At 69.0% G+C, this 112056-nt stretch carries 113 protein-coding genes, 1 tRNA gene and 2 CRISPR repeat arrays (2 of these 116 cut by a window edge); of the genes, 66 read left to right on the top strand and 48 right to left on the bottom strand.

What is annotated here, in order from left to right:
• The 5 genes from ABZ815_RS01445 to ABZ815_RS01425 all read left to right on the top strand — a co-directional run.
• Window positions 1–141, top strand: partial view of a hypothetical protein gene (locus tag ABZ815_RS01445; protein WP_357692740.1) — the 3' portion only. It extends 132 nt beyond the left edge of the window; only the last 141 of its 273 coding nucleotides appear in the window; the start codon falls outside the window, past its left edge; the stop codon is at window positions 139–141.
• Window positions 142–249: 108 nt separating this feature from the next.
• The gene (locus tag ABZ815_RS01440) at window positions 250–801 is read left to right on the top strand and encodes an RNA polymerase sigma factor (RefSeq protein WP_357692738.1); all 552 of its coding nucleotides are present in this window, start codon (window positions 250–252) and stop codon (window positions 799–801) included.
• Window positions 798–1637 (top strand): hypothetical protein, encoded by an 840-nt coding sequence (locus ABZ815_RS01435; RefSeq protein WP_357692736.1) that lies wholly within the window; start codon window positions 798–800, stop codon window positions 1635–1637. The genes ABZ815_RS01440 and ABZ815_RS01435 overlap by 4 nt, the downstream gene beginning before the upstream one ends.
• Window positions 1628–4771: a S8 family serine peptidase gene (locus ABZ815_RS01430; RefSeq protein WP_357692734.1), complete on the top strand. Its 3144-nt coding sequence runs from the start codon at window positions 1628–1630 to the stop codon at window positions 4769–4771. The genes ABZ815_RS01435 and ABZ815_RS01430 overlap by 10 nt, the downstream gene beginning before the upstream one ends.
• Before the next feature lie 69 nt (window positions 4772–4840).
• Window positions 4841–5626: a hypothetical protein gene (locus ABZ815_RS01425; RefSeq protein ID WP_357692732.1), complete on the top strand. Its 786-nt coding sequence runs from the start codon at window positions 4841–4843 to the stop codon at window positions 5624–5626.
• Here the strand turns inward: ABZ815_RS01425 and ABZ815_RS01420 are convergent.
• A complete protein-coding gene (locus ABZ815_RS01420; protein WP_357692730.1) occupies window positions 5623–5871 on the bottom strand; it encodes a hypothetical protein in 249 nt (82 codons plus the stop codon). The genes ABZ815_RS01425 and ABZ815_RS01420 overlap by 4 nt on opposite strands.
• A gap of 68 nt (window positions 5872–5939) precedes the next feature.
• Entirely contained in the window at window positions 5940–6455 is a 516-nt protein-coding gene (locus ABZ815_RS01415) for a hypothetical protein (protein ID WP_357692728.1), read from the bottom strand.
• A 55-nt stretch (window positions 6456–6510) separates the two neighbouring features.
• Here ABZ815_RS01415 and ABZ815_RS01410 point away from each other — a divergent pair, with 55 nt between their 5' ends.
• Window positions 6511–7890: a hypothetical protein gene (locus ABZ815_RS01410; RefSeq protein ID WP_357692726.1), complete on the top strand. Its 1380-nt coding sequence runs from the start codon at window positions 6511–6513 to the stop codon at window positions 7888–7890.
• A 56-nt stretch (window positions 7891–7946) separates the two neighbouring features.
• Here ABZ815_RS01410 and ABZ815_RS01405 read toward each other — a convergent pair whose 3' ends face one another.
• On the bottom strand, window positions 7947–8558 hold the full coding sequence (locus ABZ815_RS01405) for a hypothetical protein (RefSeq protein WP_357692723.1): 612 nt from the start codon (window positions 8556–8558) through the stop codon (window positions 7947–7949).
• A gap of 45 nt (window positions 8559–8603) precedes the next feature.
• On the opposite strand from ABZ815_RS01405, the gene ABZ815_RS01400 reads away from it, so the two are divergent.
• The 3 genes from ABZ815_RS01400 to ABZ815_RS01390 all read left to right on the top strand — a co-directional run bounded on the left by ABZ815_RS01400 (window position 8604) and on the right by ABZ815_RS01390 (window position 11495).
• Window positions 8604–8882 (top strand): hypothetical protein, encoded by a 279-nt coding sequence (locus tag ABZ815_RS01400; protein WP_357692721.1) that lies wholly within the window; start codon window positions 8604–8606, stop codon window positions 8880–8882.
• 259 nt (window positions 8883–9141) lie between these two features.
• Complete coding sequence (locus ABZ815_RS01395; RefSeq protein ID WP_357692719.1) at window positions 9142–10533, top strand: tyrosine-type recombinase/integrase; 1392 nt, start codon at window positions 9142–9144, stop codon at window positions 10531–10533.
• Window positions 10534–10826: 293 nt separating this feature from the next.
• Entirely contained in the window at window positions 10827–11495 is a 669-nt protein-coding gene (locus tag ABZ815_RS01390) for a DUF2637 domain-containing protein (RefSeq protein ID WP_357692717.1), read from the top strand.
• Between the two features lie 87 nt (window positions 11496–11582).
• Window positions 11583–12287: direct repeats of the CRISPR family, unit length 25 nt; unit sequence CGGAACACCCCCACGGGCGTGGGGA.
• A gap of 330 nt (window positions 12288–12617) precedes the next feature.
• On the opposite strand, the gene ABZ815_RS01385 is transcribed toward ABZ815_RS01390, so the two are convergent.
• The 11 genes from ABZ815_RS01385 to ABZ815_RS01335 form a co-directional block, all read right to left on the bottom strand.
• Window positions 12618–15428: a LysM peptidoglycan-binding domain-containing protein gene (locus ABZ815_RS01385; RefSeq protein WP_357692715.1), complete on the bottom strand. Its 2811-nt coding sequence runs from the start codon at window positions 15426–15428 to the stop codon at window positions 12618–12620.
• Window positions 15425–15841: a pilus assembly protein TadG-related protein gene (locus ABZ815_RS01380; protein WP_357692713.1), complete on the bottom strand. Its 417-nt coding sequence runs from the start codon at window positions 15839–15841 to the stop codon at window positions 15425–15427. Before ABZ815_RS01380 ends, ABZ815_RS01385 begins: the two co-directional genes overlap by 4 nt.
• Entirely contained in the window at window positions 15838–16263 is a 426-nt protein-coding gene (locus tag ABZ815_RS01375; RefSeq protein ID WP_357692711.1) for a TadE/TadG family type IV pilus assembly protein, read from the bottom strand. The genes ABZ815_RS01380 and ABZ815_RS01375 overlap by 4 nt, the downstream gene beginning before the upstream one ends.
• On the bottom strand, window positions 16260–16634 hold the full coding sequence (locus ABZ815_RS01370; RefSeq protein WP_357692709.1) for a TadE/TadG family type IV pilus assembly protein: 375 nt from the start codon (window positions 16632–16634) through the stop codon (window positions 16260–16262). Before ABZ815_RS01370 ends, ABZ815_RS01375 begins: the two co-directional genes overlap by 4 nt.
• Window positions 16631–16819: a hypothetical protein gene (locus ABZ815_RS01365; RefSeq protein ID WP_357692707.1), complete on the bottom strand. Its 189-nt coding sequence runs from the start codon at window positions 16817–16819 to the stop codon at window positions 16631–16633. The genes ABZ815_RS01370 and ABZ815_RS01365 overlap by 4 nt, the downstream gene beginning before the upstream one ends.
• A gap of 36 nt (window positions 16820–16855) precedes the next feature.
• Window positions 16856–17722, bottom strand: coding sequence for a type II secretion system F family protein (locus tag ABZ815_RS01360; protein WP_357692705.1), 867 nt, complete (start codon window positions 17720–17722; stop codon window positions 16856–16858).
• Window positions 17719–18555, bottom strand: coding sequence for a type II secretion system F family protein (locus ABZ815_RS01355; RefSeq protein ID WP_357692703.1), 837 nt, complete (start codon window positions 18553–18555; stop codon window positions 17719–17721). The genes ABZ815_RS01360 and ABZ815_RS01355 overlap by 4 nt, the downstream gene beginning before the upstream one ends.
• Entirely contained in the window at window positions 18552–19847 is a 1296-nt protein-coding gene (locus ABZ815_RS01350; protein ID WP_357692701.1) for a CpaF/VirB11 family protein, read from the bottom strand. Before ABZ815_RS01350 ends, ABZ815_RS01355 begins: the two co-directional genes overlap by 4 nt.
• On the bottom strand, window positions 19844–20557 hold the full coding sequence (locus ABZ815_RS01345; RefSeq protein WP_357692699.1) for a hypothetical protein: 714 nt from the start codon (window positions 20555–20557) through the stop codon (window positions 19844–19846). The genes ABZ815_RS01350 and ABZ815_RS01345 overlap by 4 nt, the downstream gene beginning before the upstream one ends.
• 7 nt (window positions 20558–20564) lie before the next feature.
• Window positions 20565–21134 (bottom strand): SAF domain-containing protein, encoded by a 570-nt coding sequence (locus tag ABZ815_RS01340; RefSeq protein ID WP_357692697.1) that lies wholly within the window; start codon window positions 21132–21134, stop codon window positions 20565–20567.
• A gap of 78 nt (window positions 21135–21212) precedes the next feature.
• Window positions 21213–22034, bottom strand: a complete 822-nt coding sequence (locus ABZ815_RS01335) for a hypothetical protein (protein ID WP_357692695.1) — start codon at window positions 22032–22034, stop codon at window positions 21213–21215.
• Window positions 22035–22123: 89 nt separating this feature from the next.
• On the opposite strand from ABZ815_RS01335, the gene ABZ815_RS01330 reads away from it, so the two are divergent.
• Together ABZ815_RS01330 and ABZ815_RS01325 are read left to right on the top strand one after the other, a co-directional pair.
• On the top strand, window positions 22124–22456 hold the full coding sequence (locus ABZ815_RS01330; RefSeq protein ID WP_357692693.1) for a hypothetical protein: 333 nt from the start codon (window positions 22124–22126) through the stop codon (window positions 22454–22456).
• A gap of 982 nt (window positions 22457–23438) precedes the next feature.
• Window positions 23439–26336, top strand: coding sequence for a hypothetical protein (locus tag ABZ815_RS01325; RefSeq protein ID WP_357692691.1), 2898 nt, complete (start codon window positions 23439–23441; stop codon window positions 26334–26336).
• Between the two features lie 168 nt (window positions 26337–26504).
• Here ABZ815_RS01325 and ABZ815_RS01320 read toward each other — a convergent pair whose 3' ends face one another.
• From ABZ815_RS01320 to ABZ815_RS01310, 3 genes are all read right to left on the bottom strand, one after another.
• Window positions 26505–26999 carry a hypothetical protein gene (locus ABZ815_RS01320; protein WP_357692689.1) on the bottom strand — a complete coding sequence of 165 codons (495 nt, stop codon included), beginning with the start codon at window positions 26997–26999 and terminating at the stop codon, window positions 26505–26507.
• Between the two features lie 118 nt (window positions 27000–27117).
• Window positions 27118–28005 carry an aminoglycoside phosphotransferase family protein gene (locus ABZ815_RS01315; protein ID WP_357692687.1) on the bottom strand — a complete coding sequence of 296 codons (888 nt, stop codon included), beginning with the start codon at window positions 28003–28005 and terminating at the stop codon, window positions 27118–27120.
• 73 nt (window positions 28006–28078) lie between these two features.
• Window positions 28079–29464, bottom strand: coding sequence for a hypothetical protein (locus ABZ815_RS01310; RefSeq protein ID WP_357692685.1), 1386 nt, complete (start codon window positions 29462–29464; stop codon window positions 28079–28081).
• Between the two features lie 210 nt (window positions 29465–29674).
• On the opposite strand from ABZ815_RS01310, the gene ABZ815_RS01305 reads away from it, so the two are divergent.
• From ABZ815_RS01305 to ABZ815_RS01245, 13 genes are all read left to right on the top strand, one after another.
• Window positions 29675–30214, top strand: a complete 540-nt coding sequence (locus tag ABZ815_RS01305) for an ATP-binding protein (protein WP_357692683.1) — start codon at window positions 29675–29677, stop codon at window positions 30212–30214.
• Between the two features lie 139 nt (window positions 30215–30353).
• The gene (locus ABZ815_RS01300; RefSeq protein ID WP_357692681.1) at window positions 30354–30845 is read left to right on the top strand and encodes a hypothetical protein; all 492 of its coding nucleotides are present in this window, start codon (window positions 30354–30356) and stop codon (window positions 30843–30845) included.
• Window positions 30846–30961: 116 nt separating this feature from the next.
• Window positions 30962–31201, top strand: a complete 240-nt coding sequence (locus ABZ815_RS01295) for a hypothetical protein (protein ID WP_357692679.1) — start codon at window positions 30962–30964, stop codon at window positions 31199–31201.
• Window positions 31176–31694, top strand: a complete 519-nt coding sequence (locus ABZ815_RS01290; RefSeq protein WP_357692677.1) for a DUF6879 family protein — start codon at window positions 31176–31178, stop codon at window positions 31692–31694. The genes ABZ815_RS01295 and ABZ815_RS01290 overlap by 26 nt, the downstream gene beginning before the upstream one ends.
• Before the next feature lie 7 nt (window positions 31695–31701).
• On the top strand, window positions 31702–32556 hold the full coding sequence (locus ABZ815_RS01285) for a helix-turn-helix transcriptional regulator (protein ID WP_357692675.1): 855 nt from the start codon (window positions 31702–31704) through the stop codon (window positions 32554–32556).
• A 311-nt stretch (window positions 32557–32867) separates the two neighbouring features.
• Window positions 32868–34412: a radical SAM protein gene (locus ABZ815_RS01280; RefSeq protein WP_357692673.1), complete on the top strand. Its 1545-nt coding sequence runs from the start codon at window positions 32868–32870 to the stop codon at window positions 34410–34412.
• A gap of 28 nt (window positions 34413–34440) precedes the next feature.
• On the top strand, window positions 34441–35109 hold the full coding sequence (locus ABZ815_RS01275) for an aspartate/glutamate racemase family protein (protein WP_357692672.1): 669 nt from the start codon (window positions 34441–34443) through the stop codon (window positions 35107–35109).
• Window positions 35093–35914: a hypothetical protein gene (locus tag ABZ815_RS01270; protein WP_357692670.1), complete on the top strand. Its 822-nt coding sequence runs from the start codon at window positions 35093–35095 to the stop codon at window positions 35912–35914. Before ABZ815_RS01275 ends, ABZ815_RS01270 begins: the two co-directional genes overlap by 17 nt.
• A 19-nt stretch (window positions 35915–35933) precedes the next feature.
• On the top strand, window positions 35934–36728 hold the full coding sequence (locus ABZ815_RS01265; protein WP_357692668.1) for a carbohydrate kinase family protein: 795 nt from the start codon (window positions 35934–35936) through the stop codon (window positions 36726–36728).
• Window positions 36729–36747: 19 nt separating this feature from the next.
• Entirely contained in the window at window positions 36748–37689 is a 942-nt protein-coding gene (locus tag ABZ815_RS01260) for a nucleoside 2-deoxyribosyltransferase (protein ID WP_357692666.1), read from the top strand.
• Window positions 37689–38180: a hypothetical protein gene (locus ABZ815_RS01255; protein WP_357692664.1), complete on the top strand. Its 492-nt coding sequence runs from the start codon at window positions 37689–37691 to the stop codon at window positions 38178–38180. The genes ABZ815_RS01260 and ABZ815_RS01255 overlap by 1 nt, the downstream gene beginning before the upstream one ends.
• A gap of 114 nt (window positions 38181–38294) precedes the next feature.
• The gene (locus ABZ815_RS01250; protein ID WP_357692662.1) at window positions 38295–38612 is read left to right on the top strand and encodes a MazG nucleotide pyrophosphohydrolase domain-containing protein; all 318 of its coding nucleotides are present in this window, start codon (window positions 38295–38297) and stop codon (window positions 38610–38612) included.
• Window positions 38613–38867: 255 nt separating this feature from the next.
• A complete protein-coding gene (locus ABZ815_RS01245; protein ID WP_357692660.1) occupies window positions 38868–39281 on the top strand; it encodes a hypothetical protein in 414 nt (137 codons plus the stop codon).
• Here the strand turns inward: ABZ815_RS01245 and ABZ815_RS01240 are convergent.
• Complete coding sequence (locus ABZ815_RS01240; protein ID WP_357692658.1) at window positions 39244–39483, bottom strand: hypothetical protein; 240 nt, start codon at window positions 39481–39483, stop codon at window positions 39244–39246. The two genes, ABZ815_RS01245 and ABZ815_RS01240, sit on opposite strands and share 38 nt — an antisense overlap.
• 112 nt (window positions 39484–39595) lie before the next feature.
• Window positions 39596–40291: a CRISPR direct-repeat array (repeat unit 29 nt; unit sequence CGGACCACCCCCACGGGCGTGGGGACCGG).
• Between the two features lie 784 nt (window positions 40292–41075).
• Between ABZ815_RS01240 and ABZ815_RS01235 the strand changes: the two genes are divergently transcribed.
• The 6 genes from ABZ815_RS01235 (at window position 41076) to ABZ815_RS01210 (ending at window position 46464) form a co-directional block, all read left to right on the top strand.
• A complete protein-coding gene (locus ABZ815_RS01235; RefSeq protein ID WP_357692656.1) occupies window positions 41076–41885 on the top strand; it encodes a hypothetical protein in 810 nt (269 codons plus the stop codon).
• Between the two features lie 424 nt (window positions 41886–42309).
• Window positions 42310–43368 carry a DUF4192 domain-containing protein gene (locus ABZ815_RS01230; RefSeq protein WP_357692654.1) on the top strand — a complete coding sequence of 353 codons (1059 nt, stop codon included), beginning with the start codon at window positions 42310–42312 and terminating at the stop codon, window positions 43366–43368.
• Between the two features lie 131 nt (window positions 43369–43499).
• Window positions 43500–44030, top strand: a complete 531-nt coding sequence (locus ABZ815_RS01225; RefSeq protein ID WP_357692652.1) for a hypothetical protein — start codon at window positions 43500–43502, stop codon at window positions 44028–44030.
• A gap of 79 nt (window positions 44031–44109) precedes the next feature.
• The gene (locus tag ABZ815_RS01220) at window positions 44110–45132 is read left to right on the top strand and encodes a DUF932 domain-containing protein (protein WP_357692650.1); all 1023 of its coding nucleotides are present in this window, start codon (window positions 44110–44112) and stop codon (window positions 45130–45132) included.
• A 334-nt stretch (window positions 45133–45466) separates the two neighbouring features.
• Window positions 45467–45823, top strand: coding sequence for a hypothetical protein (locus tag ABZ815_RS01215; RefSeq protein ID WP_357692648.1), 357 nt, complete (start codon window positions 45467–45469; stop codon window positions 45821–45823).
• Window positions 45824–45978: 155 nt separating this feature from the next.
• Entirely contained in the window at window positions 45979–46464 is a 486-nt protein-coding gene (locus ABZ815_RS01210) for a hypothetical protein (RefSeq protein ID WP_357692646.1), read from the top strand.
• Between the two features lie 146 nt (window positions 46465–46610).
• Here ABZ815_RS01210 and ABZ815_RS01205 read toward each other — a convergent pair whose 3' ends face one another.
• The 7 genes from ABZ815_RS01205 to ABZ815_RS01175 form a co-directional block, all read right to left on the bottom strand.
• Entirely contained in the window at window positions 46611–47270 is a 660-nt protein-coding gene (locus tag ABZ815_RS01205; RefSeq protein WP_357692644.1) for an NlpC/P60 family protein, read from the bottom strand.
• Window positions 47267–48100: a replication-relaxation family protein gene (locus tag ABZ815_RS01200; RefSeq protein ID WP_357692642.1), complete on the bottom strand. Its 834-nt coding sequence runs from the start codon at window positions 48098–48100 to the stop codon at window positions 47267–47269. Before ABZ815_RS01200 ends, ABZ815_RS01205 begins: the two co-directional genes overlap by 4 nt.
• Window positions 48097–50427 (bottom strand): type IV secretion system DNA-binding domain-containing protein, encoded by a 2331-nt coding sequence (locus tag ABZ815_RS01195; RefSeq protein ID WP_357693537.1) that lies wholly within the window; start codon window positions 50425–50427, stop codon window positions 48097–48099. Before ABZ815_RS01195 ends, ABZ815_RS01200 begins: the two co-directional genes overlap by 4 nt.
• The gene (locus tag ABZ815_RS01190; protein ID WP_357692640.1) at window positions 50427–52154 is read right to left on the bottom strand and encodes a conjugal transfer protein TraC; all 1728 of its coding nucleotides are present in this window, start codon (window positions 52152–52154) and stop codon (window positions 50427–50429) included. The genes ABZ815_RS01195 and ABZ815_RS01190 overlap by 1 nt, the downstream gene beginning before the upstream one ends.
• Window positions 52151–53077, bottom strand: coding sequence for a PrgI family protein (locus ABZ815_RS01185; protein WP_357692638.1), 927 nt, complete (start codon window positions 53075–53077; stop codon window positions 52151–52153). Before ABZ815_RS01185 ends, ABZ815_RS01190 begins: the two co-directional genes overlap by 4 nt.
• Entirely contained in the window at window positions 53074–54423 is a 1350-nt protein-coding gene (locus ABZ815_RS01180) for a conjugal transfer protein TrbL family protein (protein WP_357692636.1), read from the bottom strand. The genes ABZ815_RS01185 and ABZ815_RS01180 overlap by 4 nt, the downstream gene beginning before the upstream one ends.
• 168 nt (window positions 54424–54591) lie before the next feature.
• The gene (locus ABZ815_RS01175; protein WP_357692634.1) at window positions 54592–55671 is read right to left on the bottom strand and encodes a hypothetical protein; all 1080 of its coding nucleotides are present in this window, start codon (window positions 55669–55671) and stop codon (window positions 54592–54594) included.
• A gap of 408 nt (window positions 55672–56079) precedes the next feature.
• On the opposite strand from ABZ815_RS01175, the gene ABZ815_RS01170 reads away from it, so the two are divergent.
• From ABZ815_RS01170 to ABZ815_RS01145, 6 genes are all read left to right on the top strand, one after another.
• Window positions 56080–56553, top strand: a complete 474-nt coding sequence (locus tag ABZ815_RS01170; protein ID WP_357692632.1) for an XF1762 family protein — start codon at window positions 56080–56082, stop codon at window positions 56551–56553.
• Complete coding sequence (locus tag ABZ815_RS01165; protein ID WP_357692630.1) at window positions 56550–57563, top strand: site-specific DNA-methyltransferase; 1014 nt, start codon at window positions 56550–56552, stop codon at window positions 57561–57563. Before ABZ815_RS01170 ends, ABZ815_RS01165 begins: the two co-directional genes overlap by 4 nt.
• A gap of 5 nt (window positions 57564–57568) precedes the next feature.
• The gene (locus tag ABZ815_RS01160) at window positions 57569–57778 is read left to right on the top strand and encodes a DNA-binding protein (protein WP_357692628.1); all 210 of its coding nucleotides are present in this window, start codon (window positions 57569–57571) and stop codon (window positions 57776–57778) included.
• A 594-nt stretch (window positions 57779–58372) separates the two neighbouring features.
• The gene (locus ABZ815_RS01155) at window positions 58373–58504 is read left to right on the top strand and encodes a hypothetical protein (protein WP_357692626.1); all 132 of its coding nucleotides are present in this window, start codon (window positions 58373–58375) and stop codon (window positions 58502–58504) included.
• Window positions 58505–58532: 28 nt separating this feature from the next.
• A complete protein-coding gene (locus tag ABZ815_RS01150) occupies window positions 58533–58898 on the top strand; it encodes a hypothetical protein (protein WP_357692625.1) in 366 nt (121 codons plus the stop codon).
• Entirely contained in the window at window positions 58891–59253 is a 363-nt protein-coding gene (locus tag ABZ815_RS01145; RefSeq protein WP_357692623.1) for a hypothetical protein, read from the top strand. Before ABZ815_RS01150 ends, ABZ815_RS01145 begins: the two co-directional genes overlap by 8 nt.
• A 797-nt stretch (window positions 59254–60050) precedes the next feature.
• Here the strand turns inward: ABZ815_RS01145 and ABZ815_RS01140 are convergent.
• Window positions 60051–60124 (bottom strand) — tRNA-Pro (locus tag ABZ815_RS01140).
• Window positions 60125–60188: 64 nt separating this feature from the next.
• Window positions 60189–61052 carry a metallophosphoesterase gene (locus ABZ815_RS01135; RefSeq protein ID WP_357693535.1) on the bottom strand — a complete coding sequence of 288 codons (864 nt, stop codon included), beginning with the start codon at window positions 61050–61052 and terminating at the stop codon, window positions 60189–60191.
• A gap of 89 nt (window positions 61053–61141) precedes the next feature.
• On the opposite strand from ABZ815_RS01135, the gene ABZ815_RS01130 reads away from it, so the two are divergent.
• Window positions 61142–61597, top strand: a complete 456-nt coding sequence (locus ABZ815_RS01130; RefSeq protein WP_357692621.1) for a GatB/YqeY domain-containing protein — start codon at window positions 61142–61144, stop codon at window positions 61595–61597.
• A 293-nt stretch (window positions 61598–61890) separates the two neighbouring features.
• Here the strand turns inward: ABZ815_RS01130 and ABZ815_RS01125 are convergent, their stop codons facing one another.
• Window positions 61891–64200, bottom strand: a complete 2310-nt coding sequence (locus ABZ815_RS01125) for a transglycosylase domain-containing protein (RefSeq protein ID WP_357692619.1) — start codon at window positions 64198–64200, stop codon at window positions 61891–61893.
• A gap of 242 nt (window positions 64201–64442) precedes the next feature.
• On the opposite strand from ABZ815_RS01125, the gene ABZ815_RS01120 reads away from it, so the two are divergent.
• Window positions 64443–64739, top strand: coding sequence for a WhiB family transcriptional regulator (locus ABZ815_RS01120; protein WP_090771382.1), 297 nt, complete (start codon window positions 64443–64445; stop codon window positions 64737–64739).
• Window positions 64740–64792: 53 nt separating this feature from the next.
• Here ABZ815_RS01120 and ABZ815_RS01115 read toward each other — a convergent pair whose 3' ends face one another.
• Window positions 64793–65920 (bottom strand): ArsA family ATPase, encoded by a 1128-nt coding sequence (locus ABZ815_RS01115; RefSeq protein WP_357692616.1) that lies wholly within the window; start codon window positions 65918–65920, stop codon window positions 64793–64795.
• Entirely contained in the window at window positions 65917–66921 is a 1005-nt protein-coding gene (locus ABZ815_RS01110; protein ID WP_357692614.1) for an ArsA-related P-loop ATPase, read from the bottom strand. Before ABZ815_RS01110 ends, ABZ815_RS01115 begins: the two co-directional genes overlap by 4 nt.
• A gap of 133 nt (window positions 66922–67054) precedes the next feature.
• Here ABZ815_RS01110 and ABZ815_RS01105 point away from each other — a divergent pair, with 133 nt between their 5' ends.
• The 4 genes from ABZ815_RS01105 (at window position 67055) to ABZ815_RS01090 (ending at window position 69349) form a co-directional block, all read left to right on the top strand.
• Window positions 67055–67210, top strand: coding sequence for a hypothetical protein (locus tag ABZ815_RS01105; protein ID WP_357692612.1), 156 nt, complete (start codon window positions 67055–67057; stop codon window positions 67208–67210).
• Window positions 67207–67665 (top strand): RidA family protein, encoded by a 459-nt coding sequence (locus ABZ815_RS01100; RefSeq protein WP_357692610.1) that lies wholly within the window; start codon window positions 67207–67209, stop codon window positions 67663–67665. The genes ABZ815_RS01105 and ABZ815_RS01100 overlap by 4 nt, the downstream gene beginning before the upstream one ends.
• 80 nt (window positions 67666–67745) lie before the next feature.
• The gene (locus tag ABZ815_RS01095; RefSeq protein ID WP_357692608.1) at window positions 67746–68564 is read left to right on the top strand and encodes an NUDIX hydrolase; all 819 of its coding nucleotides are present in this window, start codon (window positions 67746–67748) and stop codon (window positions 68562–68564) included.
• Window positions 68561–69349 carry an MBL fold metallo-hydrolase gene (locus ABZ815_RS01090; protein ID WP_357692606.1) on the top strand — a complete coding sequence of 263 codons (789 nt, stop codon included), beginning with the start codon at window positions 68561–68563 and terminating at the stop codon, window positions 69347–69349. The genes ABZ815_RS01095 and ABZ815_RS01090 overlap by 4 nt, the downstream gene beginning before the upstream one ends.
• On the opposite strand, the gene ABZ815_RS01085 is transcribed toward ABZ815_RS01090, so the two are convergent.
• Both ABZ815_RS01085 and ABZ815_RS01080 read right to left on the bottom strand, forming a co-directional pair.
• Window positions 69331–70011, bottom strand: a complete 681-nt coding sequence (locus ABZ815_RS01085; protein WP_125644033.1) for a Crp/Fnr family transcriptional regulator — start codon at window positions 70009–70011, stop codon at window positions 69331–69333. The genes ABZ815_RS01090 and ABZ815_RS01085 overlap by 19 nt on opposite strands.
• A gap of 133 nt (window positions 70012–70144) precedes the next feature.
• Window positions 70145–70573, bottom strand: coding sequence for a hypothetical protein (locus tag ABZ815_RS01080; RefSeq protein WP_357692604.1), 429 nt, complete (start codon window positions 70571–70573; stop codon window positions 70145–70147).
• A gap of 76 nt (window positions 70574–70649) precedes the next feature.
• Here ABZ815_RS01080 and nth point away from each other — a divergent pair, with 76 nt between their 5' ends.
• Both nth and ABZ815_RS01070 read left to right on the top strand, forming a co-directional pair.
• On the top strand, window positions 70650–71372 hold the full coding sequence (nth, locus tag ABZ815_RS01075) for an endonuclease III (RefSeq protein WP_357692602.1): 723 nt from the start codon (window positions 70650–70652) through the stop codon (window positions 71370–71372).
• Between the two features lie 49 nt (window positions 71373–71421).
• Window positions 71422–72087, top strand: a complete 666-nt coding sequence (locus ABZ815_RS01070) for a CoA pyrophosphatase (RefSeq protein ID WP_357692600.1) — start codon at window positions 71422–71424, stop codon at window positions 72085–72087.
• A gap of 16 nt (window positions 72088–72103) precedes the next feature.
• Here the strand turns inward: ABZ815_RS01070 and ABZ815_RS01065 are convergent, their stop codons facing one another.
• Window positions 72104–72595 (bottom strand): HEAT repeat domain-containing protein, encoded by a 492-nt coding sequence (locus ABZ815_RS01065; RefSeq protein WP_357692598.1) that lies wholly within the window; start codon window positions 72593–72595, stop codon window positions 72104–72106.
• A gap of 103 nt (window positions 72596–72698) precedes the next feature.
• On the opposite strand from ABZ815_RS01065, the gene ABZ815_RS01060 reads away from it, so the two are divergent.
• Complete coding sequence (locus ABZ815_RS01060) at window positions 72699–73889, top strand: MarP family serine protease (RefSeq protein WP_357692596.1); 1191 nt, start codon at window positions 72699–72701, stop codon at window positions 73887–73889.
• Here ABZ815_RS01060 and ABZ815_RS01055 read toward each other — a convergent pair.
• The 4 genes from ABZ815_RS01055 to acs form a co-directional block, all read right to left on the bottom strand.
• Window positions 73886–74329, bottom strand: coding sequence for a DUF309 domain-containing protein (locus ABZ815_RS01055; protein WP_357692594.1), 444 nt, complete (start codon window positions 74327–74329; stop codon window positions 73886–73888). The genes ABZ815_RS01060 and ABZ815_RS01055 overlap by 4 nt on opposite strands.
• Window positions 74330–74345: 16 nt before the next feature.
• Window positions 74346–75263, bottom strand: coding sequence for an alpha/beta hydrolase (locus ABZ815_RS01050; RefSeq protein WP_357692592.1), 918 nt, complete (start codon window positions 75261–75263; stop codon window positions 74346–74348).
• The gene (locus ABZ815_RS01045) at window positions 75253–75693 is read right to left on the bottom strand and encodes a phage holin family protein (protein WP_357692590.1); all 441 of its coding nucleotides are present in this window, start codon (window positions 75691–75693) and stop codon (window positions 75253–75255) included. Before ABZ815_RS01045 ends, ABZ815_RS01050 begins: the two co-directional genes overlap by 11 nt.
• Window positions 75694–75878: 185 nt before the next feature.
• Entirely contained in the window at window positions 75879–77852 is a 1974-nt protein-coding gene (gene acs / locus ABZ815_RS01040; RefSeq protein WP_357692588.1) for an acetate--CoA ligase, read from the bottom strand.
• A 280-nt stretch (window positions 77853–78132) separates the two neighbouring features.
• On the opposite strand from acs, the gene ABZ815_RS01035 reads away from it, so the two are divergent.
• From ABZ815_RS01035 to ABZ815_RS01000, 8 genes are all read left to right on the top strand, one after another.
• On the top strand, window positions 78133–78912 hold the full coding sequence (locus ABZ815_RS01035) for an oxidoreductase (RefSeq protein WP_357692586.1): 780 nt from the start codon (window positions 78133–78135) through the stop codon (window positions 78910–78912).
• Between the two features lie 736 nt (window positions 78913–79648).
• Window positions 79649–80689, top strand: a complete 1041-nt coding sequence (gene ssd, locus ABZ815_RS01030; RefSeq protein ID WP_357692584.1) for a septum site-determining protein Ssd — start codon at window positions 79649–79651, stop codon at window positions 80687–80689.
• A complete protein-coding gene (locus ABZ815_RS01025) occupies window positions 80686–81849 on the top strand; it encodes a TadA family conjugal transfer-associated ATPase (RefSeq protein WP_357692582.1) in 1164 nt (387 codons plus the stop codon). Before ssd ends, ABZ815_RS01025 begins: the two co-directional genes overlap by 4 nt.
• A 13-nt stretch (window positions 81850–81862) precedes the next feature.
• Window positions 81863–82576, top strand: a complete 714-nt coding sequence (locus ABZ815_RS01020; protein WP_357692580.1) for a type II secretion system F family protein — start codon at window positions 81863–81865, stop codon at window positions 82574–82576.
• A gap of 164 nt (window positions 82577–82740) precedes the next feature.
• Window positions 82741–83535: a type II secretion system F family protein gene (locus ABZ815_RS01015; RefSeq protein WP_357692578.1), complete on the top strand. Its 795-nt coding sequence runs from the start codon at window positions 82741–82743 to the stop codon at window positions 83533–83535.
• 274 nt (window positions 83536–83809) lie between these two features.
• Window positions 83810–84079: a DUF4244 domain-containing protein gene (locus ABZ815_RS01010; protein WP_357692576.1), complete on the top strand. Its 270-nt coding sequence runs from the start codon at window positions 83810–83812 to the stop codon at window positions 84077–84079.
• A complete protein-coding gene (locus ABZ815_RS01005) occupies window positions 84076–84456 on the top strand; it encodes a TadE family type IV pilus minor pilin (protein ID WP_357692574.1) in 381 nt (126 codons plus the stop codon). Before ABZ815_RS01010 ends, ABZ815_RS01005 begins: the two co-directional genes overlap by 4 nt.
• Window positions 84457–84776: 320 nt before the next feature.
• Window positions 84777–85196 (top strand): Rv3654c family TadE-like protein, encoded by a 420-nt coding sequence (locus tag ABZ815_RS01000; RefSeq protein ID WP_357692572.1) that lies wholly within the window; start codon window positions 84777–84779, stop codon window positions 85194–85196.
• An 87-nt stretch (window positions 85197–85283) separates the two neighbouring features.
• Here ABZ815_RS01000 and ABZ815_RS00995 read toward each other — a convergent pair whose 3' ends face one another.
• On the bottom strand, window positions 85284–87701 hold the full coding sequence (locus tag ABZ815_RS00995) for a DEAD/DEAH box helicase (RefSeq protein WP_357692570.1): 2418 nt from the start codon (window positions 87699–87701) through the stop codon (window positions 85284–85286).
• Between the two features lie 334 nt (window positions 87702–88035).
• Between ABZ815_RS00995 and ABZ815_RS00990 the strand changes: the two genes are divergently transcribed.
• From ABZ815_RS00990 to ABZ815_RS00965, 6 genes are all read left to right on the top strand, one after another.
• Complete coding sequence (locus tag ABZ815_RS00990) at window positions 88036–88386, top strand: STAS domain-containing protein (protein ID WP_043629845.1); 351 nt, start codon at window positions 88036–88038, stop codon at window positions 88384–88386.
• A 1-nt stretch (window position 88387) separates the two neighbouring features.
• The gene (locus ABZ815_RS00985) at window positions 88388–88813 is read left to right on the top strand and encodes an ATP-binding protein (RefSeq protein WP_357692567.1); all 426 of its coding nucleotides are present in this window, start codon (window positions 88388–88390) and stop codon (window positions 88811–88813) included.
• A 473-nt stretch (window positions 88814–89286) separates the two neighbouring features.
• A complete protein-coding gene (locus tag ABZ815_RS00980) occupies window positions 89287–90222 on the top strand; it encodes a DUF2332 domain-containing protein (RefSeq protein ID WP_357692564.1) in 936 nt (311 codons plus the stop codon).
• A gap of 933 nt (window positions 90223–91155) precedes the next feature.
• Window positions 91156–93468: a sodium-translocating pyrophosphatase gene (locus ABZ815_RS00975; protein WP_357692562.1), complete on the top strand. Its 2313-nt coding sequence runs from the start codon at window positions 91156–91158 to the stop codon at window positions 93466–93468.
• A 351-nt stretch (window positions 93469–93819) separates the two neighbouring features.
• Complete coding sequence (locus ABZ815_RS00970) at window positions 93820–94287, top strand: histidine phosphatase family protein (RefSeq protein WP_357692559.1); 468 nt, start codon at window positions 93820–93822, stop codon at window positions 94285–94287.
• Window positions 94288–94302: 15 nt separating this feature from the next.
• Window positions 94303–96549, top strand: coding sequence for an FUSC family protein (locus tag ABZ815_RS00965; protein ID WP_357692556.1), 2247 nt, complete (start codon window positions 94303–94305; stop codon window positions 96547–96549).
• Here the strand turns inward: ABZ815_RS00965 and serB are convergent.
• The 4 genes from serB to ABZ815_RS00945 all read right to left on the bottom strand — a co-directional run bounded on the left by serB (window position 96539) and on the right by ABZ815_RS00945 (window position 100174).
• Window positions 96539–97756 carry a phosphoserine phosphatase SerB gene (gene serB / locus ABZ815_RS00960; protein WP_357692554.1) on the bottom strand — a complete coding sequence of 406 codons (1218 nt, stop codon included), beginning with the start codon at window positions 97754–97756 and terminating at the stop codon, window positions 96539–96541. The genes ABZ815_RS00965 and serB overlap by 11 nt on opposite strands.
• Window positions 97757–97836: 80 nt before the next feature.
• Window positions 97837–98415 carry a hypothetical protein gene (locus ABZ815_RS00955; RefSeq protein ID WP_357692551.1) on the bottom strand — a complete coding sequence of 193 codons (579 nt, stop codon included), beginning with the start codon at window positions 98413–98415 and terminating at the stop codon, window positions 97837–97839.
• Between the two features lie 95 nt (window positions 98416–98510).
• Window positions 98511–99521, bottom strand: coding sequence for an S-adenosylmethionine:tRNA ribosyltransferase-isomerase (locus ABZ815_RS00950; protein ID WP_357692548.1), 1011 nt, complete (start codon window positions 99519–99521; stop codon window positions 98511–98513).
• Window positions 99518–100174 carry an SDR family oxidoreductase gene (locus ABZ815_RS00945; protein ID WP_357692545.1) on the bottom strand — a complete coding sequence of 219 codons (657 nt, stop codon included), beginning with the start codon at window positions 100172–100174 and terminating at the stop codon, window positions 99518–99520. The genes ABZ815_RS00950 and ABZ815_RS00945 overlap by 4 nt, the downstream gene beginning before the upstream one ends.
• Before the next feature lie 111 nt (window positions 100175–100285).
• Here ABZ815_RS00945 and ABZ815_RS00940 point away from each other — a divergent pair, with 111 nt between their 5' ends.
• Both ABZ815_RS00940 and ABZ815_RS00935 read left to right on the top strand, forming a co-directional pair.
• Window positions 100286–101404 (top strand): GAF domain-containing sensor histidine kinase, encoded by a 1119-nt coding sequence (locus ABZ815_RS00940; RefSeq protein ID WP_357692543.1) that lies wholly within the window; start codon window positions 100286–100288, stop codon window positions 101402–101404.
• Window positions 101401–102027: a response regulator transcription factor gene (locus tag ABZ815_RS00935; RefSeq protein ID WP_357692540.1), complete on the top strand. Its 627-nt coding sequence runs from the start codon at window positions 101401–101403 to the stop codon at window positions 102025–102027. The genes ABZ815_RS00940 and ABZ815_RS00935 overlap by 4 nt, the downstream gene beginning before the upstream one ends.
• Before the next feature lie 8 nt (window positions 102028–102035).
• On the opposite strand, the gene ABZ815_RS00930 is transcribed toward ABZ815_RS00935, so the two are convergent.
• Window positions 102036–102539, bottom strand: coding sequence for a hypothetical protein (locus tag ABZ815_RS00930; RefSeq protein WP_357692537.1), 504 nt, complete (start codon window positions 102537–102539; stop codon window positions 102036–102038).
• Here ABZ815_RS00930 and ABZ815_RS00925 point away from each other — a divergent pair.
• The gene (locus ABZ815_RS00925) at window positions 102529–102723 is read left to right on the top strand and encodes a hypothetical protein (protein WP_357692536.1); all 195 of its coding nucleotides are present in this window, start codon (window positions 102529–102531) and stop codon (window positions 102721–102723) included. The genes ABZ815_RS00930 and ABZ815_RS00925 overlap by 11 nt on opposite strands.
• 166 nt (window positions 102724–102889) lie before the next feature.
• Entirely contained in the window at window positions 102890–105517 is a 2628-nt protein-coding gene (locus ABZ815_RS00920) for a serine/threonine-protein kinase (protein WP_357692534.1), read from the top strand.
• Window positions 105518–105522: 5 nt separating this feature from the next.
• Here the strand turns inward: ABZ815_RS00920 and ABZ815_RS00915 are convergent, their stop codons facing one another.
• Complete coding sequence (locus ABZ815_RS00915) at window positions 105523–106239, bottom strand: hypothetical protein (protein ID WP_357692531.1); 717 nt, start codon at window positions 106237–106239, stop codon at window positions 105523–105525.
• Between the two features lie 68 nt (window positions 106240–106307).
• Between ABZ815_RS00915 and ABZ815_RS00910 the strand changes: the two genes are divergently transcribed.
• The 3 genes from ABZ815_RS00910 (at window position 106308) to ABZ815_RS00900 (ending at window position 108402) form a co-directional block, all read left to right on the top strand.
• Window positions 106308–107096, top strand: coding sequence for an ABC transporter ATP-binding protein (locus tag ABZ815_RS00910; RefSeq protein ID WP_357692528.1), 789 nt, complete (start codon window positions 106308–106310; stop codon window positions 107094–107096).
• Between the two features lie 95 nt (window positions 107097–107191).
• Complete coding sequence (locus ABZ815_RS00905) at window positions 107192–108118, top strand: SPFH domain-containing protein (RefSeq protein ID WP_357692526.1); 927 nt, start codon at window positions 107192–107194, stop codon at window positions 108116–108118.
• Window positions 108119–108171: 53 nt separating this feature from the next.
• Window positions 108172–108402, top strand: a complete 231-nt coding sequence (locus tag ABZ815_RS00900) for a hypothetical protein (protein WP_352319104.1) — start codon at window positions 108172–108174, stop codon at window positions 108400–108402.
• Here the strand turns inward: ABZ815_RS00900 and ABZ815_RS00895 are convergent.
• The 4 genes from ABZ815_RS00895 to ABZ815_RS00880 form a co-directional block, all read right to left on the bottom strand.
• Complete coding sequence (locus tag ABZ815_RS00895) at window positions 108399–109238, bottom strand: NAD(P)H-binding protein (RefSeq protein WP_357692524.1); 840 nt, start codon at window positions 109236–109238, stop codon at window positions 108399–108401. The genes ABZ815_RS00900 and ABZ815_RS00895 overlap by 4 nt on opposite strands.
• A gap of 29 nt (window positions 109239–109267) precedes the next feature.
• A complete protein-coding gene (locus tag ABZ815_RS00890) occupies window positions 109268–110089 on the bottom strand; it encodes a Rieske 2Fe-2S domain-containing protein (RefSeq protein ID WP_357692522.1) in 822 nt (273 codons plus the stop codon).
• A gap of 120 nt (window positions 110090–110209) precedes the next feature.
• Complete coding sequence (locus tag ABZ815_RS00885) at window positions 110210–110821, bottom strand: HD domain-containing protein (protein WP_357692520.1); 612 nt, start codon at window positions 110819–110821, stop codon at window positions 110210–110212.
• 1 nt (window position 110822) lies between these two features.
• Window positions 110823–112056 carry the 3' portion of a molybdopterin-dependent oxidoreductase gene (locus ABZ815_RS00880; RefSeq protein WP_357692518.1) on the bottom strand. Its footprint extends 965 nt past the window's final position, so only the last 1234 of its 2199 coding nucleotides appear in the window; its start codon lies off the right edge, out of view — the gene reads right to left on this strand; it ends in the stop codon at window positions 110823–110825.

Here is a 112056-nt window from a genome sequence, read left to right as displayed (position 1 = left end):
TCCAGCCACATGGCTCAGGCGGGCAAGGCCGAGAACTCGGCCTACGACGTGTCGGGCGCGACGGTCACCGAGCACGCCGTCCACCACTTCCACGGCCTGATCCTGGACGCCTACCGCCGCCATCTCGAACAACGGCCATAGGGCCCACAGCCCCGACGCGAAAGGCCGCTTCCGCGTCTTCGTCTGTCACGCCTGAAACCATCCGGACACCTGCTTGTTGTGACATACCCCTACGGAAGGGACGACCGCGTGGGCCCACCGGACCCCCGGCGACGCTTCGAGGAGCTCTACACCGAGCACTACGAGGCCGTCTCCGGATATGTGCGGCGGCGCGCCGACGACCCTCACGACATAGCCGACGTCATCGCCGAGACCTTCACGACCGCGTGGCGGCGGCTCGGCGACGTGCCGTCCGGCGACCGCGCCCGGCTCTGGTTGTACGGCGTGGCCAGGCGCACCCTGGCCAACCACCGCCGCGGCGAGTCCCGCAGGGCGGCCCTCACCACGCGCCTGCGCACCGAGCTCGAAGAATGGACCGGCCCCGGGACGGAGGCCGTGCCCGAGACCGCCCGCGCGGCCTTCATGCGGTTGTCCGCCGACGACCGGGAGGTGTTGTCGCTCGTCGCCTGGGAGGGGCTCGGCAACGCCGAGCTGGCGCAGGTGCTCGGCTGCTCGCGCCTCGCCGTGCGGCAGCGCCTGCACCGCGCCCGCAAGCGCCTGGCCACCGAGCTCGCCGCCGACGACCCCGATCTCGCCCGGTACGGTCCGCGGGCCGTCCGTCTTGCCAAGGAGACCTCATGAACCCGCAGCTCGACGACGTCGTCAGGCGGCTCGCCCCGCCCGCCGGGCCGGGGCTGACGCCCGGCGCCCGGGAGACGATGTACAAGATCATGGAGGAGGAGCCCGCCCCGGCCCTGCCCATGCGCAGGAGGCGGCGCGCCCTGCTCGCGCTGGGCGCCCTCGCGGCGTCGTCCGCCGTCGTCCTCACCCTCGGGCCCGCCTCGGCCTCGGCCCTCGACGTCAAGGACGAGGGCGGCTACTTCGTCATCGAGGTCAAGGACGTGTTCGCCAAGCCGGAGGCATACCAAGAACAACTGCGCGACGCCGGGCTCGACATCAAGCTGCGGCTGTTGCCCTCCACGCCCAGCAACGTCGGCTCGGTCGCCCCGAGCACGGCGGAACCGGACGGCATCGAGGTGGTCGACCGGCAGGAAGGCTGCGAGTTCGCGGGCGGCTGCCCGATCAGCATCAAGGTCCGCCGGGACTTCAAGGGGCCGGCCGAGGTCGTCCTCGGCCGGGAGGCGCGTCCCGGTGAGGAGTACGAGATCATCACCGGCTTCGACTCGCTCGGCGAGCCCATGCACTGCGCGCCGTTCCACAACAGGCCCGTCGGCGAGGTGCGCGCCCTGCTCAAGGCCCGCGGCGTGGACGTCCAGGCGTTCGACGTCCTCGGCCCGGCCTTCTGGACGAAGGAGGGCAAGGACACCGAGCCGGTGACCAAGGCGTCGGTACCGGAGACCATGCACGTCGTCGGCGGCTACCTGACGATGGCCGGCAAGGCGACACTCCAGGTCAGCGACTCGGACCTGCCCGCCGACCTGGTACGGACGATGAAGGAGAAGACCGGGTGCCCGTGATCGTGCACAAGGCGCTGGCCGCCGTCCTGGTGGCCGCGACGGTCGGCGTCGTGCCCGCGCCCGACCTTCCGCAGCCTCCGGATGTGGGCCGGGCGGGCGGTGTCACGTTGATCACCGGCGACCGCGTGATGGTCACCGGCGGCGGCGGATACCGCGTGCGACCGGGGCCGGGCAGGCGGGTGGGGTTCAGCGGCCAGATCCAGGACGGTCACCTGTACGTGATCCCGTCCGACGCCCGGCCGCTCGTCGCCGCGGACCTCCTCGACCGGCGGCTGTTCGACGTCACCCAACTGCTGGCCTGGCGGTACGGCGACGCCGACCGGCCCGACATCCCGCTGATCGTCCAGTCGTCCCAGGGGACGGCCCCGACGTTCCGGGGGGCCGAGCGGGCCCGGCGGCTCGGCGGGCTCGGGATGAGCGCGATGAACGTGCCCAAGGCGTCCGCCGGGCGGACCTGGCAGGACCTGGCGGCCGGCGCCCGCTCCCTCACCGCCGGATCCACCAAGCTCTGGCTGGACGGCCGCCGCTCCTACAACCTCGACCGGAGCGCCGAGCAGATCGGCGCCACCGAAGCCTGGAAACAGGGCATGACGGGCAAGGGCGTCACGGTGGCCGTCCTGGACAGCGGGTACGACCCCGACCACCCCGACCTGAAGGGCGTGGTGACCCAGGAGAAGAACTTCACCGACGACCCCGACATCCGCGACAACACCGGCCACGGCACTCACGTCGCCTCGATCATCGCGGGGGCCGACGCGAAGTACCGAGGGATCGCGCCCGGTGCGAAGCTCGCCGTCGCGAAGGCCGGCACCGCCTTCGGACTGACCGAGTCGGCCATCCTGGCGGGCATGGAGTGGGCCGCCGCCGAGGTCAAGGCCAAGATCGTCAATTTGAGCTTCGGCGCTCCCGACACCCTGGGCCTCGACCCGGTCGAGCAGGCGGTGAACACGCTGTCGGAGCGGTACGGCACGCTGTTCGTCGCGGCCTCGGGCAACGACGGCACCACCGTCACCAGTCCCGGCAGCGCCGACGCCGCGCTCACCGTCGGCTCCGTCGACCACCAGGACCGCGTCGCCGCCTCCTCGGGCAGCGGACCCCGCGAGGGCGACCACGCCATCAAACCGGACATCACCGCGCCCGGCGTGGAAATCGTGGCCGCGAAGGCGGGCGGGACCGGCACCGAGGCGCACGTGGCGATGTCGGGCACCTCCATGGCCGCGCCGCACGTGGCGGGCGCCGCGGCGATCCTCGCCCAGCTCCATCCCGACTGGACCGGGCAACGGCTCAAGTCCGCGCTGACGGGCAGCGCCATGCCGCTTCCCGGCCTGACGCCGTACCGGCAGGGGACCGGGCGGGTGGACGTCGTCCGCGCGCTGGCCCAGCAGGTCGTCGCCGTACCGGAGCGGGTGTGGGCGTACTTCCCCTCGGACGGTCCGGGGGAGCGGGTGTCCACCGGGACCGTCACGTACGACAACGCCGGCGACACCCCCGTCGACCTCGACCTGACCGCCGACGGCGAGGTGGCGCGGCTCTCCGCCCGACGTCTCCAGGTGCCCGCCAAGGGGCAGGCGACGGTCACCGTGACGATCGACGCCAAGGACAAGGCGTCCGGCGAACACCCGGCGACGATCAGCGCCAGGTCGGGCGACACGGTGATCCGCACGCTCGCCGGCGCGTTCGTCGAGCCCGAGTCCCACAACGTGACCGTCAAGGCGCTCGACCGCAACGGCCGGCCCGCCGAGGCGGGCTTCATCCAGGTGTACGACGCGCACACGGGCACCGGCCGCGACGTCCCCTTCATCGACGGGACGGCCCGGCTCAGGCTGCCCGAACGCGAGTGGAACCTGTACACCGAGATCGACGACGACACGGGAGGCACCCTGGCCCACACCCGGCTCGACCTCGACCAGGACCGGCAGGTGACCATCGACGCCCGCGACGGCAGGCGAGCCGGCTTCAGCGTGGACGACCCGGACGCCGCGCCGGGCGACCCGCTCGTCGTCGAACTGGCCGACGGCGCCTGGTCCTACGGGTTCGCGAGCTGGGCCGCACCGGGCTGGGACACGTACGTCGTCCCGGCACGCGCGCCGGGCCTGCGATTCCTGATCAGGAGCCTCTGGAAGAGCAGGACCCGCACGCCGAGCCCGTATGTCTACGACCTGGTGAACATCCACACCGACGGGCTGCCGGACAACCCCGTTCACGCCGCCCGGCGCGCGGACCTGGTCAAGGTGACGGCGACGTACCGGGCCGCGGCCACGGCGGCGACCGGACTTCCGTACTCCGGCCCGAGGCTCGTCGAGGACAGGCCCGGGATCGGGGCGAGCCCGGTCCAGGAGGTGGAGCTGCCGAGCACCCTCACCCACTACCGGACGCCGGGGCTGGTGTGGGACAGCGGGTTCGAGGTCGGCACGTCCGTCGTGGCCGGCGCCCCGGTCAGGTTGGAGCGGGGGAGCACCACGGAGGTGTGGAACGCCGCCGTGACCGGCCCGTCCGCGCCCGTCGCGACCCGATCGGGTGACGAGCTGACCGTTCCCGTGGGCGGCCTGTTCGCCGACGGCGTCGCCGGCCACAGGGGCGCCGACGACGCGGCCACCGGCACCGCCACCCTCACCACCGGCGGCCGGACGCTGGCCGAGACCGACCTGGCGGGATGCGCGACGGAACGGCCCGCCGACTGCGTGCTCCACGCCGCCCTGTCACCGGAGGCCGCCACGTACACCCTGAAGGCGTCGGCCCGCCGCCAGGTCCCCTACTCCACCCTCTCGACCGCCGTGGAGTCCGTCTGGACGTTCCGCTCCTCCAGGGCCGACGGCCGCCGTCCGCCGCCCCTGACCGCGGTACGCCTCACCCCCACCACCCTGGACGACCACAACCGCGCCCGCCCGGGCACCCGCACCCCCCTCACCCTGACACTCGAACCCCACCAGGAGAGTACGCGCGTACGCCTTGAGACCTCCTCCGACGACGGCCGCACCTGGCGTCCCGTCCCGGTGACACGATCCGCCCAGGGCCGGCTGGCGGTGGTCCCCAACCCCCGCACAGCGGGATTCGTCTCCCTGCGGGCGACCGTCATCGACACCCCCACCACCCGGCTGACCCAGACGATCATCCGCGCCTACGCGGTGGGCTGAACCGGTGCCCGGCCGTCCATCGGGGGAACGGCCGGGCATAATTCCCTTCAAACGCGTACCTTGGCCGCCATGGCGGACAGCGAGCAGCCAGGAGCTGCTTTCGGCAACCTGTGGGCGGACGCGGTGGGCCCCGGCGGCGGGGGCGACCGTGATCGATGTGACTGCTTCGACCAGTTCAGGCGGCAGCAGCCGAGGAACGTGCGATTCCACGCCGAGCGACAGGACACCTCAGCGGCCGGATGGCACCATCTGCTGGCCCTGATCGAGGAAGCCGCCGCGGACGGCCGCGAGGTGTTCCGGCCGCTGACGGAGCTGAGCCCGGACGAGCGGCGGCAGATCGTGACCCTGCCGCCGACGATCGCCAAGCTGGTCGCGGTCAAGCACCTCGTGCTGTACGGGAGCAACCTGGTCAGGATCCCGCCGGAGATCGGCGCGATGACCGCTCTGGAGGAGTTCAGCCCTTACACCTCTCGCCGGCTGCACTGGTTCCCCTACGAGCTGACCAGGTGCGAGAAGTTGCGGCGCAGCACGGTCAGCACCCGCTCCGTGTACGGCAACTACAAGCAGCGTCCGTCGTTCCCCCGGCTGCGGCCCGGCCCGGACGCCGCCGACCGTCCCGATCTCGGTGACCTCGATCCCGCGGTCTGGGGCGCCACGGCCGTTCGTACGTGCAGCGTCTGCGACCAGCCGATCAGCGAGGGCGGCCCCCATCAGGTGTGGATCTCCCTGCGAGTCGCCACCGACGTCCTGCCGCTCCTGGTCAACGCCTGCTCTCCGGCCTGCGTCGAGGCGTTGCCCAGCGCCGCCGAGGGGTACGTCCCCACATCCCACACGGGCGGCCTCTCCGTACATTAGCCCGCCCCTGGCTGACGCAATGTGTCACCGGAGACCGGCCGCACACCGGCGAAGTACGGCCGGTCGCGCACGCCCCAGAGCGCGATGACCAGGACGACGAGGGCGACGAACCACCCGAGCGTCAGCACGGGCGACAGCTCCGCGTAGCCGGAGCCGGCCGGCAGACCGGCCGTGCCCAGACCGGCCACCGCCCAGCGCAGGACGTCCAGCAGGGCGGCACGAGAACTGTCGCCGAGTGAGCACATCCGGCTGACGAAGGCGTCCGTGATCAGCCAGACCGTGACCAGGGCGCCGGCCGTGACGGCGTTGCCGATCAGGTCCCTCCCCGCAGATCCGTCAGGGGCGGCTCCCAGAGGGCAATGGTGGTCGGCGTCACCTCCGACGAACCCGTCCCCAGCCAGGTCCGGTAGGTGTAGCGGATCGGCTGTGGCTCGTGCGGCACCGCCGCGCAGTCGGTGATGACGAACCGCCGGGTCACCGTCCTGATGCCGCCCCCCTCGACGGTGATCACGGCGGGGTCGTCATCCGTTTTCTCGGGAGGGAGCAGGCGCAGGCCGGGTATGGACATCGAGATATCCGTGACCGTGAATGTGGAGGCCGTCTCGTTCTCGATCTCGATCACGGCAACGGTGGACAGCACGCCATTGTCGTCCACCTCGCCATGAACAAAGAAGCTGTCGATTTCCCAGCGGATTCGCGGCGTCACCGACCCGGACCACCACAAGCCCGTCGCCGCCACGCACATCAGCACGAGACAACTGGACACCGCGACCGGTAATCGGGTGCGCGGGGCGACACCGAATTGGCGCCATATATCCGCCGAACTCACGAGATGGAACCATATATCGTGGCGCCTTGTGACGATACCCCCGACGATTCTCTGGTTGGCGGTGGTGATCACCTTGGTCGCCGCAGCTTTACCCCTCAGCCGGGGGCGTCTCGACAGGTTCGCCGCTCTGACGGGTCTCACCGTCACCGGGAGCAATGCCCGTCAGGTCATCGACCATTTCGCCGGTCTGCGCCGGTGGCGGTTGGCGGCCGTCGTCCTCGCGGCCCCTGTGGCGGGTCTGACCGCGGATCCGTTCTTTCTCGTCCTGGGGTGGTGCGCCATTCCGATATCCCGTGTCGTACGGCCGCCGGCCGCCCACGCCATTTATCGCCGGGCCTGGCTGCTCGCCGTGTGCGGTTCCGCCGTGACAGGTTGCTACCTTCTGGCGGTACGGGGAATCACCCCGACCCGGCTGGTCCACGCGGTCATCGTGGTTGTGGTGGTGACGGCGATATCGCGCGCCGAACGAAATGCCGGGCCCGAAATGCCGGACGAAACGCAGTCGGCCATTCGTCGATGGTCCGTCCGCACCGGCTATTTGGCGGGAGCCGCGACAGTGCTCGCCGGCGCCCTCGTCACTCCTCAGCAGGAGACGCCGGCCGAAATGCCGCAGTACACGCTGCCCAGGCAGTTCCCGGAGCGGCAGGTCGCCTCCGGCGAGAAGATCGGCAAGGTGAAAGGGCCCACCTGTCCATGGTTGGACGAGATGGACGACCCGTGCCGCTACTGGCTGCTGGACGATGTGCCGTTCACGCAGGCTGCGCCGTACGTCGTCATGAAAGGAGGGGCGCCGAAGGCGGCACCGCTCCTGGTCAGCCCCGATCGGCGCGCCGTCGTCTACCTGGACCGGACCTCGCGCCGCATGGTCCACCAGATCACGGGGAACCGGCACGACCTCAGCGGGCCGCTCGCCGACGCGGACGTGCCCGAGGTGAGCATCAGCGAACGCGGCAGGTACATGGCCCTCACCAAGAACGGAACCCGCGTCATCGACACCAGGTCGTGGAGCGAGATCACCCTGCCCGGCGCGCTGAAAGTGCTCCAGGTCAACTCCGCGGGGACGGTGGTCGCGACGGCCTCCCGCCTGGTGGCCCACGACCATCGCGGCAAGGAACTCCTGAACATCCCCCTCCCCGAACTGCTCCTGGACTCCCACACCGCCTTCCTCGAACCGGACGGCAGTCGACTCGTGGTCATCAGCGACTCCGGCAGCCTCGTGGAGACCTACGACCTCGCCACCCGTGAGCGCATCCATCGCGTGCGTCCGCGTCTTCCCGACGGGGATCCGATCGAGCGGGGAGTGGGCTGGTCGAGCAAGGGCCCGTTCCAGGTCTACCGCGACGCGGGACCGGAAGAACGCACCGACTTCTACCTCGACCTCGCGACCGGCACCACCAGACACATCAAGAACGGCCACCGCCCCAAAATCCAGTAGGTCGAACGAGACACCACCCATACGGCCCGAGCCACGGAAGCAGCCTTCAGCCTGTCTCAGTGATCCGCTGTTTCATTCTGGCTCGCCAGGGAATCGCCCGCCCCCCAGAACTCTCTGTAGAGTTTGATCACATCGCGAGCCCAATAAACGATCGCGGTCACTGCTGCCGCTGCGGCGGTCCAACCGACAAAAGTTATCGAGAATATGTGGTCTGTGCCAAGTGAGACGATGGCCAGCGTCATCCCGGTACAAGCGGTGACAAGAAAAGTGGTCAACTGGAGAACGGGCCTGCGCCTGAATGCAGCAATGGACGACAGCAGCGAAACAATCCCGACGGAAAGAAGCTCGTAGCCGTGAAATGTCGTGCCTTCGTCGATCCAAGGCGCAGAATATTCGCGGTTCGGCAGGAGCGGCAGCATGGACAGGCCGCCTATCGCCGCACCGAGCAGGATCGATGCCAGGCCGAACTTGACCAGGTTCGCAGCCTGTGGATCGTCGGCGGCGGATTCAGAATGCTGTTCGTAAACAAGCATCCCAACGAGAACCACAAACGACCCTATAAGGATGATGGGTGCAGAGGCGTCAACAAATTCGGACAATTTGTTGACGACGATGCCGCCCGCTATCAATAATCCGACTTTGACAGAGGTGTTTTTCGAGAAGTTCATCACTCACCTCATGGATGATGCTGTGAAGACAGGAATATCACATGAATGACATTCATGTCAGTCAGATCAGGTGCCTCTTCGTCGCATGGTCATGCACGCGCCACCGGCCCGGACGGCAGGCACCGACGCCTCAACAGAAAAGCCAAGGCCAAGACAGCGGTCAAGGCCGTCAATGCCCTTGAGGCAGGCGCCACCGCGCCGGAGACCTACGGCGAGCGTGACACCGTCAACGACCGGCTCAGCAAAGGCCTCAACGGCCGATCCGAGAGGGCGCGGGACCCGGTGCTCAGGGACACGATCTTCGGCGACAGGCCGACGGGTTGACTCCGCGTGAGATGGCTCCCCGATCGGCTCCCATCGACTTCCAGAAACGGAAAAGGGTCCGACCCGCTGAGCGGATCAGACCCTCTACCTGGTCAGACTGTGTCGGGGTGGCGGGATTTGAACCCACGACCTCTTCGTCCCGAACGGGGGTGCCGCGTTCATCTGAGTCCCTGGTCAGATCGCTTCCGGCCCGTAAAATCCCAGGTAGAGACTGCATTTGCAGTCCCCGTTGGTGACCAGGAGTGCCTACCGATGACGGATGGTCTCCCGGTCAAACGACGGTCAAACGATCAAGGAGGCGATCAACAGGTTGGGATACTCCCGGAAGCGGCCCGGCAAGGACGGCAAGCCCCGATACACGGCCTACTACATGGACCTCAAGGGCATGGAGAAGTCCGCCGGTACGTTCTCCAGCAAGAAAGAGGCCGACAAAGCGTGGCGGGACGCCGAGAGCCTTGTCGCGCAGGGACGAGTGGGCGATCCACGGCGAGGGCGGCAGTCCTTCGAACGGTACGTTCTGGACACCTGGTTGCCGAACCATGAGATCGAAGCCACTACACGGCAGAGCTACACCTATACGATCCACCGGCATCTGATCCCTGAGTTCGGCTCAATGCGGATGATCGACATCCTCCCCGAACACGTTCGCGCCTGGGTCGCGGCTATGAAGAAGAACGGTGTCAGTCCAGCGACCATCAAGTACGCCAAGGTTCTGCTGAGTGCGATCTTCACGACGGCCCTCAACGACCAGGTGACGTACCTGCACCCCTGTCGGGGCGTCAAGACCCCTACCGTCCCCAGAAAACCGCGGACGATCATCACACCGGAGCAGTTCGATGTGCTCTACCGAGCGCTTCCCGACACCGATTCTCAGCTGCTTGTAGAGACGGCGATCGAGACAGGTCTGAGGTGGGGAGAACTGACCGAACTGCGGGTCAAAGACCTGGCCTCGACATCGAGAATCCTTACCGTTTCCCGGGCGGTTGTCGAGGTCAACCCCAAGTTCCATCCCGCTGGGGAGCGGTTCATCGTGAAGGACTACCCGAAGGACAGGGAGTTCCGGCGCTTCAAGCTCACGGGGCAGATCGCCGCAAAGGTCGGGGCGCATATCCAGGCGGAGAAACTCGAGGCGAACGATCTTCTCTTCCTCTGGCGGTACGAACCCAAGAGCAAGCCGAAGCTCCGCCTCGCACCCGATCCGTTCGAACTGGGCCTCACCGAACCGAACGATAAGGGGCGCAGTTACCGGCACGGGACGCTCAGCGCGTACACGGCAGGTAAGTGCCGTTGTGAGAACTGCCGCGCCGCATTCGCGATCTACCGCGCCGGTCGGCGAAGTTCCGGTAAGGACAGCCCACGCGAACCACGGCAGCGGGAGACCGACGGTCACATCCCAGCGGACTGGTTCCGTCGGCAGATCTGGAAGCCGGCATTGAAGGAAGCTGACCTGGGGTTCAACGTGCGGATCCACGACATGCGTCACGCGCACGCCTCGTGGCTGCTGGCCGGTGGCGCAGACCTTCAGGTAGTCAAGGAGCGGCTTGGTCACGCCTCCATCGCCACGACGGAGAAGTACCTGCACACCCTCGATGACGCCGATGAGACGGCTCTGGATGCCTTCTCCAAGATCCGGAATCGCTCCTCAAGGTGAGTCAGTCAGATCTGCTTCAGCGCAGCATGTTCCGGCCTGCGCGATCCCGATTCAAAAGGAGGGCCCCAATCAGAGAAAGAACCGGAGGCGGGTCTCGGCCGAAAGGAAGCAGGCTTGCCCAGCCACCTGATGTGCGATCACACCGCACTCCCCGTCGCGGATTCGCAGGCGTGGTGGGCGCTCCTTGCGCCTCCACATGGGAGTTCACGAGGTGGGGGGACACGCTCGATACGTACAGGCCGTTCACCGCCTCCACCACGCTCGTTCTCCCAGGTCGGGAGAGCTGAGCCATCATGGAACCGAACGTACGGGCTGCGCGCGGCATCCAGCGTACGACGATCACCGGAGTCCTCCTCCTCGCGGCCATCGCGGCCGTCGTGTCGTTTCGTCACATGCACGAACTGTGCATTCGCCACGGCGAAGACCATCTCGCGGCGGTACTCATCCCACTCGCCGTGGATGGCACGATTGTCGTTGCCTCGATGTCCATCCTCATGGCCAACCGGTACGGCTCCCGAGGTGGTTTCCTGGCCTGGGCGATGCTGCTTGTTGGCAGCCTCGCCAGCTTGGGCGCCAACATCGCCATTGCCGAACCCAGCCTGACCGGCCGCGTCATCGCTGCCTGGCCAAGTGCCGCCTTGATCGGCAGCTACGAGCTCTTGATGTCGCAGATCCGTAGAGCTTCTCGAGTGGCTGCCACTGCCCCAGGTCAGGTGGTAGCAGACGGGGAAGTGGGCAGCAGCGATGTCCACGACCTCCTAAGGCACCCTGAGAACGAAACGGAGGATCTTCGTCGGACAGCCTGGCACTGGGCACTGGAAAACCGCCTGCCTGACGGAGCGCTCCCCTCAGGCCGGGCCATCGCGGAACAGTTCGCTCGAAGCGCTCGATGGGGACGATGGATCAAGCGAGAAGGGCTCGAAGGAAAGCTGGGAGAGCCGGATCGCTTCGCTGCGGTTTGAACAGTTTCAGGTGTACGTGTGGGACATACCGTTGCTGGCCAACGAACGGCCGCCACGATCACGGCCAGCCACGTGCAGCTTCGGTATCGGATCACCCCCACGGGCGTGGGGAACGGAGCCCCGGCTCACTCGACCCGCCCATGATGACCGGATCATCCCCACGGGCGTGGGGAGCGGTGCGGACGTAGCTCGGTTGATCCACGCAACCAGGGGACCACCCCCACGGGCGTGGGGAGCAGCCCGTCCCGCCGGTCACCACCAACACCTACAACGGATCACCCCCACAGGCGTGGGGAGCGGGGCGTGTCGATCACCGAGAGCCGCCACACGCGCGGAACACCCCCACGGGCGTGGGGAGCGGGATCAGCGGGGCAGCCGCTGATAGTCGAGCATCGGAACACCCCCACGGGCGTGGGGAGCGGACGGACTGTCCGACCAGGTAGTCCTCCGGGTCCGGAACACCCCCACGGGCGTGGGGAGCCGGGTCGGTCAGGCCGAGCCGAATCCGGCGGCGCATCGGAACACCCCCACGGGCGTGGGGAGCGGGAGCGACCCGGCTTCAGGAGAAGCCCCGATCCCCAGAACACCCCCACGGGCGTGGGGACCGGGTTCCCGATTCGGCTGTGGCTGTACCCTGTCGCGGAACACCCCCACGGGCGTGGGGACCGGCCCGGGCCGGGGGGAGGCCCTGGACTGGCAGGACGGAACACCCCCACGGGCGTGGGGACCGGAGGGCGACGGCGTGCCGCCGATCGTGGACCGGCGGAACACCCCCACGGGCGTGGGGACCGGACTTACTGACCTGGGGCGATGTTTGCGACCAGGGATATTCAGGCGTTGGGGTTTGTCGCACTTGAGCAGCATGGGACCTAGCCGCAGCCATGGTTGTCCCTTATCGAGGCCTGAGGGCACAGATGTTCCGGTTCAGTCTGAGCTTAGACGGCCTTCCGGATGTCCTGCCCGCGCTGGGAGGCTTGACCGTGGTCTGATCCGTTGATCGGTCGGCTTACGGCACGCCGGCCGACCGGCGCGAACTCTGTTTACTCTGGACATCGCTTCATGAGGCAGACGAGATGCTTGCGAAGGTGCATGCCTGCGGTTGAGGCAGGCCCCTTGGCGTAGTCACCGTGGTGCTGTCAATTGTTGTAGGACGGCTTGGGTTTCGAGGGAGGGGCTGACGCCGAGGGTGTTAAGGCGGGCTTTGAGGTGGCGGGCGCGTTGGCGGGCCTCGTCGGTGCGTCCGAGGGTGGCCATGAGGCGGATGGCGGATCGGGCGGCGCTCTCCATGTCCGGATCGAGGGCGCATGCCTGGTCGTAGACCTCCAGAGCTCGCTCGTTATGTCCCGCCTGTTCGTGGAGGGCGCCGAGTTGAAGCAGGGCTTTGATGCTGGCGATGGTGAGCGGCCAACGGTGGTCCTGGTCGAGCCAGTCGTATCTGAGGCTCTGTCCGAGCTGTCCCTGGCAAAGGGCGGCAGCGGTTTCCAGAGCGGTGAGTTTCTCCTGCTGATTGGTAGCGGTGCGGGCGGCTGCGAGGGCTTGGTGGAAGGCCCACAGATCCACGTCGATGTGCTCGGCTTCTATGCGGTAGGTCCTGCCGCTGCGTTCTATGAAATGGGCTTTCTTGTCGTCTGGGGTGGAGGCGTCGCGGAGCGCGGTGCGGAGGTCCTTGAGGGCGGCGTGGAAGCGGTAGCCGGCCAGTGTTTCTTCCAGGTCGGGCCAGAGGTGCTCGCAGATCACCTCTCGGTCCAGCCCTCTCGGATGAAGAGCGAGCAGGAAGAAGAGTTCGAGCGCCTTGGTACGTCGGGACAGGTCCACGGGCTTGCCGCATACGTCGATGGCGGGTTCTCCGAGGAGTGTGAACTGTACTGGCCGGGGTGTCGCACTGGATGGCGAGACAGGGAGGTCGACGGGCTGTTCGCGGTGGTCGACGGGCATGCCGTTGCCGGTGGCGAGCGTATGGAGCACCGATGATGCGGCGTCTGGCGGTAGGTGGAAGAGCGCGGTGCCGAGGAGTTCTGCGGCGAGCGGGCCGGTCGCCTCGGTGACGCGGTGGTTCTGGTCGAGCTCGCAGGTGGTTCCCGAAGTTGTGCGACCAGCCAGTACGGCTCCGAGTCCAAGACGGGCTGACATGCCCAGGAGCGTCTCCAGGTAGGAGTGGCCGTCTGGGCAGGAGGCGGTCAGTAGGAGCGCGGGCAGGGGCTCGCCGGGCTCGGCTTGGCGGAGTTGATGAATGTCGTCTGCCTCGTAGTCCTGGAGCAGCCCGCGGCGGGCGACGAGTTGTTCTTCGAGGTGGTTGACGGCTTCATCGAGGGTCGCGGTGAGGCAGAGTTCGGGCAGGTGGGCGACCAGGGTGGTGAGGTTGTCGCCGAACCAGCGTTCGGCGTCTTGAGCGGGGATGATGACGGTGGCGCGGTAGGCATCGGCCTGGGTGAGCAGGTCCAGGACGATGGCCCGAATGCAGTCATCGGCTCCCGGACCCGTGAGGGCCAGGTGCAGCCCGGACAGGGGCAGGTGAACTGGTGCGTCGTTGAGGATCCCGGCTTTCAGCGTGAGGGGTGGATCGATCTCGAACGCGGAGCTGACCAGTTCGAGATCGTCCGGAGAAGCTGCTTCAGGGTCGCTACTGCGGTGTGCGTGTTCCAGAGCTCGTACGGCCGGGTGTTGAGGCTCTGGGGCGAGCACGCTGATGGGTTCGTCGATGGCAGGGGCGGAAAGACGGCGTCTGCGATGGAGCCGGGTGGCGGCCAGCGCGACGGCAATCCCCGCGGCGAAGGAGAGCGCCATCATCCCACCCTGGGGCAGGACGACTACCTCGGAAGAGGTCACTTCCACATCGGGCCCGAGAATCCGCGGCGCGGGTTCAGCTGAAGGGCGGGGCGCGCGGAAGTCGACGACAGACCCGGTGCTGGGGTGAGGCGGGACCATTTCGCTGTGGGACCACTGACGCGGCCCTGTCTCAGATATGAGCCGCGACGCGGGGCCCCGGCGGTGAGGCGGCTCCTCGGCGAGGCGCGACGAAGGAGAGCGGCGAGTCACCTCGGCTGTGTGCTGCGAGAGGGTGCGGCGGTGGACCGGCTTGGCCTTTTGGGTGTCGTTCCCACGCTTGGGCAGGATCAGTCGCCATCCCGGTTCCAGCACGTCGGGGTCGGATAGCCGTGTTCCGCCGGGCTGCGGGAGCCCCTTGTTCAGCTTGAAGATCTTCTTGTACTGGGCCCCCTCGCCAAGGTGCTGCTTGGAGATTCCCCACAGGGTTTCGCCAGGAGCGACGGTATGCGTCCGTGGCCGTGCGTGCCCGGATTGCTTGGCGTCGGCGGGCAGGTGAAGGATGCAGCCGGGTTGCAGCCACTCGCCGCGCGTGAAAGGGCGGCCGTCGTTCATGGTGCGGCCCTGGTTCAGGGCGATGATGTCCTGGTAGCGCATCGGGTCGCCGAGCTGCTTCTCGGCGATCGTCCAGAGGGTGTCCCGCTGCTGGACGACGTAGGACACGTAGGGCTTCGACGCCTCAACCTTGTCAGGCTCCGCAGATGCGGCGTGATCGGGCACTTCCTGGAAGGTGGCGGCCATCGCTGCGGCTGGGATCAGGGCACGGGGTGCGGCGATGGGGGCGGTCGCGGCAACGGTGATCGTGGCTATCAGGTACGCGGCCAGTCGTTGGAACGGCAGCCGTACCTGGCTGCGCCGTGCGCGGACCGCGCCCACCAGCTCCACCGCCACCGCGAGGGCGAACAGGGCCCAGCACGTCCACACGGTGGCCAGCAACAGGGTCTTGATGACGATGGGTTCGCCCGGAGTGGCCAGGTCGTCGATGGTCGGCAGATCGATCGGCCAGAAGAAGATCAGAAGAATCACGGGGATCCCGGCCACCAGGGCGATCAGCGCCGCGCCTGCGGCGGTTCTGGCGAGCAGAGGATGACGTAGCCCGTACATCGTCATGGTTGTCCTTGTTCGATGCCGTGGAACATCCGCGCGGCGGCGGTGGCTGTGGCGGTGACGGTTCCGATGCCGATCAGGGAGATCAATGTGGTGGGCTTGGACACGGTGACCGTGACCTGCACCTGGTTGGCGGCCGTGGAGACGGTGCCAGTGTGCCCGGCGGCGGACAGGTAGGCGCGGGCGGCGTACAGCGCCTGAGCCGCGTCGATCTCGAACCGGCCTTCGGCGTAGGCGCGACCTGCGTTCATCTGTCCGGCTCCCGCACGAGCGGCTTCCTCGGCCGTGGCGTAGGCCTCGCGGTATGCCTGGATCTTGGTGCCGCCGTCCACCATGAGGCCGGCGCACAACAGCAGCGCGAACGCGATCACTGCGGTGAACACCGTGACGGAACCCCGCTCGTCGCCCAGGTTCACGGCTGGTCTCCTCGAGCGCGGTAAGGGTCGACCGGGCTGGTGAAACTGCTGGTGATGTTCTTGGTGCCGGGGATTCCCGGTATGGCGAGGTCTGCCAACTCAACCTCGCAGGAGACACGAGCGACCACCGCAGACGGCCTGCCCAGCGGTGTGGACAAACCTGTGGTGTCTACGGCCACCGACGGCACGCACGCAAGCCCTTCACGAGCGAGCGCCGCTCGTGCGCTCGTCACAGCAGCCGATCTCGCAGTGGCTGGATCGCGGGCGATGGACGCCTGGCGGGCGGCGTCGCGTGCGGCGGCGTCGAGAGCGTTGCGGGCGACGGCGACGCGGCCCAGCCCGATGGCCATCAGCAGCACGGCTATCAGCGCTGGCGCGATGATCGCCATCTCCAGGGCTATGGAGCCACGCTCACGAGTCATCCCGTGGTCCACCTTTCGACGGGAGCGCGGGCGACCTGGGTCACGGTGAGCGTCAGCAGGGGGACCAGGGTGATGGCCTGGCCGGTGACCGACACTTCAACGGTGTTCGCGTCACGGGTGAGAGAGACCACCGGATTGGTGAGGAACGATCCGCCGACCTGGTGAATGAAGCGTTCGGCTGTCGCCTGACCGGCCGAGGGACTTGAACCATGGGTTCGGCCGGCACGCAGTCCTTCCTGGGCGGCGGCCATGGCGAGGGTTCTGGCGTGGAACCACAGCGCGGTGTTTAGGGTGAGCAGGACGAGTAGGAGCACCACCGGATAGACCAAGGCGGCCTCCAGCGTTCCGGATCCTCGCTCACGTGCGCTCATTTGATCTTGGCGAGCTGTTCGTTCACGACAGAGGTGATCTTCGTGCCTACGGTGATGGCCAGCAGAAAGACCACGGCCGCGATGATCACCCATTCCACGGTCGATGCACCGCGTTCGGGGTCGAGGCCACGTCGTACGGAACGGCGGTTGAGCAGCACTTCGAGTCGTACGGCGAGGGCGAGCACGCGATTATGGATCAAAGGGAACCTCCGGAGAGTGGGTCAGCCGCCGGTCATCCGCGCGAAGGCCGGGTAGCCGAGCAGCAGCAGGAATCCGAGGACCGACAGGGCCATCGGGACGGTCATGGTCTCGGTACGGGATCTGGCCTTGGAGATCTCGGCCGACAGATCGGCCTCGCGCAGGGACTGGGCCTTGGCCATCAGGGTGTCGAGGATGCTCGCGCCTCGGGTGCCGGCCAGCTGGGCGATGGCGGCCATGTCCGCCAGTTCGGGGGCTCCGATCTCCGCCGACAGGCGGGTGAGTTCGTCCCACGCGCTGCCGGTGCCTCGGCGCGCGGGATCCAGCGCCTGGGCCAGCCGCTGGAAGGTCCACCCATGGCCGATCTTGGCTGCGGATTCCAGGGCCTCGGCTGGTCCGGCTCCAGCGGCGCGGGCGAGCGCGACCAGGTCGAGGTAGGCGACGATGGCCTGTCGGAAGGCCGCACGCGCATCCGCGGCCTGGCCGCGGATGGCGGCATCGGGAGCGAAGAACACCGCGATGGCGAACGCCAGACATGCGGCCCATGAGACGAGCCAGGGCAGAGTGACACCAAGCAGCGAGCACCACGCCCAGAACACGAACGGACCGGCCACCCCCAGAGCGATCATGAGCGCCTTCTGGGAAACGTAGTCGTGGGGCGTCTTGCCGAGCACGGCGAGATCCGAGTGCGGCACCCGCGTGCCGATCAGCGTTCTCGCGAGCCTACTGATCAGCCGTGCTTTCCAACCTTCGTCTGGTTCCGCGTGCGCGCCCGGCCTGAGGCGTTCCATCGCGGGGGCGAGCGCGGGAGGGGCAGGGAAGGCGGCGGCCAGGGTGAAAGCGATCCCGAGGCCGCTGATCGCGCCGCTGGCCAACACGATTCCGATCACGATGCTTCACCAGCGGTGTTGAGAAAGCGGTGCCCTCTGGGCGGCTTGGCCAGGCGGTGCAGCCAGGAGAACGCGCCCGCGTACAAGCCGATGACGATCGTGAGCACGAGCTGCCCTCCGACCGTGCCGAAGGGAACGACGTACGTGGTGTTGAGCAGCGCGAAGGCGGTGTAACCGAGCAGCGCGCCGACAACCCAGCGAGCGGTGACGCGGTGGGTGGCGCGTTCGGCGTTGATCTCGCGCCTCGCGGCGACGTCCTTGGCGACCGTACGGGCCAGGCGTTGCAGGATCTCACGCAGTCCTTGCCCGCGGGCACGGCACGCCAGGATGAGTGCGGCGGCGATCACGTCGCCGGTCGGGTCGGCCAGGTCGTCGGCGAACGCCCGTAGCGCCTGCTCGGTGGGTGTGCGGTACGCCAGCCTACGAGCAAGGGCCCGTACCTCCGTGGCGATCGGCGCGGGCGGATGGTCGGAACTGGAGCGCAACGCCTCCTCGATGCCCGCACTGCCACCCAGGACGTCAGCCAGGTGGCGGATCCAGGCTTCCAGCGCTTCGAGTCGTTCGATCCGCTGGACGGCGTCACGGCTGCTCAGCATGCGAGGCAGCGCCACCGCGCCCACTGCGGCCCCGGCGGCGGCGACCGGCCAGCCGGTCAGCCACCACGTCACACAGAATGCGGCCAGCCCGCACGCCAACGCCATGGCCATGGTCCGGGGTATCCGGCGCCGTGGCGGGCGAGGCGGCCGTACCGGAACCCGTCGTGATCCGGCGGCGGTGATCAGCGGCCCCGCGATCAGCGCCGCCCCCGCCAGGGCGGCCAGCCAGCCGGTCATGCCCAACTCCCGGTGAACAGGTTGGCGTCGAAGCCGGCTGCGACCAGCTCGTCCATGCACTGGGGAATCGTGTTCGGCACCGCACGTCCGTCCGGCCCGGGTACGTAGACGCGGTTGACCGACGGTTCCAGGCCGTCGGCCGGGGGCAGGACCTCGTGGATCTCGGCAACGTAGCGGTGGTTGACCAGGCCGTCCAGATCGCGGCGGAGCTCGTGCCGTAGATGGACGACGAAGTCGACGGCCATGCCGATGGTCCGGAACAGGGTCTCCGGGGCGATCGACAGGCCGCCCGAGCCGGCCAGGATCAGCATCCGGGCGAAGACCTGGTCGGCGGAGTCGGCGTGCATGGTGCAGACGGAGCCGGCGCCGCCGGTGTTCATCGCCTCCAGCATCGGAACCAGTTCGTCCCCGCGGACCTCGCCGACGATGATGCGGCGGGCGTTGAAGCGGAGAGCGTCCTCGATCAGCTGGTGCAAGGTGATCGCACCGAAGCCTTCGGTGTTGCCCTCGCGGGCCTCCAGCGCGAGCACATCCCGGTGCCGGTCGGGTTGGGCGTGGAGGAAGAGTTCGTACTCCTTCTCGATGGTGGCGATCCGCTCATCCGGGTCGATCTCGGCCGCCAAGGCTCGCGCGAAGGTGGTCTTTCCGTCGCCCATCCCGCCCGTGATCACGATGTCCTTGTGGGCGCGTACGGCGGCGGCCAGGAACGCGCGGCAGCCCTTGTCCAAGGTGTCGGCCGCCATCAGGTCGTCCAGGTCGGCGTGAAGCATCCCGTGCCTGCGGATCGACAAGCTCGGGCGCGGGGTGACGCCCATCAGCGCGGCGATACGCGTCCGTCCGACGGACAGGTGCAGTCGCGGACGGGCGATCGAGAAGTCCCGAGCGGTCTGGCCCTGGTAGGCGGCCCACCGACGGATGTCGCTCACCAGGTCCTCGTCGCTGTCGGCGATCGGCGGGCCGGGCAGCTTGCGACCATCCCGATAGGTGATCCACACCTGGTCGCAACCGTTGACGTCGATGTTCTCCACGTCGGGGTCGTCGATGAAAGGCTGCAGACGTCCCAAGGCGAAGATCTCGTTGTAGATCGCCTCGGCCAGCAGTCGCTCTTCCGGCAGTGTGGGTACGTTCCGGCCAGCCAGCGTCCTGCTGTCCGCGTACTCGCGGACCAGGTTGATGATGACTGCCCGTGCGTACTCCCGGACAGCCTCGTCACCGGTGACCGCGGCGTTGTCGAGCGCCTCGGTCACCTGGGGCAGGATCTTCCGCACTGCCCTCTGCACGTCGAAACTCATGCCCTCACCCGTTCGCACAGCTTGATGCCGAGCGAGCGTGCGGCCCGCAGGAGGAGTGAACGTGACAGATGCCGCTCGCTTCCGGCGCCGTGCGTCAGGATCGTCGCGGCCTTTGGGTCACGCGGTAGGTGGCCGACTACCTCTACGCCCAGCGTTTTGGCCACCTCCCGGCGCCCGTAGGGTCCGTCGCCGGTCAGCAATATTTGCGGGGTGGCTCGGTGGCTGATCTCCGCCAGACGAGGAGCGAGTGCGGACAGATCTCGTAGCGTGGGTTGGGCGATGACAAGAATCTGATCTGCTCCGGCCAGCAGCGGGTTCGGGGTATCCGTTCCGCCGATCCGCCCGATGTCGGCGATCACATCTCCGGCCATGGTGGCGAAGGTCTCGGCGATGCCGGGCCACAACGGCTGAACTGACGGCACCTGAGAGGGACTGGCCAGTCCCGGCAGAATTCGGCGGTTTTCCAGGCCGTTCAGCTGAAGCGCCTGCTCAGCCAAGGTGGCCGACACATCCGCGCCGCGCCTCAGTTGCACTGCCCATTCACCGAGGCCGCGGTCCTGTCGGTGACCGACCAGATACCCGGACAGGACGCTGCCACCGGCGGGGTCGCACTCGGCGAACAGCACCTCACGTGGCCAGGTGAGCGTCAGGGCCAGCCCGGCTGTTGTGACGCCGGGGCTGTGTCCACCCGAACACAGAACGATCAACATGGGCGGCTCACCCGGCCCGCGACTGCAACACGATGGCCACCTGGCCCTCAGCCGCCTGGCGGGCCAGAGTCGTCCCGGCCGCTGCTGGGACGATCAGGTCGACCACGACCAGCCCGTCCGCGTCCGGCTGGCCGACCCGATCCACCCTGGCCGCCTGATCCTGTGCGGGACCGTGGCCTGCTTCACTGGGCGAGACCGCAGTAGCTACGACGCGGTCACCGGGCTGGATGCCCCTGGCAGGCAGTCGGCTGGGCTTCAGCGCCACCGGCACCACTACCTCACCTGGCGCCGGCACCAGCGTTTCGGTCATGTGCGTGGGGGACAGGAGGCTGCCCGCCTTCAAGTCGATCGCGGCCCGCTTTCCGATCACCATGCTCTTACCGGCCGCGTCCACTGTCTGGACCGCCGCGTCCAGGCCGAGCGCGACCGTACGCAGGTCCTGAGCCTGGAGTGCCTGGCCGACTGGTACGTCACGAGCCATGACCAGCACCGGGACCCGCTCACTGGCGACTCCGTACACCTGCCAGGCGACCAAGGCGCCGAGCGCGGTCAACGCGACGCCGGCCACGAGCATCATCGGGCTGCGTCGACCCGGCAGCGGTCGCAGCTGGGTCGTTTCTCTGGGCGGCGAGAGCCGCTGAAGCAATGTCAACGTCTATCCCTCCGTGACAAGCGCCTGGGCTTCGACAACCCGGACCGGGAACGTGACCGACCTCGTGATCGGTGGCAGGGTTCCACCGGCGCCGCCTGAGCCGTGCCACGTACCGCCCCAGGTCACCGACACCGTTACCTGGCGGGCCTGAGCTGGCTGCTGATACTGATACGAGCACGTTGAGCTCTGTTGCCCGGCCGATCGGGCGGGGTCGTAGGCGGTGCCGGGGCCGTTGCAGGTCAAGCTGTGGCCCTCGCCGGTATCGACGGTCATCCGCTGCGGCTTGGCGGTCGCCTCGGCCCAGACCGACCCGGTGCTCAGCCGCTTGGCTTTGGGCGCCCACTGCCCCTTGGCCAGGTAGAACCAGTGGGGGAGCCCGACCAGCGCGTCCCTGCCGCGCGGCGGAGCGGTGAGCACCCTCGGCAGCGTGATGGGGATTCGTTTGTACGCCTGCTGAGCGAGTTGCTCGGCAGCCGCCTTGGTGTGCTGGTTGTCGAGCCAGACGAGCTTCTGGCTCCCATTGGAGCATTTGAGCAGGTACCAGGCGCCGTCCTTGACCGGCTCGCTGCTGAGGGTCCTGTTGGGATCGGCGGATCCCTGGCCCACCTTCTGCAGCCCGTTTGCGTACCACCATCGTTGGTAGGAACAGGTGACCTTCGGTTTCGCCTTTGTTGGGACAGCGGGTGTGCGACTGGGCTTGTCGCGGGCCGAGATGAGGTAGTCGAAATAGTTGCGTGACACGCCGACGCCGTCCCCGTGGTCGTTTCCGGCCGGGACGACAGCGATTCCGGCCACCAGGAGATGAGTCATGTAGCCGGCGAGCATGGTGTGTCCAACTGGTCGACCTTCGCGACCCGCCACCCGCCGTCCGCCTCCTTGGCGAAGGCGGCGATCATGTGAGTGCCGGGCATGCCATGAGTGAGGTGCTTTCCCGTCTGGTAGTCCGCCTGGCCGCCCTTCCTACCGTCCTGGCAGTCGTGGAGGACGGCACTGTTGCCTCGGATCTGCACATCGAAGGTGTGCAAGATGGGGTACCCGTAGGTAACCCGGCCTCTGGCGCGAAGGGCTTCGATGCCTTTCAACATCGTGTCCAGAAGGGGCTGGGTCACGACCGGCTCAAGAATCGCTCGGCGCTGTTCGGCAAGAGCACGTTCGGCCTGTGGCCCGACACGGTAGAGCTCACGGTAAATGGCCAGGATGGCGTCCTTGCCCCGGGTGGGCTGGGGAGTGGGTGTTGGGGCGGCTGAGGGTAGCGCCGCCGTTGAGGCTGGTTCGGGAGAGGAGCCGCTGGACTGGCACGCGACCACGGCGCTTGCTGCCGTGAAGAGCATCGCCGCCCAGGGCATGACTCGTCTGGATCTTGGAGAATGGTCTCTCACCGACCAGAATCCTTACGTGGAGGAATGGATTCGCTACTCATGGTGGTGAGACTAGGGTGCCATCGCTCTCCACGCCCTAACGGCTAGGACAGTCGATCATTACCCGATATTTATTCGCAGCTCTGTTGGTGCGTACTCCTTGCTCCGGTCGGCGATCCGCGAAGCTCGATGGTTGTTCCTTGCACAACATGAGACTGCGCTCTGGGAATGCATCAGCTATTGCATTACGCCACTGCGCCGCGTAGCACGGTGACCGGTGCGCCCGCTGTCTGTGCGGCCAGCGACTCGACCGGGGGCGGGAGCGGGAGGCGGTCGAGCGTGACCAAGTCGCCCTTTGCCGAGAAGTCCGGGTCGCCGCCAGCCTGGCCGAGAGACGCGGCTGAACGCGCGACGTCGTTCAGCGAGTCGACTGCGCCTTGGTCCTGTGGACGGCATTGCTTCGGCGAAGCCGAGCGTCCGCCGCAGCACACCGCGCTCGTTCCGGGGGATCAACCGGGGCATCGCTTCGCGCAATCGGGCGGTGCCAGCGGGGGGAAGTCCGAGTCGGGGCGGACATCAAGAACTGGTGGCTGACGCATCCTGCTGATCCGCATCCTGGCCAGCAGGTGCGCCGGTACGCTGGCGGATCTCATGATCGGTGGCGGGCAGGCGGCCGTCATCACGATTGCGCATAGATCTGCAGATTTTCCGAATGGGGATGGATTATGCGGTTGTGGAGGCATCCCCCCGCCGTTCGCGACTCGTCGCGGCGCGCCGTCATGGCCGCAGAGCGCGGCTTGTCGCGCCGACCGGGTGGCGTCCTCCTCCCCGCGAGTCGTTTCTCAGGGCTGCTCGGCACCGAGGCCGCCGCGTGGGCGTGGTCGCGGTGGCGGTGCTCCTGGCTCTGGTGGCCGGATTGTGGATGGTCTCGCGCATCGATCCGCTCCCCCGCCCGCAGGCCGTGCTGGAGGATGAGCCGTCCGAGACATCCACGCCCGCGCCGATCCGCGTCATCGTCGACCCGCCGACCCTCCCCGCCGGCCGCACGGTACGGGTGACTGCCTTCTGTCCTGATCCCGTCGCCGGCGCCGATACCGGCGCGAGCGCCGTCTCCGGCGCATTCGGGAAGCTGGACCTCGACAAGTCATCGTCCGGAGCGCTGTACGCGGACACCGAAGTCGATTCCGCACTCCCCCCGGGCAGGTACTGGGTGATCGTCGGCTGCAAGGGGAGGGTGACGTTCGGCACCGCTGAACTTATGGTCGCCAAGGCCACGAACACGCCCAAGCCGTCCGGCCCGGCGCGGATCGCGACGACCCAGGTCACGCTCGCCAAGGCTAGGCCGGGGTCCTGGCGTTCATATCCTGCTCCTGACCGCATGGTCGTTGAGACCGCTGTCCCCGACGCTCCCGGCCTGATCGTCTTCGAACTCAAGGTGACGCACGTGTTGCGAGTGCCCATCGACGATCCCGACGTGACGGCCTTGCGCGCGGGTGCCGCGGGCGGCTCGCCAACCCAGTTCGCCGAGCGCAGGCTGGGCGTCGTCAACATCGACGAGAGCAATGTCGTTCTGCCGACCGCCTTTGGCACACCGGTCGTCAAGGCTGAAGCCGGCGCGCGCGAGGCCGTCGTCACCTTCACCGGCGTTGCGTACGGCAGCTTCAATTCCGAGGTGGGCGGTTACATCGGCGTCGAGTACACCCCTCCAGCCACGGACGGAAACGTGCCTCCGCTGACCGGCCACGAGGTCGTCATTTCCGCCACTGACTGGACGGTGGCCGGGGTCAGCGGGCCGGCCCCGCTCGCCCAGGACACGCGGTTCCTGCGCCTGAGCGGAGGCAGCGCGGCGCGCGCGGCCTTCGCGCAGGACGGGAAGGCCGAGTCCGTCGCCGGCTATCTCACCAATGATGACCAGATGGGCGGCTACATCGAAGGGCCGGATGAGGACGAGGAGACGCCGGAGGAGCCGGAACCTGGGCTTCTGGCCCAGGGGTGGACGGTACTGGAGTGGGTGTGCGGGGCGGCTGGATCGCTCTTTCTCCTGCAGAGCCTGGTGCGCGCGGTCGGCGGCGCGTGGTGGCGCCGGCGGCGCAACTGGCTGCTCTTGGCCGTGCTGGTAACGGCGTATCTTCCCTTTGCCGGAGTTGGCCAAGAATACGGCTTGGGGTGGGCGACGCTGCTCCTGGTGCCTGTCCTTCCTGTGGTGACGCTCGTCTCGGCGGCCCGCGCGGTGCCCGGTGGCGGCCGGGCGGCGGTCGCGGTGGGTTCGGCCGCGGCGGCTGCGGCGGGTGCGGCCGCCGCATTGTGGGCGCTGATGGTGCTGGGCGCTGGGACGCCGGTCCTCGTGGCGACGATCGGCCTGGCGATCGTCGGGGGCGCTGCCGCGGTCGTTCCGCGGTGGCGGGTATGGCTGCCGGGGGTCGCCTTCGTGATATTCGGCTCCGGAGCGCTGCTGGGCGGCAGGGCGCTGGTGGCGGGGGTCGGCCTGGACACCGCCGTGATGGCGACGCTGGTTGCCGTGGCCTGGTCGGTGGTGGCGTTCGCCTGGACCACCGAGGTGGCCCGCCGCTGGTCGTCGCGCGCCGCGCTACGTTGTGCCGTGACTGTGTCGCTGGCGCTTGGCGTCGTGGCGTCCATACTCATTCCCACCATGTGGGACTTCGGAGATTGGGGAGAGTCCCACTACGACTGGTCGCTGCTCGGCCTCATCGCGTACGGGCCACCGTTGCTGGCCCTGGCCATGCTTGTTCTCCGCGCACGGCGGGCCGGACAGAGGCCAGAAGGGGTGACCGACGCGACCGCCTTCCACACGGCCGTACTCTTCCTGCTTCTGCTGCGAGCGCCGGCACTGACCGTGTCCGGGTTCCTTGGGGTTGCGGTGGTCCTGGCCTGGGCCGGGGCGCATTGGCTGCTGCCAGCCGCCGGCCTGGGCAGTGATGTGGTGCGCCGGCCGGTCTCCCCGGACGAGCACCGCCTGCTCGTACGCGACCTGATCAGGCGCAGGTTCGCCCGGCGCGCCCTGACGGACCTGCTGCGGCAACGGCAGGCCGGCGACGGCTTCGAGGAGCAGCACGCGGCGCTGGAGCGGGCCGGCGACCAGCGGTTCGGACCCGTCGACTCCGATCTCGCACTCGCCACCCTTGCCGGACGCAGCCCGTGGCACAACGCGATGGCCGCGTTCGGGGTCGGAACGGTGCTGTCGCTGCCGTTCTCCGCCGTGCGGATCGTGGAATCGGTGCGGAGCGGGCAGACGGCGGCCAACGAGCTGGTGATCGCGGTGCTGGCGGTGCTGTCGCTGCCGGTGCTGTGCATGGTGTTCGGCTACTTCTACCCGCGCGTCCGCGGTGCCGGGCCGATCGCGAAGTCGCTGACCTTCCTGCTGGCGGCGCTGCTCGTCGAACTGCCCATGTTCGTCCAGCCGCTGGTCATCGCCGCCCCCCAGAACGTGAACCCGGACGTCACACCGCTGCCCATCTCCAGCGAGGCACTCATCGGTGTGCTGGTGGCGGTGGGCAACATCACGGTCGTCAGTATCGGGCTCGGATTGTGGTGGGAGTGGCGGCTGATGTCGCTGGCCGGCGAGCCGTGGGCGCGGGTCAGGAACGTTCGCACCCTGCGCGCCCTGGCCGCGCCACTGGCTGCCGTGTCCATCGCGATCGCGACGACCGCGGCGACCGCGCTGGTGAACAACGTGATCGCACCACTGCCCACGGTTCAGGAGACCCAGCACGACTCCGATTCTCCGCCGTTGCCGTCAGCGCGGCCGTAGCGTCACTCGTGGTGGCAACGTCCCGCCTATGCCCTCCGCCAAACGCGGTAACCGGGGCATGCACTCGCGCTGAACGGCCGCCAGCGCAGGCCGACAGCTAAACCGCTATTAATATGGCGAACAGAAGGGGAACCCTCGCCTGGTGGTCGGGAGCCCCCCTCCACAGCGTCACGGGGAAAGGTGAATGCTCGCCCGCTGGGCCTGCCCTCGCGAGACCTCCAGCACCTGTTGCGAGGCTGCATTCATGAACTCTTCCAGAGCGCTGAGTGCTTGGTTACGGCGGGCGTTTAACTCCACCTGATCTCCCGAGGAAGAGATCCTCCACGCGGCATCTAGCGCCTGGGTAGCTAAGTGATTCAGCGCCGGATCTGCTGTGACGAGCTGAAGTCTGAAGAGCGCAGACCTGGCGCTCGCTCGCCGCGCGAACGAGATATCACGTGTCGCCACATCGGTCGGCCCGTCGGGATCCTCCCTGTGCCGGTGCCACCGATCGTTTTGACTATAGCGATACGACGTCAGGGCATCGGCGAACGCACCATAAGTATCCAACCGTTCCTGCCACAGGCGCTCATCCCACGCATGCCGCCTCGCCTGCCGGGCGGTACGCAGCTGGAAAACGTAGGTGGCCGAAGCACCCAACAGCGTGCCGGCGATCGCGATCATACTTGCTAAAGCGTTTCCCATCTCACCAGTGGAGCATGAGCGAGACTCCGCCAGCCGCTCCCCTTAAGGGGTTTATTGATGGTGAGGCCATTTGATCAACTGGCTGGTCGGCATCGGCCTATAGAGGGTGCCATCGCCGTGCGTGATCTCTCGTGACGAGGGAGGACAAGCGGTTGGCCAGCTCGGCGCGGGCCGCGGGGTTGTGTTCGGCTCCTCGGATGAAGGCGCTGAGGCTGCGGACCTCCCGGATCTCGGCCAGCTGCGCCAAGCTGGGATCCTCGTCCCGGTCGATTCCGTAGGCCCTGCTGAACTCCTTCCACAGGGAAGGAGGGTGCCCGAAGCGGCGGGGGCGCAGGTAGATGGGCATGAAGTCGTACTGGGGCGGCCCGATGCCGACGGAGTCCCAGTCGATGAGAACCCAGCCCTTGTGAGGGTGGGCGAGCAGATTGTTGGTGTGGGCATCCCCATGCACCAGCGCCGTTGGCAGCGTGGCGGTGAGCTGCGCGAAGCTCTCCTCCAGTTCGGTGCATCGTGTGATCAGCCAATCTCGTTCGCCCTTCGACAGGACCGTCGATGCGCTCGCGTCAGCCGCTGTGCTCCCCACAGGCCGGATCGGGGGGAACGGGAACGAGGGCAACGGATGTCGATGAAGGGTGCGTAACAGGTCGGCCAGGTGGGTGATGTCGGTGGGGCTCGCGTTGGTCTGAGGGAGGTACTCCCAGAAGGTCGCCAGGTGGGCACCGGTGACGAGGGGCTGGGCTACGTCGAGTGGCCGGAGGGCGGGGAAGCCTTGGTCGGCGAGCCAGCCAGCGGTTCGGACGGCGACGCGCATCCGTTCCAGCGCCGAGGCGTTGCGGATCCGGGCTACGGCGTTCTCCCGCGGCAGATGGTAGATCGCGTTGGCGTGGACGCGGAGGAGGCGGGCGCCGCGGCAGTCGAGCCCGGCCTGCCGGCAGGCATCGGACAAGGCTGTTCTGTAGGGGGCATCGACCGGCTGTGTGTTCATCGCGGAGGTGGGCGCTCCCAGTGGTGCCCGGCTGGTCAGACGATCGGTGTTCTGCCGTCTGATCTCTGGAGTTCTAGGCAACGTCGGCCCACTCATCATGCATGCGCTCGGTGAAGGCGGCAACGCGTGGATCCTTCGCAGGCAGCGATCGGTGGAAGCCCTGGAATCGGTTGCGGGTTCGTGCGGACGTGACGTTCGCGATGCTGGGGGTCGTCTGCTCGGCGACGGCCAGCGCGGCGTCGAGGTCCCCGCTCTTGGCGTGGGCGGTGGCCTGGTTCAGCAGGCAGAACAGGCGGTCGCGGGCGCGGTTGGTGTTCTTGCCCATCAGTGCCTCGTCGAGGCGGGGAAGTGCGGCGGTTACGTCACCGATTCCGACCAGGGAGTGGGCGATCTCGGCCGCGAGTTCGGGTGCGTCGAAGTAGCCGATCCAGGCTGGCTCTTCTGTGAGGTCGCTGGCGTTGTGTTCGCGTTCGGCGGCAAGGAGGGCTTGGCGGCAGGCGGTGGCCGCGTGTGTGTCGCCCTTCTCGTACAGCCGGGCGCAGGCGCGGGCCTCGGCGACGTGTGCGAGCGCGCGCACGGCTGGGGTGGTGGTGGAGCGGGCGATGTCGTCATGGGCGGCGCGGGCGAGGTAGAGGGCCTCGTCGGCGTGGTCTCGGTTCAGGGCCTGCTGGCTGAGCCGTATGAGGACGAACGCGTCGAATCCGCGTGCCTGGGTGCCTGAGGCCTTGGACAGGCGCAGGGCTTGGATGTAGTGGCGCTGGGCCAGGCCGTGTCGTTCGAGGTCGTAGGCCATCCATCCGGACAGTTGGAGCATCTGGGCGGCTGCGGCGAACAGGCTGCGGCCCACGGTGTCGGTGTAGCTGGCGCGTAGCAGGGGAGCCACGTGATCGTGCAGGTATGTTGTCACCGCGCTGCGTACCAGCCCACTCCCTCGGGCGTGGTCGAGGCCGGCGAACCAGGCGCATGTCTCCTGGATCTGGGCGACCTGGCGGTGCGTCACCTGTCTGCTGTTCGCTTGCCTGCCAGGAGCCGAGTCGGCGAGCCCGTACCGCCATCCGGCGATGGCCTCGGAAATGGCCGGTGGCGCGAAGCCGAGCGCGGACAGGGCTTGGGCGCGGGCGTAATCCATCTCGCACGCCAGCAGTTCGGCGACGCACTCGACCGTGACGGACAGAGATCTTTCATAGCGCAGGGCTAGGTCGGAGATCGCGGGAGCGAAGGCCACGGGCCAGACGTCGTTCAGTGTGACCGGCTGTCCCAGGCGGGCGGCGAGCACCGCGACGATCACGCGCGCTACCGCCAACTCCGGCGCTGTTGATCCCGACAGGTAGCGCCCGATGCTGACTCTGCTCACGCTCACCCCGGCTTCACGGGCGAGCGGATGTGCGTTGACTGCCGCGGCGAAGCTTTCTTGCTTACTGAAACCAGCCGCTGCATATAGACGCGAAAGTCCGTTCATTTCGTCCTTTCCTTCGCCATCGGGAGGACAAACGGGCCTGCAGGATAACACTGTGTTATCGATCAATCACGGCGATGTTCAGGGATGAACAATACGTTCCTCCTGCACGAGTGCCCGACTTGAAAAGCCTGGTCAGGGGGCTGTCCGTGAGATTTCCTTGGGCCCCGGCAAGCGAGCGGGACGTCGGTGTCCTCGCTGGTACCTGAGGAGATGCCAATGACGACCGAAGGGAAGCGGGCAGCATGTCCGCCGGAGCCGCGTTGTAGGCACGAGGGGTGTGTGGGTGGTTTCGCCATAAATGGCGAATTCCTTGGTGAAATAGTGCTGCCAGGGAGAGACAGCTCGACGCCGGTGGCTCGGCACTTTGTGGGACGTGCACTGATGGCCGCCGGACATCAGTGTGTGAGTGACGCGCAGCTCGTGACCAGCGAGCTGTTCACCAACGCGCTCACCCATACCCACTCGGGAAGGCCGGGAGGGCTGGTCGTCGTAGAGCTGATGGCGAGCGGCGACGGCCTGGCGCGCATCGAGGTGATCGATGAGGGATCGGCGACCCTTCCCCGCCCGCGAACGCCGGACGATGGCAACCCCCATGGGCGGGGCTTGTACCTGGTCGAACAGGTGTCGAAACGGTGGGGGATACGCCTGGAGCCGTACGGGCACAAGCGGGTCTGGGCGGAGGTTCCGACGAAGGAAGCCGTATCAGAGGGGCTGCCCGATGCGTCGTGCCTGGAGGTGACGTCGTGGTGAGCGGTTCCCGAGGGCAGGTCTCGTACGTCGAAGGTCCCCGCTCCTGTATCCCCCCGCGGAGCGGCCACGTGTACGTGCACCCCGCTTCCGAGGCCGGCTTCATCGCCTCGGCGAGGAGTTTCGTAGCAGAGAGACCGCGGTGATCAGCGCCACGTCCGAGTACATCCACAGCGACATTCATTCCACCGTCGCTCATCATCTCGGTGGTGGCCGGTGGGCCATCTCCGACCTCCCTGAGCTGATCATCGACGCTGCGACAGCGCTGCGGCACATCATGTGGCGGGACATCGAGAAGGGCAAACAGATCATGTACCGACAATCGGGGGAGGCGGTGACGCCCGACAAGGTCCGTACGCGTGTTCAGGCGCTGCTGGCCGAGGCCCGTGCCGTGCTGGCGGTTGGCGACGCCGACGGTGACCACTGGCTCGAAGCCCGCATGGACGAGGTGACCTATCTGCTCTGCCTGGCGCAGCTCGTCCTGGGGCGGCTCCCGGGCGAGAGGGGAGCAACCTGCGTGGTCTGCCAGCGTAGTGACCGGCCTCTCCGTCAGATCGGGCTGTCCTCCAGCACGGGGCTCGTGTTCGCGTGCAAGGACACGTGCTTGGAGCGCGTGCTCGGGATACAGCCATGACCATGTCAGATGTCTCGTACCGACGCATCGATTCGTCACTTGACTCCGCACAGCTCCGCACTCAGGCTCTGGTTTGCCGTGCAAGGCCGTGCACAGACTCCCGATATGGAGGCGTCATGAAGCTAAGGTTCTACGGCAAGGGCGGTAGCGAGCAGGACGAGTGCCCCTCGGTCTCGGTGGACGAGGACACCCTCGACCTCGTCTTCGTCGGTATCCCGATCGACGATTCTGACGTGATCGCCGAGATCGAGAAGCACAGCCGCATCTACTCGACCGAGCAGGCGTTCCTTATCCCTAAAGAGCTGCGCAAGGCAATCTGGGAGGCACTGGGTGGCCACCATCCCGACTTTGGCTGAGCTGTTCGCGAAGGCTCAGCACTCGGTCACGCATCTGGAGATGCGCGACACCTACGGCGTCAGCCGGGGTTACCGGGCGTGGCGCGACGGCGTCCCGGTCGAGGAGATCTCCCGTTACGACTATCTCAAGCCGTGGGTGGAGCTGGTCGCCGGTCATGTCGCTCGCGGCGTCGGCTTTCGCCGCGCGCGGATCGTGTCCGAGCCGGTCAGTGACTACATCCGGTACGAGCACGGCATAACCCCGTCGGCCAACCTGGCCGCCGGCGAGCAGGTTCGCTGGCTGCCCCGCCCACGCGCCCGCGACCTGGCCCTGCCAGGTTGCGACTTCTGGCAGTTCGACGGCGGCCTGGTCCGGTTCGCGTTCCAGGACGGTGATGGCGAGAAAGCTGGCAATGAGCTGTCGGACGATCCGGTCGTGATCGACCTGTGCGCGTCGGCGTTCGAGGCCGTATGGGAACGGGCCATCGATCATCAGGTCTACAGACCCGTCTAGTCCGTACGTGTCCAAGCCGCAGTCGTCCAGTGTTCAGCAGGCCCGCCAGGCCATCGCCGCCCGGCTGCGCGAGATCATGCGTGACGCCGGGCTGAACAATCGCGAACTCGCCAGGCGGGCCGGCTGGCACGAAGCGAAGTGTTCTCGTCTCATCCACGCGCGGACGGCGCCCTCCGACGAGGACATTCGCGCATGGTGCACTATTTGCGGCGTGCCGGAGGAGATCCCCAACCTGATCGCCGCCAGCCGTACGGTCGAGAACGCCTACGTGGAGTGGCGCAGGGTCAACCAGAGCGTGAAGCGCCTTCAGGAGTTGCGGCTCGACCTATACGAGCAGACCACTCTCTTCCGCTTCTACTGCTCCACCGTCATCCCCTGGCCCATGCAGACACCGCGGTACATGCGGGCGCTGATAGCGAGCGGCACGGAGTTCCGCAGGACCGGGGCCACGGATGTCGACGAAGGGGTGCAGGCACGGATGGCCCGGCAGGAACGCTACCTGGGACCGGCCAGCCGCCGCCGCTGCGCCATGATCGTGGAGGAGTCGGTGCTGTACAGCCGGGTCGGCGACGACGGCGTCATGCGTGAACAGCTTCTCCATCTCCTCACCGGTATGCAGCAGGTCAACCTCTCTTTCGGCATCGTGCCGATGTCCGCACGCCGGCCCCTCGCCGAGAAGGAAACGTTCTCGATCTATGACGAGTCGCGCGTGTTCGTCGAGCTTCTCTCCGCCGCGGTCACCATCACCGCGCCGCGGGAGATCGAGCTGTATGTGCGCTACTTCGCCGAGCTGGCCGCCGTCACCGCGTACGGCGACAACGCGCGCGTCCTCATCGCGAAGGCCATCACCGCCAGGGCCTGAACTCGCGCGCAAACTCGTGCACACTCGTTGAGGCGTTGCCGCGCGCGCTCCTACGGTCCAAGATATGAGCCGTCACGGGTCCACACCCCCACACTGTCAACGAACTGCGCGCCACGAGCACGCCGGTTCCTGACGCGGCTGGGACCTCCCATGAACAGCGTCATGCTGGCCGTCATGACCCAGCCATGCTTCTCATCCACCTCGCATATCGAGAAGCCGACCGCGCCAGAGCGGGAAGACCTACCAGTGAGCGAGGACCAAGAGCAGTTGAGCCCCGCCCCCACACGGGCACGCTGACGATTGGAGTGCACATGAGCACGACATCGCGCACCACCCTGCTGATCTTGGACTGCTACACCGTCGAACCCTCTGGCCTGGGGGTTCCGCCGTACCTGTCCACCTACGCCCGAGCCGCCTACGGCGCGCTGCGCACGGCGCAACCGCGCGCCCGGGTCGCCTACCTCACGATTGACGACGTCCGCTGGTGCCTGAACGGCGGCCGGCCGTACGAGCGGCCTCCGCTGTCGGATCGGCTCACCTACTCGGCCACCGCCAACCGGGAGGATGCGCTGCGCCTGCTCCACGACGCCGCCCTCACCGTGGTGATCGCCGGGGATGCCGTGCCTTCGGTACATCTTCAGGCGCAGAACGGTTCGGTCGAGGAGATCGCGCGGGCCCTGGCCTGCACGCGCGGACGCCGCGTGCTGCTCGGCCCACTGGCCACCTACGCACTGGCCGACCCGGCTACCCATGGCGGGCTGTTCGACGCTGTCCACACGCACACGATCACCTCGGCCGACATCACCGCCGGAAGCCGTCAGGCAGCCCCGTACGAACAGCTGGCCGCCGATCGCGTCGACTACCGCGACCTGGTCGACCAGTTGTGCTGGACGCCGGTCGCCGAGATCGAGCTCTACCGGGGTTGTACCCGGCGCCGCTTCTGCGACTTCTGCAACGAGCCCGTCAAAGCCCCGGTCGTGGACTTCCGGCCGGTCGAGGACGTCCTGGCCGAGGTGGCCATCCTGCACGCCGGCGGCGTACGACACTTCCGGCTCGGACAGCAGACCTGCTTCTTCTCCTACCTGAACCGCGACGTCGGAGCCATCGAGAAACTGCTGGCCGGCATCCGGGGGTCCGCCGCCCCCGACCTGGTAACACTGCACATCGACAACGCCGACCCACTCGCCGTCGCCTCACCGGCTGGAGCGAAGATCGCCCGCCTCGTCGCAGCACACTGCACCGAGGGCAACTGCGCACCGATGGGCATCGAGTCCTTCGACCCGGCGGTCATCAAGCGCAACACCCTCACCTGCACGCCCGACATCCTCGTCCGAGCCGTCGAGCACGTGAACCAGGCGGGCGCCCAAGTCGGCCCCGGCGGGCTGAGCACCCTGCTCCCCGGCCTCAACCTGATCTACGGACTCCCCGGCGAGACACACCGCACCCACTACGAGAACCTCGCCGGGCTGGCGCGCATCCTGGACGGCGGGCTGCTGTGCCACCGCATCAACGTCCGGCAGGCCCGCGCCTACCCCGGCACACCGCTGGCCGCGATACAGGAGCAGGAGCCGCCGCCTTCGGCCGAGCACTTCACGAGCTGGAAGGCGGACATCGACCACATCTTCGACCAGCCGATGAAGCAGCGCGTCTACCCCAAGGGCCGCAAAATCACCGATCTGCACTCCTTCTTCGTCACCACCCGCGGCACCTGGCACCGGCGCCTCGGCTCCTACCCGATCCAGATCGTGGAACGTGACGCCGTCCGCCCGCTGTACGAGATCACCGACATGGCCGTCACCGCCCACGCACCCCGCCACATCTACGGAGAACGGGATGACGCTCCGACAGGAGTCTGACCAACGCCGCACCTCCTTACGTCCCTCCGTGTCGCACGTCGGGGTGCTGGTGCCCTGGGCCAACGCGGTCGTGGAGACCGAACTGCCGGAGTGGAGCCGTGGGCGAACGGTATGGCACCATGCCCGTCTGGTGCCCGCCCACGGCGGTACGGCGCTGGATGAGGACTTTCTGTCCGGTCTGATCGAAGCTGTCCCGGAAGCGCTCCACCAGCTGTCCCGGTTATCGCTCGACCGGGTTTACCTGGCGTGTACATCGGCAGCTTTCACCCAGGTCAACCGCCTCACCGAACTCACGGCCGGTTCCCAGGTGCGCGTGGTCAGCGCGTTCGAGGCAATCCTGGCCCAGCTTCAGAAGCGCGGCGTGCGGAAGATCGCGTTGGCCACGCCCTACCCGCGTGAGATCACGGAGGTAGAGGTCACCCAGTTCGCCGAGCGGGGCGTCCTTGTCACGGGCTCGGCGAGCCTCGGCCTGGCCGACGGATACGCCGAGGTCACCCTCAACCAACAGGCTGCGCTCGTGGATCAGTTGGGAAGGGAGGCGGTACGGCAAGCGGACGCGATCGTACTGTCCTGTACGGGCTGGCCCACCCAGGCCGCGATCACGATGCTGCGGCGTCGGCTGGGACGGCTCGTGACCTCCTCGAACGCCGCCATCGCCCTGCACGCCCTCGGGAGCGCCCGTGAACACCACCGATGAGACCCCTGAACTAGCCCCCCGCCTGTACGACCTGGTCTCGGTCGTCAGCGCGCAGGAGGAGGTGAAGGCGGCGGTCGAGGCCAACCACGACAACAACCAATGGTGGCCACTGCATGTGGACGACTGGCGGATACGGATGCTCGTGGCCGGATGGAGCACCCGCGTGTCCTACGCGATGGTGGGCGTCTACGCCGAGGTGGTGAAGAAGGCCGACGCCTATGGCTGGGAAGAACTCATCGGCTTCCAGGACTCCGAGGTTGTCGAGCTCGTACGCCCGCTCGGCCTGGCGGACGCCCGCGTCCGTTACCTCCGCTCGCTGGAGGACTTCGTCGTCGCCTCGGAGATTCGCGGCCGGCGCCCTGCCACCATGCCGGTTGACGAGTTCATCGAGGCGTTCGCCGCCGAGGTGAACGGCGCCTCGTACAAGGTCGCTCAGTGCACCGCCCTCTATGCCCGCGGCTACCACTGCGGCATCATCCCCGTCGACTCCGGCATGGTCAGTAAGCTCGCCCCGCTGCTCGGCATGGAGGTGGGCAGCGGGGCGTTCGCTCACGAGCGGATGCGGCTTCTGCTGGAGGCTTGCGCCGCCGCGGACCGCTCCCGCTACCGAGACCTCGTCACCACCCGCGGCTATCGAGTCACCATTCCTGACCAGGCAACGCCCACATGGTGGCTGCACCTGGTCCTGATCTACTTCAAGCGCCTGTTCCTCAACCCGCCGGTCAGCCCGAGGCTGTGCGCGGACCGGCCCGCCTGCTCCACCGTCCTCGACTGCGGCCATCCGCCCCAACCACGGTTGAGGTGACCAGGTGCCCTGTCTCGGCGTGATCGGCAACATCTCGATCGACACCACCCGGTACCCCGACGGCCGCACCTACGTCCTGATCGGCGGCGCCGCATTACACGTCGCCCTGGGCGCCGCCCGAGCCGGAACGACCGCCCGTCCAGCTGCGGTCATCGGCGCGGATCTCACCCGCTTACACGCTCTCCCATGGCCCGAGGAGCTTGGCTTGTCCCATGTGGCCACGGTCGCCGGAGCATCATGCCGGTTCGACATCACCTACGGCACGGACGGTCAGGTCATCGGACTGATCGCCGCCTATGGCTGCGCGGCGGCTCTCACCACGCACGCACTGGACGTGCTGAACGGATCAGACTGCGATCACTGGCACGTATGCTGCCGCCGCCCCTTGGACATCGGACCAGTCCTGGAGCGGCTCGTGACGGCGGGGCATTCGTTCAGCCTGGACTTTCACCTCACCTCCGCCGCCGAGCAGATCCACGCGGCCAAGAACGCTTTACCGCATGCCCGGACGGTGTTCGTCAACGCCGCCGAGTACCGGCTCCTGGACGATCTCATCGCCGTGAACGAGCTGGCCACCGTGGTCGTCTCCAATGGGCCGGGCGCAGTCATCCTGCTGCGCTACGGCCACGCGATCACCACCGAATCCCCGCAAAGCGGCCCAGTGACGGAGGTGACCGGCGCAGGAGACACCCTCGCCGGCGCCTTCCTGGCCGGCATCCTTCAAGGCTCGACGGAACGGGAAGCGCTCGCGTCGGCCGTGACCGCGGCCACTCACCAGGCTCGTGACGCAGGTCTGCCATACGAATCCCCGTAGATCACAGGGAGGCTTCACCGTGGCGCTCTATTACGTGGCCCACCGTCTGTTCGCCGCCCATGACCGCGCCTTAGGCGCCTACGTCGCGCACCACCTCGCCCGCCGCTTCGGGCCGGACGCCGTGTTCCTACCCTTCTGCGACACAGACGAGGAAAACCTCGACCACCCCTGCAAGGGCCGACGCCTGTTCGAACTCGACAGCGAACGCCTGGCCCGGATCGACGCCATGGTCGCCATCCTCCACGGCCCAAGCCTCGACGACGGCGTCTGCATGGAAATCGGCTACGCAGCCGGCCGAGGCGTTCCCGTCCTTGCGGTCACCACCGATTTCCAGGTCTACGGCCCCGCCGCCGACACCACACGACGCTCGCCGTTCCCCGACCCGCTCCTCCAGCATGTGGTGAGCCGGATGATCTCCGTGCCTCACCTCGGTCCCGTGGGCGCTGAGGGCGATCGGTTCGAGCGCTTCCTCGCCCAGAACCTGCACGCCGTCAACCGAGCAGTCACCGAGGCAGTTCACGCTCTGGCAAGCGAACTCACCTCACGTCCAGCCCTGCCGCCTGCCCCAGTCAATGGCCAGCGGCTGGCCTATCTGGAGCCTCCCCTGTACGGAGACAAGGGGTGGACGGCTCAGGTCTCCGATGCTCTACGCGCCCACGGGATCGTCACTCACCACGCCGGGCGGTTCAGCAACGCCTCGGAGGCCGCAGCCGATTGGACCGCCCTGGCGCGGGCGAGCCTGGCCGTGGTGGACGTCCGAGGACCCGAGACACCTCCTGGCGCGGCCTTGGTCATCGGCGCGTGCGCGGCCACCGGCCGTCCCGTCTTCGCCCCTGAGCCCGGTTGCTGGTGGACCTTCGCACACGGACGCGAGCCCAACCACCGCAACCTCATGATCCAGTACGGCCTGACCGGCACCTTCAGCGACCTCGACGAACTCACCAAGCGTCTGGAGGCCTGATGGCAACCGACCACGAGATATGGGCTGACCGCTACGAGGTGATCGTCCTGGAAGGCTGCGACGGCGTGGGCAAAACGACCTACGCCACGGCGCTCGCCACCAAATACGGCTACCGGATAGTCCACGCCGACCGCACCCCCGAAGGAGCAGACCTCTTCCGGCGCCACCAGGCCATTCTGACGCGACCCGGCCGCCTGGTCCTGGACCGCAGCTTCATCAGCGAACTCGTCTACGGCCCGCTACTGCACGGCCGCTGCCGACTCGCCATGTCACAGACCACCGAGTTGCTCGGCATGGTGGCCGCCCGCCGAGGTGTCCTCATTCACCTCACCGCCACGCCGGAGCAGATCCAAGCCCGCCTTCTCGCCCGCGACGGAACGGCACCCACCCTTGACGAGCTGCGGACGCTCATCGCCCGATACTTCACGGTGTTCGCGGACCTGGCTCGGCATACGGAAGTCCTCACCGTGGACAACGAACAGGCGGCCTGACACGACGTACGAGAGAAGCTGTTCGCCTGACCCGCGGGGATGATGGCCGCTAGGCTCGCAGCCGTCCGTCATCCTCACGGAGCGCATAAGGCTCCACTGCCACGGGAGAATCGGGTGCACCTCCGCGACGTCCAGAAGCGGGCCTGGGAGAACAAGCTGGCCAAGGGGTTCAACACCTCTGACATGCCGCTGGAGTTCGCGCTCGCCCATGGTGAACTCTCCGAAGCCTTCGAAGCCGCTCGCAAGCGCCCCGAGACCCTCGGTGAGGAACTCGCCGATGTCCTGATCTTCCTGGCCAGCATCGCGGAGATGTCCGGCATCGACCTCGATTCCGCCGTCGAGACCAAGATGGCGAAGAACGAGGCCCGCCGGTACGAGCGTGGCCCAAATGGGACCTTGATCAAGATTGGCGAACAGAACCAGCAGGGCTAAAGCTTCCCCACATTGCTCCGCCTCGTATGCGACTGCTCGCCGTACTTCTTGGCGTAGAACGTGATCAGCGTGCTGGTCGAGATGTGCTTGCCGGCGGAGAATCTGGAACTTCGCCGTGAACTCAGCCGACCAGGCCAGAGCTGACACGCTGGCCGCGCAATTTGTGTAAACCTTCGCTCGCGTCAGTTCGCGACGCTGCTGATCGGTGCGGGGGTCTGGGGCGGCAGCATCTGGCTGCTGCAAGATCTCGACGGGTTGTCCACTCTCGCCGAACGGCTCTCGGCCCGGATCGAGGCCGTCCGTACCGCGCTGGCGGTCGCCGCTGGCATCGGCGCCGCAGCGACCCTGCTGCTGGCCGTACACCGTCAGCGACACCAGGAACTGGCCGCTGCGCACACCATGCACAACGCCGCCGAACGCCGCGTGACCGAGCTGTACACCAAGGCCGCCGAACAACTCGGCAGCGATCAAGCCCCGGTCCAGCTGGCCGGCCTGTACGCCCTTGAACGCCTTGCCCAGGACACCCCCGCTCTCCAGCAGACCATCGTGAATGTGATCTGCGCTTATCTCCGCATGCCCTGGGCCGCGCCCCAGGCGGTGCCGCCACCAGCGACCCAGAAGTACTGCCGCCCTACTCGGAGGCGACAGCCAGGATTCCGAGCAGGATAAACCCAATGTGTCTGTACTCGACGGCGCGAGGCGCGGCCTCGGCCGCCGAGGGGGAGTCACCGAGCCGTTCCTGCCCCGCGGCGAAGACGGCTGCGAGCACGGCCGTACCGATCATGGTCGTGGCGGTGGTGATCAGCGTTGCGGGCAGGGTGCGGAGCTTGACGAGCTCCGCACCCACGATGTTCCGGAAATCGTTGGTCATGTTAGGCGTCCCGCCGGATGAATAGGCGGGCGGCGACGGCGAGCAGCCCAGCGGCCCAGGCGGTCATGACGAGGCCGCCAGGCAGCGGGTCGCGCATCGCGAGCTTCGGAACACCCCCAACGGGCATGGGGACCGGATTTCCCAGTAGGTGGGGCCCTCCTCCCACTGCGGAACACCCCCACGGGCGTGGGGACCAGTTCACGCGAGCCGCGCGCGAGCATCTCGAAACCGGAACACCCCCACGGGCGTGGGGAGCGGCAGCGATCAGTCGGCATCCGGCATCCAACTCCCGGATCACCCCCACGGCGGTGGAGACCGGATCATCTTATTTGCCCTGGTGGGCCCGGGAGCCGGAATACCCCCATGGGTGTGGGGACCGGGAGGATGCCATCTGGCAGGCTGACCGGATCTACGGAACACCCTCACGGGCGTGGGGACCGGGACCCTGCGTAAGACGTTCCACTGCAACGACGCCGGAACACCTCCACGGGCGTGGGGACCGGAGCGGCATCTCATCCAGCAGCTCGGCGGTGAGCGGACCACCCCCACGGGCGTGGGGACCGGTGGTCCCGCTGCGCGAGCGCGTCGGCCAAGGCCGGACCACCCCCACGGGCGTGGGGACCGGGCCCGCGGCCTGGCCACCCAGGCGGGCAACTACGGACCACCCCCACGGGCGTGGGGGCCGGGCCAGGTAGGCGACCTGCGCCGCCATCAGCTCCGGACCACCCCCACGGGCGTGGGGACCGGCCCGAATGCTGCGGCCGGGCCGCGTCCGGGACCGGACCACCCCCACGGGCGTGGGGACCGGACTTACTGACCTGGGGATATGTCTGCGACCAGGGGATATTCCGGTGTCGGGGTTTGCCGCACTTGAGCAATATGGGATCTAGCCGCAGCCATGGTTGTCCCTTATCAAAGTCTGAGGGCACAGATGTTCCGGTTCGGTCTGAGCCTAGACGGCTCGCTCAGGTCGTGGCCCTTATCCCACATGCCACAGCAGCTCGGCAAGCTCGTCGTCGGTAACGTCAGCGCGAATGTCCACAGACAGCACGAGTTCGTAGGTGTCTCCCACCGGCACACCGTACCGTCGCGACGCGACGCGCTGAGAGATCATCCTGTTAGGAGTTCTTGCTCGCGCGTCTCGCCGGCCGAGAACGCTTCAGCCCTGGTCCAGGCTTGGCCAGCCGAATGACCGGTCGTAGGCCGATGGGGGGCCGCTTTAGTGCGGCCGACCGGGGTTGCGGCATAACCCCAGGTCGGTGCGGAATGAGGGGCGGCCAGTCGTCGCCCCGACTGTGCTGGCGGACGTCAACATTTAGAAGAGGTGGCGGGATCTCGGCGCTCTGAGTTCAAAGCGCTCCTCCACTAATATTGTTTTTCTGATTCACCTTTCCCGCCTTTTTGGGGCTATAAATGGATGACTCTTTTTCGTTTCCCCTGGCTCTCGATGATTTGAGCCTGTCGCAATTTCGCCTCAAGGGTATTGGTAAAGACTCGCTGAATGTCGTTGATCTGGACTCCGTTTCGGGATGTAATTGAATCGAACAAAGGCAGCGCGATGCGAAATGTGTCGCAGAAAACGGAGGTAGATCATGTCGCATGCGGCTCCTGGTAAGAGCGTTCCCGCCAACGTTCCTGGCGAGAATCTCACGCCGGAAGACATGGCGCGGGTCGCGCCGGAGGATTGGGCGGAGATTGGACGGCTGGCGCGCGGCTACTGCCGCACGGTGGACGCCACGCGATCCCGGAAGCGAATGGATGGAAGCGCCACGATCGTCAAGCAGGGGCACGCGCCGCATGGCACCGACGACGTTTCGGATGACGTCACTCAAGATGCGGTTCTTCTCTTCGCTCAGCGGCTCAGGGACATCTCCGCTTCGTGCTCTGAGGCTCCTGAGAGCACGGCGGAGGCTCTCGCATGGGTCTACGTTCGGCGCGATGGGGGCGAGATGACGATCTCGCGTACGACGCTACACAGGTGGGCGGTTCGGGACGCGGCCGCGCGGAACGGCTACCGGATGGATGTTCCCGCGAGCGAGCTCGACGCCACGCCTGGTGCTCAGCTCGTGCGGCCGGTGCCGCGCGCGGAGAACGTCACGAGGGCGGCGACGGCTTTCTGTTCCGCTCAGAACAGTGCGGCCGTCTTCCAGCAGGCGTTCGGAGACGGTCAGGACTTCCCGGTCCTTCGGGACGTGATGGAGATCGCGGCACATGCTGACGATCTGGGGCGGGCGGGGATTCTGAGCAAGGTCGCTCAGAAGCGGTACGGCGGTGCGTACGGTTCCCGGCGGGCCGTGATCCGGACGCGTGACGCGGCTCGCGTGGAGTGGAGCGAGCTGTCCGAGCGCATAGACGACGCCAGGGGCACCCTCGTGTACGACGGCGGGTCCTCGGAGGAGTAGCCGAAGGGACAAGGAAAAGGGCCTCAGAGTTTCTCTGGGGCCCTTTTCCTATGTGTTTCGGTGCGACGAACGGCCGGGAAGGAGATATTTGAAGAAAAGTCGTCGGTGTGGACGGTTGGACTGATGGCGTGGCCGTATTTAGATGGGGGCGAAATTTGCTGCCATGAGCCTAGCGTGAGCGACGTTGCTTCGCTCTCCAGATTCTCGTGAAAGGAAATCTCCGACCACGGACGGTTGGGCTGATTCGCTCACCGTATTTAAGTGAGAGCAACTTCGCGAGGTTGCAACGTCGCGGCGCTAGCAATTGGCGCAGTGTGTAATGCACTCGGCAATCCCGTGCAGCAGGTTCCTGCGTAGCGCGGTGCTGAATCCGTCTCATTCACCCGGTCATCGGCTGGGGGCTTTCCCATGCCTTGGAGGTTTCATGAGCGCTGCATCCGACCTCACCCACGCAATCACGATCAGAAAACTGGCCGATGTCGTCGCCATAGTGCCCTACCTGCTCGGGTTCCACCCCTCCAAGAGTCTGGTGGCGGTGGTGGTCGACGACGAGAAATTGAAGGGTGTCGTGCGACTGGATCTAACACAGGACCCGGACGAGATGGCGGAGCGGACGGAATATCTGGTCAAGGTGCTGGAGGGCAATCACATCCGCGAAACGCTGCTCATCGGCTACGGGCCGGGCTCCAACGTCACGCCGATGATGGACGCGGCCATGGCAGCCGTTCGTGGTGCTGGGATCGTCCTCGCTGAGGCGATCCGCGTTGATGACGGGCGCTATTGGTCTTATATCTGCGGGGATGTCGCGTGCTGTCCTCCGGATGGGGTGCCGGTGGACCTGTCCTGTAGCGCGCCCGCCGCTGCGGCCGTGGTGGCCGGGAGACACGCGTTCTCTGACCGGGCGGCCCTGGTTGCAAGCCTGGATCCGCCTCAGGGGTTCGATCAGCACCGTGCAGAGAGTGTCACGCGGAAGGTGTGCTCTCAGGCAAAGGAGGCAAGCAAGGCGGGCGGTGAGTGGTTCGCGGAAGGCGTTGAGCGAGTCGTCGCTGCGCTGGATCGCGTCCAGGCCGGGGATGATCTCGATTCTGAGGCAGTGGCCTGGCTCGGCGTGTGCCTGACCGCGAAGCCCGTCCGCGACATGGCCATGACCTACGTGCAGCAGTACGACATCGAGACGCACGTGCGCTTGTGGACCGAGGTCACACGCAAGGTTCCAGTCGCGTTCACAGCGGGTCCCGCGACTCTGCTGGCCTTCACCGCGATGTGTCAGGGATGTGGGCCGCTGGCGAGCATTGCGCTTGAACGGGCCCTGTCGGTCAACCCTCGTTACAGTCTCGCGCTTCTGCTCATCGAGGGGCTCATGGTGGGGCTGTCGCCGTCTGAGGTGCTCGCTCGCGACTGGAACGAGCTGGCTGACGAGATCACCAAGCAGGTACGGGAGTGCCCTTCGACTACCTGGCCGCAGCTTCCCGAGGGCTGGTGACCTCCCCACCGGCGGGCTGAACCAGCTTGCCGACCCCGCACGCCGAATCACGCCGCCCGCTGCGTCCTGGGAGGGGCGCAGCGGGCGATCAATGACTGCTGTCCACCATGCACCGAAGCGAGAGGGTTTCGATGGACAACCTCAACGTGAACGACCTGGTACCCCTGATTGCCAGGCACCTGGACGGATTCGCCCCGGAGACCCTTTGGGGGACGCCGTACTTGATGGGACCTGACGGCGCACGCCTGGCTGTGCATTTGCTGATGGGACGAACAGAGTGGATCGTCGTGACGGGGCTCTACCCCATGGATTCTCCCGATCTGCGAGGCCGCTCCATCACGGTGGCCATCAGGCGAGGGCCGAAACACATCGCCAGGAAGATCGCCCGCCGACTCCTGCCGAAGTACCTGCGCGACCTCAAGCAGCACCATGCCAGAGCGGCCCTGCACACCGAGCGAACCGACCTGGTGGCAACCCTGGCGACTCTCCTGCCTGGCAACACCGTCACCGCAGCTGAACAGGAAGCCGTCATCCGTTGGCGACACGGCTGCACGTACGGGGTCTTCGAGGTTCGCGACCACGCCACCAGCATCGAGATCCGAAACGCGGACCGTGAACTCGCCGAACGAGTCGCGTACGCGGTCAGCCAGCGCTCCACGTGAGCGTGCCAGACGCGCCGACGGGCACCGGCTCCGGCCGGTGCCTTTCCCATCAGCACCGCCGGAAGAGAGGAAGCGCATCATGTCCCGTGAGTCCCTGGAGTGGTTGAATGCGAACACGCTGATCGGCCACACCGACAAACGCGGTACCGCCTGGCACCACAGGGCCAGCATGCAGGGAGAAGAGCCGAACCATTACCCAGGCCCGATCCCAGTCGGTGATGTCAAGCGACGCCTGTTCGGCTGGCAGGCGCTCTCCAGTCCGGTTTACGCGGAGGACCCGCGTGGAGGGCTCGCCCAGGTTCCCGGACGGCAGGCGATCCTGCGCAGCGACAACGGCCACGTCATGGGGATCTTCTCCGACGGCTACGAACCACACCCGTACGTGGAATGGCTGGTCGGCAATATCTCCCGGCTCCTGGACTCCGATCTCTCGATCGGATCGGCCGGTCTGCTGAAGGGCGGCGCGGTCGCCTGGGTGTCGGTCGAGGTTCCCGACAACATCCACACGCCTGAAGGGGTGGAGTTCCGCCCCCATCTGTTCGGGGCCACCTCTTTCGACGGATCCCTGGCCACCACCTTCAAGCGGGCGGTGACCAACATCGTGTGCGACAACACGATGGCCGCCGGGCTCGCTGAACGCGGTCAGCAGGTCAAGATCAAGCATTCGCGTCACTCGAAGTTCCGGCTCACCGAGGCACGCGAGGCGCTGAACATCGTCTACACCCTGGCCGACGAATTCTCGCGGGCCGTCGGAGACCTGTGCCGGACCCCGGTCAGCCGATGGCAGTGGAACGCCTTCCTGGACGCACACCTTCCGATGCCCAACCAGCCAGGCCGCAGCCGGACCATGGCCGAGAACAAGCGCGACACACTGACCAGACTCTGGAACCACGACCTGCGAGTGTCGCCCTGGAAGGGGACGGCCTGGGGTGTGGTCCAGGCGGTCAACACCTACATCCACCACGAGCAGCAGGTACGCGGCGCCGACCGGGCTGAGCGTAACGCGCTGCGCGCGGTCACCGGTGGCATCGACGAACTCGACCGCGACACCCTGAGCACCCTCTCCAAGGTGCTGGACCGCTCACTCGCCATGTCTGGCTGAAACCTGCTGATGATGTGGTGCGGCTCCCGGTTCGGCCGGGAGCCGCCCGAAGGGAGAGACCGTGTTGTGGACGTACCCCCTTGCAAGGAGCCTCCGCCCGCCTGGTGTCCGGCATGCCTGGCAGCGCCGTCCGCGCCCTCGTGAGAGACGACGCAGGAGCACAGAACAGCGCGCGCTGCGCGCCTGGCAGAGCGGGTTTCTGGCCGACTGCAAAGTCCGAGTTGCTGAACAGGCATGTCAGGCATCGGTGTAGGTCGTCTCGCTGTAAGTCCGCAGCTTGAGCTGCCGTGCGTCTGCAGGTACCTACGCCCAACCCAGATCAAGGAGGACGAGCATGACGGTCGGAGATCTGACCGTTGCCGGTGGTGGCCGCGTGATGCGCATCGCGGCGATCGGAGAAGTTCGGGATGACACGGCGACGCTGGTTTCAGCGGCTGATCCAGACGCAGAACGCGAGTACGCGATCACGCGTTGGCTGGCTCCGATGCCGACCGGCGCCGACGTGATCACATGCATGGGATGTCTGCGGGACACCCATCTGTGGACGGACGCAACCCATGTCAACCGCTGGTCAGGGCACCGGACACGGCTGATCCGGTGCGCCCGTTGCTACGTGGATCTTCTTCATGTGCGCGATGTGGTCCTCCACGCCACAAGCACCACCATCAGACCCGACCACCTGGAGCGGTGACGGCGCCCACAGGTCGACTGTCCCGGCCACAGGGCATCCATGCCAGTCAGCATCCGGCTCGGTGCTACTGCGGAAAGCTTCGCAAGTTCTGATCCCGCGTCCGGCCGTTTCTGAAACCCTGACTGATGCTGCGAACAAGCTGGGGTGGAGACGACATGAACGAGGCGACGGCGCATCTGCTGTTCGACGCGGTGGAGCGCATGGAGAAGAACATCATCGCCTGGGCGTGTCCAGCCATCGTCCTCTTGGAGGGCAGAGACAAGCTTGCCCTGAACTACTACGACTACCTACGCGACGTCGAAACGGCGGAGGAGATCGAGAACAGGGCGGCGGAGAAGGCCCTGGAGATCGGCGCCGTTCGGTGGGTGCTGGCCGTTCCGCAAGTGTGGTTGTTCAAGCCGCCGAGCACGATCGCCGTCCGGGCCGTCTCCAACCACCCTCTGCGAGAGGGGGAGCAAGAGGCCATCACTTGGATGAGCTTCGACAGAGAAGACGGTGTCGATTACGGACGAGTGGCGTACGTGCGTCGACCGAACCAAGAGCCCGTGTTCGAAGACCCAGAAATCTTTGACGTCGGCATCCGGCCAGCGGAGAGCATGCCCGGCTTCGCTCTGCTACAGCGATTCCTGGCCGAAGAGTAAGGGCCGACTCTGAGGAGCCGGCCCTTGACCGACTTCACATCTGTGAACAAAGGCAGATAGAGGCCAGTCGACGCGAGCTTACTGCCTGCTCGTGGGGGCCGCCAGGATGTCGGCGGGAGGGCGGAGAGGTGTCCTCGTCTTCGTGTCTACGGTGTCGTACGGCTTGCGGTTGTGTGGGTGGTGGCGGGTCGGATGATGCCGATGAATTCATGTTCTCGGTAGGGATCGCCCGCCCAGGTATCGATGCGTACAGTGCTGCCGGTGGAGGGGGCGTGCACCATGCGGGTCGTGTCGATTGCGATGCCGACATGGTGAATGGTCGCCGGCCGGGCGGGGGCGGTTGCGAAGAAGATCAGATCTCCTGGGCGGACCTGGCTTCTGGGGACGCGGACGCCCGCGTCCCATTGGGTGGAGGTCTCTCCGCCGATCCGGGCTCCGGCCTTTGCCCACGCGTATTCGGCCAGGCCGGAGCAGTCGAACCCGCGGGTATGCGCGCCCTGGTCAATGCCGAAGCCGGGCCCGTTGGCGTTGCCGCCGCCCCAGGAGTACGGGACGCCACGCATGTGCAGCGCGGCCAACACGGCGATCACCCCGCGTTCTGCGAGCCCCTCAGTAGGCATCACGTCGGGGAACTGTCCACATGGTTCCGCTGAGAGGGGTTCGGGTGGGCTGGTGTCGTCGCAGGTTGTGGCGGTCGTTGTGGCCGTGAGGCGGGCGCCTCCGGCGAGTACGGTGAGGAGGACAACGGCGCCCATCAAGCCAGCGGCTGCGGCGAAGATCGAGGCCAGTCCGGTTTCCGCGATCAACAGGGAGCCTCCGGCTGGGGCCAGTGACCCGCGAGCTCGGCCAGCCGTAGCCGTTCGCTTCGGCGGTCATGAGGGAGCCAGACGGGGCCATGTGGGCCGGGGCCGATGACGGCAGTTGCGCACGGCACCGATGTCTGGATGGCGCGCAGTCGGAGGCGGTCCTGCAGAGTGCTTTCTCTGCGCGGAGAGCTGGTCAGGAACAGAACGGGCGTGGTGATGCCGGTAGCGGCCGTGAGGGCGGCGTAGCCGTCCAGTTTGGCCGCCACTCGGCCGATGGTCTCCGTGCCGGTGTCGTATTCAAGGAAGAAGTCCACCGTTCGGCCGCTCTCGGTCCATCGGCCGTAGGCGTCGGGGCGGACGTGCGTGCCCCACTGGGTGGCGCAGAGCCCTTCTGGCCACCAGGCGTGCAACTGGCATCCGCTGGTCTGGCGGGCAGCGCCGGACAGGTAGGCGAAGACATCGTTGGTGCCGACGGTGTGGGCAAGTCGCTGGCTGTAGGCGATGGAGAGGACACGGTCGCGGCGGTAGCCGAACTCGGCCAGATCGGTGTCGTCTTCGGCGGCCAGCACGGCAGCCCCGGGTTCGCCGAGCACGTAGTGCCAGGGGGCGGAACCGGTCGGTGGTTTGGGGCGGAAGCGGTTCAGGACGCCGATGTGATGCAGCTTGACCAGGCGATGACGGGCCGTGGTCGGGTCGTGGAAGGCGATGCGGGTGATCTGGTGGCTGGTCAGGACCTTGTGGGTCCAGACGAGGCGGAGCAGGCGCCGGTCGCGGCTGGTGAGTTGAGTGGCGAGCGAGGCCATGACGGCGGGCGTGTAGTGCTCGTTCATGGGTGAACGTCTCCTTCGGCGTTGGGTTGTTGCCGCGGGTCGTCGTGCGGCAGGGCTTTGGGACGGACCGGGGTACGGCCGTGGGCTTGGGCGGCGGCTGCCCGGATGCGTTGTGCGAGGTCGAGGTCCGGGGTGGAGAGGGGGCGGGTGCGCAGGGTGAAGGGCGGAGTCTCACCGGAACGGACGATGAGGCGGGCGGCGGCCTGGTAGGCGCCCAGATTGGCCAGGTCGTGGCGCGTGAGGTAAGGGCTGAAGTGGTGTTCGGTGTCGCGGGCGTCTTCAGGGGAGAGCGTGAAGTAGATCTTGTTGCGGGCGTCCGAGCTGATGGCCTGGGCGAGGTCGCGGGGCAGCTGGGCGAGGTGCTGGTGGGCGAGCACGATCGACAGGCCGTAGGCGCGGGCTTCGGCGAGCATTTCGGACAGGGCACGGGGGAGGTTGAGGAAATTCTGCGTTTCATCGACGTACAGGGCGGAAGGGGCGCGGCTGCGGCCGAGTCGGGCGCGGTGAGAGGCGGCCTGCCATACCTGAGCGAGCAGAAGCGAACCGAGCAGGCGGACGGTGTCGTCGCCGAGCACACCCTTGGGAAGGCGAGCGAGCAGGATCTTGCCGTCCAGGACGTCGCTGATGTCGAACGTGGATTGAGCCGAGCCGAGGACGTCGCGGACGAACGGGCGGAGCAGGAGCGCGCGGAGTTTGTTCATGATGGGCGCGGTGACGTGGGATTGGGCCTGCTCTGACAGGCGTTCGTACCAGGTCCAGAAGCCGGCCAGGAAGGGATCGTTGAGGCGCTCGGTGAGCTGGTGGCGGTAGTGGGCGTCGGTGAGCAGGGAGGGGATGTCGGCGAGGGTTCCGCCGCTGCGGGACAACGTGAGAGCGCAGCCCCGCATGATGTCGTCGCTGCGTGGCCCCCACGAGTCGGCGTAGATCTTGTGGAAGATGCCGACCAGGTTGTCCACCAGGGTGTCCGGGTTCGGACCGTTCAGGACATTGAGCGCGGGTCGTGAATGAGGGTCGTCGGGGTCGATGAGCGCGATGCGCTGCCCGGCGGTCTCGGGGACGAGGCCAAGCAGGTCGGCGACGAGGTCGCCCTTGGCGTCGATGACGGCGACCCCGCGCCCGGCCCGGATGTCGGACAGGATCATCTGGGCGAGCAATGTGCTCTTTCCGGTACCGTTCGGGCCGAGGACGTGCACGTGGTGGCAGGAGTCGGGTACGCGCAGCGCAACCGGCCGCTGGTGGCCGGCGTCCGCCGTACCGAGGACCTTGCCCTGCTGGGCGACCTGCGGCGTGGGAGCGACCGTGTTCGCTCCGGCCCGCTGCAGACCTGGAACGGCGGGATCGGTCGGCAGGTGCGCGAGCGCGGCAAGTTCTGGAATGGAGAGCAGGAAGCCGCGCCCAAGACGGCGGGAGGCCAGCACCTGCGCTGGGCGGAGCAACCGACGCCGCTCCAGCCGGTTGTGCCCGGAGTACAGGGCGAACGCGGCGGCCACCGCGTGTGCCCGACCCCGAATGGCACGGCGGCGCAGTCTGACCTCACCGCTGTCCTCTGCCTGGACGGCATAGCGGATGGCCACTTCGTAGCGCGGCTGGAGGGCTTTGTCCCGAATCGCGCGGGCCTCGGCATACTGCTCCAGCCGTAGTGCATGATCCATTTCCCGGTGCTGACGCGGATGATCCGACGTGGCGAGATCGAGAGCGGCGCGCAGCAGTGGGACCGGGTTCCCTGAGCGGGAGAGACGGCGTCCGGTGGCAGGACGGGCCAGGATCTGTACTGCGGCGTGTTGCCAGGCGGGCATTCCTACCCCGGTGCCGAGCAGGGCTCGGAGGGGATCCTGGTCGTGGTCGCTCCTGATCGGCAGCCGCTCCTGGCGGGCGATCAGCAGTCGGCCGCCTGTGGCCCTGCCGTTCAGCGGCAGCGGAGGACCGGCTTCGATGACGGTGGCGCGGGCGGAGGGCCACGCGGCTTCGATCGCATGGTCCACGAGGTGCTGGGGTACGGAGCCGGGAACCCACATGCGGATCCGGACGCCACCGGCACCGAAGAGGTACTCGAACGTCAGGTGCGGTTGCCCGAACAGGGCGCGCTTCCACGCAGGGCATAGCAGCCCGAGCAGGTTGCCCCACAGGACACTGGCTCCGGACAGGTCCGCAACCGGTGGAGCCAGGATCTCCAGACAGCGCGCTCCCTTGTTCGCCACACGGTGGCGCAGCCGGGTTAGCAGGAACCGGCCCAAGCACGTCACCAGCGCGACAGTCGAACCCGAGACCGCGATGTGCCAGCAGTGCCCGTTGAGCCACACCAACAGGGCTTCTGGGTCGTAAGGCATCACAGATCCTCCTCGTACTGGGCGAGCTCCTCGGGGGACGTGGTCACGAGACGGTCCTCCTGTTCGCTGGCCAGCACCTGAAAGGCCACACGGGCAGCCCCGGAATCGGCGGTCAGGAGCCCGAAACCTCTGTCGGCGGTCAGTAGGACCTGGCGTTCGCCGTCGGACAGGCGGAACGCCTCGGCGACCGCGTCAATGGCCTGGGGCGCCTGGCGCAGCAGGATCTGGGTGGTGGAGTTGGCGACGATCGCCTGTCCGAGGTCGGAGCCGAGCAGGTCGGCGGCGTCCTGGGTGATGACCGAAAGTCCCGCCCAGTGCTTCCGGGCCGATTTCGCCATCCTCAGGAGGAACTTCGCGCCGTCGGGGTCCTTCATCAGGAGCCAGGCCTCATCCACCACGATCAGACGGGGCCGCCGCTCAGCGGGGTTGGTCACGCGGCGCCAGACGGCGTCCAAGGTGAGCAGCGTGCCGACGGCCTTCAGTTCCTCGGGCAGGTCTCGCAGGGAGAACACGATCAGGTGGGAGTCCGGCCGCGTGGTCGTCGGGCCGTCAAAGAGCCTGCGATGGCTGCCGGTCACGTACGGAGCCAGCCCGGCGGCCAACTCAGAGGCGCATTCGGTAAGTTCGGTCACCAGATCCCGCATCAAAGGCGGAGGCCGGTCCCAAGTGTCCGGATCGAAGGTGATCCCTGCCTGCTTGTACGTGGCGAGGATGGCCCGATCGAGTGCGGCCTTGGCCGTCTTGTCCAGCGGTTCGCCGAGCATGACCGCGATCAGCGTGTGGAGGAAGAGCACCCTGCGGGTCAGCGCGTCCTGCCCGTCGGCGGGCAGGTCGAAGGGGTTGAGCCGGACGTCCGACGCGCCCAGGTGGAGGTAGGCGCCGCCGACCGCCTCGCACAGCCGGGCGTACTCGTCCTCGGGGTCGATGACCGCGACCTCGACCCCGGTGTACAACGAGCGCAGCGCCTCCAGCTTGGCCAGGTACGACTTACCGGCCCCGCTGCTGGCGATGATCACCGAGTTGTGGTTGGGCTGGGCGAACCGGTCCCACGTCACCAGGGAAGCGCTGGCCGCGTTCGCCCCGTACAGGACTGCGGTCGGCCCCGTCGGGGCGGTCAGGTCCGGGCTGGTGAAGGGGAAGGCGGCGGCCAGGGCCGGGGTGTCGAAAGTACGAGCAGCGTTAAGGTTGTCGAATGCCACCGGAAGCGAGGACACCCAGCCCTGCAGCTGTCGAAAGGTGACCTGACGGGCGTCCAGGAGGAGGGATGCGGCCAGCGCGCGAACCTGCCCACATGCATCCTCCAGCTCGCCCTGAGTGGCCGCGTGAACGGTCAGATAGATCGAGACGCGGAACAGCCGGGCCTGCCCGCGGGCGATGCGGGACGCGAGCTCCTGGGCATCCTCGGCAGCCACTTCGGCGCTCGGATCGAGGAGCCGCCCGTGCTGCTGGTCACTGCGCAGTCCGGACTCCAGCCGGGCCAGCTGCCTGCGCAGCCGATCGGCAGCCACCATGGAGGGAACCGGGGCCACGTGGAGCGACACGTCCAGGCGGCCGGGATACGTCAGCAGTGGTTCCAGCCAACCGGGGGTGACCTCGCGCGGATAGCCGCTGACGGCCAGCGTCGCGCACAGCCCGTCGCCAACCCTCAGATGGGACGACCGGACCAGGATCGCGTCCGGCCCGAACCTGCCCCGAGCGGACTTTGTGCGTCTACGTGGGAGCTTCACCGATCCTCCGTCCTCGTGATGACCTCGCCCGAGCCGGCGAGTCGATCGGCGGCCAGGGGAGGCGCGGCCGGGTCGAAGCAGGACGCGAGCACAGCGTTGGTAGCCTCGGCGTTCAGGAGCCGGACCGTCACGCCGCACGCCGGCAGGAGTCGGGCGGCCTCCTCCACCCGGCGCAGCGCCCGCGCTGCCGCCGCATCCACTCCGCCGTTGGCGGGCTCGCGGACGATCAGCACGACCTGGCGGCGCAGCAGGTCATGACTGGCGGACAGATCCGCCAGGAACGTGGCATGCTCGTGGGCTGCCGCCGCCAAGGCTGGATGGGCCAGAGCGTTGGCACTCTCCATCAGGTGGTTGATCGCCGGAGCGAGGTCCACACGCTGGGCGCGCAGCAAGATCTGTGTTGGGCCAGACAGCGAGTTGAGCCACCGCCCGAAGGTTGCCACGAGCGCGTCCTGCTCCTCGGGCGTACGCAGGGCGAAACTGACCGTGGACACCTCCGCCACCGCGGCGACGCCATCCGGACCCAGGTCGATCAGCCCGTCACCGGTCACCCCGCGAGCGGGCATCCGAAGTGGTGCTGGGCGGGTATCGGAGCGTGAGGCCACCCACTCTGGAGCCGCAGGCGGTTGCTCGGGCAAGGAGGACAGGGCCTTGGGTGAAACCATGTGGCGCACCACGGTGAGCAGGTACCGGTCCAGCGAGATACCCTCGCGCCGGCCGACCGCCAACAGCAAACCGGCGACTGCGACCGGCAGAGCCCCGGTGGCGAACACCAGCAAATCGATGTGCTCACCGATGGTCAGGTATGCGACGTACAGCAGTGTGGCGGTAGTGCCGAGGATGGCCATCTGACGTGCGGTGAAGCGACCTACGACGTGGTCGTCCTGCTCCACATCAGCGGGGATCCGTACCGACCAGCTCATCTGCGTACACCTCCCGCATCGTTCGGGCGGGCAGAGGGCGGAGTACGCCGCAGTGATGTGTCGCTCACGACGCTGCCGGGATAGACAGGCGGCAGGAAGATCGCAGGTGGAACCGGAGGGCGACCAGGCCGGTTGTGGCGGAGGGGTGCTTGGCCGGGATTGGTCCCGGGGCGCGGCTGAAGGTGGGTCATGCGCAGGCCGGGGACCGAAGACTGGCCGGTCGAGACCGGGTTCGGCTGATGCGCACCGGTCCCCTGGCTTGGTCCGCGGTGGGGCGTCGGTCTGATGGGCGAATGCGGGCCGCCCGAACCGGCGGGACCTCCTGAGCCGGGTGGACGTCGTGGGGGCAGCGCCCGGCCCTGGACCCTGTGGGCCGTCGGCACACTGGTGACAGCTCGGCGGCGAGCGACGCCCCTGCCCAGGTGCAGGGCGCCCAGCACGGGTGAGGTGAGCTTGTGGAGCAGGGCGTACTTGACGATCCGGGTGATCGTCGAGCCACGTCCCGCCGTCTGGGCGAAGATCCGGCGTGAGACCCAGCGGGGAATGCGAACCAAAATGATCAGCATGCAGAGGCTGAGGACCAGGTTGATGAGCTGACCGGATGGTACGAGCCCGAGCAGCAGCCGCCCGTCCTGGTTGAGGAAGATCCGTACCGCCATCACCAGGGTGAGCGACTGAGCCACTTGTACGATCAACAGCCCGGTGAAGGCACGCCACCAGAACCGGGCCAATCCATCGGTGTGGGGAAGTGCCAGGCAGGCCAGGGCCAGCGGCGCGGCCACGACCAGCAACAACACCAGGGCTGAGCGCATCACGAAGGTGATCAGCAGCAGGACCAGCAGGATGACCGCGACCAGCGTGAGCAGGATGTAGAAGCTCTGCGTCTGCGTCGGAGGCAAGATCATGAATCGCAGCGTCGTCAACACGCGCTGGCCGTCGACGTTCTGCCCAAGCAGCGCCTGCGACAGCGCGTTGACCAGCTCGATGATCTTGCCGCAGATGGTGAAGCTCGTGTTGGTGGCCAGGACGGCTATCAGGAGGCGCGGCAGCACCTCTTTGATCGCGTACCGGGTCTGGACCGTCTCGTGCACCATCGCCGCGATCGCGCCGATGGTGGCCAGCAGCACGAACGCGCTGTTGGCGATCAGAGCGCTTGCCTTCCACAGGTCGAAGACCCTGCCGTTGCCGGTCACGTCCGGGGTGGACAGGAGCGTCATCGACAGGACCTTCAAGGTGGATTCGATGGCCAGTCCCACCAGTTGGGCGAACCACGAGTTGATCCATCCCATGACCCAGTCGCCGATGGTGGACCCGAGTCCGGGAGGTTCGAGCGGCGCGACCTCCATTGACGGCGATGGGGATGGTTCGGGTGAAGGCGACGCCGCGGCAGCTGCGGCAGTCGTCGTGGCAATACAGACGGCAGTGACGGCAGCGGCAACGGCCAGCCGCGTGACACCTCTTCGAACGGCAACGACGGTGGTCGAGTGCGGCAAGACAGGGTGCGGCATCGGGGTTCACCCGCCCACGATTCGCTTGAGGACGCTCACAAGCAGCGGCGCCAGGATGGCGAGTGCGTAGCCGAAGGCCGCGGCCTTGAGCGCTGTCTTGGCCTTCTGGACCTCTCCGGGGTCGCCGCCCGCGATGAGGTAGCGGAGGCCGCCGACGGTCAGCATGAGCGTGGCCAGGGTGGCCAGCAGCCCGATCAGCCAGTTCCGCAGGTTGGTGAAAACCGCGTTCAGATTCGCGGGAGCGTCTGCCGCCAGGACTGTGGCCAGAGCCTTGGTTGCCACCACGGCAACGAGCAGTGCGGCGATTGCCGCCGCGGCCACGAGCGACGCGGCAATGCCACACGGGTGGCGCTTCCTGTGCCGGGGTTGCCGCGGTGTGTGCCGCCGCTTGGCGCGGCCGGCAACGGACGGGTGGCCGGCAACGGACGGGTGGTTGGGGGAGATCCGCGCGGAACCAGGATCAGTGTCCCTGCCTCCTTTGCTGTCGGTTGTCTTGTCGGCATCCGGGGGTGCCTGGCTCCGCGCGGAAACTATGGGCGCTTCCTCTTGGGATGGGGAAGCGGTTGGGGGATCAAGAGTGGGGGAACTGGCCTGCTCCAGGGCTGGGCGCAGGGGAGCGCGCTCCAGCTGGGTCAGGATGATGAGGTCGGCTTCGTACTCGCTGAGCACGCCGTCGGCGATCGCGTCGATCAGCGCCAGCTCAGGATGGTGCCAGGAGCGCGACACCGGTGGTGACTCACCCGTCGGGCCTCTGCCGATAAGGTAGCGGCGGGCTCTCTCCCCCGAGTAGCGTGCCGCTTCGCACAGGCGTGGACGGATGGCCCGCAGCTGTGTGTCCACGCGGTGCACGCCCCGCAGGAAGCCCGCCAGGATCGCGCTGTCGATATCGATGGGATCTCCACAGGGCAGGTCGCGGGTCAGCGTGAGGGCGATCCGGCGGAGTGCGGGCATCGCCATGCCGACCGCCGCGACCGTCCAGGACGGGCCTGATCCGCGAGCTCGTATGACCAGTTCCCGCCAGACGGCATCGCGGGCGTCATCGGTGATCTCACAGCTGGTCAGCAGCTCGCGCAGCTTCGGCAGCACGACCGGTCCTCGGGGCAGGCCGGGTGCGAGGGCGGCGCAATTCAGGGACAGGCTCCCTGGGCCGGTGGTCAGCAGTCGGAACGAGGTCTCGGCGGTGTCCAAGGGCGATTCGGCGAGGCGAGGCGCGGTCATGTCGTGCTCCGGGTCGAGAAGAATCTCTGTGGTCTCGAAACCGGTCTACGCACCTGCTCAGAAGCGGCTGAGAAATGAGTTGGGAATCGGCTCAGAAATTCGTCAGAACCTCACGCTCTCTGACTGGCCTCCGGTTCCGGCACGCCGGTCTTGCGGAGCTTTGCGATCGGCTTCTGAGCGGGTTCTGAGCTTGCTGCTTGCCTGGTCACCTGCCGTTCAGGGCTCATCCCAGTGCCTTGTGCGGCATGCATCCGGAAACGTGTCCCGACAACAGCAATGGAGAACTTCAATGAGGTCTGTGCCAATACGGAAAACGGCTGCCTGACGAAGCCGTCTCGGCGGCGAAACCAGCGCCTGGCGATTTCTCAGGTCGCCATTCAGACCGCGCGGGCATTCGCCGCCTGGACTCACCGTCACCTCGCTCCACCGGCCGAGGCCGAGATCGTCCTCGGGGTTCAGACCGGCAACGGCACCCTGGTAGGCGTCGTGTTCGTCAGCGGCTGGCACTGCGACGACGAGGCCACGGCCGAGATCGTCTGCCTGTCCACCGACGGCACGCCCAACGCCTGCTCAGCCCTTCTGGGCGCCGCCCGACGGGCAGCACGCGCGGCAGGCTACCGGCGGCTGACCGCCCGCACCGGCCCAAGCGGGCTGGACACCAGCCTGCGCGCCGCCGGCTTCCGCCCCATCGGACCGGCCGATGCCTCCTGCATCGTGTGGGAGGCCGGCACGGCGGGAGGCCGCCGATGACCGCGCTGCGCGAGCCGTACTGGAGCGATGGCCAGGCGGCCATCTACCATGGCGACGCCCGCCAGGTGCTGGCCGAGATGCCCACGGGTTCGGTGGACTGCATCGTCACCAGCCCGCCGTACTGGGGGCTACGGCACTACTGCGACGGCCAGTACGGCCAGGAACCCACAGCCGAGGCGTACGTGGAGACCCTGCGCTCCGCCCTCGCCGAGGCCCGCCGGGTCCTGGCCGACGACGGCACCTGCTGGCTCAACCTCGGCGACGTCTACGCCGCCAACTCCGACGGCTGCGCCCGCGGAGCGGACTACAACCCGCGCCAGCCACTCGTACGCCCCAAGGCCCGCTGGTCGGTGGCGCCGAAGAACCTGCTCGGCATGCCGTGGCGGGTCGCCTTCGCCCTTCAGGGGGACGGCTGGATCCTGCGCAACGCCATCGTCTGGCACAAACCGAACGCCATGCCCCAGTCCGTCCGCGACCGCCTGTCCAACCGGTACGAGCTGATCTTCCTTCTGGTCAAACAGCGGCACTACGGGTTCGACCTGGATCCGATCCGCGAGCCGTACACCGGAGACCGCCCGCTCACCAGGAGGGCACGCTCAGGCGGCCACAGGCCGAACAGCATTGCCACTGCCTGGCCGCCTGGTGGCAAGTACGGCATGACCGGCAGGGACGCGGCAGGCGCCCGCCACGGGGCGGCAATGCGGCCAACGGGCCAGCGGCACGCCGCCTGCCACCCCGGCGGCCGAAATCCTGGGGACGTCTGGTCGATACCCACACGCCCACTACGGGCAGCGCACTTCGCTGCCTTCCCGATCGATATCCCGCTCCGGGCGATTGCCGCCGGTTGCCGCCCTGGCGGCAAGGTCCTGGACCCGTTCATGGGCAGCGGCACGACCGGTATTGCTGCCCAACAACTCGGCCGAGACTTCGTCGGCATCGAACTGAACGAGCCGTTCATCCGACTTGCTGTCGGGAGGCTCCGAGGGGCTGGAGCGGGAGGCATTTCATGAACTCGATGACAGTTCGCGACCTACAGGACCTGCCGCCCACGGTCAACTTGATGACCGCTGCCCATGCCCTCGGCATCGGCCGTTCCAAGGCGTACCAACTTGCCCGTGATGGCGGTTTCCCCGTTCGCATCATTCGAATCGGCGACCTCTACCGTGTCTGCACTGCCGATCTCCTGAAGGTTCTCGGGATGGACACGGGCGAGAGCGTGAGTTGAGCTCTGGGCGCGGTCATGTCAACAGACATGGCCGTGCCTCCGCAGCTGCGGTTCGCCGGGGCAGCACGGCTTCCGCAACGCCGAAAACTGTGCTCCCTCCACGCCCGCCGACAAGCACATCGCGATCATCTGCGACAACTACTGCCCGCACCTGACCGCCAAATGCTGCCGCCGCGTTGCCGACCGGGCAGGGCTAACAACGTCGAGATCGCCTTCACCTCGACCACATTTCCTGACTCAACCGGATCGAGGCCCAGCTCGCAGCCCTGCGCCACTTCGCCCTCGACGGCACCGACCACTCCATCCAAAGGCGCAGGGCAGCGTGATCCGCTGCTATGCCATCTGGCGGAACTGGCACGCCCGAGACGAGCTCCTGCGCAGGGCCATCAGCAAACGACTCCTGACGAACTACGCCCCGGAATCAGCTCGGCGCGGGCCGCGGGGTTGTGTTCCGCATGAAGGCGCTGAGACTGCGGGCCTCGCGGACGCCAGCCAGTTGCGCCAAGCTGGAATTCTCGTCTCGGCCTATTCCGTAGGACCTGCTGAGCTCCTTCCACAGGGAAGGCGGGGGGAGGGCCCAACTACCGCACCCCCGTGATCCAATACAGCCTGACCGGCACCTTCAGCGATCTCGACGAGCTCACCAAGGGCCTCATCCACCAGGCCGACCTCTTCGCAGCCATGATCGACCTGATCTCCGGAGAAACGGCTGCGCACCTCGGCTAATATCCGCACCACCCATGAAGATCTACAAGTGGAGCAACCGCTGAACCGAGACGACCTCCTCACGCTCCTCGACACGGCAACCGGAGCATGCAGAGCGGCCAGCGCCGCTCTCGCCGACAACGGCCAGTTCACTATCTGGGACGGAGACGTGCCAGCATCCGAACTGGCCACGACCTACAGGCGACGACTCCGCCTCACCACGAAACAAGGCGCCCGGACCCAGGCCCTCCAGCAGACGGTCGACACCCTCAACAGCCTCGATCATTCCCCAATCCGACTCGGCTCCATCACCTCAGCCGACCGGACCTGGAACTACATCCTGTTCCTCACGCCGGACACCACCAAGGTCATAGCCTGCACCGGAGTTCGTCGGGGAGGATCCGAGAATGACTGAACTGACAGACATGCGCGAGCGCGAATACTTCAAGCAGTTCGCCAGGCGCACCGGCATGTTCATCGGACGCCCATCGCTGAAGGGCGTGACGGCGTTCTTGATCGGCTACGACCAGGATGCCCGCCGACATGGCGGACCTGGGCTCGACGGCTGGCGCGAATGGCTGATGGCCCGCTATCAAGTCGGCCCCAGTCTCGCCTGGGAGGCCCAGATCCAACAGATCGCCCTCGGCGAGGCAGAAGTCAGACCGGACCTCACTCCGGAAGAGGAGACCCAAGTCACCGACGTCCTCTTCGAGCTGCTCGACAAGTTCCTGGCCGACCAGGAACGAGCACACCACAAGCCACAGCCTTGAGCAGAACCGCACCCACTGATCGGATTGAGCCGCGGCCCCCACCCGCAGACGTGACCGAACCGATCACACAGTCACGGGTGACAGAAAGTCTGCCTATGTGACAACTACCGTGCCTCGGCTCACTCGCCTGACCCATTCCGAGGCTCCGGTTCCCGCCGATAACAGATGGGAACCGCCATCCATAGCTGGGGTCGCAGGCAACCGACCACGGGATGTGGGCCGACTGCTACGAGATGATCGTCCTGGAAGGCTGCGGCGGCGGGGGCACAACGACCTACGCCACAACGCTCGCCCGTCTACGGCCCGCTGCTGCCCGGCCGCTGCCGCCTCACCTTGTCACAGACCGCCGAAGTGCTCGGTATGGTGGCCGCTCGCCGAGGCGTTCTCATCCACCTCACCGCCAAGCCGAAGCAGATCGATGCCCGCCTTCTGCCCCGTAGCGGAACGGCACCTGCCCCTTGACGAGCAGCGGACGCTCATCGCCCGATACGTCACGGTGTTCGCGGACCCAGACTCGGCCTCTGGAAGTCCTCACCGTGGACAACGAACAGGCGGCTTGACACGACGTATGAGTCCGGCGAAGCAGGGCGAACGTCGCCCGACGCGGCACTAGCCTCTGCCCCTTCGACATCCGTGGCCCAAAGTTCAATTGGGCGCCGGGCTGGGTGATTTTTGGGACTGCCTGGGGTCGCTAACGGTTACGTGATCGGGTTCAAACCACTAACGCCACGCTAACGAATGATCAAGGGCCTGACCGCTGTCTCCAGCGATCAGGCCCTTGACCTGCAACTACAATGTCGGGGTGGCGGGATTTGAACCCACGACCTCTTCGTCCCGAACGAAGCGCGCTGCCAAGCTGCGCTACACCCCGATGCACGCCCGTCTTGCGCGTGCTTGAGAAAGTCTAGCGGACTTCGCGGGTACTCGTGACCGCCTCAGCGTCGCGGGACCAGCGTGAGCAACGACGCCTCCGGGAAGCACGCGAAGCGGGCAGGTGCGTACGGCGAGGTGCCGAGGCCGGCGGACACGTGCAACCAGGCGCTTTCGTGCCGGCTCAGGCCCTTCACGCGGGCGCGGTCGATGCCGCAGTTGGTGACCAGGGCGCCGTAGAACGGGACGCAGAGCTGGCCGCCGTGGGTGTGGCCGGCGAGCAGGAGCTGGTAGCCGTCGTCGGCGAAGCGGGTCATGTTGCGGGGCTCGGGGGAGTGCATGACGCCGAGGCGGAGGTCGGCGTCGGCGGGGGCCGGGCCGGCGACCAGGTCGTAGCGGTCGCGGGAGATGTGGGAGTCGTGGATGCCCGCCACCGCGACGTCGAGGTCGCCGATCTTGATGCGGGCGGTGGTGTTGTTCATGTCCAGCCAGCCCTCGGCGGCCATGCCGGCGCCCAGCTCCTCCCACGGGAGGTTGGGGATGTGCTGGCGGCGGTCGTTCTTGGACGTACGCCAGAGGTAGCGGGCCGGGTTCTTGGGCTGGGGGGCGTAGAGGTCGTTGGACCCGTAGACGAACAGGCCGGGGCGGGACAGCAGGGGCTCCAGGGCGTGCAGGAGCGCGGGGACCGCTTCCGGGTGGGCGATCGAGTCGCCGGTGTTGACCACCAGGTCGGGCTCCAGGGCGCCCAGGGAGCGCACCCAGTTGATGAGCATCGTGCGGTTGGGGGTCAGGTGCAGGTCTGAGAGGTGCAGCACGCGTACGGGACGCCGGCCGCGCTCCAGCACCGGCACGTCGAAGCGGCGCAGACGGAACCAGTTGCGCTCCACGACGGAGGCGTAGCCCAGCCCGGCCAGGCCGAGACCGATCATGGACAGGGGCACTGCGACGGCTTTCCTCACGTACTCATGATGCCTGACAACGGGCACGAGGCGTCCCGGCAGACGGCAAGATGGACCGCATGAGCGCAATGAAGGACAAGCTGAAGGCCGATCTCACGGCCTCGATGAAGAGCCGGGACGAGGTGCGTCTCCGGACGATTCGTATGGCTCTGGCGGCCGTGAACGTCGAGGAGGTGGCGGGCAAGCAGGCCAGGGAGCTCAGCGATGACGAGGTCATCAAGGTGCTGACCAAGGAGGCCAAGAAGCGGCGCGAGGCCGCCGAGGCGTTCCAGAACGCGGGACGCACCGAGCAGGCCCAGGCCGAGCTGGACGAGCAGGCCGTGCTGGAGGAGTACCTGCCGGCGCAGCTCTCCGACGAGGAGCTGGCCCAGATCGTCGACGCCGCCGTGGCCGAGACCGGCGCGTCGGGGCCGCAGGCCATGGGGCAGGTCATGAAGGTGGTCAACCCCAAGGTGGCGGGCAAGGCCGAGGGCGGCCGCGTCGCCGCCGCCGTACGCGCCCGCCTGACGGCCTGACCTCCGCTGCCCGCTGAGCGCCCCCGTAAGGCCGGTCGGCGTCTCTGAGGCTGAGGGCCCCGGAAGCTGGAGCGTCGCTGAGGGGCCCCGAGAAGGTTGTGGGGCCTCCTGGGGGCCCATCCCGGGGCGGGAAGCGGGCGGAGACGTCTAGAAGCCGCGTAGCGCCCTTAGGGGGCGATGGGAGGCCGCGCCGAAAGCGGCGGCCGGCCCCTGGGACGGGTGCGGTCAGAGCCGGTCCGGGAGCGGCGGCCGGTCCCTGGGACGGTGAGGTCGGGGGCCGGGCTGGAGGCGGGTCAGGGGCGGGTTCGGGTCGCCGGGATGGTGAGGCCGGTGTTGGCGTGGCCGCCAGGCCCGTCGCCCAGCCCCTGCCAGTCACCCGGCCCCGGCCCGTCACCGCGCCCGCCGTCGCCGCCGTCCCCCCGGTCGTTGCGGTCGCCGAAGAAGTCCTCGAACGGGTCGCCGCCGCCCGGCCGCCCGTCCTCCTCGTGCTTCTTCTTCTTTTTGGGCTTCGGCGCGCACTTGTCGGAGCAGCCGCCGAAGCGCGAGTGGTCCACGGACGTGAACTTCGTCGGCTCCACCCCCTTGAGCGCCTGCATCATGGCCTGCTTCCAGATGGGCCCGGAGATGGACGCGCCGTACACGTACGGGAAGTAGCGCCCCCCGATCGTGACGCCGATCAGCTTGTGGGTGGACGCGCCGCGCGGGTCGCCGAGGCTGACGGCGGAGGCCAGGTTCGGCGTGTAACCGGCGAACCAGGCGGACATGTAGTCGTCGGTCGTCCCGGTCTTGCCGGCCGCGTCCCGTCCGATTCCGCCCACCTCGCGCATCGTGCCCTTGGTGAACACACCTGACAGGATGCCGCTGACCGCGTCGGCGACCTCCTCCTCCATGACCTGCGAGCACTTCGGCTTGTACTGCTTGGCGTTGCCGTTCCTGTCCTTGATCTCGGTGATGGCCAGCGGCTTGCAGTACTGGCCGCGCGAGGCGAACACCGCGTAGGAGTTGGCGATCGTCACCGGGTCGACCTCGTTGACGCCCAGCGTGAACGTCTCGACCTCGCGCAGCTTGTCGCCGTCGGCGCGCTTGACGCCGAGGCGCTTGGCGAGCTTGACGACCTTGCAGAGCCCGACCTCCTGCTCCAGCTTCAGGAAGAACGTGTTCACCGAGCCCCACGTGCCGCTCTGCAGGGTCTTGAAACCGCCGCCGCCCTCGCTGGAGTTGTGCGCGGTGTGCGAGGGGTCGCCGACGTTGTCGCCCTTGCAGTCCTTGAACGAGTTGTAGCCGCCGGCGGTGAACCCGGCCGGCGCGGGGAAGCCGTCCTCGTACTTGAGGCCCTCCTCAAGGGCGGTGGCCAGCGTGTACGCCTTGGCCGTCGAGCCCTGCTGCAACCCGCGCCCGCCGCCGTGCGCCGCGTCGGCCACGATGTTGTAGCTCATCTCGTTCTTCTTCTTGCTACCGCCGAACTTGCGCGAGGCCGCCATCGCCTTGATCTCGCCGGTGCCGGGCACGACCATGGCCTGCGCGGCCACGGGCTTGTCCTTGGGGCTGACGTACTTCTTGATGGCCTTCTCGGCGGCCTTCTGCATCTTGGGGTCGAGCGTGGTCTTGATCGTCAGGCCGCCACGCTGGAGCAGCTTCCTGCGCTCGTCCTCATTCTTGCCGAAGTCCTCGTTGCCGAGGATCTCGTACTGGACGTAGAGGCAGAAGTACGGGAACTTGCTGGCCTCGCAGCCGCCGGGGAACTTGACGTCCTTGTAGCCGAGCTTCTTGGCCTTGGCAGCGGTGGCCTCGGGCCAGGTGATCTTGCCGATCTGGGCCATCCTGTCGAGCACGGTGTTGCGCCGCAGCAGCAGCCGTTCGCGCGCCTCGGGGCCGACGTTGGGGTCGGTGCGGGCCGGGTTCTGGACGGCGCCGGCCAGCGTGGCGGCCTCGGACAGGTTGAGCTCGGAGGCGGGCTTGTCGAAGAAACGCCTGGCCGCGGCCTGGACGCCGTGCGCGCCCGCGCCGAAGTAGGCGATGTTGAGGTACTTCTCCAGGATCTGCTGCTTGGTGTACTTGCCCTCGATCGCCATGGCGTACCGCAACTCCTGGAGCTTGCGGGACATCGTCGGCGCGATGGCCGCCTGCTGCTCCTCCGGCGTCTCGGCCTTGTTGACCAGCACCTGCTTGACGTACTGCTGGGTGATCGAGGAGCCGCCCTGCATGACGCCGCCGCCGGTGAGGTTCTTCACCAGGGCGCGGGCGGTGCCCTCGACGTCGATCGGGCCGTGGTCGAAGAAGCGGAAGTCCTCGATCGCGATCAGCGCGGTCTGCATGATGGGCGCGACCTTGTCGAGGGTCACGGACTGCCGGTTCTCGTAGTAGAACTGGGCGATCTGCTTGCCGTTGGCGTCGACCAGCTTCGTGCGCTCGGACAGGGGCGGCTCGTCGAGTTCCCTGGGCTTGAGGTCGAGCCCGTCCATGGCGCTCTTGGCCGACACACCCGCCCCGCCGACCGCGGGCAGCGCCACGGCTGCCGTCAGCACACCCGCCGCCGTCCCGGCGATGATCAGACGCAGGACGCTGAGGAGCGGGTGGGAGCGGTCTTTGCCCTTCGCTTGCACGCTCCTAAGGGTACGTCGAAACACTGTCCTTATCGGTAACACGACACCATTTCGCCTTGACTGGGAGGGGTGACTAGTCATTCCCGGTCAACAGTCCGGCGAGAAATTGGTCCTCTGGGGTCTGTCGGCCCGAACGTGAAGTTGCGTACGTTCTCCCTGCGGCAACTGAATACGGAGGCTCGGCGCCCGCGCCCGTCGGCCCCAAATGACGACTGACCACCTAAGGGGAGTGGGGTCGAAAAATGTGGATCACGGATTGGACCTCCCGTGCCGCCTGTAAGGGTGCGGACCCGGACGCGCTGTTCGTCCAGGGCGCCGCACAGAACAGGGCGAAGTTGATCTGTCGAGGATGCCCGGTCCGTACCGAATGCCTCGCCGATGCGCTGGACAACCGCATCGAGTTCGGGGTGTGGGGCGGTATGACCGAACGCGAACGCCGTGCGCTGCTCAGGCGCCGGCCCGACGTGGACTCGTGGCGTGACCTGCTCGAGTCCGCGAAGGAAGAGTACGAACGGACCAATGAGCTGATCGCGGGCTGATCGGGCCCGCGGAGGGAGAGCACGGCCGGCGCCGCCCGTCGGCCGTGCTTTCTCTACGCGCTCGCCAACAGGTTCCCGATCTGCCGCAACCCGGCCAGATCGTGGACATCTCCGGACATCGCACGTACCTGTGCCACGGGCACCGTGGGATGAGCCGAGACGAAATGCTCCTGCTCGCGGCTCTCGCGGGTGGCGAGTTGCATCCGGCCGGTGTGCAGCCGCAGCACAGCGGCCGTCAGCTCGTGTTCGCCCCTGGACTCCAGGTCCTCGGCCGCGGCGGCGCTGCGTGCCGCTGAGAGCGCCGAGCCGGGCGACACGTGCACCCGGTTCACCACGAGCCCGGCGAGGGGCATGCGCTCCTCGGCGAGCCGTTCCACGAAGTAGGACGCCTCCCTCATCGCGTCGCGCTCCGGCGCGGCCACCACAAGGAAGGCCGTGCCCGGCGCCTGCAACAGCTTGTACGTCATCTCGGCCCGCTGCCGGAACCCGCCGAACACGGCGTCCAGCGCGGACACGAACGTCTGCAGATCCTTGATCACCTGCGCGCCGAGCAGCTTGGTCATCGCCCCGGCCATCAACCCGAACCCGGCGTTGAGCAGCCGGAACGCGCTGCGCCCGCCCGCCTTGGCGGGGGCGGTCAGCAGCCGGATGAACCGTCCGTCGAGGAAGCGGCCGAGCCGCTCAGGCGCGTCGAGGAAGTCCAGCGCCGACCGGGAGGGCGGCGTGTCCACGATGATCAGGTCCCACTCGTCGGAGCGGCGGAGCTGGCCCAGCTTCTCCATCGCCATGTACTCCTGCGTGCCCGCGAAGCTGGAGGACAGCGACTGGTAGAAGGGGTTCGACAGGATCTGGCGGGCCCGCTCGGGGTCGGCGTGCGCCTCGATGATCTCGTCGAACGTGCGCTTCATGTCGAGCATCATGGCGTAGAGCTGGCCGCCGCCCTCGGGCGAGCTGACCAGGCGCGGGGTGTTGTCCAGCTCGGTCAGGCCCATCGACTGGGCCAGGCGGCGGGCCGGGTCGACGGTCAGCACGACCGCGCACCGGCCACGTTCGGCGGCGCGCAGGCCGAGGGCCGCGGCGGTCGTGGTCTTGCCGACGCCGCCGGAGCCGCAGCAGACGATGATCCGGGTGCCCTTGTCGTCGAGGATGGCGTCGATGTCCAGGGGGACGGGCTTCTTCACGCGGCTCCCCGGTGGGTGCGGAGGATGTCGGCCAGCTCGTACAGGCCGGCCAGGTCGACGCCGTCGGCCAGCAGCGGCAGCTCGACGCGCGGCAGGCCGGCCCCGGCCAGCGACTCGCGCTCGGCGTGCTCCAGCTCGGTGCGGCGGGCGTGCTCGACGACCTCCTCGGCGAGCGCCTCGGCCATGGCGGCGGCGTCGGAGGTGTCGGCGAGCCCGGCCGCCTTGAGCCCGAGCGCGAGCTCGCCCACGTCGAATCGGCCCTTGACAGCCATGTCAAGAGCGGCCTGTGGAAGCAGTGATTCACGGACCATGTTGATGAAAACGCAACCTGGCGGAAGCCCGGCCGAGCGCAATTCGCCGACTCCGTCGAGGGTCTCCTGCACCGGCATCTCCTCCAGGAGGGTCACGAAGTGGACCATCGTCTCCCTGGATTTCACGACGCCGTTCACCAGATCGGAGTGGTTCTTGATGGGCCCGACCTTGGCCAGGCCGGCGACCTCCTGGGTGACGTTCAGGAAGCGCGTGATGCGGCCGGTGGGCGGCGCGTCGAGGACGACGGCGTCATAGACCCGGCGGCCGTTCTTGCCGCGCCTGCGCACGGCCTCGGTGGTCTTGCCGGTGACCAGCACGTCCCGGAACCCGGGGGCCACGGTGGTGGCGAAGTCGACGATGCCCATCTTGGTCAGCGCGCGCCCGGCCCTGCGCATGCCGTAGAACATCTCCATGTATTCGAGCATGGCCTCTTCGGGATCGATGGCCAGCGCGTACACGTCGCCGCCGGAGGGCGCCACGGCGATCTTCCGCTCCTCGTAGGGCAGCGGCGGCAGGTCGAAGATCTGGGCGATGCCCTGCCTGCCCTCCACCTCGACGAGCAGCACCTTGCGCCCGCCCGCGGCCAGTGCGAGGGCGAGGGCGGCGGCGACGGTCGTCTTGCCGGTGCCGCCCTTGCCGGTGACGACGTGCAGCCGCACGTCGTCCCAGTCCGTGTCCGGAGAGTCCACGTTTCGAGGCTACCGAACGGTTACTTGTCGAAACCCGACGGCCACCGTTTGAGATTGCTCACATTGCGGTCATCGCCGCCCGGATGGGTGGGGTGACAGGCCAGGAAGCGGCTTTCCATGAGATCGTCATGCCATGAAGAAATGGGAGTACCTCACCGCTCCGGTGCTGATCCACAACACGAAGATGATCCTCGACAACTTCGGGTCCGACGGCTGGGAGCTGGTCCAGATCGTCCAGGGCGCCTCGTCCGAGCAGCTCGTCGCCTACTTCAAGCGGGAGAAGGCGTGACCCCCGAGGAGCGGATCGCCGAGCTCGGGTTCGAGCTGCCCCAGCCGGTGACGCCGCTGGCCGCGTACGTGCCGACCGCGCGCACCGGCGACCTCGTCTACACCTCCGGCCAGGTGCCCATGCTGGAGGGCAAGCTGCACCAGACCGGCAAGCTCGGCGTCGACCTCGGTGTCGACGAGGGCAAGGCGCAGGCCCGCATCTGCGTGCTCAACGCGCTGGCCGCGCTGAAGGCCGAGCTGGGCGAGCTGTCCAGGGTGCGCAGGATCGTCAAGGTCGTGGTCTTCGTGGCCAGCGCGCCGAGCTTCACCGAGCAGCCCCAGGTGGCCAACGGCGCCAGCGACTTCCTGGCCGAGGTGTTCGGCGAGACGGGCAAGCACGCCCGCAGCGCCGTGGGCGTGGCCGCGCTGCCGCTGGACGCCCCGGTGGAAGTGGAGCTGATCGCGGAGGTCTCCTGACCGGAGAGGGCTGATCGCGGAGGTTTCCTGACCGCGAGGATGTGTCACCATGACCGAGTGATGTTCTAGTAGGAGGTCAGGTGGCCGGTCTTCCCCTTCCCGACGAGCTCGCCGCGCGAGCCAGAGAGATCATCGCCGGGCGGCTCGCCCCCGCCCCGGCGCGTGACGCCGCCACGGTGGTGATCCTGCGCGGCTCGGGCCCGCGCGGCGGGCCCGAGGTCTACCTGCTCAGGCGCAAGTCCACGATGGCCTTCGCGGCGGGCGCCTACGTCTTCCCCGGCGGTTCCGTCGACCCGCGTGACACCGACCAGGCGGTGGCCTGGGCCGGGCCGTCCCCCAAGGAGTGGGGGGAGATCTTCTACGCCGGTGAGAACGTCGCCCGCGGCCTGGTGTGCGCGGCCGTGCGGGAGACGTTCGAGGAGTCCGGGGTGCTGCTGGCGGGGCCGGGGCCGGACAGCGTGGTCGAGGACACCACGGGCGACGACTGGGAGGCCGACCGGCTGGCGCTCATCGACCGGAGCCTGGCCTTCGCCGACTTCCTGGACAGGCGCGGCCTGGTGCTCAGGTCCGACCTGCTCAAGCCGTGGGCCCACTGGATCACGCCGGAGATCGAGCAGCGCAGGTTCGACACCCGGTTCTTCGTGGCGGTGCTGCCCGAGGGGCAGCGCACGCGTGACGTCGGGGGCGAGGCCGACCACGTGGTGTGGCGGCGGCCGGTCGAGGCGATCGAGCTGTGGCGCGCGGGTGAGATCTTCCTGATGCCGCCCACCTCCCACACGCTCACCGAGCTGGCCGGGCACGACAGCGTGGCCTCCGTGCTGGCCGAGGAGCGGGAGATCACGCCCATCCTGCCGGAGGCCGTGGAGGTCGAGGGGGAGATGAGGTTGATGACGCCGTGAGCGGACTGCACATCCCGCTCGGCACGCCTGACGGCTCCCGTACCGAGCACGCCGAGAACCTGCTCGCGCCCAATCCGTCCGCCATGACGCTCGACGGCACCAACACCTGGGTCATCGGCACTCGCGACGCGATCGTGGTCGATCCGGGGCCCGACGACGAGGCGCACCTGCTGCGCGTACGCGACCATCTGGGCGAACGGCGGGTCACCCAGATCCTGCTCACGCACGGCCACGCCGACCACAGCGGCGGCGCCAAACGCTTCGCCGAGCTGGTCGACGCCCCCGTACGCGCCCTCGACCCGCGCCACCGGCTGGGCGACGAAGGGCTCGGCGACGGCGACGTGGTCACGGTCGACGGCCTGGAGCTGCACGTCTACGCCACGCCCGGCCACTCGTTCGACTCGCTCTGTTTCTGGCTGCCGCAGGACCGGGCCATGCTGACCGGCGACACCGTCCTCGGCAGGGGCACCACGATCATCGCCCAGGACGGCGGACTGGGCGACTACCTGCGCAGCCTCGACCGGCTGAGGGCGGCGGCCGAGGGCCTGGGAGCGCGGGCGCTGCTGCCCGGCCACGGCCCGGTGCTGCCCGACCCGATCGCGGCCCTCGACGGCTACATCGCCCACCGGCGGCAGCGGCTCGACCAGATCAGGGCGGCGCGGGCACAGGGCGCGCGCACGCCGCGGGAGGTCGTCGAGATCGTGTACGCGGACGTCGACAGGTCGCTCTGGCCCGCCGCGGAGGTCTCCGTGCGGGCCCAGCTCGACTACCTGGAACGGTTGTAGAGCCGGTCCATGTCGAGGATGACCACGGCCTTGGCCTCGATGCGCAGCCAGCCGCGCTGGGCGAAGTCGGCCAGAGCCTTGTTCACCGTCTCGCGCGAGGCCCCGACGAGCTGGGCCAGCTCCTCCTGGGTGAGGTCGTGGTGCACGCGCATGCCGTCGTCGGTCTTGGTGCCGAACCGCTCCGCCAGGTCGAGGAGCTGCTTGGCGACCCGGCCGGGCACGTCGGTGAAGACCAGGTCGGCCAGCACGTCGTTGGTGCGGCGCAGCCGCTGGGCCAGGGCACGCAGCAGGTGCAGCGCCACCTCGGGGCGGCCGGTCAGCCAGGGGCGCAGGTCGTCGTGGCCCAGCCCGGCCAGACGCACGTCGGTCAGCGCCGTCGCGGTGGCGGTGCGCGGTCGCGGGTCGAACAGCGACAGCTCGCCGAACATCTCGCTCGGGCCGAGCACGCTCAGCAGGTTCTCCCGGCCGTCGGGCGAGGTGCGGGAGAGCTTGATCTTGCCTTCGAGCACGACGTAGAGCCGGTCGCCGGTCTCGTTCTCGTGGAAGAGGGTCTGTCCCTTGGACAACTGGACCTCGGTGATGCTCGTCCGCAGCGCCGCGGCGCTCTCGCGGTCGAGCGCGGCGAACAGGGGGGCCTTGCCCAGCACATCTTCGGTATTCACTCTGCCTCCTCTGCTGCCATTGTGACTCACCCCACTCCGGGCGGCACACACAGGCTATGGGAATGCCCGGGTTAGGCGTGGCTTGCCCTGGTGTGTGGCGCACTGAAGTGTATGAACAAATCGGGTGACCTGCTTACTTCCGCAGGAGGTCGTCCACCGAGGCGACGGCCGTCGCCATCGTGTGGCCCAGCAGGACGCGTACGACATGGGCCGCCGAAGGGCGGCCGGCGGGCTCCGGACGGCGGCACCGCTCGACGACGCCGCGCAGCGGATGCGGCAGCGCGCCGGACCCGCTCGCGAACCTCACCAGCTCCGCCCAGTCCCGCACGTCGTCGGCCGGGCCGCCGCGGCCGGGCGAGCCCTGCACGCCCACCAGCACCTGGCCGCGCGTGCCGAGCGCGACGTTGTCCGGGGTGAGCCGCAGGCCGGTCACGCCGTGGGCGTGCATCCTGGCCATGGCCGCCGCGCTGCCGAGCGCCACCCGGTGCAGCGCCGCGCCGCGCAACGGGCCGCCCCTGCGTACGAAGTCGGTCAGTGACTCGCCCTTGTGCTGATCGCCCATGGTCGCCGCCCTCCCAGCCGCCAGGTTGTACGCGAACGCGGCGTAGAAGGTTCAACGGTTCCCATAGTCTTGCGGCATGGCCACGAACGCGGCGGGGCGCAAGCCGGAGACCCAGCTAGCCCTGGTACGGCGGGCGCGCAAGATGAACCGCGTCCTCGCCGAGACCTACCCCGACGCCCACTGCGAGCTCGACTTCCGCAACCCGCTGGAGCTGCTGGTCGCGACCATCCTGTCGGCCCAGTGCACCGACAAACGGGTGAACATGGTGACCCCCACCCTGTTCGCCAAATACCCCACCGTCGAGGACTACGCCGCCGCCGACCGCGTCGAGATGGAAGACATCATCCGCTCGACCGGCTTCTTCCGCGCGAAGACCAACAGCATCATCGGCATGGCCCAGGCCGTGTGCGAGCGCTACCGCGGCGAGGTGCCGGGCCGGCTCAAAGACCTGGTCACCCTGCCCGGCGTGGGCCGCAAGACCGCGAACGTGGTGCTCGGCAACGCGTTCGGCGTGCCGGGGCTGACCGTCGACACGCACTTCCAGCGGCTCGTGCGCCGCTTCGGCTGGACCGAGGAGACCGACCCGGTCAAGATCGAGCACGTCGTGGCCGAGCTGCTGCCCCGCCGCGAATGGACGATCTTCTCCCACCGGGTCATCTGGCACGGCCGCCGCATGTGCCACGCGCGCCGTCCGGCCTGCGGCGTGTGCCCGCTGGCGAACCTGTGCCCCTCCTTCGGCACCGGGCCCACCGGCGAGGCGGAGGCGGAGAAGCTGGTCAGGCCCGGTCCCTTCTCCTGATCCGCGAGCCCAGGGAAGTGATCGAGGCCGCGCCGTGTTGGAGGTTTGCGTGACAGAAGTGCCCGACTGGCTCGAACGGCTCGCGGCGCAGGCCGCGCGGATCACGGTCCCCCGCTACCTGCGGCCCCCGGCCGGCCGCGGGCGCCTGGCCGCCGTGCTGATGCTGTTCGGCGAGGGTCCGCTCGGCCCCGACGTGCTGCTCATCCAGCGCAGTTCACGCGGCCGCAGGCACGCCGGCCAGCCCGCCTTCCCCGGCGGCGGCGTCGATCCCGAAGACGGCGGCCCGGTCGGCGCGGCGCTGCGCGAGGCCGAGGAGGAGACCGGCGTCGATCCGCGCGGCGTGCGCGTCCTCGGCACGATGCCCGAGCTCTACCTCGACCACAGCGACAACCGGGTCACCCCGGTGTTCGGCTGGTGGCACACGCCCTCCGCGGTGCACGCCGCCTCGCCCGACGAGGTCGAGTCGGTCGAGCGGGTGCCGATCGCCGAGCTGGTCGATCCGGGCAACCGGGTCATGTTGCGGCATCCCAGCGGGCTCGCCGGCCCGGCCTTCCACGTGCGGGGCATGCTGGTGTGGGGGTTCACCGCGATGGTGCTCGACTCCGTGCTGCGCGAGGGCGGCCTCGAACGTCCCTGGGACCAGGCGCGGCTGGAGGACCTGCCGGCCGAGGTCGTCAGACTGGGCCTGCGCGAACGGATCACTCCGGGGTCCTGACGGCTGTGCGAGCGGATCACTCCGGGGTTCTGAGCGAGACGCCGAGCGAGGCCCAGTCGGCGACGTCCGCGTCGTCGTCGGCGGCCAGGGTGCGCAGCATCTCCAGGCCCGCCCGGTCGGGCGGGTCGCCCAGCACGTGCTGCAGCGCGTACGCCGCCCCGTACCTCACTCTGGCGTCGTCGTGACAGGCAAGGTCGATCACCGAAGGCAGCGAGCGGGGGTCGGCCAGGTGGCCGAAGGCGATCAGCACGGCGTACAGGACCATGGCGTCGTCCTCGCTGGCCGCCAGGTAGCGCAGCACCGGCAGCGTACGGTCCACGAACGGCCGCAGCATGCCCATGATGTCCACCCCGAGCAGCCGTTCGGCCACGTTGTCCGCGGCGCACAGGCGGCGTGCCTCGATGAACGACTCCAGGTCGGCCCGCTGGCGCAGCAGGCAGATCACGTGCCAGCGCAGCGGCCCGTCCGGGTCGGTGTCGCTGAGAGCTGCCCGGATGAGATCGCGCACTGTTCCCTCGGCCGGCGGCATACCGCCCAAGATAGCCAGCCGGGTGACGCCGTCCTGGCGGAAGACGTGCACACTTGACCGTATCGCTGGCTACCTTTGAAGCGTGCGCGGTGATCTGCTTGACCTCATATTGATCGGCCTCGTGATCGCCTTCGGCGTATCCGGCTACCGGCAGGGCTTCATCATCGGCGCGATGAGCTTCGTGGGGTTCGTGGGCGGCGCCGTGCTCGGCATCTTCATCGCGCCGCCGATCGCCAAGGCCGTCGTCGACGGCGACACCCCGCAGGCCCTGCTCGCGATCGTGATCGTGTTCCTGGCCGCCACGATCGGCCAGTTCGCCTCCTCCACGGTCGGCGCGGTCGTGCGCAGCCACGTCACGTGGGAGCCGGCCAAGATGGCCGACGCGGTGGGCGGCACGTTCGCCAGCGCGCTGTCCGTGCTGGTGATCGCCTGGCTGATCGGGTCGCTGATCGTCTCGACGACGTTCACCCCGCTGGTCGACCAGGTCAAGAACTCCGCGCTGCTGACCACGGTCGACGACGCGATCCCGCAGGCCGCGCGCAACTGGCAGCAGCCGTTCAAGAAGTTCGTGGACAGGTCGGAGTTCCCACCCGTCTTCGACGCCATCGCCCCCGACGCGCTGATCGACGTGCCGCCGCCGGCGCAGAGCGTGCTGCAGGGCGCCAAGCTGGGCCGGGCCCAGCGGGCCATCGTGAAGGTCCAGGGCAACGCCGAGAGCTGCAACAAGCACATCGAGGGCACCGGTTTCGTCTACGCCGACAACCGGATCATGACGAACGCCCACGTCGTCGCCGGCGTCACCCGCGACCTGGAGGTCATCGACTACAAGAACGTGCGCCACCCGGCCAAGGTCGTGCGCTACAATCCCCAGCGCGACATCGCGATCCTCTACGTGCCCGGCCTCGACCTGCCGCAGCTCACCTTCGAGGCCGACGGCAAGCGCGGCGCCAACGCGATCATCGCCGGCTTCCCCAGGGGCAAGGGCTTCACCGCCGAGCCCGCCCGCATCGGCGGCCGCCTCGACGCCGAGGGGCCCGACATCTACCACGACCGCAACGTCCGGCGGAAGGTCTACGCGATCCGCGGCAAGGTGCTGCCGGGCAACTCCGGCGGCCCGCTGCTCACCGTCGACGGGCGCGTCTACGGCGTGATCTTCGCCGCCGCGGTCAGCGAGAAGGACACCGGCTACGTGCTCACCGCTGAGGAGGTCGCGCCCGACGCCGGCCAGGGCCGGAACGACACCACCGCGGCCAGCACCCAGGAGTGCGACTAGGCGGGCAGTGCGGCCAGGATCAGGGCGATCGCCTCGACGGCGTCGCTGTCCTGGGTCAGGCCGGTGGCCGCCCTGCCGACGGCGTCGTAGTCGCCGCCGTACGCCTGCGCCCTGGCCGCGCCGCGGCTGAACAGGGTGACCGCGCCGCGGCCGTTGCCGCGCTGGAGGTGCGTCAGCCCGACGCAGATCTGCGCGAGCCCCTGCCACAGCTCGCGCTCCTCCTCGGGCGCGCACTTCCAGCGGCCCTCGAAGACCTCGTGCGCGTTGAACGGCAGCCCCTCTCCCAGGAAGTGCCGCGCGTCGGCGAGCGCCTGCTCGGAGGTGGGGGCGTAGTCGTCGGGGACCCGGTCGACGCCGGGCGAGCCGTAGGGGAGCGGCCTGCCGTACGCGTCGCGTGGCCTGGCGTTGCGCGGCTTGCCCTGGGGGTCGCGGTCTCTCATCGCTCGCGGGGCTCTCTCATCGGTCGGGTTCGGGATCGGCCAGCCAGCCGAGCAGCTCGGTGTCGAACACGTCGGGGATCTCTTCGTGGGGGAAATGGCCCGCGCCCTCGAACAGCCGCCAGCGGTAGGGGGCGGCGACGTACCGGCTGGAGCCCTGGGCGGTGCGGGGGAGCGCGTACGGGTCGAGCGCGCCGTGCAGGTGCAGCGTCGGTGCCTCGATCTCGGTACGCATGACCCTGGCGTAGCGGCGGCCGTCGGGCCGGAGCTGGGAACGGCCGAACCAGCGGTGGTACTCCAGCGCCGAGTGGGCCACGGCGGGGATCCGGAACGCCTCCCGGTAGGTGCGCGCGGTCTCGGCGTCCGGCCAGCCGGGAGCCGACCAGCCCGCCAGGATCCTGCCGACCAGGGCGGCGTCGTGCCTGGTGAGCCTGCGTTCGGGCAGCAGCGGGAGCTGGTAGCCGAGCGCGTGCCGGCCGGCCCTGAGCTGGCCGGGGTCGGTCGCCAGCGCGTGGCGCAGCCGCAGCGGGTGCGGCGCCGAGACCACGACCAGCCGGCGCACGCACTTGGGGTCGAGCACGGCCATCGTCCAGGCCAGCAGGCCGCCCCAGTCGTGCCCGACGACGACCGCGCCGGTCTCGCCGAGCGCGCGGATCAGGCCGGTCGCGTCGGCGGCCAGGGTGGGCAGGTCGTAGCCGCGCGGCGGCTTGTCGCTGCCGCCGTAGCCGCGCAGGTCGGCGGCGACCGCCCGGAAGCCGGCCCGCGCGAGGGAGGTGAGCTGGTTGCGCCAGGTCCACCAGAACTGCGGGAACCCGTGCAGCAGCAGGACCAGCGGGCCCTCGCCGGCCTCCACGACGTGGAAGCGGGTGCCGCCGGCGTGCACGGCCCGGTGTGTCCACGGGCCGTCGATCTGGACGACCGTCTCGTCAGGTGCCATCACGGCTCACCGGCTGACCCTCGGGGCTGGGCACGGGGAGCGTCTGCTCCTCCGGCGTGGCGATCTCCTTGAGGCCCTTGATCGACCTGGCGGTGCGCTTCATCCCGGCCAGGCCCTTCAGCCTGCGCACGCCGACCAGCACCAGCAGCCCCGCGGCCACCAGGTAGAAGACGGTCACGATGAGGAAGGCCAGCCAGTTGGGCAGCCACTGGGCCAGCACGTACGCGATGGTGAACGAGGCCAGGATCAGGCACAGGTGCGCCATGAACGCGGCGGCGGCGAACAGCCCCGCGGCCATGCCCACCCGCTTGGCGTCGAACTTGAACTCGGCCTTGGCCAGCTCGATCTCCGAGCGGACGAGGTCGGAGATGTGGCTGCTGGCCTGGGCGACCAGCGAGCCCAGGGATTCTTCCTCGGGAGTCTGCGGCATGAACGTCTCCTATCGAGGCCTGGTGGCCGTGTCAAACATCCCGTACTAACTGCTGGGCGCCACCGAACACGCCGAGGACGCGGCTACTCCCAGAACTACCCGATCGCCCACGATAACGCCGTCCGCCGCAGACAGATGAGGCGCATGCCCGGTACGGGCATGCGCCTCAGCGGCTGAACGGCCGGTCAGTCCTCGGACTTGGCCGCCGGCAGCTTCTCGGAGATGAGGTTCATCACCGTGCTGTCGGCCAGCGTGGTGACGTCGCCGATGCTGCGGTTCTCGGCCACGTCGCGCAGGAGGCGGCGCATGATCTTGCCGGAGCGGGTCTTCGGCAGCTCGGGGACGACCAGGATCTGCCGCGGCTTGGCGATGGGGCCGAGCGTCCTGGCCACGTGGTCACGCAGCTCGGCGGCGATGTCGTCGTTCTCCTCGGCGCTGCCGCGCAGGATCACGAACGACACGATGGCCTGGCCGGTCACCGGGTCGGTCGCGCCGACCACGGCCGCCTCGGCGACCTTGGGGTGGCTGACCAGGGCGCTCTCCACCTCGGTGGTGGAGATGTTGTGGCCGGAGACGAGCATGACGTCGTCGACGCGGCCGAGCAGCCACAGGTCGCCGTCCTCGTCCTTCTTCGCGCCGTCGCCGGGGAAGTACATGCCCTCGAAACGCGACCAGTACGTGTCGATGTAGCGCTGGTCGTCGCCCCAGATCGTGCGGAGCATCGACGGCCACGGGTCGCGCACGACGAGGAAGCCGCCGCCCCCGTTGGGGACGCTGTTGCCCTGGTCGTCGACCACGTCGGCGGTGATGCCCGGCAGCGGGCGCATCGCCGCGCCCGGCTTGGCCGAGGTGACGCCCGGCAGCGGGCTGATCATGATCGCGCCGGTCTCCGTCTGCCACCAGGTGTCCACGACGGGGCAGCGGTCGTGGCCGATGTGCTCCCGGTACCAGACGTAGGCCTCGGGGTTGATCGGCTCGCCGACCGAGCCCAGGACGCGCAGGCTGGACATGTCGAACTTGGCGGGGATGTCGTCGCCCCACTTCATGAACGTCCGGATCGCCGTGGGGGCGGTGTAGAGGATCGTGACCTTGTACTTCTGCACGATCTCCCAGAACCGGCCGCGGTGCGGGGTGTCCGGGGTGCCCTCGTAGATGACGCTGGTCGCGCCGTTGGCGAGGGGGCCGTAGACGATGTAGGAGTGGCCGGTGACCCAGCCGATGTCGGCCGTGCACCAGTAGATGTCGGTCTCGGGCTTGAGGTCGAAGACCGCGTGGTGCGTGTAGGCGGTCTGGGTGAGGTAGCCGCCGGTCGTGTGCAGGATGCCCTTGGGCTTACCGGTGGTGCCGCTGGTGTAGAGGATGTACAGCGGGTCCTCGGCGTCGTGGGGCTCGGCGGTGTGCTGGTCGCTCTGGCGCTCGACCAGGTCGTGCCACCACACGTCCTTGTCGCCCACGGCGACGTCCTGGCCGGTACGCCGGACGACGAGCACGTTCTCCACCTGCGGGCACTCGGCGACGGCCTCGTCCACGGTGGGCTTGAGCGCGCTCGGCTTGCCGCGGCGGTAGCCGCCGTCGGCCGTGATCACGAGCTTGGCGTCGGCGTCGTCGATGCGGCTCTTGAGCGCGGCGGAGGAGAAGCCGCCGAACACCACCGAGTGGATCGCGCCGATGCGGGCGCAGGCCAGCATCGCGATCGGCAGCTCGGGGATCATCGGCATGTAGATGGCCACCCGGTCGCCCTTGCGCACGCCGAGCTCCAGCAGCGCGTTGGCGGCCTTGCCGACCTCGTTCTTGAGGTCGTTGTAGGTGAGCGTGCGGCTGTCGCCCTCGGGCTCGCCCTCCCAGTGGTAGGCGACCTTGTCGCCGCGGCCCTCCTCGACGTGCCGGTCGACGCAGTTGTAGGCGACGTTGAGCTCGCCGCCGACGAACCACTTGGCGAACGGCGCGTTCCACTCCAGCGTCGTGTCCCACCGCCTGGCCCAGGTCAGCCGCTCGGCCGCGCGCTCCCAGAAGGCGAGACGGTCGGCGTCTGCCTCGGCGTATGCGGCGGCGGTCACGTTCGCGGCCGCGGCCAGCTCGGCCGGTGGTGCGAACCGGCGGTTCTCCTGTAGCAGGTTGGACAGCGCCTGGGTCTCGTTGCCAGGGGTCTCCGGGGCCACTTCGTGCTCCTTCTATGGCCAGGTTGGACAGGTCGGGTCCCACTTCACCAGCTCACGGCCTCCCCACACAAGAGGTCTAGACAGGTCTGTACCGATTCGCGTGGGTGGCCGCATGATTATCAGCTTGCATGACAAACGCAATTGAACTGTTGTCATCCTGAAATCAGGAGAATATGCGGTTCGGCGTGGCGGGAAAAAGCGGGGGGTGCCGTAGCGCCTTATACGGCGGCGGTCCGGTCCATGGCGGGGCATGGCGTACCCGCCGGTAAGGTCGGTTTCCGTGAGTGACCCATTGGCCGTCATCGCGCGGTTCCCAGGCGTGTCCGAGGCAGTGGACGAGGCGCGGCAGGCCGTCGACAGGCTCTATCGGCATCGCGTCCTGCGCCGGGCGAGCCCGGCGGTGTCCACCGAGTCGTCCCTGCGCGGCGCGCGGGCCTCGGCCGCGATCGAGGGCGTTGACGTGCCACTGGACGCCTTGCGCCGCGACGAGGTGCACGATCCGCTCGTACAGGGGGCGCTGCGGGCGTCCGCGGAGATGGGCCGGCTCGGTCCCACCTGGCGGAAGGCGCCGCGGCAGGTGCTGGCCCGCCTGCACACCGTCGCCGCCGCGGGGCTCGCCGACCAGCCGGCGCTGGGCCGTCCCCGTACGGACGACTCCGCCCCCGATCCGCTCGGGCTCGGTCCCGCCCCGGGGGCGGCGGAGACCGCGACGCGCATGGAGTCCCTGTTCCGGCTGCTGGAAGAGGCGGGCAAGGCGCCCGCGATCGTGCTGGCCGCCGTGGTGCACGCCGAGCTGGCGGTGCTGCGGCCGTTCGGGACGTGCGACGGCGTCGTGGCGCGTTCCGCGGAACGGCTGACGCTGGTCGAGTACGGGCTCGACCCGAAGTCGCTGGTCGTCGTCGAGATCGGGCATCTTGAGCTGCCGTACGCGGAGGCGCTCCGGGCGTACCTGACCGGTACTCCGGAGGGCGTCGGCCAGTGGGTACAGCACTGTGCCTCGGCGGTAAGCCTGGGGGTACGGGAGACGACCGCGGTCTGCGAAGCGATGCAACGAGGCTGACGGACGGGCTGGTCACATAGCGGACGGCGTCTCGACCGAGACGCCGTCTGCCGGTGCATCACACCGGGTTACCAAGCGTGCACCTCAAATCCGTCGGAGCGGGTCAAGCCCGTCACGACGCGCCTCCCGCGGCTGGTCGCGCGTGGGTACCCGGCTGATGCACCCGGACAAGAGGTCCGTAACACCTTTCTACGACGGATCCGCCCTGCTGGGAACCCCTTGGAGCAAGACCTTTACCCAGACGTGGAGCGGCCGGGAGGGTTCCGTCGAGCCGTCTTCGGGCGCCAACCCGTTACCTACCTGTGACGATTACGGACAGTGACTGTCTTTATGCGATCGTTATGGCGTAGCGAAAAAACTTGGCGGAAATGCCAGATTACTGCTCGACGAAACTCGAGTGGATCGGGCAGCATACGGAGGTATCGCCCGAAACTGGAGCGTGTGTGTGAGGGATGCGTTTGCAAGTCTCTTGCCATGCTCTGGTGAAGTGATGAAAGCTTTCTTCTGAAACGGGACCGGCTCTACCCCCCCGGAGCCGGACCGATCAGGCGACCCCCGCTCTCCCCCCCGGCGGGGGTCGCCCTATTTCCGGCCTCTGTCCGGCTCGCCGACCCCGCCGGTTGTCCACAGGCGAGGCGTGTCCGCGGCCGCCGTCCCCAGAATCCCGTTCGGCCTCTCCCGGCCGCCTCCTCCCCAGCAGGGTTGACCTCCCACGCCCCGGCAAGAGGAGGACCCCGTGCACCGCCCCCTGGTCATCACCGAGGACCACGACCTCCTCGACGACCTGGTCCGCATCGCAGCCGCCGCCGGCGCCCAGCTCGACGTGGCCCAGACCCCCGCCCATGCCCGGCCGTACTGGAACCTCGCCCCCATGGTCGCCATCGGCCCCGACCAGGCCGACGCCGTCGCCGCCACCTCACCGCCCACCCGGGACCAGGTCCTCCTGGTGACCCGCGGCCCCGACGACCCCGACACGTGGCGAAAATGCGTGGCCGTGGGCGCCCAGGCCGTCGTCCGCCTCCCCGGCGACGAACGCCACCTCGTGGAACGCTTCGCCGACGCCATGGAGCCCGAGCCCCGCTCCGGCGCGGTGACCTGCGTGATCGGCGGCCACGGCGGAGCGGGCGCGAGCGTGGTGTCCGCCTGCCTGGCCCTGCGCGCCTCGGGCGACCGCCTCCGTACGCTCCTGATCGACGCCGACCCCCTGGGCGGCGGCATCGACGCCCTGCTGGGCCACGAGGAGGCGGCGGGCGCCCGCTGGGGCGACCTGGTGGCGAGGGAAGGAAGGATCAGCTCCAGCGCCCTGCGGGCGGCGCTCCCGTCGTTCGGCGACCTCGCGGTCCTGTCCTTCCACCGCGGGGAAGTGGCCGCGATCCCGCCCCAGGCCATGCGCTCGGTCCTGGAAGCCGGCCGGCGCGGCTTCGACCTGATCGTCGTCGACCTCCCGCGCCATGTCGACCCGGCCGCCGTGGAAGCCCTCACCAGGGCCGACACGACCCTGACGGTCACCACGGCCGACCTGCGCGGCATCCTGTCCACCGTCCAGGTGCTGGGCGAGCTCCGCAGGCACACCGCCGACCTGCGGGCCATCCTCCGGCCCGGAGTCCTCGACGAGGAGACGGCCGCGGCCTCACTCGGCATCCCCGTCGCCGCCCACCTGTCCGACCATCCGAGGCTCACCGCCACCCTCAACCGGGGCGAGCTCCCCGGGCTCGGTCCGCGTACGGTTCTCGGCACCCTCTGCGCGTCCCTGCTCCAAGACCTCCTTCCGGCATGAGCGCCGCAGGGGAGGTCTCGCCGGAGCTGGTGGAGGCCGTACGCGTCCGCCTGGCCCACGCTGGTGTCGAGCCGACGGCCGCCCAGGTGGCCGTCGCGCTCAGAGCCGAACGCTCGGTCTACGGAGACGCCGAGATCCTGGCGGTCGCCCGCGCCCTCTGCGCCGACCTGATCGGCGCCGGTCCGCTGGAACCGCTCCTGGCCCGTCCCGACGTCACCGACGTCCTGGTCAACGGCCCGCGGGAGGTGTGGATCGACGACGGCGGCGGCCTGCGCCGCACCTCCGTCACGTTCGCCGACGACGGAGCGGTCCGCAGGCTGGCCCAGCGCCTCGCGGCCGCCGCCGGTCGCCGGCTCGACGACGCCTCGCCGTACGTGGACGCGAGGCTGGCCGGGGGCGTCCGGTTGCACGCCGTACTGCCGCCCATCGCCTCGGGCGGCACCTGCGTGTCGCTCCGCCTGCCGCCGCGCCGCACCTTCACCCTGTCCGACCTGGTGTCGGCCGGCACGATCGCCCCGGCGGCCGTCACGGTGCTGACGGCGATGGTCGACGCCCGGCTCGCCTTCCTCGTCACGGGCGGCACCGGCACGGGCAAGACCACCCTTCTGTCGGCCCTCCTCTCCCGGGCCGACCCGGCCGAACGCCTCCTCCTCGTGGAGGACTCCGCCGAGCTGCGCCCTCTCCACCCCCACGTGGTCCGCCTGGAGACCCGTCCGGCCAACCTCGAAGGGGCGGGCGGAGTGGGCCTGCGCGATCTGGTGCGTCAGGCCTTGCGCATGCGTCCCGACCGGCTCGTGGTGGGCGAGGTCAGGGGAGCGGAGGTCGTCGACCTGCTCGCCGCCCTCAACACCGGCCACGAGGGCGGGTGCGGAACGCTGCACGCCAACGCCGCGGCCGACGTGCCGCCCCGCCTGGAAGCCCTCGGCTGCGCGGCGGGCCTGACCAGGGAGGCCGTGCACAGCCAGCTGGCGGCGGCCCTCGACGTGGTCGTCCACCTGACCCGCACCCGCACCGACGGCCGACGGCGCGTCGCCGAGATCTGCCTGCTCTCCAGAACCCCGGCCGGCCTCGTCGAATCGGTCCCCGCCCTCACCTTCGCCCCGGACGGCAGCCCCCACACCGGCCCCGGCTACGAATCCCTCCTGCGAAGGACCTCATGAAAGCCCCCGGACGATGACCGCCGCGCTCATCTCGGCCCTGTCCACAGCCTGTGCCCTCTGGTTGTGGACCGGCCCGACCACGCCCGCCCTCCGCCTGCGCGCGCTCCTGACCGCACCTCGTCGCCGACCCCCATGGCCGCGCCTGCTCCGAGCCACCCTCACCCGCCCCGGCCCCACCCGCCGCGCCGACGCCTGGCGCCGCGCCTCCATAGAGCTGTGCCAGTCGCTCTCGGCCGAGCTCGCCGCGGGCCGCACCCCGGGCGAAGCCCTGACCCGGGCCATCACAGCCGTCGACTTCCCCGACCCCGAAGCCCTGCGCCCCGCCCTGGCCGCGGCAAGAGACGGCGGCGACGTCTCCGCAGCCCTCACGGCAGCGGCCCCGGCTCAGGGCGGCGAGGGCCTCCGCCGCCTCGCTGCCTGCTGGGACGTCAGCATCACCGTGGGCGCAGGCATGTCCGCCCTGGTCGAACGAGTCGGCAACACGCTCCGCGCCGCCCAGACCCACCGCGCAGACGTCGCCGCCCAACTGGCCGGCCCCCGCACCACGGCCCGAATGCTCGCCGCCCTGCCGATCCTCGGCCTCCTGATGGCGGGAGCGCTCGACATGCACCCCCTGAACTTCCTGCTCGGCACCTTCCCCGGCCTGCTCTGCCTCCTGTCCGGCGCAGCCCTGGACGCCTGCGGCCTGTGGTGGACCCACCACATGGCCACCAAGGCCCACCCCTGACCCACCACCCTCCAACCCCACCCGCGACCCCGCCCCCCGCGACCCCGTCCCCGCGACCCCGTCCCCGCGACCCCGCCCCCCGCGACCCCGCCCCCGTGGCCGTCGCCCGCGGGGCGCCGGGCCGCATCCTTCCCGCACCCGAACCACTGGAATTCCGCTGCCCGATGCTTCCCTTTCTGTCCGCCTTCTGCGTGGCCCTCGCCACCTGGTTGTGGTCAGCCCCACGCACCCCCGCAGACCGCCTCACCCGCCTCCTCCCTCCGCCCACCCCCTCAGCCCCGCCGTCCAGCCCCACCACCTCTGCGACGGACACCCCCACCCAGCCCGACTGGCTCGACAAAGACGCCCTCCACCGTCCCCCGGACCGCAGAACCATCACCACCGCCGCCATCACCGGCGTGATCACCGCCCTCCTGATCGGTGGTTTCGCAGGAATCGCGGTAGCCCTCCTGCTGACCCCCGCAACAGCCCTGATCCTGCACAGAAGGGAACCCCCTCACTCCCGCCAGGAACGCGAACAGATCACCGCCGACCTCCCCTTCGCCGCGGACCTGATGACCGCGTGCCTCCTCGCCGGACAACCGGTGACCGCCGCCACAGACCTGGCCGCGACCACGATCGGCGGCCCTCTCGGTCAGCGTTTGGCATGGGTGAGCAGCCAGCTCCGCCTGGGCGCCGACCCCGAACCGACCTGGGCAACCCTGACGAGGGACCCGGCCCTGAGCCGGCTGTCGAGAGCCATGAGCCGAGCCGCCCAGACCGGCGCCCCGCTGGCGGACGTCCTGACCCGCCTGGCCGACGACGCAAGGGACGCAGCCAGAGCCGCCTCACTGGCCGCCGCCCGAACCGTGGGCGTCAAAGCGGTGGCCCCTCTGGGCCTGTGCTTCCTTCCGGCCTTCGTCCTCCTGGGCATCATCCCGGTGATCGCCGGCCTCGCGTCCACCATCATCCTGCCGTGACCCTCACCGGCGAACGAGCCGCCAGGCCACCGAGCAGGGCCTTCGCCGCCCTCTCACGTCCGCAGCAGGACTTGTCCACAGCCCGAGGAGTCACCCGGTCGGCAATCCCCAGAACGCCGTTCGGTCAGACGGCGGCTGCGCCTTCTCGGCGAATCTTGGACTCCCGCCGGACAAGACCCGGCTCCGATCACCTGGAGGCACGATGCAAAGTCCCGCCACCACGCCAGGCCCCCTCAGCCCCGCTCCACCCATCACGGCCTGCCCGGCTCCGTACATGGACAACGTCGAGACGGAAGGCACACAGTCTTCCTCCTCCTCGACCGCCGGCGGGCCGACCAGCTCCCGCAACACCCGATGGCGTCCCAGCAAGTGGATCGCCTGCGCCGTCGCGAACCGCGAGCGCGGCATGTCCACCGCCGAATACGCGGTAGGAACCATCGCGGCCTGTGCCTTCGCCGCACTCCTCTTCAAGGTGGTCAGCAGCCCCGAAGTGCAGGAAATGCTGAAGTCCCTCATCGACCGAGCGCTCAAGACGACCGGATGACCCTGCCCCAGACGCGGAAGTCCACCACCGGGCAACGGTCGGCATCGCGCGGCTCGGTGACGGCCGAGACCGCCGCCATGCTGCCCGCCCTCATGATCGTCCTGGCGGCCGCGCTCTGGGCCATACAAGCGGTGAACGTCCAACTGGAATGTGTAGACGCGGCCCGAGCGGCAGCGCGTGCCGCAGCCCGAGGTGAGCCGCTGGACCAGGTCCGCGACCTCGCCCGCTCAGCCACTCGCCCAGACGCACACGTAGAGATCGCCCGCGACGCAGAAATCACGAACGTAGAGATCGCAGTAGATGTACGACCAGCCTGGGGCACTTCCCTGCCGGCCATCCGTGTGTCGGCCTCGGCGACAGCCGCCACAGAACCATGACGTCACACAGTCGCCTGCCGAAAGGAGATCTGCCAGGAGGACATGAGCCCTCGTGTCCTCCTGGCAGTCGGGGGGCGAAATCTCCAACCCCTACGCCGTCTCCTACCCACAAGAGCAGCCGACAACTCCGCGACACGGCACGGAGATCGACATCAAGGAGCGAGGAGGCGCCCCCCGAGGTGCGAAGGCCCTTGGCCGCGCAGGCACCTTCTGGTGCGGAAGTGGACACGTCAGGAGGGAAGCCACAAACGCGTGCCGAAAACTCACGGTAACCGGGGTTCGGCGCTTCTGGCGAATGCTGATGAATCGCCAGACCTGTCATGAACTCTCGCCAATCAATCACTCCAAGGACAAGGATGATCAAACACAAGGAACGAGGGTCGGCGACCTTATGGGGCGTGGCCCTCATGGGGCTCCTGATGGCGATTGCCGGCGGGCTGGCCTCCGTGGGGGCGGTTCGGGTGGCTCGCCATCGTGTTGACGGCGCGGCCGATCTGAGTGCTCTGGCCGCCGCCAGGTCGGCGATCGTCGATCCCGAGGGCGCTTGCGGCAGGGCGTCCGCGTTGGCCAGAAGGAACGGCGTCCGCCTGGTCGCCTGTGAGATCACGGGAGAGGTCGCGGACGTCCGGACCTCTCTGTCGATCACCCTGCCGATCGCGGGAACGCACACCCTCACAGGCAGATCCCGTGCGGGGCCGGTCGAGATGTCGCCTGACGGGGGCGGACAGGCCCGCCGATGACAACGAGCCGAAGCATGAGCTCCGCGTCGACCCGCGGCATATGTAGAAACCGGGACATGTCCCGCGTCGGACGGAGGAGGGCGGGAGCTAAGCCGGAGGGCCAGGGGTGAGGAGGATGTCCAGGAGTTGGAGTGCGCCGCGTTTGTGCAGGGGCTCGTTGCCGTTGCCGCACTTCGGGGACTGGATGCAGGAGGGGCAGCCGCGTTCGCACTCGCAGGACGCGATCGCCTCGCGCGTGGCCGTCAGCCAGTCGGTGGCGCGCGCGTAGCCGCGTTCGGCGAAGCCGGCACCGCCTTCGTGACCGTCGTACACGAAGACCGTGAGCAGGCCCGTGTCGGCGTGCAGTTCGGTGGAGACGCCGCCGATGTCCCATCGGTCACAGGTGGCGAACAGGGGGAGCAGGCCGATCGAGGCGTGCTCGGCGGCGTGTGCGGCACCGCCCAGGTCGATGTCCGCCGCCGCGAGCGGGGCCACCGCCGTGGCGGGCAGCGTCCACCAGACCGCGCGGGTGCGGAGGGTGCGGGGCGGCAGGTCGAGGGGTTCGTCGCCGAGCATCTCGCCCGACTGCATGCGTCTTTTCAGGTACGAGACCACCTGCCTGGTCACCTCCACCTCGCCGAAGTGCAGCGTTCCCGGGCCGAGGGGGCGGGAGCGCTGGGTGGCGAGGATGGAGATGTCGGTGATGTCGCGGGCGAACGTCGAATAGTCGGGGTTGGCGGCCTCGACCAGGGCGACTCCGGAGTCGAGGTCGAGGGTCTCCACCAGGAAGGTCTCGCCCTGGTGGAGGTAGACCGCGCCGGTGTGGACCGTGGTGTGGGCCGAGGGTTCGTCCACGCTGCCGAGCAGGCGGCCGGTCGACGACTCGACCACCTGGATCGGGGCGCCTCCGCCGCCTCTGATGTCGGCGAGGTCGGTGGCGCGTTCGCGGCGGGTCCAGAACCAGCCTGCCGGACGGCGTCTCAGCAGGTTCTGGGCGACCAGATCGTCCAGGACATCGGGGGTGGTGGTGCCGAAGATGGGCAGATCGTCGTCGGTCAGCGGGATCTCGGCGGCGGCGGCGCACAGGTGGGGGCCCAGGACGTACGGGTTGTCCGGGTCCAGGACGATCGCCTCCACCGGCCGGCCGAACAGGGCCTGCGGATGGTGGACGAGGTAGGTGTCCAGGGGATCGTCCCTGGCGATGAGCACGGCGAGGGCGTCCTGGCCGTCGCGTCCGGCCCGGCCGGCCTGCTGCCAGAGGGAGGCGCGGGTGCCGGGCCAGCCGGCGATCAGTACGGCGTCCAGGCCCGAGACGTCCACACCGAGTTCGAGGGCGTTCGTGGTGGCCAGGCCCATGAGGGTGCCGGCGCGCAGGGCCTTCTCCAGGAGGCGGCGGTCTTCGGCGAGGTAGCCGGCGCGGTAGGCGGCGACCTTGTCGGGGAGGGCGGCGAGGTCCTCGACGTCGTCGGGGATGGCCCAGGTGAGAGGGCTCGGAGGTGTGGGGTGACGGAGGTCCTGGAGGTCGGCATCGGGCCGGTCCGTCGCGCCGGCGCCCGGGCCGGTGGCGTTGGTGGCGTTGGCAACCGGGCTCATGGCGTCGGGAGCGGCGCTTCCGGAAGCGGGAGAGGAACTGTGGGGGGTGGCCTCAGGGAAGCCGGAGGCGTCGGTCGGCGCGGTTTCGGGGGTGGCGGACGGAGGCCGGGGAGCGGTGACGGAGAAGGCCACGTCGGCCAGCTTGGCGCGGGCGGACAGGGCGACCGTCTCCGCGCCGCGTCGCGAACGTACGAAGGCGAGCGTCCGTACGTTCGCCAGGACGAGGTCCGCGAGGAGGTCGGCCGTCTCCGCGGTCGCCGTCCGGCGTACGGGAGCCCCTCCCTCGCCCCGCAGATCCGTCAGGGGCGGCTCCCAGAGGGCAATGGTGGTCGAACCCTTCGGCGAGGCGTCCGTGGTCACCTCGTCCATCTCAAGCCCCGTCAGCCTCATGGCGAACACGCCTGGCTCGCTCGCCGTGGCCGAGGCGAGCACGAACGTGGGGCGCGAGCCGTACCGGGCGCAGACGCGGCGCAGGCGGCGCAGGATCTGGGCCACGTGCGAGCCGAAGACGCCGCGGTATCCGTGGCACTCGTCCACGACCACCATGCGGAGACGGCGGAAGAACGAGGACCACTGCGCGTGGCGAGGCAGGACGCCACGGTGGAGCATGTCCGGATTCGTCAGGACGTAGTTGGCGTGCTGGCGGATCCACGTCCGTTCCTCGAAGGGGGTGTCACCGTCGAAGCAGGCGGCGCGCACCTGCGTGATGCGCAGCTCGCGCAGGCCGCGGAACTGGTCGGCGGCCAGGGCCTTGGTCGGCGTCAGGTACAGGACGGTGCCGCCGTCGAGGCAGGACGCGACCGCCGGAGTGAGGTACGCCAGGGACTTGCCCGAGGCCGTGCCCGTACTGATGATCACGTTTCGGCCACGGAAAGCCAGGTCGGCGGCCTCGTACTGGTGGGGCCAGAGTCCTGTGACTCCACGGTTCGCCAAGCGCGTAACGAGGACTTCCGGCGCCCAGTCGGGCCAACGGGCTTGACCCGCCTGACGTGCTGGAACATGCTCCACATGGGTGACACGCTCATGACGTGCGGGAACTCCGAGCAGGTGGGCGAGGAGTGGACCTGCTTGTTGTGGGGAGGATGGCGTGGAAGTCACTGTTTCCAGTCTTGCATCGATGGGCAAAGTCGCCGGGAATCGTGATTTCGTATAGACACAAGCCAGACGCGTGGTTGAATGCCGCGCGTCAGGGTCGGACAGTCTGGGGCCACGCTCCAGACTGCCAGGCCCGCAAGAGTACTTTCGCAGGCGAGGCGCTGGAGGATCTGTGGATCTGAAGTTGGATCACCGCACCGAAGACCGACTCACCATCGTGGAGGTCGAGGGTGAGATCGATGTCTACACGGCGCCGAGATTGCGTGAGCTCCTCATCGACCTGGTGAACAAGGGCAACTTCCACCTTCTGGTGAACATGGAGAAGGTCGACTTCCTCGACTCCACGGGGTTGGGAGTGCTCGTCGGAGGGCTCAAGAGGGTCCGGGCGCATGACGGCTCGCTTGAGCTGGTGTGCACCCAGGAGCGCATCCTCAAGATCTTCCGTATCACCGGTCTGACCAAGGTCTTCGGGATTTACGCTTCCGTCGACGAGGCCAAGGAAGCTCACGGCAAAGACAAGTAGCATGGCTACCGTCGAGCTGACGTTCAGCGCTCTCCCCGCGCATGTGCGGACCGCCCGGCTGGTGGCCACGGCGATCGCCCGTCGCACCGGCGTCGAGGAATCGCTGCTGGACGAAGTCAGGCTCGCCGTGGGTGAGGCATGCTCCAGGGCGGTCGAGGCGCATCGACTTCACTGCCCGGGCGAGCCCATCCGCATCGAGCTACGTGACGACTCCGGGCGTTTCGAGGTCACGGTCAGCGATCTGGCCCCCAGTGACGAGATCAAGCAGGAGCAGCCGCTCGATCTGGGCATGCTCTCTGACTCGTTCATGTCAGGCTTCGGCCTCGCCGTGATCACCGGTCTGGCCGATGACGTCGAGGTCTTCCCCAGCCCCAAGGGGACGAACATCCGGATGAGCTGGCCCGCCTCCAACGGGGCGGGTTCCTGACCTGACAGCGCTTGGATCGGTCCCTTGTTTTCTGAGGGTCGTGTTCGGGCTGGTCGGGTCTGGTTGAGGGCGATAGACGGGGATGAGGGGGTGTCCGGTTGTGGCATGCCTTCCTCCCTGTCGGATCGCACCTTTCTTGTGCCCATGAGGACGCCGAGGTCCAAGGGGCCGGGGCTTTTTCGGCATGCCTTGGATGGCTTGGTGCGGTGTGAAGGCAGGGCGAAGAGCCCTCGCCGCGATGTTGGTGGGTGCCTCCGATCGGGGCCGGAAGCCCGCAGTCGGCACACCCGGTCGCCATGGGCTGCGGCGAGATGGCGGGCTCCCGTTTGGGGAGTCGTCACAGGTTGCCGGGGTCGGGCTGGGTGAAGGCCCGATGCGGCGCCCGAGGCTCGGGGTGACGAAGAGGGCCTGATGAATCCGTTCGAGAGCGCGGTCGGCTGGGTGTGGAAGGGGTTCGCTGCGATCATCGGGACATGACGACCGCAGCGATCTACGCAGACTTCGCCGCGCGTGAAGCGCACGGTGTGTCGCCCACGTACGAGCGGCTGGCATACGCGGTGACGCGGGATCTTGAACTCCTGACTTTGCTCGACGGGCTCCCGCCGGCCAAGCGGCAGCCGAACCTGCTGTTCGGCGTAGTTCGGCTGCTGGGTGGGCCGGTGGAGGATCCGGCCGAGTTCCACGATCACGCGGTGGCGAACTGGCCGGTGATCGAAGCGGAGATGCGCACCCGGACCACGCAGACGAACGAGGCCGGACGGTGTGCCGTCCTGCTGCCGGTGCTCAACGCGCTACCGCAGCCGCTCGCGCTGCTGGAGGTCGGCGCGTCCGCCGGGCTGTGCCTCTACCCCGACCGGTACGCCTACCGTTACGGCAATCACCTGGTCGGCTCCGGGGAGCCCGTCCTTGCCTGCGCGTCCACCGATATGGCGCCGCCGACCGGCCTGCCGCAGGTGGTGTGGCGGGCCGGCCTGGATCTGAACCCGCTTGACGTGACCGTCCCCGCGGATCTCGCCTGGCTTGACGCCCTCATCTGGCCTGAACACGCGCATCGCCGCGCCAGACTGCGGGCCGCGGCGGCCGTGGTCGCGGCCGACCCGCCGCTGCTCGTACGGGGCGATCTGGTGGACGACCTGCCGGCGCTGGCCGCGCAGTCCCCGCCCGACGCGACGCTGGTGGTGTTCCACAGCTCGGTGCTGTACCACGTGCCGATGCCGCGACGGGTGGCGTTCGCCGAGGCGGTACGCGGCCTATCCGGCCACTGGATCGCGAACGAGGCCCCGGACGTGCTGCCCTACGACACGCTCCCGAAGCCGCCGGGCGAGGCGCTGTACAACGTCCTCGCGCTGGACGGGAGGCCGCTCGCCTGGACCCGATCGCACGGCCAGGCGATCACCTGGTTCACGTGATGCGCAGGGACGGGTTGACGTCCAGCTCAACGGTCTCGAGTGTGATCGGGCGTGGTGCTGCGGAGGCTCAGTGCGCCGCAGACCCGCTCGGGTGTGTAGGGATCTGAGGCCTCGCCTGACGCGAAGGCATGGCGCTGGGGCTCGGCGGGGTTGGCGGGGGAGCTTCGTGGTGGTACTCGACGTGGTTCTGGCGAGCCGGGCGGTCCTGGGATTTCCCGGGTGTCGGGGTGTTGGTCCGTGATATCTGGCGGCTTGGGCTCCTTTGACGTGGCCTGAGGGGGTAGCGTGTCTGCGCTCCGGGATTCTTGATCGTCTCAGGGTGCCTGTGGAAGATGGCCCATAGTTATCCACAGGCTGTGGATAGACGGGGGATAGCTGGCGGAGTCACTTGGCCGGCGCCGGGGTGTATGGGCATGAACCCCTGAAACCGGAGGCATGGTGGCCGGTGTCAGGTCTCGAAGCCGGCGTCGGGGAGGGTGGCCGGCGTAGGAGCTTCGGATCGGCGTCGAGGCTGGCGTAGCTTCCCGGTGGCGTAAGGCCATCGAGGAGGCCGGCGCGGGTGGTGCCGCACGGCTGTGTTTCGGGTGGGAGTGCGGGGCGGGGTGGGGTGTCGGCGTGTCGCTGGGTTAAATCTGGGTTTCGGGCGGTCCGATTTGGGGGCTTGTCATGCCCGTAAACGCGAGGAAATTTCGCCTGTCAGATCGCAAACCGGCCTGCTGTCAGGGGATTACTGAACGGTCGCGCAAATAGCCGCCCCGAGAGCCTTCATATCCGTTCAGTGCCTGCGTAGACTCCCGGCACCGGCCAAGGTGATCCGGCGGAACCGCGGATTCAACCGGAAGCGGCACCCACAACCCGGATGGTGCCGCACCCGCCCGCCGAGAAATCCGCAGCACCGTTCGGGCAGGACGACCGGTCTTGCCGAGGAGAACGATGAGCAGGCACATGCTGGCATTGGAGCCAGCGCCCAATCTGTCCCTGAGCGGTAACAATCTCACCATCGTGATCGTGGTCGCCGCGGTCGCGCTGATCGCGCTAGCCGTCGCCGGCGGCCTCGTACGCGAGGTGCTGTCCGCCGGCCAGGGCACCGAACGCATGCAGAACATCGCGCGAGCCGTGCAGGAGGGCGCGGCTGCCTATCTCACGCGCCAATTCCGCACACTGGCGATCTTCGTGATCGTCATTCCCTTCCTGTTGCTCTTGCTGCCGGGCGAAATGGACGTACGCGTCGGTCGCTCGATCTTCTTCGTGGTCGGTGCGGTGTTCTCCGCATTGACCGGATTCATGGGCATGTGGTTGGCGGTGCGCGGAAACGTGCGTGTCGCCGCCGCGGCCAACGAGTCGGGCGAGAAGCGCGCCATGCGCGTCGCGTTCCGTACCGGCGGCGTCGCCGGAATGTTCACCGTCGGCCTCGGGCTGCTCGGTGCGGCCGTGGTCGTCTTCATCTACCAGGGCGAGGCGCCCCACGTTCTCGAAGGGTTCGGGTTCGGGGCGGCGCTGCTGGCGATGTTCATGCGAGTCGGCGGCGGCATCTTCACCAAGGCCGCCGACGTCGGCGCCGACCTGGTGGGCAAAGTCGAGCAGGGCATCCCCGAGGACGACCCGCGCAACGCCGCGACGATCGCCGACAACGTCGGTGACAACGTCGGCGACTGCGCGGGCATGGCGGCCGACCTGTTCGAGTCGTACGCGGTCATGCTGGTCGCCAGCCTCATCCTGGGCAAGGTGGCCTTCGGCGAGCAGGGTCTGATCTTCCCGCTGATCGTGCCCATGATCGGCGTGCTGACCGCGATCATCGGGATCTTCGTCACGGGGATGCGCGACCGCGACCGCAGCGGCATGGCGGCGATCAACCGCAGCTTCTTCATCTCGGCCGCCATCTCGGCGGTGCTGGTCGCCGCGGCGGCCTTCTGGTATCTGCCCAGCAGCTTCAGCGCCCTGTCGGGCTCGACCGTCACGTCGGACGCCGACCCACGCCTGATCGCGGTGGGCGCGGTGCTGATCGGGCTGGTGCTGGCCAGCGCGATCCAGCTGCTGACCGGCTACTTCACCGAGACCAACCGGCGTCCGGTGCGCGAGATCGGCGAGAGCTCGGCCACCGGCCCGGCCACCGTCATCCTGGCCGGCATCAGCGTCGGCCTGGAGTCGGCCGTCTACTCGGCGCTGATCATCGGCGGCGCGGTCTACGGGGCGTTCCTGCTCGGGTTCGGGAACGTCACGATCGCGCTGTTCGCGGTGGCCCTGGCCGGCACCGGCCTGCTGACCACGGTCGGCGTCATCGTCTCCATGGACACCTTCGGCCCGGTCTCCGACAACGCCCAGGGCATCGCCGAGATGTCGGGCGACGTCGAGGGCGAGGGCGCGCGGGTGCTCACCAGCCTCGACGCCGTCGGCAACACCACCAAGGCCATCACCAAGGGCATCGCCATCGCCACGGCCGTGCTCGCGGCGACGGCGTTGTTCGGCGCGTTCCGTACGGCGGTGGAGGACCAGCTCTCCAGGGCCGGCCAGGACATCAAGGACGCGCTGGGCGCCTTCTCGACCTTCAGCCTCAGCATCGACCAGCCCAACGTCCTGGTGGGTCTGATCGTCGGCGCCGCGGTGGTGTTCCTGTTCTCCGGCCTGGCGATCTCGGCGGTCGGCCGCGCGGCCATGCGGGTGGTCTTCGAGGTACGCGACCAGTTCCGCAACAAGCCGGGCATCATGGACGGCACCGAGAAGCCCGAGTACGGCCGCGTCGTGGACATCTGCACCCGCGACTCGCTCCGCGAGCTGGCCACGCCCGGCCTGCTGGCGGTGATGACCCCGATCGCGGTCGGGTTCGCGCTCGGCTATGCGCCGCTCGGCGCGTTCCTGGCCGGCGCGATCGCCTGCGGCACCCTGATGGCCGTCTTCCTGGCCAACTCCGGTGGCGCGTGGGACAACGCCAAGAAGCTGGTCGAGGACGGGCACCACGGCGGCAAGGGCTCCGAGGCCCACGCCGCGACGGTCATCGGCGACACGGTCGGCGACCCGTTCAAGGACACCGCGGGGCCGGCCATCAACCCGTTGATCAAGGTGATGAACCTGGTCGCGCTGCTGGTCGCGCCGGCCGTCGTCCTGTACGCGGGCAACGCCGCGCTGCGGGTCGGCATCACGGTGGTGGCGGTGGCGGTGGTCGTCGTGGCCATCATCGTCTCCAAGCGCAGGTCGGTGACGAGCGAGCCGGCCAACAACGACCGCGAGCACGAGCCCGTGGCGTCGTAACCGTCGCTGCACGAGACGCCCGCTCCGGCATCGGGGCGGGCGTCTTCGCGTGTGGGGGGAATCCAGGGGCTGGCTCCGGGCGCAGGGCCACGCGCCGCTTTCGCGAGGCGCGAGGCGCGAGGCGCGAGGGGCGAGGGGGCGAGGGGCGAGGGGGCGAGGCGCGAGGCGGGGGTTCTCGGGGGTTGGGGGTTCCCGGGCGGGTGGGGGTGGGGGTGCGGTGGGAAACTGGGCGGGTGGAAGACGACAACCGGCCCTCGGGGGGCAAGACGCTGGTCCTGATCCTGCTGGCGATGCTGGCCATCCTGGCCGTGATCGTCGGGCTCGGGATCTGGGCGTCGAGGGGATGACGTGATGCGGACCCTGATACTGCTCCGCCATGCCAAGGCCGCGCAGGTGCCCGGTCTCGCCGACCGCGAACGTCCGCTGACCGAGCGCGGCGAGCGGGACGCCGGTCGCGCCGGCGACGAGATCAGGGCGGCCGGGCTGAGTCCCGACGCGGTGCTCTGCTCGCCCGCGCTGCGAACCAGGCGTACGGCCGAGCTGGCCTTTCCGGGTATGGAGATCAGCTACGAGCGCGACATCTACCAGGCTTATCCGGAGGAACTGCTCGAACTGGTCCACAGGACCGACCCCGAGCTGGGCACGGTCGTGTTGTGCGGGCACAATCCCGCGGTGCACGAGCTGGCCCTGCAACTGGGCGGCGGCGACTACGGCTTCCGGCCGGGGGCGTTCGCGGTGATCCAGATGGAGGCCGCGTGGGTAGACCTGTGGCCGGGGGAGGGACGCCTGGTCACCCACTGGGATCCCAAGGAGCACTGACCGGGGGCGACGCCTATGCGGGGGGCCGCCAGAGCGCTGCGTGACGGCTTCTCGCTGCCCGCGCGTCCCCCCTGGGGGTACGGGCTGCTGTGCGGGCTCGCGGTGGCGGGGCCGCTGCTGGCCGGGGTGCTGGCGGGGCGGCCGCAGTCGGGGGCCTTCCTGGCTCTCGGGGCGTACCTGACGGCGTTCGGGGACACGTACGGGCAGCCGTACGCGGCGCGGGCGCGGTTCATGGCCATCAAGATCGTGCTGATCGCGGCCGGGTGCTGGCTGGGCCTGTTCCTGGCGGACCGGCCCTGGTGGGCGGTGCTGGCGCTCGGGCTGGCCGCGGCGGCGGGCGCAAGGTGGCGTACGGTGGGCACGCCGCCCGTGTTCGCCCTGGTCACCGGGTTCTACCTGGCGGTGCCCGCGAGCTTCGGGCCGCCCGAGCTGATGGTGCTCGGCGGCCTCCTGTACGCCGTGCTGGCCCTGGCCCTGTGGCCGCTGCGCCGGTTCGACCCGCTGACGACGGCGCTGGACGAGGCCGTCCAGGCGACGGCCGGGCTGCTCGACGGGCTGGCCGGCGACGATCGCGACGATCGCCACCACCGGGACGGCCGGGACGGCTGGGACGACCTCAGGGAACGCGCGTCCAAGGCCCTGGGCGCCGCGGCCACGGCGTCGGCGGCGTTCGAGACCATGGACGCGACCGGCAGGTCCGCCGACGCGTACGTGAAGGCGCTGGTCCGCATCTTCCACGAGACGGTGGCGCTGCGCGCCCTGCGCGCGGCGGCCCCGGACGAGCAGGACGGGATCGACGACGTGGCCACGACGCTGGCCGCGGACCTGCGGGTGGCCGCGGACGGGCGGCGGGCCGGGGCGGTGGAGGCGCTGGCCGTCACCGCCGACTACGCCGAGCGCCTGGCCGCGCGCGAGCCCGCCGGCGACCCGGCGGCGCTGCGCAGCGGCGCGGTGCTCGGGCAGGCCCGGCGCTGCCTCGACCGGATCGCGCTGGGAGTGCGCACGGTGGGCTCCCTGGCCGCCCGCCACACGCCTCAGGCAGGCCGCGGCGTCCTGCCCGGCCTACCCTGGAAACGCACGGCGGGCCGTGGGGTGCCGACCTGGAAACACGCGGCGGGTCGCGGGGTGCCGACCTGGAAACACGCGGCGGGTCGCGGGTTGCCGACCTGGAAAAGCGGGGTGCTGACCGGGAAACGTACGGCGGACCGCGGCGGGCTGCCGGGGAAGCAGCCGGGGATGGCGTGGGAGCCGGCGCCCGGAGGCTCGGGGCCCGAGCATGCCGGACGGTTGGGGATCACCGCCGCCGTGGCGATGGCGTTGATGCTGGGGGTGCACGAGCAGTACGGCAAATGGTTCGTGTTCACCGTGCTGCTGGCGGTGCGGCCCACCTACGGGGACACGGTCGAGCGGGTGGTGCTGCGGGTGGCGGGCACCGTGGCGGGCGCGGCGGGGGCGGCGCTGATCCTGGCGGCGGTGCCGGGGCCGTACACGATCGTGGGGACGGTGCTGGTGTTCGGCACGCTCGGGTTCGCGCTGCGCGAGGTGAGCTACGGCTACTGGTCGGTCTTCGCGACGCCGCTGGCCATGATGCTCACCGACTTCTCGACCCGGCTCGACTGGGAGGCGGCGGGGATCAGGCTGGCGCTCACCGCGGGCGGCGGCGTGCTGGCGCTGGTGGCGGCGCGGCTGCTGTGGCCGCGCGGCCAGGCCGGACGGCTGCGCGGCCTGTCCGCCGAACTGCTGCGCGAGCACGGCCGCCTCATCCGCACGCTGGCCGAACGCGACCTGGACCGGCTGCCCGACCGTACGGAGTCCGCCGGGACGGCGTCCGACCGGCTGCGCGAGTCGCTGGACAAGCTGGACAAGGAGCCGGGCGGCAGCGCGCCGGCCGAGCTGCGCGCCGCGCTGACGCTGGCCAGGAAGCTCAGGGACGACGCGATCCTGCTCGGCGCCGTGCTGCGCGGGGCCGAGCCGGGTTCGGACGCCACAGCGGGCGTCCTGGACGCGGTGGCCGACCGGCTGGACGCCGTGGGGCAGGCCGTACGGGAGCGGGAGCCGCCGCCCGCGGCCGACGCCTTCGAGTCGGAGCTCGACGACGTGGCGCGGGAGGTCAGCTCGCTGATGGAGGAGGCGGTGGCGGGCGAGGGCACGGCGGTGCGCAGGCGGCTGCGGCACGCGGTGACCGCCCACCCGGCGCTCAGGTCGCTCTGCAAGGACGCGCTCGACCTGGCCGCCGAGGTCACCGCCCGGTTCAGGACGTGAGCACGCCGTCCTCGGCGTCGGCGGCCTCGACCTCGTCCCTGGAGATGCCCAGCAGGTAGAGGATCGAGTCGAGGTAGGGCGTGTTGACCGCGGTGTCGGCCGCCTGCCGGACGACGGGCTTGGCGTTGAAGGCGATGCCCAGCCCGGCCGCGGCGATCATGTCGAGGTCGTTGGCGCCGTCGCCGATGGCCACCGTCTGGGAGATGGGCAGCTTGGCCTCCCGGGCGAACCGCTCCAGGGCGCGGGCCTTGCCCGGACGGTCGACGATCTCGCCGACGACGCGGCCGGTCAGCTTCCCGTCGATGACCTCCAGGACGTTCGCCGCCGAGTAGTCGATGCCCAGCTCCTCGACCAGGGCGTCGGTGATCTGGGTGAAGCCGCCGCTGACGATGGCGAAGCGGTAGTCGAGGCGCTTGAGCGTACGGACGAGGGTGCGGGCGCCGGGCGTGAGCACGACCTCCTGGCGCACCTGCTCGAAGACCTCGGCGGGCAGCCCTTCGAGCAGCGCGACCCGGCGGCGCAGCGACTCGGCGAAGTCGAGCTCGCCGCGCATGGCCTGCTCGGTGACCCTGGCGACCTCGTCGAGGCAGCCGGCGTGCGCGGCCAGCAGCTCGATGACCTCGCCCTGGATGAGGGTGGAGTCGACGTCCATGACGATGAGCCGCTTGGCCCGGCGGGACAGGCCGGTGCGCTGGACGGCGACGTCGACCTCCTGGGCGGCGGCCTCGGCGGCCAGCTCGACGCGCAGGGCGGTCGGGTTGGCGCCGGAGACCGACAGCTCGATGCAGGTGACGGGCCACTGGGCGAGGCGTTCGATGCGGTCGATGTTGGCGCCGGCGGCGGCGATGCGGCCGGCGATGCCCGCGATGGCGGCGGGCTGGAGGGTGGCGCCCAGCACGCTGACCGACAGGCGGCCGCGGCGGCGCTGTTCCTTGGTCTGGGAGCCGGTGGAGAGCTCGACCTCCATGCCGAGGTCTTCCGCCACCCGCTCGACGGCGGTCCACATCGCGCCGAGGGTGGTGCCCGTGCCGGTGGACGGGCCGCCGGCGTAGGCGACGAGCACGCCGAGCGTGAGTCTGCCGCGGATGACGACCTGTTCGATGTCCGCGACCGTCACCGGGAACCCGGACAGCACGGAGAAGAGCCTGGAGGTGACACCGGGCCGGTCGGGGCCGGTCAGGGTGATCAGGAGGGTGCGCTGGTCCACATCCAGCCACGGTACTGCGCCCGGTCCCGTGCCCGCGCAGCAGGCTCGCCATTCGGACACGGGCGCAGCGGTCGCGAGGACTAGCGGACGATCCTGGTCTTCGCGGTCTTGGCGTAGCCGCGCTCAGGGATGCCGAGGCGCTCAAGCTCCTCCTGGGCCAGCGACCACGTGCCCTTCTCCTGGTCCCACATGCCCTGCTGGACGTCGTACGTGATCACGCCGAGGGTCGCCTTCTGCGTGCCCGCGGCGCTCTTCTTCAGCTTCGCGTAGAAGTCCAGACGGACCCAGTCGTCCTTCTCCAGGACGTAGGGGACGCTGCAGTACAGGGCGCGGCCGTCGAGGGCGCAGATGGTGCCCTTGGGGGCGTTGTAGCGGATCTTCCGGAGGTCCACGCCCTTCGGGAACTGGCCGCCCACGAACCAGGCGTCGGCCGAGTACGGGCCGGTGTTGGTCGCCTTGAGGCTGTACTTGATCAGGCCGCCCGCCTTGGCCGTCTTGGACGCCTTCAGGTTGATGTCGAAGACCGCGAACGGGTCGTCGGCGACCTTGGCGGTGTGGGCGGCGGTGGCCGTCGTGGTGGCGGAGGCGGGCACCGCCGGAACAATCAGCGCACCGGCCAGCAAAGCCAGCGAGGCGACCTTAGTGAGGGAGTTGCGCATTACGTCTCCGGTGAGGAAGTGGCACGGGGACGCACACGAACAAGCCCCCGTAAATGTCGGCTGTTCCTATCACGAGGGCAAAATCCGTGTAAAGCTTATTTATCCAGAATCAAGTGCGTGTCGCCAAACTCGTGCCACAGATATCCCTTCCGCAGCGCCTCTTCGTACGCGCGCGCCAGCGCTTTCTCGCCCGCGATCGCCGTCAGCATGAGCAGGTGACTGGATCGCGGCTCGTGCAGCCCGGTGATGAGCCCGGTGACCGCCCGTACGCCGGAGGCCGGGGTGACGACGTGCCGGGTCCAGCCGGAGGAGGCGCTGACCTGGCCGTCCGGGCCCACGGCGGTCTCCAGGGCCCGGACGACGGTCGTGCCCGCGGCGATCACCCGGCCGCCGTTCAGCCGGGTCAGGTTCACCAGGCGGGCGGTGGCGGCGGGCACCTCGTACCGTTCGGCGTAGGGACGCTCGTCCTTCTCGGGCGAGGCCACGCCGGTGTGCAGCGTGACGGGCGCGATCGTCACGCCCCGCGAGACCAGCGCGGTGACCAGTTCGGGGGTGAACGGCCGGGCCGCGCTCGGCATCTCCGCGCTGCCCGGCACGGTGGCGAACACGGTCTGGTAGGCGTCGATGGGCCAGTCGGCCGGCACGTACGAGTAGCGGATCGGCCGGCCGTGCTCGCGCAGGTACGGCAGCACGTCCCGGTCCAGCCGCGCCCGCCACAACCGCGGCGTCTCCCGTTCGATCAGCCGCAGCGTGGCCCGGCCCGGCAGCGGCAGCCACTCGCCCGGCTCGCCGCCCCCGTACGGCTCGGACGCCTTGGCGGTCCTGCGGCGCAGCTCGACCAGCCAGGTGCCGTCCTCGCGGGCGGTCGAGAAGTGCACGGCGAGCCGGTCGAGCCGGACCGCCGCGGGCAACGTCGCCGAGTTGTTGACCACGATCAGGTCGCCGGGGTCGAGCAGTCCGGGCAGGTCGCCGAACCGGTGGTGGACGGGCTCGGCCTCGCCGCGCGAGACCATCAGGCGCACCGCGTCCCTGGCCAGCCCGCGCGCCTCGGGCGGCTCGTGGGCCGACAGGTCGGCGGGCAGCGCGAAGTCCAGCAGCGCCGTCATTGCAGGCTCACCTTCCCGCTGGCCGGCCGGGAGCCGACCAGGTCGCGCAGGGCCGCGGCCACCTTGGCGGGGTCGGCGGCCGACGACGCCTCCTGCTCCCCGACGGCGTCGGCGAGCATGCGGGTGTTCATCTCGCCGGGATCGACCCACCAGACCCGTACGGCGGGCTCCTCGGCGGACAGCACGTTCGACAGCTGCTCCAGGGCGGCCTTGGTCGCGCCGTAGCCGCCCCAGCCCTCGTAGGCGCCCGTGGCGGCGTCGGAGGTGATGTTGACCACGGCCCCGCCCGCCGCGCGCAGGGCCGGCAGCGTGGCCTGGACCAGCGCGAGCGGCGCGGTCACGTTCGTCTCCAGCAGGACCCGGAACGCCTCCAGCGGGTAGCCCGCCAGCGGCGGCAGCGGGGTCGTCCCGAGGTCGCTGGCGTTGTTGACCAGGAGGTCCAGCTCGGGCGCGGCCTGTCCCAGCCGGGCGACGTGCTCGGGGTCGGTCACGTCGCCGGGGATCGCGGTGGCGCCCAGCTCGTCCGCGACCCGGCGCAGCTCGTCCGCGCCGCGGGCGGTGAGCACGAGGTTCCAGCCCGCCTCCGCCAGGGACCTCGCCAGGGCGAGGCCGAGACCACGGGAGGCGCCGGTGATGAGAGCGGTGTTCGTCATGCCCTCGACGCTAGGATCGGCGCGCCGCGCGGGCATCGGGCGCAGGGCCCGCTTCGCCTGGGCACATCGTCCTAGGACCCCGCTCCCGGAGCGGGACCCTAGAGTGGGTCCGTGAGCTCACCGGACCGAGACGAGATCCTTCAGGCGGTGAGCTCCGCCGTGCTCGCGGTCACCCGCCACCTGTCGGTCCGCGAGGTGCTCCAGGTCATCGTACGGTCGGCGCAGCGCCTCCTCGACGCCCGCTACGCCGCCCTGGGCGTGCCCGACGACGACGGCTCGTTCGCCGAGTTCGTCGCCGAGGGCATGACCGACAAGCAGTGGGAGGCCATCGGCCCGCTGCCCAGGCAGCACGGCATGCTCGGCGCGATGCTCCGCGAGGGCACCCCGGCCCGGCTGCCCGACCTGAGGGAGGACCCGCGGTTCGAGTGGTGGCCGAAGGCCCATCCGGTGATGAAGGACTTCCTCGGCGTGCCGATCCGCGACGCCGAGCAGGTGATCGGCATCATCTTCCTGGCCAACAAGCGCACCCCCGGCGGCTTCACGCAGGAGGACCAGGAGCTGCTGACGCTGTTCGCCGCGCACGCCGCCATCGCGCTCACCAACGCCAGGCTCTACGAGCGCGGGCGCGAGCTGGCCATGCTGGAGGAGCGCAACCGGATGGCCCGCGAGCTGCACGACGCGGTCACCCAGAAGCTGTTCTCGCTCAGGCTGACCGCCCAGGCCGCCGCCACCATGCTGGACAAGGCCCCCGAGCAGGCCAAGGCCGAGCTGGAGCGCGTGCAGCGGTTGGCCGGGGAGGCGTTGTCGGAGCTGCGCGCGGTGATCGTCGAGCTGCGTCCGGCCGAGCTCGACCGCCACGGGCTGGCCGAGACGTTGCGCAAGCACGTGCGCCTGCTCGACCGGCTCCACCCTTCGCTGGTCATGTTCGAGTGCGACGAGCTGCCGCCGCTCGACCCGCCGGTGGAGGTGGCCGTGCTGCGGGTGGCCCAGGAGGCGCTGCACAACGCGCTCAGGCACTCGGGGGCCTCGCGGGTCTCCGTACGCCTGGTCTTCGAGGGCGGGGCGCTGGCGCTGACCGTCCACGACGACGGCGACGGCTTCGAGCAGGGCGAGTCGCGCGGCCTCGGACTGGTGTCGATGCGCGACCGGGCCGAGTCGGTCGGCGGTGTCATGACGGTCTCCTCGGCGCCCGGCCAGGGGACCACCGTACGCGTGGAGGTGGGCGTGTGATCCGGGTGCTGATCGCCGACGATCATCCGGTGGTCCGGCAGGGGCTGCGGACGTTCCTCGACCTCCAGGACGACATCACGGTCGTCGGCGAGGCGGCCGACGGCGCGCAGGCCGTCGAGCTGGCCGGCGAGCTGGCGCCCGACGTGCTGCTGCTCGACCTGAAGATGCCGGTGCTCGACGGGCTCGGCGCGCTGGAGCGCCTGACCGGCTCGGCCACGCGGGTGGTGGTGCTGACGTCGGTGAGCGACCGGTCCGACGTCGGCCCGGCGATGCGGGCGGGGGCCTCGGGCTTCCTCTACAAGGACGTCGATCCGTCCGCGCTGGTCCAGGCCGTGCGCGCGGTGCACAACGGACAGGTGCTGCTCGCGCCGGAGGCGGCCGAGGCGATGTTGTCCGCCCCGGCGGCCGCGTCCGCCGCCGCGCCGGGGCCGGCGCCGCTGACCGAGCGCGAGCGCGAGGTGCTCGCGCTGATCGCGGCCGGGCGGTCCAACAGGGAGATCGCGCGGAGTCTCGCCGTCGCGGAGAAGACGGTCAAGACCCACGTGTCGAACGTGCTGATGAAGCTGGGCGTCCAGGACCGGACCCAGGCCGCGCTGTACGCCGTACGGCACGGCCTGGCCTGATCAGCCGGTCAGGTGTCCTTCTTCTTGTTCGACTCCTCATGGCTGGCCGGCGGGTTGAACTCCTTGACGGGAGGCGGCGGCGTCCAGCGCTTCGTGGGCTTGCGCGGCGGCACCACGATCTTGGTCTTGGCGGTCCTGAGCCAGTAGTAGCCCTTGATGCCGAGGCGCTTGAGCTCTTCCTTGTCGATGTTCTCCATGCCCTGGTCGACGTCGTACGCGATGACGCCGAGCTTGGCGACGGCCACGCCCTTGGTGCCCTTCTTCATGGTGACCTGGAAGTTCAGCCAGTCCGTCTTGCCCTTCTGCAGGACGAACTTGCCCCAGCACCAGAACCAGCGGTCCTCCCAGGTGCACTTCGTGCCCTTCGGCGCCCCCCAGCGCAGCGTCGGCACGACGCCCTTGGGGACCTGTCCGCCGATCCAGTAATAGTCGGCGTAGTACGGCCCCAGGTTCTTCGCTTTGAGGTAGTACGTGATCTTTCCACCACGTTTGGTGCGATTGTTGTACTTCAAGGAGATTTTGAAGTTCGAGAACGGCTTGGCCGCGACGGCGTGCGTCGTCGCAGTCGCAGCCGTAGTCGTGGTCACAGTGGTGGCCACAGTGGTGGTCGTCGCGGCCTCTGCCTGGGCCGGAGCCACCAAGGGCGCGGCGGCCAGGCCGCTGACTAAGAACAGGCTGAAGCTTTTGCGCATGTGACGGCTTCCCCCTACGGTGCTGGAAATCCTCGATCTTCTCCGTGATTATTGCGTAGGGCAAATTTTTCGCAAAGAGCGATGATCTTTCGTGACTTGGGATGGCTTGCGGGCGTTCGCATGGCTCATCACGCTTGCGATCGGGGGACTTAGCGCAAGGGGAGGACCAGGTGCCGGAGACGCACCCGTTACAGCCCGGCGATCCGCGATCGCTCGGCGTCTACCGGCTGGTGGAGCGCCTCGGGAAGGGGGCCCAGGGGGTCGTCTTCAAGGCGGAGGGGCCCGACGGGCGGCTCGTCGCGATCAAGCTGCTGAACACGCTGCTCGACCAGCCAGGGCTCGACGGCGAACGTTTCCTGCGCGAGGTCGCCGCCGCGCGCCGGGTCGCCCAGTTCTGCACCGCGCGGGTGCTGGGGGCCAACATGGACGGCGAGCAGCCGTACATCGTGAGCGAGCTGGTCGACGGGGTCTCGCTTCAGGTCGTGGTGCAGCGGGAGGGGCCGCGCCAGGGCGGGGCGCTGTACCGGCTGGCCGTGGGCACCGTGACCGCGCTGGCCGCCATCCACCGGGCCGGGATCGTCCACAGGGACTTCAAGCCGAGCAACGTGCTGCTCGGGCCCGACGGGCCGCGCGTGATCGACTTCGGCATCGCCAGGGCGCTGGACTCGGCGATGACGATCAGCAGCGGGGTGGTGGGGACGCCGGCGTACATGTCGCCGGAGCAGATCTCGGGCGAGCGCGTGGAGCCCGCCGCCGACCTGTTCAGCTGGGCTCTCACCATGCTGTACGCCGCCACCGGGCGGCCCGCGTTCGGGCAGGACAGCCTGCCTGCGGTCATCTACCGGGTGATGAACGAGGAGCCGGACCTGTCGGTGCTGCCCGACGAGCTGCGGCCCCTGGTGCGGGCGTGCCTGCGCAAGCGGGCCGAGGACCGGCCGACGGCGGCGGACGCGCTGTTCGCCCTGCTGGAGAACCAGGGGGCGGCCGATCTGGACGACGAGGTCGCCCTCACCACCGGCTCCCAACTCGCCGCCGACCACCCCCACCCCACCCCCGCCCCCCCAACACCCCCGGGCTCCACGCCTCCAGGCCCAACGCCTCCGGGGCCTGGGCTTCCGGGGCCCGCGCTTTCGGGGGCTGCGCCTCCTGTGCACGCGCCCGGCGGCCCCGGAGGTGGGCCGTCGCAGGTTGCGCCGGCGGCGACCGGGTGGGCCAATCCGTCGGGGGCGTCCTACTCGCCGCCGCCTCCGGTGACTCCTGCCGGGCGCCCGCCGGTCCAGGGCCTGCCTGCGCCCGGCGGGCCGGTGGCGGGGCCGCCCGGGGCAGGGGGGTGGGTGCCCGGACCGGGGGGTGCCGGGGGGCGGTTCGAGGGGCCGGAGCGGGAGGGGGACACGCGGTACGTACGGCAGGCGCCCCCCGCGCCCTACGGCCCGCCCCGGCAGCTTCCGCCGCCCTACCCCATGGGCCCGCGCCCGCAGCCGCCCGGGAGTGGCAACGACGCGTTCTTCAGGCACACCCCCGCCGTGGTGCCGCCCGACGAGGCCAAAGCCAGGCGCAGGCGCGCGATCATGGTGTCCAGCGCGCTCGTCGTGGCGCTCGCGCTGGCCGGCGGCGTGCTGTTCCTGGGCCCGAGGATGTTCACCCCGAAAACCCCGCCGAGCCCCGACGCGGCCGGAGCCACCACGATCGCCCCGAGCCCCGGCCTGCCCACCGTCCTGCCCACGACCCAGTCCGCGAGCCCGCCCGTGACCCAGTCCGCGAGCCCGCCCACACCGGCCCCGAGCCCCGCACTCACCCCCACCCCCACGCCCACCCCCGCACAGGCGATCCCGCTCGCCGCCCTCGGCAAGCAGGACGGCAAGTCGCTCAAGGGCCACACCAAGGGCGTCCAGACGATCTCGGCCCTGCCCATGGGCGACGGCCGGACCTGGCTGGTCTCCGGCGGCCAGGACGGCCGCGTCCGCCTGTGGGACCTCGGCAAGCACAAGCCGCTGGCCACCATGAAGGGCCACAGCGAGGAGGTGTACGCCGTGGCCGCCGTCATGGTCGGCAAGACCCCCATGGCGGTGTCCGGCGGCTACGACGGCAGCGTGCGCCTGTGGAACCTCAAGACCCACAAGGGCAAGGTGCTCGGCTGGCACGGCGACGCCGTCTACTCGGTCGCGCTGACGAGGACGGGCCGCAAGTGGATCGCCGTGACCGGGGACGCCAAGGGCTGGCTGCGGTTCTGGGACGTGAAGAAGCGCAAGGCGACCGGCAGGATCGTCAAGGCCCACAGCAGGTCGGTGAACTGGCTCAACGCCACCCGCATCGGTGACCGCGAGATCGTCATCTCGGCCGGCGAGGACTCCACCATCCGGATGTGGGACGTGGCCCGGCACAAGGCGTACGGAAAGCCGTACAAGAGGCACACGAAGGGCGTGTACGCGATCGCGGTCGGCAGGATCGGCGACCGGACCGTGATCGCGTCCGGCGGGAAGGACCGGAAGATCCGGATCTGGGACCCGAAGACCGGCAAGACGATCGGCTCACCCCTGTCGGGTCACAAGAAGATCGTCTACTCCTTGTCCTTCGGCCCCCTGGGCGGGCGCACGGTCCTGGTGTCCGGCTCGACCGACGGGACCATCCGCCTCTGGGACCCCGACACCCACAAGCCGCTGGGCAAACCGGTCAAGGCCCACAAGCACGGCGTGTACGCGGTCGGGATCGTCCCCACGGGCGGTGACCCGGTCGTCGTGTCGGCCGGCAAGGACAAGGTCATCCGGGTCTGGAGGCCGAAGGAGGAGACCGGGTCCTGAGCCGCCTACGAGTTGCGTACCGGCTCGAAGATGGCGTGGTGGGCGGCCACGAGCGCGCGGCGGACGGCCCGGTCGAGGTCGCGCAGGGCCGCCGCCCCGGCCGCGACCTGGGACGAGGTGAGCCCGCGGTCGCCGGCCAGGACGAGCACGGCGGCCAGCCGGGTGGCCAGCGTGGAGACGCGGTGGGCGCGGGCGGGATAGCCGGGGGCCAGTTCGCCGCCGCTCTCGGGCCGGTCGGGACGGGCCTGGACGGGCCCGCCGACGCCGGTCAGCGCCTCGGTGGCGGCGCGCATGGCGGACGACAGCTCGTGCTCGGCCTCGGCCAGCGACGGCAGGTCCTGGCGTACCGGCCCGGCGTCGTGCACCTCCAGCCGCGTCCCCACGTAGGAGGACCCGCGCCGGTCGGGGACGGGCACCAGCCCGAGCCGCCGGTCGCGCAGCACGGCGACCGCGGCCTGCCCGGCGTCGAGCGCGGAGGAGTTGAACGTCGCGGGCCCCGACAACCCCAGCGGGTCGCCGGGCGCGGGAAGGGCGAGCCGGAACTCGTGCAGTCCGTCGGACCGCAGGTTTGCGAGGTATTTACGCAGCGGGACGTCACCGGCCACGACGGGCCCCGCGACGGCTTCCACGTGGTCAGCCGCCTCGTCGAGGCCGACATGACCGGAGAGCCACGCGTTGCCCCAGGCGACCAGTGAGGGACAGACAGGTGATTCAGGGCGCACCGATCCACGATAAGCGCTCGCCCTGCAATAGGTTTGTCCCGAGGGAGACTCCAAAGGAGGGAACGGGGATGGGTGGTCAGGTGCTGCGGCTCCAGGACGTCGCCGTCAGGCGTGACGGAGCGGCCCTGCTGCGCGGCATCGACTGGACGGTCAACGAGGACGAGCGCTGGGTCGTCATCGGTCCCAACGGCGCGGGCAAGACCACGTTGTTGCAGGTCGCCGCGACGTTGCTCTATCCGACCGAGGGCGTGGTCGAGGTGCTGGGCGAGCGGCTGGGGCAGACCGACGTGTTCGACCTGCGGCCGCGCATCGGGCTGGCGAGCGCCGCGCTGGCCGAGCGCATCCCGCCGGAGGAGAAGGTCATCGACCTCGTCCTGACCGCCTCGTACGCCATCATGGGCCGCTGGACGGAGGAGTACGACTCCAACGATGTGACCAGGGCCGTCGAGCTGATCGACATGATGGGCGCGGCCCACCTGATCCGGCGGCGGTTCGGCACCCTGTCGGAGGGGGAGCGCAAGCGGGTGCAGATCGCCCGCGCGCTCATGCCCGACCCCGAGATGCTGCTGTTCGACGAGCCGGCCGCCGGCCTCGACCTGGGCGGCCGTGAGGACCTGGTGCGCCGCCTGTCGGCGCTGGCGGGCGACTACCGCTCGCCGACGCTGGTGCTGGTGACGCATCACGTCGAGGAGGTGCCCAGCGGGTTCACGCACGGGCTGCTGCTCCGCCACGGGTCCGTCGTGGCGCAGGGGCCGCTGGAACACGTGATGACGGCCGACCACCTGTCCCAGACGTTCGGGGTGCCGCTGACGCTCGACCGGAGTGCCGAGGGCCGCTGGTACGCCAGGGCACACTGACCTCGCTGTATCGCCATTTATGCGGATATCGGTCGCCTAAAGGTGAAACGAAATATCATGCACCGAGTCGGTCCCCTCGACTTCGGAGCTTCGCCATGTCGACCGAGCAGCTCATCGTCGCCCTCGTCGTCGTCGCGGCGATGGGCTTCGTCGTGGCCCGCAGCATCCGGATCATCCCGCAGGCCACGGCGGCCGTCATCGAACGGCTGGGCCGTTACCACCGCACGCTGACCCCCGGGCTCAACGTGGTGATCCCGTTCGTCGACCGCATCAAGGAGCTGATCGACCTGCGGGAGCAGGTGGTCTCGTTCCCGCCGCAGCCGGTGATCACGTCCGACAACCTGGTCGTGTCGATCGACACGGTCATCTACTTCCAGGTCACCAACCCGAAGGCGGCCACGTACGAGATCGCCAGCTTCCTGATCGGCGTCGAGCAGCTCACGGTCACCACCCTGCGCAACGTGGTCGGCGGCATGGACCTGGAACGCACGCTGACGTCCCGTGAGGAGATCAACACCGAGCTGCGCGGCAGCCTCGACGAGGCCACCGGCAAGTGGGGCATCCGGGTCAACCGGGTCGAGCTGAAGGCCATCGACCCGCCCACCTCCATCCAGGACTCGATGGAGAAGCAGATGCGCGCCGACCGGGACAAGCGCGCCGCCGTGCTGGCCGCCGAGGGGCAGCGCCAGGCGGCGATCCTGGCCGCCGAGGGCGACAAGCAGGCGGCCGTGCTGCGCGCCAGGGGCGAGGCGGAGGCCGCCGTGCTGCGGGCGCAGGCCGACGCCGAGGCCCAGGCCATGCGGGCCAAGGGCCAGGCGGACGCGATCGGCATGGTGTTCAAGGCCATCCACGACGGGAACCCCGACCAGCGGCTCCTGGCCTACCAGTACCTCCAGACCCTGCCCGAGATCGCCAAGGGCGACGCCAACAAGCTCTGGATCGTGCCCTCGGAGATGGGCAAGGTGCTGGAGGGGCTGGGCGGGCTGTTCAGCCCGCCCGCCACGAAGGACCGCGACGGCTGATTCTCAAACACATGTACGGATAAATACCGGACTAAGTGGGTATAAATCCGTACATGAAGGGTGATCGGGTGGAGATCGTCATCGACGCGGGCGGCTCCCCGCGAACCTACGAAGTCACGGCCACCCGCGCGGGCCGGCGCGTCGAGGTGGCCAACCGGCGCGGACTGGTGGAGGTGAGCGAGGTCACCCGCAGCGGCACGCCCGTGCGGACGGCCCGCTTCATGTCCAGCCGGATCCTCGCCCTCGTGGAGCACCCGGCCGACGAAGCCGCCGGGGACGACTAACGGAAGTCCGCCACGTGGTCCTCGGCCCACTGGCGGAACGTCAGCGGGGGCCGGCCGAGCAGCCGCTGGACCGTGTCGGTCACCCGCTCGGGATTGTGCACGGCCGCCCCCCAGCCCTTCAGTGCGCCCTCCACGAAGCCCGGGTCGCCCCAGGCGGCCAACAGGTGCTCGCGGGCCTCGTCGAGCGGCTGCTCCTCCCAGCGCACCTCGTGCCCGGCCACCTCGCCGATGATCCGCACCTGCTCGGCCTGGGTGAGCTGCTCGGGGCCGGAGAGCACGTACTTGCCGCCCGTGTGCCCGGCGGAGGTGAGCACGTGCGCGGCCACCGCGGCGATGTCCTTCTCGTGGATCAGCGCCCTGACCGCCTGCCCGAACGGCCAGCGCACGACCCCCTGCCTGATCTGGCCGGCCCAGCCCAGCGTGTTGGCGGCGAAGCCGCCGGGGCGCAGGAACGTCCAGGACAGCGTGGAATGCCGGATCAGCCGCTCGACGCTCTGGTGGAACAGCGTCGGCTCCTCGCCGTCGGCCAGGTCCTCGACGTCGGCGGACAGGTAGACCACGCGGCGGGCGTGCCTGGCGATCGCCGTCACCGCGCCGGCGGTCGCCGCCTCGGAGTAGCCGGGCCACAGCAGGAAGACGGTCTCGACGTCCCGCAGTGCCGGTTCGAGTGACTCGGGCACGGTCAGGTCGCCGCGCACCGCCTCCACGCCCGCGGGCAGCCGTGCCCTGTCGGGGTTCCTGACCAGCGCTCGCACCTCAAGGCCCGCCTCCGCGAGCTGGGAGACCACATGACTGCCCACGTTGCCGGTCGCGCCGGTCACCAGAATTTCGCTCATGGGCCCGACGGTAAGACCTCAAGTCGACTTCAGGTCAACCCCGGTCTTACCTGGATCGTGCCGTCGCGGCGGATGCGGGTCTCGAACATGGGCGCGGGGGCGGTCGCGGGACCGTGCTTCACCGAGCCGTCGGTCAGCCGGAACGTGCTGCTGTGCCACGGGCAGACCACGCACGCCTCGCCGTCCTCCATGACCAGCCGGCCCTGGTGCAGCGGGCCAGCGAGGTGCGGGCAGCGGTCGGCCAGCACGGTGACGCCGTCGCCCTGGCGCAGCACGAAGAGCTGGATGTAGCCGAGCCTGCGGGCGACCGGCCGGCCGTCCGGCAGGTCCTTGAGCGGGCACAGGTCGTGCCAGCCCAGCGGGACGAGATGGGTGATCTGCGGGGCGTGGTTGGCCCCGGCGGCCTGGCGGTAGGCCATGTGGCCGCCGAGGTAGCCGCCCAGCCCGCCCAGCCCGAGCCCCGCGTACGACAGCACCCGCCCGGCCCGCTCGGCGCCGCGCAGCCGGGCCACCAGCGAGGCCGACATCAGGCCCAGGGCGGCCATGTTCGCGGCCATGTGGACGAACCCCACGCGCTGTTGCTCGCGGTGGAGCGAGGACCAGTCGGTCAGCCCGGCCGCCGCGGTGGGCAACGCGTTGGCGATGCCCGTGGCCAGGAGCAGCCGGCTCGCCCGGGGATCGGCGTGGGCCAGGTCGAGCACGGCGGCCGACAGCCAGCAGCCGAGCGTGACCGTGGCCAGCGGCGGGTGCAGCGGTTTGCCCGTGGGCACGCCGTGCAGCAGGTCGCGCAGGGCGCCCTGACGCAGGCGCTCGCGTACGACCTTGGCCAGCCCTCGGATCGGTTTGTCCATGGCCTTCGACTTCTCAAGTCGATCGGCGAGGTCAACCGGACCGACGAAACCCCGCAATTGCCGACGTCTCGCTCGCACTGTCTCTTTCACGACAAGTCCCCTACCCCGGCCTTGACGGGATCACTCGGAGAGGTGTCCCCTGGCCACGGAGAGTTCTACCAGCTCCAGCGCGTACGCGCCGAGGGAGGCCGACCCCTCCTGGATGATCCGCACCTTCTCCCTGACCTCGCCGGCCGTCACCTTGAACAGCGGCCAGGTGCCGCCCTCGGTGTGGTGGTTGGCCAGGATCGGCGCGAACCGGTCGAGCGCCTTGGCGAACCTGGCCTCCGGCGTCACCCTGGCCTCGAACTCGTCCCAGAGCTCCCGCAGCCGGGCGCCCTGCTCGCCGGGGAGCAGACCGAAGATGCGGTCGGCCGCGGCGGTCTCGGCGGCGGCCTGCGCGGCGACGGCCACGTGGTCGTAGACGAAGGTGTCGCCGGCGTCGATCTCGACCAGGTCGTGCACGAGTAACATGGCCACCACCCGCTGGAGGTCCGTTCCCGGCGGGGCGTGCTCGCCGAGGACCATCGCCAGCGTGCCCACGTACCAGGAGTGCTCGGCGGTGTTCTCCCGGCGCGAACCGTCGATCAGATGGTTGCGGCGGATGACCCGCTTCAACTTGTCGATCTCGACGGCGAAGGCGATCTGGGCGTTCAGGCGGTCCTCTTCTGGCGCGATAGTCACGCGCGACACCCTAATGTGCGGTGATCACCCCGGTTGGTGAAATCCTGACCGGAACTCCGTTGAACACTGCGTTACCACTTGGGATATCCAGGGCGGATTCGTCCGTCAGCACGTTCACGTTGACCCCGGCGTGTTGCGCCGCCACCTGCTGCGTGCTGCCCGCGTGCCCCCAGCCGTGCGGCAGGCTGACGACGCCCGGCATGATCGTGTCGGTGGGCTCCAGCGTCACCGTGAGGCTGCCCGCGGCCGAGGTGACCACGGCCCTGCCGTCCAGGCCGAGCCTGGCCACGTCGGCGGGGTTGATCTGGAGCGTGCAGGTGTTCGACCCGCCGACCAGCGGGCCCACGTTGTGCAGCCAGCTGTTGTTGGACCGCAGGTGCCGCCGCCCGATCAGGACGATCTCCGGCGGCTCGTCCGCCAGCCTGCCGCGCAGGCGCTCGACGTCCTCGACGAGCTGCGGGGGAGCCAGCTCGATCAGGCCGGAGGCGGTCTTCAGCACCTCGGGCAGCCGGGGCTCCAGCGCGCCGAGGTCCAGGCCGTGCGGATGGTCGAGCAGCTTGCGCAGCGACAGGTCGCCCTGGCCGGACCACTCGCCGTACGGGCCGAGCCTGAGCATGAGGTCCAGCCTGCGCTCGCCGCCCGTCTCGCCGTCCAGCCCGGCCCGCAGCTCGGCCGCGTCCCGGCCTTCTACGCCGGAGCCGGGGGTCTGCGCGGCCTTGCGCAGCGTCTCGCCGATCAGGAACTCGTCCAGGTCCTCCGCACGCCCTTCCATGCCGGACGCGATCATGGCGAGCCTGGCCAGGATCTCGGCCTCGCCGGGCCGTCCGTCCAGTGGCAGCGCGGGGCGCGAGTAGCGGGCGTAGTTGCGTACGGCGAACCCGAGCAGCGCGAAGTCGTAGTGCCCCGACTGCAGGACGCGCGGCGGCGGCAGGACGACGTGCGCGTGCCGGGTGGTCTCGTTCAGGTACGGATCGACGCTCACCATGAAGTCGAGCCCGCCGAAGGCCGCGTCCAGCCGGTCGCCGTGCGGCGCGGACAGCACGGGATTGCCCGCGACCGTGACCAGCATCCTGACCTGGCCCTCGCCCGGCGTCTCGATCTCGTCGGCCAGCGTGGCCACGGGCAGCTCGCCGTTGGCCTCGGGCAGCTCCCTGACCCGGCTGCGCCACCGGCCCACCGTGTACGGCCGCCGCCGCGCCCCGAACTCGGTCGCCGGCTTGGGGAACATGGCCCCGCCCGGCCGG

Origin of the sequence: Nonomuraea sp. NPDC047529 (assembly GCF_040642995.1) — a bacterium.
Classification (GTDB): Bacteria; Actinomycetota; Actinomycetes; order Streptosporangiales; family Streptosporangiaceae; genus Nonomuraea.
Note: the sequence above shows the minus strand (reverse complement) of the source record. Positions and strands in the feature narration are given on the sequence as shown.

What these genes read in the sequence shown, in the direction of transcription:
- ABZ815_RS01435 (WP_357692736.1), top strand. Translation starts at nt 798, where the DNA reads ATGAACCCGCAGCTCGACGACGTCGTCAGGCGGCTCGCCCCGCCCGCC.
- ABZ815_RS01425 (WP_357692732.1), top strand. Translation starts at nt 4,841, where the DNA reads ATGGCGGACAGCGAGCAGCCAGGAGCTGCTTTCGGCAACCTGTGGGCG.
- ABZ815_RS01420 (WP_357692730.1), bottom strand. Translation starts at nt 5,871, where the DNA reads ATGTGCTCACTCGGCGACAGTTCTCGTGCCGCCCTGCTGGACGTCCTG.
- ABZ815_RS01405 (WP_357692723.1), bottom strand. Translation starts at nt 8,558, where the DNA reads ATGAACTTCTCGAAAAACACCTCTGTCAAAGTCGGATTATTGATAGCG.
- ABZ815_RS01400 (WP_357692721.1), top strand. Translation starts at nt 8,604, where the DNA reads ATGACATTCATGTCAGTCAGATCAGGTGCCTCTTCGTCGCATGGTCAT.
- ABZ815_RS01395 (WP_357692719.1), top strand. Translation starts at nt 9,142, where the DNA reads ATGGTCTCCCGGTCAAACGACGGTCAAACGATCAAGGAGGCGATCAAC.
- ABZ815_RS01390 (WP_357692717.1), top strand. Translation starts at nt 10,827, where the DNA reads ATGGAACCGAACGTACGGGCTGCGCGCGGCATCCAGCGTACGACGATC.
- ABZ815_RS01385 (WP_357692715.1), bottom strand. Translation starts at nt 15,428, where the DNA reads ATGACGATGTACGGGCTACGTCATCCTCTGCTCGCCAGAACCGCCGCA.
- ABZ815_RS01375 (WP_357692711.1), bottom strand. Translation starts at nt 16,263, where the DNA reads ATGACTCGTGAGCGTGGCTCCATAGCCCTGGAGATGGCGATCATCGCG.
- ABZ815_RS01370 (WP_357692709.1), bottom strand. Translation starts at nt 16,634, where the DNA reads ATGAGCGCACGTGAGCGAGGATCCGGAACGCTGGAGGCCGCCTTGGTC.
- ABZ815_RS01355 (WP_357692703.1), bottom strand. Translation starts at nt 18,555, where the DNA reads ATGACCGGCTGGCTGGCCGCCCTGGCGGGGGCGGCGCTGATCGCGGGG.
- ABZ815_RS01350 (WP_357692701.1), bottom strand. Translation starts at nt 19,847, where the DNA reads ATGAGTTTCGACGTGCAGAGGGCAGTGCGGAAGATCCTGCCCCAGGTG.
- ABZ815_RS01345 (WP_357692699.1), bottom strand. Translation starts at nt 20,557, where the DNA reads ATGTTGATCGTTCTGTGTTCGGGTGGACACAGCCCCGGCGTCACAACA.
- ABZ815_RS01340 (WP_357692697.1), bottom strand. Translation starts at nt 21,134, where the DNA reads ATGATGCTCGTGGCCGGCGTCGCGTTGACCGCGCTCGGCGCCTTGGTC.
- ABZ815_RS01335 (WP_357692695.1), bottom strand. Translation starts at nt 22,034, where the DNA reads ATGCTCGCCGGCTACATGACTCATCTCCTGGTGGCCGGAATCGCTGTC.
- ABZ815_RS01330 (WP_357692693.1), top strand. Translation starts at nt 22,124, where the DNA reads ATGAGTGAGGTGCTTTCCCGTCTGGTAGTCCGCCTGGCCGCCCTTCCT.
- ABZ815_RS01320 (WP_357692689.1), bottom strand. Translation starts at nt 26,999, where the DNA reads ATGATCGCGATCGCCGGCACGCTGTTGGGTGCTTCGGCCACCTACGTT.
- ABZ815_RS01315 (WP_357692687.1), bottom strand. Translation starts at nt 28,005, where the DNA reads ATGAACACACAGCCGGTCGATGCCCCCTACAGAACAGCCTTGTCCGAT.
- ABZ815_RS01310 (WP_357692685.1), bottom strand. Translation starts at nt 29,464, where the DNA reads ATGAACGGACTTTCGCGTCTATATGCAGCGGCTGGTTTCAGTAAGCAA.
- ABZ815_RS01305 (WP_357692683.1), top strand. Translation starts at nt 29,675, where the DNA reads ATGCCAATGACGACCGAAGGGAAGCGGGCAGCATGTCCGCCGGAGCCG.
- ABZ815_RS01295 (WP_357692679.1), top strand. Translation starts at nt 30,962, where the DNA reads ATGAAGCTAAGGTTCTACGGCAAGGGCGGTAGCGAGCAGGACGAGTGC.
- ABZ815_RS01280 (WP_357692673.1), top strand. Translation starts at nt 32,868, where the DNA reads ATGAGCACGACATCGCGCACCACCCTGCTGATCTTGGACTGCTACACC.
- ABZ815_RS01255 (WP_357692664.1), top strand. Translation starts at nt 37,689, where the DNA reads ATGGCAACCGACCACGAGATATGGGCTGACCGCTACGAGGTGATCGTC.
- ABZ815_RS01240 (WP_357692658.1), bottom strand. Translation starts at nt 39,483, where the DNA reads ATGACCAACGATTTCCGGAACATCGTGGGTGCGGAGCTCGTCAAGCTC.
- ABZ815_RS01235 (WP_357692656.1), top strand. Translation starts at nt 41,076, where the DNA reads ATGTCGCATGCGGCTCCTGGTAAGAGCGTTCCCGCCAACGTTCCTGGC.
- ABZ815_RS01230 (WP_357692654.1), top strand. Translation starts at nt 42,310, where the DNA reads ATGAGCGCTGCATCCGACCTCACCCACGCAATCACGATCAGAAAACTG.
- ABZ815_RS01225 (WP_357692652.1), top strand. Translation starts at nt 43,500, where the DNA reads ATGGACAACCTCAACGTGAACGACCTGGTACCCCTGATTGCCAGGCAC.
- ABZ815_RS01220 (WP_357692650.1), top strand. Translation starts at nt 44,110, where the DNA reads ATGTCCCGTGAGTCCCTGGAGTGGTTGAATGCGAACACGCTGATCGGC.
- ABZ815_RS01215 (WP_357692648.1), top strand. Translation starts at nt 45,467, where the DNA reads ATGACGGTCGGAGATCTGACCGTTGCCGGTGGTGGCCGCGTGATGCGC.
- ABZ815_RS01210 (WP_357692646.1), top strand. Translation starts at nt 45,979, where the DNA reads ATGAACGAGGCGACGGCGCATCTGCTGTTCGACGCGGTGGAGCGCATG.
- ABZ815_RS01200 (WP_357692642.1), bottom strand. Translation starts at nt 48,100, where the DNA reads ATGAACGAGCACTACACGCCCGCCGTCATGGCCTCGCTCGCCACTCAA.
- ABZ815_RS01195 (WP_357693537.1), bottom strand. Translation starts at nt 50,427, where the DNA reads ATGCCTTACGACCCAGAAGCCCTGTTGGTGTGGCTCAACGGGCACTGC.
- ABZ815_RS01185 (WP_357692638.1), bottom strand. Translation starts at nt 53,077, where the DNA reads ATGAGCTGGTCGGTACGGATCCCCGCTGATGTGGAGCAGGACGACCAC.
- ABZ815_RS01180 (WP_357692636.1), bottom strand. Translation starts at nt 54,423, where the DNA reads ATGGAGGTCGCGCCGCTCGAACCTCCCGGACTCGGGTCCACCATCGGC.
- ABZ815_RS01170 (WP_357692632.1), top strand. Translation starts at nt 56,080, where the DNA reads ATGGAGAACTTCAATGAGGTCTGTGCCAATACGGAAAACGGCTGCCTG.
- ABZ815_RS01165 (WP_357692630.1), top strand. Translation starts at nt 56,550, where the DNA reads ATGACCGCGCTGCGCGAGCCGTACTGGAGCGATGGCCAGGCGGCCATC.
- ABZ815_RS01160 (WP_357692628.1), top strand. Translation starts at nt 57,569, where the DNA reads ATGACAGTTCGCGACCTACAGGACCTGCCGCCCACGGTCAACTTGATG.
- ABZ815_RS01145 (WP_357692623.1), top strand. Translation starts at nt 58,891, where the DNA reads ATGACTGAACTGACAGACATGCGCGAGCGCGAATACTTCAAGCAGTTC.
- ABZ815_RS01135 (WP_357693535.1), bottom strand. Translation starts at nt 61,052, where the DNA reads ATGATCGGTCTCGGCCTGGCCGGGCTGGGCTACGCCTCCGTCGTGGAG.
- ABZ815_RS01130 (WP_357692621.1), top strand. Translation starts at nt 61,142, where the DNA reads ATGAGCGCAATGAAGGACAAGCTGAAGGCCGATCTCACGGCCTCGATG.
- ABZ815_RS01120 (WP_090771382.1), top strand. Translation starts at nt 64,443, where the DNA reads ATGTGGATCACGGATTGGACCTCCCGTGCCGCCTGTAAGGGTGCGGAC.
- ABZ815_RS01105 (WP_357692612.1), top strand. Translation starts at nt 67,055, where the DNA reads ATGAAGAAATGGGAGTACCTCACCGCTCCGGTGCTGATCCACAACACG.
- ABZ815_RS01080 (WP_357692604.1), bottom strand. Translation starts at nt 70,573, where the DNA reads ATGGGCGATCAGCACAAGGGCGAGTCACTGACCGACTTCGTACGCAGG.
- nth (WP_357692602.1), top strand. Translation starts at nt 70,650, where the DNA reads ATGGCCACGAACGCGGCGGGGCGCAAGCCGGAGACCCAGCTAGCCCTG.
- ABZ815_RS01055 (WP_357692594.1), bottom strand. Translation starts at nt 74,329, where the DNA reads ATGAGAGACCGCGACCCCCAGGGCAAGCCGCGCAACGCCAGGCCACGC.
- ABZ815_RS01050 (WP_357692592.1), bottom strand. Translation starts at nt 75,263, where the DNA reads ATGGCACCTGACGAGACGGTCGTCCAGATCGACGGCCCGTGGACACAC.
- ABZ815_RS01045 (WP_357692590.1), bottom strand. Translation starts at nt 75,693, where the DNA reads ATGCCGCAGACTCCCGAGGAAGAATCCCTGGGCTCGCTGGTCGCCCAG.
- ABZ815_RS01025 (WP_357692582.1), top strand. Translation starts at nt 80,686, where the DNA reads ATGAGCGCCGCAGGGGAGGTCTCGCCGGAGCTGGTGGAGGCCGTACGC.
- ABZ815_RS01020 (WP_357692580.1), top strand. Translation starts at nt 81,863, where the DNA reads ATGACCGCCGCGCTCATCTCGGCCCTGTCCACAGCCTGTGCCCTCTGG.
- ABZ815_RS01015 (WP_357692578.1), top strand. Translation starts at nt 82,741, where the DNA reads ATGCTTCCCTTTCTGTCCGCCTTCTGCGTGGCCCTCGCCACCTGGTTG.
- ABZ815_RS01010 (WP_357692576.1), top strand. Translation starts at nt 83,810, where the DNA reads ATGGACAACGTCGAGACGGAAGGCACACAGTCTTCCTCCTCCTCGACC.
- ABZ815_RS01005 (WP_357692574.1), top strand. Translation starts at nt 84,076, where the DNA reads ATGACCCTGCCCCAGACGCGGAAGTCCACCACCGGGCAACGGTCGGCA.
- ABZ815_RS01000 (WP_357692572.1), top strand. Translation starts at nt 84,777, where the DNA reads ATGAACTCTCGCCAATCAATCACTCCAAGGACAAGGATGATCAAACAC.
- ABZ815_RS00985 (WP_357692567.1), top strand. Translation starts at nt 88,388, where the DNA reads ATGGCTACCGTCGAGCTGACGTTCAGCGCTCTCCCCGCGCATGTGCGG.
- ABZ815_RS00980 (WP_357692564.1), top strand. Translation starts at nt 89,287, where the DNA reads ATGACGACCGCAGCGATCTACGCAGACTTCGCCGCGCGTGAAGCGCAC.
- ABZ815_RS00975 (WP_357692562.1), top strand. Translation starts at nt 91,156, where the DNA reads ATGAGCAGGCACATGCTGGCATTGGAGCCAGCGCCCAATCTGTCCCTG.
- ABZ815_RS00970 (WP_357692559.1), top strand. Translation starts at nt 93,820, where the DNA reads ATGCGGACCCTGATACTGCTCCGCCATGCCAAGGCCGCGCAGGTGCCC.
- ABZ815_RS00965 (WP_357692556.1), top strand. Translation starts at nt 94,303, where the DNA reads ATGCGGGGGGCCGCCAGAGCGCTGCGTGACGGCTTCTCGCTGCCCGCG.
- ABZ815_RS00955 (WP_357692551.1), bottom strand. Translation starts at nt 98,415, where the DNA reads ATGCGCAACTCCCTCACTAAGGTCGCCTCGCTGGCTTTGCTGGCCGGT.
- ABZ815_RS00950 (WP_357692548.1), bottom strand. Translation starts at nt 99,521, where the DNA reads ATGACGGCGCTGCTGGACTTCGCGCTGCCCGCCGACCTGTCGGCCCAC.
- ABZ815_RS00945 (WP_357692545.1), bottom strand. Translation starts at nt 100,174, where the DNA reads ATGACGAACACCGCTCTCATCACCGGCGCCTCCCGTGGTCTCGGCCTC.
- ABZ815_RS00910 (WP_357692528.1), top strand. Translation starts at nt 106,308, where the DNA reads ATGGGTGGTCAGGTGCTGCGGCTCCAGGACGTCGCCGTCAGGCGTGAC.
- ABZ815_RS00905 (WP_357692526.1), top strand. Translation starts at nt 107,192, where the DNA reads ATGTCGACCGAGCAGCTCATCGTCGCCCTCGTCGTCGTCGCGGCGATG.
- ABZ815_RS00900 (WP_352319104.1), top strand. Translation starts at nt 108,172, where the DNA reads ATGAAGGGTGATCGGGTGGAGATCGTCATCGACGCGGGCGGCTCCCCG.
- ABZ815_RS00895 (WP_357692524.1), bottom strand. Translation starts at nt 109,238, where the DNA reads ATGAGCGAAATTCTGGTGACCGGCGCGACCGGCAACGTGGGCAGTCAT.
- ABZ815_RS00890 (WP_357692522.1), bottom strand. Translation starts at nt 110,089, where the DNA reads ATGGACAAACCGATCCGAGGGCTGGCCAAGGTCGTACGCGAGCGCCTG.